A 113591-nucleotide genomic window follows, 5' to 3' on the forward strand; every position below is an offset into this window, starting at 1 on the left:
GTCTTTGACGACTGCTTGCTTGAATCGTGCGCTGTGCTTGCTCATGAAAAAACACCCCAAATCGTTGGACTGGTGTCCAACTTTTGGGGTGCAGTTCACTACGCGGGTTTTCTATTCGACGCTCGTGTGAAGTAACAACCGCTGCATGTTTGACCCGCGCCCGCACCCCTCAATACGCCCACCAGCCAGGCCCCCACAAGCCCCAGTTCCAGGCTGCGTTCTCGTTCATTTCGGCGTTCATGCGTTCCTGATCGAGGAAGCTCTGTTGTAGTTGGTCGCGCTTGAAGGTATCCCATGCAGTTTCGTCGCCGATGTACAAGCACCCACACGCATAAGGGTCTGCGTACACGAAGACTGGCTTGCCGTCCTTGATCTTCTGGACCACGCGATTCGGCGGCAAGGTTTTCAGCTGTTGGCGCTGTTGGTCCGTCGTGACCGGGACGATGTGGAACCCGGCGGCTGACAACATATCGTCTTTTTGAGTGGCGCGCTGGGCCGGGGTGGCGCATGCCGTCATCAGCAGGCACGCACCAAGAACAGTCAAAAGCATAGGCCATCTGCGAATCATGATTCACCTCGAATGGGATAGACGAACAAGATCCACAGACTAGCGACAGATGCTTAGGTGAGAATGACAACCTGGAGGACGGTGCTCCCGCTCACCCCTTCGTCGCCCCGAACGTCAATCCAGCGACGAAATGCTTCTGCATCGCGAAGAACATCGCCACCGACGGCAGCGCCGCCAGGATCGAACCCGCCGACACGAGATTCCACGCCGTCGTCCACTGGCCCTTCAAGGCTGCGACACCGACCGTGATCGGCGCGGCATCGTCGCCTTGGGTGAGACATAAAGCCCAGAAATAATCGTTCCATACGAAAGTGAAGACGAGGACCGTAAGCGCCGCGAGCGCCGGACGAATCAGCGGCAGCACGATACGTGTGAACACCGTCCATTCGCTCGCGCCTTCGATGCGGGCCGCCTCGATCAACTCGAACGGTAACTGGCTGATGAAATTGCGGAGAAACAGCGTGCAAAATCCGGTCTGAAACGATAGATGGAACAGGATCAGCGCGCCCACCGTATTGAACAATCCGAGGCTCAGCGAGAGATCGCGCACCGGAATCATCAGAATCTGGATGGGCACGAAATTGCCCGCGACGAACGTGGCGAACAGCGCCGTGTTGCCGGGAAAACGATAGATCGCGAGTGCGAAGCCCGCCATCGCAGCGAGCGCGATCGCGCCGAGCACTGCCGGCACGGTAATGAGCACACTGTTCATGAAGTAGTGCAGCATCGGCGACGCGGTGAGCGCCTCTCGATAGTTGGCCACGAGCGAGATGTGTTGCGGCCAGCCCCAGTAATTGCCGAGACTGAGTTCCTCGCTCGAACGCACCGACGTCACCAGCACGGCGATCATGGGCAATAGCCAGATCAGAAGCGCGATGGGAAGCGAGAGTTTATACAGACGCCGGCTGAGCGGCTTCCACTTCTGCACGGGCATCGGATACATGCTCGCTCCTCAGATTTCGTTGCGCAGCATGCGCCGCAAGTGATAGACGATATACACGAGCATGATCGCGAACAGCACCACCGCAATCGATGCCGAATAACCGATCCGGTAATACTTGATGGCCTGGTCGTACATGTAGTACGCGAGCACCGTCGAGCTTTCGAAGGGACCGCCGCCCGTCATCACCGAGATCAGATCGAAGCTGCGCAGCGCGCCGATCACGGTCACGACGATCGCCATGAGGGTCACGGGGCGCAATTGCGGCAACACGACATGCCAGAGCATCGTCCAGCCCTTCGCGCCTTCCATGCGCGCCGCTTCCAGTTGCTCGCTGTTGAGCGCCGTCAGGCCCGTCAGATACAGGATCATGCAGTAAGCGGTTTGCGGCCACAGCGCCGCGAAGACGATGCGGAACGTCGCATAGCGCGCGTCGCCGAGCACCGGCACGCCGTGTCCGAGGATCACCGCCAGCAGACCGAAGGTCGGATCGTAGAACCACGAGAAGATCAGCCCCACGACCACGCCCGACAGCACGAACGGCGCAAAGAACAGCGACTTGACGATGCGTATGCCCGCCACCGCCTGATTCAGATAGAGCGCGACGGCCAGACCCATCGGCGGCGCAAGGAGAAACAGCGCGAGCCAGATGATGTTGTTCTTCAGCGCGGTATAGAAGGTCGGCGCCTGAAACAGTTCGATGAAATTGTCCAGGCCGACGAAGGTCGGTTCCGTCATGCCGTCCCAGTTGTAGAAGCTGAGCCGGATCGACGAAAGAATCGGCCATATGACGTAGACGGCGACCATGACGCACGCGGGCGCGAGAAACAGCACCGCTGCCTTGCGTTGCCTGCGCGCCGTCGGCGACGGTCCGCGCCGCTTCGTTCGAGAATGCGGCGAACGTGGCGAACGTGGCGGGGACGCATCCGGCTCGCGCGGCTGCGCGTTGACGTCCTGACGGGTGGCGAAATGCGGCACGACGGCTCTCCTTCTCCTTTCTTCGCGGCGGCAGCGGCGCGCGGCATCGAGCCGTCGCGCGCCGGCTTGCCTTCGACCTTACTTCTTGTAGATGCGCTTGCGCGTCTGTTCGAGCTGGGCCAGGATACTGTCGAGCTTCGAAGGATCGGACACGAACTGCTGCATGCCCTTCATGCCTTCGTCGGCCATTTCCTTGGTCATGTCGCGATCATAGAACTGCGCAATGCCGCCCTTCGTGTTCGACAGGATCTGGAAGCCGATCTTCGAAATGGGATCGTCCGGCTCGGGCGACTTGCTGTTCGCCGAAAGCGACCCCAGCCCTTGCGCGAGTTTCGCGCCCATTTCCGGCGTTTCCACGAAGGCGAGAAACGCGTGGGCATCGGCCTTGTTCCTGGCCTTCGCAGGAATGTGCAGCGACTCCACCGGACCGTCTTCGGCGGTCGGCACTTTCGGGTCGATGATCGGGAACTGGAAGTAGCCCATCTCCGGCTTCACGTTCGCGGGGAAGCCGCCCGTGATGAACGTGCCCATCAGCATCATCGCGGCCTTGCCCTGGAACAGGAAGGGCTGTGCGGCATCGAGATCGTAGGACAGCGAGTTGTCGATGAAATCCTTATCGTCGAGCAACTGCTTCCACGCGAGATAAACCTTCTTCACGCGCGGATCCGTGTAGGGCACGTTGCCCGCCATCAGCTGCTGATGAAATGCATTGCCGTTCAGACGCAGATCGAGATAATCGAACCAGCCGGCGAGCGTCCACGCATCGCGCCCGCCGACGGCGAACGGCGTCACGCCCGCTGCTTTCAGCTTCTTGCACGCGTCCATCAACTGGTCCCAGGTCTTCGGCTCTTCCGTGATGCCGGCCTTCTGAAACAAATCCTTGCGATAGAACAAACCCCACGAGTAATACACCGTGGGCGCGGCATACTGCTTGCCGTTGTAGCTCGACGATTCCTTGGTCGATGCATACATGCCGTCCCAGCCGTTCTTCTTCCAGTCGCCGCTCAGGTCTTCGAACAGGCCGCGCCGCGCGTAGTACGCCATGCGCTCGCCGTTGTGCCAGTTGACGATATCGGGCGCGACCGTCGACAGCCAGCCGGGCAGTTGCACCTTGTACGCTTCCTCGTCGATGAACGACACTTTTACGTCGACGTCGGGATGCGCCTTCTTGAAGGCATCGACGACTTCCTGCCATACCGCGCGCTGGCTCGCGCCCTTGAACGCGATGTTGATGGTCATCGTCGCGGCCTGCGCCGCGCTCGTGGTGAACGATGTCACGCCCATCGCCAGCGCGAACGCCGTTGCGGCGATGCGCATGCGTGTCTTGAGGCTGCCTGCTGTCATGTCTTGTCTCCTGATGATGTTGTGCTTTTTGTACGGCCTTCGCTTGTCAAGCTCGATAAATCGCCACGCCCTGCGGCTCCACTTCACGCGAACCGATGATGAAACGGTCGCCGCCAATATCGTCGATGGTGTAGGGATCGTTCGAATAATTGAAGACGTAAGTCAGCCCGCCACGGTGGCTCACGCGGATGCCGTCCGCAAGCGGCCTCGGCGCCAGACCCGCTTCTTTTGCAATGCGGGCGAAGAGCGTTTGCGTGAGCGCTTCGTCGAACAGGCTCGTGAAGTAATGCACCTTGTCCGCCTGGACATAAGCGGGATGTTCGTCCGCGAAGCGCACGTGTACCGTCGCTTGCGCCGGTTCGATCAAGTCGCGCCAATGACGCGCATGACCGCCCTCCACGGCTTCCGTCACGTTCGGCCGCATCGATTCGACGCGCCATACGCGCACCGGAAGAATCGAGGACAGCGAACCCGGCGGCAGGTTGGACGGAATCTGCACGCTCTCGGTCTTCGATCCGCAGCGCGGCCCGAACACGACATGCGCGCCCGATGCCATCAGCCGCGCGGCGAAGTCATCGGGGACGATGGGCAGCGGCGGCACGACGATCATCGCGTAGCCGTCGAGCGGTGCGTGCGCGGACACGATATCCACGTCGAAGCCGAGCGAGCGCAGCGCCGAGTAATACTCGAACGCAAAGCGCGGATAGAAAAAGTCCGCGCCTTGCGGGTGAATCGCGAACAGCCACTTTGCTGTGTAATCCCAGATGAGTGCGATCTTGCCGTGCACGGGCGCGTTGGCATCGGCGTGCGCTTCGACGCGGGCGATTTCTTCCGCGACGCGATGCGCCTCGCTGCCGCCCACATCGAGCCGGTTATCGGGCGTGTTCAGCCCCGCGTGCATCTGCTCCTGCGCAAACGGCGCCTGCCGCCATCTGAAGTACGACACACAGCCCGCGCCGTGCGCGAACGCTTCCCACGACCACAGGCGCACCATGCCCGGCAGCGGCGACGGATTCCAGTGCGCCCAGTTGACCGGGCCGGGTTGCTGCTCCATCACCCAGAACGGCAGCTTCGACATGCCGCGATACACATCGTGATTGAACGATGCAAAATCTGGATGACCCGTGCGCAGATATTTCGCCTTCACTTCCGGCGCGTACCACTGCTCTTCCAGCGCGCCGAGCGGATAGCTGTCCCACGTGGCGATATCGAGATCGGCCGCGACGTCGTAGTGATCGAACTCCGTGAAAAGCTGCATGAAGTTGTGCGCGACAGGCCGCCCCGGCGAATGCGCGCGGATGATCTCCACCTGCATGCGGTTGTAGCGCGCGACTTCATCGGAGGCGAAGCGCTGATAGTCGAGGCGATGCGACGGATGCGCTTCCGTCACGGTGGCGATGGGCGCATCGATCTCGTCGAAGCTGCGATATTCCATGCTCCAGAACACGGTGCCCCAGGCGCGATTGAGCGCATCGACGCTGCCGTAGCGCGCCTTGAGCCACTGACGAAAACGCTGCACGGCCGCCGGCGAATAGCTGACCACGGTGTTGTGGCATCCGTACTCGTTGTCCGTCTGCCAGAACGCGACCGACGAATGCTGGCCATAGCGCTTCGCCACCGCCGTGCAGATCGCGCGCGACGCCTCGAAGTACGACGGCGACGAGAAATCGTAATGACGCCGCGAGCCGAACGCGCGCGGACGCCCATCGGCGCCGACGGGCAGCACGTCCGGATGCCGGTCGATCAGCCATTTGGGCGGCGTTGCCGTCGGCGTGCACATCACGACCTTCAATCCGGCCGCGCCGAGCACGTCGATCGCGCGATCCAGCCAGCCCCAGTCGTATTCGCCCGGCGACGGCTCCATGCGGCTCCACGCGAACTCCGCGATCCGCACCTGTTCGATGCCGAGCGCCTTCATGCGGCGCGCGTCATCCTCCCACATCGTTTCCGGCCAGTGTTCGGGGTAATAGCAGACTCCGAGATGCATCAGTTTTCCTTATAGGGTGTGGGCGACGGCGGCGAGCGGTTTCACGGAGAAATCATCCTGGGTAAAAAGATGGCAGCAGTCCGGGCGCGCCACGAAGCTCACGCGCTGTCCGCGGTCGACGTGCACATTGCCCGGCACCTTGGCGATCAGCACGCCACGGTCAGGCTGTTCGAGATGCACGTAGCTGTGTTCGCCGAGATGTTCGGTCAGCGACACCGCGCGCGTGAGCGTGCTGCCCGCGTCCCGCGCATCGCCTGCCGACAGTTCCAGATGCTCGGGACGCACGCCGACCGTCACCGGCTCGTTCTCTTGCAAGCCGGTTCCGTCGACGGCGACACGCACCGCTTCGCCCGTCTGCACGAGCGTCGCCGTGACGCCTTGCGCGTCGATCGCGCTGACGGTCGCAGCCAGGAAGTTCATGCGCGGCGAGCCGATGAAGCCCGCGACGAAGCGGCTCGCGGGCCGGTGATACAGCTCGAGCGGCGCGCCCACCTGCGCGATGCTGCCGTGGCGCGCGGTGTCGGCGCCGGCGTGCAGCAGCACGATCTTGTCGGCGAGCGTCATCGCTTCGGTCTGATCGTGCGTCACGTAGACCACGCTCGCCCTGGCGAACTGCTTGTGCAGACGTGCGATCTCGATGCGCGTCTGACCGCGCAAGGTGGCGTCAAGATTGGACAGCGGCTCATCGAACAGAAACACGCCGGGTTCGCGCACGATGGCGCGGCCGATCGCAACGCGTTGCCGTTGTCCGCCCGACAGCTCGCGCGGCTTGCGTTCGAGCAGCGCGTCCAGTTGGAGCACGCGTGCGGCCTCGCGCACGCGCGTGTCGATTTCGGATTTGGATTTTTTGGCCAGCTTCAGGCCGAACGACATGTTCTCGTAGACGCTCATGTGCGGGAACAGCGCGTAGCTCTGAAACACCATCGCCACGCCGCGCTCGGCTGCGGGCACGTCGTTGACCACGCGTCCGCCGATCAGCAGGTCGCCATCGCTCAGGTCCTCGAGACCCGCGATCATGCGCAGCAGTGTGGACTTGCCGCAGCCCGAGGGGCCAAGGAACACGCAGAACTCGCTCTCACCGATGTCGAGATCGACATCGCGGATCACGGATGCATTATTCCCGTACGCTTTCTGCACGCCTCGCAACGAAACACTCGCCATTGCTTGAACTCCGTGATTTAATCGGTCCGGCACGGAGATTAAGCGCTTAACCTTGCGTATGAAAAAATTGCTGCGAGTGCAGCATACGTAAGGCTTGTCTCCGTCAAATCGTTTTGGTGTTTCGCGCATAGTGCATGGCCTTCCTGAACGAGGCAAATGCTGAACATGTCTCCCACATACTGACCTTGCCTTCTGAATCATGTCCACGCTCAGCCAGGTCGCGAAGCACGCAGGCGTCACGGCCGCGACGGTGTCGAACGTGCTGCGCAATCGCGGGCGCGTCGGCGAGGAAACGCGCCGGCGCGTCCTGGAAGCGGTCGCCGCACTGAATTATCGCCCTCACCTCGCGGCGCGCGCGCTCGCGGAGGGACGCGCGCCGACCCTGGCGCTGATGGTATCCAGCATCGCCAATCCGTTTTATCCGGAGTTCGCGTTGGCTGTCGAACGGGCCGCGCGCGAGAGCGGGCATTTCGTGATCATCTGCAATACCAATGAAGATCCGCTGACGGGCCGCGCGTACCTCGAACAGATCGCGGGAACGCTGTCGGAGGGCGTGCTCGTGATGAACGCCAATCTCGATTTCGACGACCTGCATCGCACGCAGGCCGGCGGCACGCCTGTCGTGCTGTGCATGTGGGAGCGGCCCGCCGATCCGCCCGCGCTGCCGTGCGTCGCCGTCGACTTCGAACTGGCGGGAAGGCTTGCCGGCGAACATCTGATCGGACTGGGACATGAGCGAATCGGCGCAATCGTCGGCAGCAAGCCGATGGGCATTCATGCATCGCGCTACGACGGTTTCGCCGATGCCATGCGCCGCGCCGGTCTCGACATCGCCGCGGGGAACGTGCTGCACGCGCCCGACACCGTGCAGGGCGGATACGCTGCGGCGCTCGCGCTGCTCGATCGCGACCCCGGCATATCGGCGATTTTCGCGACCAACGATCTTCCGGCGCTCGGCGCCATCGACGCCGCCGCCGATATCGGCCGCGCCGTGCCGCAGGATCTTTCCGTGGTGGGCATCACCGATATCCAGCTGGCGCAACAATGGCGGCCTCCGCTGACGACCGTCGCCGTGCCGACCGTCGAAGCGGCGAGCCTGGCCGTCTCGCTGCTGCGCGAATTGATTGCGCAGCCCGCGAGTCGCGCGAACCGGATGCGCGTCGCATCGGAACCGCGTCTGATCGTGCGTGGCTCGACGGCGCCTGTCGATCGTGCGCGGGCCGCCGATGCGGCGTGCCCGGGCCGGCCGTCTCTCCTATGACCTGCGCGAGTCGTAACAGCTCGCTGACAATATCGCAGATGTCCCAAAGCGCGGTTTTCGTTGCGGCCCGCAGGTCGGGCTCGCGGTCGTCAACAGACACTTCGCGACTGCGGCCCCGCTCACGATGGGCGCTCTATGGATAGACTGGCAAACTCGACCTGCCCAATGACTTGCCGGAGGCCTCCACAGACTTGCCCCGATGCCTCATTGATGCAGAATCAGCGCAAACGCCACAACGACACGAACTGAATACGATGGACGATCCAGAATCGCTTTCCTTGGCACTATCCGATGGCACTAAGGTCTCCGCGCTGCTCCGAATGCCGGAGGACGCGCGAGCGGTATATGTCTTCGCGCACGGTGCCGGGGCGGGCATGCAGCATGTCGGCATGTCGACATTGGCCGACGCGCTTGCTGCGGCCAATGTCGCCACATTGCGCTACCAGTTTCCGTACATGGAGCGCGGCTCCAGGCGGGTCGACTCGCCTACCGTGGCACATGCTGCCGTGCGGGCAGCCGTCGCAGAGGCCCGCCGGAGGCTGCCAGCCCTGCCGCTCTTCGCGGGCGGCAAGTCGTTCGGCGGCCGCATGACGTCCCAGGCCCAGGCCATCGCCCCGCTGGATGGGGTACGCGGCCTTGCTTTTGTTGCGTTCCCGCTGCACCCCGCAGGCGCGCCCGGCGTGGAGCGGGCACAGCACCTGGCAGACGTCACGGTGCCGATGCTCTTCCTGCAGGGCACGCGCGACAAGCTGGCCGAGCTCCACTTGCTGAGGTCGGTCGTCGACACGCTGAGCCCACGCGCCACGCTGCATGTGGTGGACGACGCGGATCATTCGTTCCACGTGCGCGCGTCCTCCGGCCGGACCGACGCGGAGATCGTGCTCGAACTGGCACGGACGATGTCGGCGTGGTTCTTGGCCGAAGGCGAGTTCGCGCGGCTTACCTGAGCAAGCGCAGGAGTGCCTGTAGCAGAGTCGGGACGGCGAGCCGGCGAACTCGCCGTACTGCACTCGTTCGCTCAATCCCTTCGCTAACGGTGAATGGTCTGTCGCATAGCCACGAGAAGCGACAGCCGTCGCGGCGGCGACGTTTTCCCAGTGCAGAATAAACAAGTTTGTCAGATCCGCGTGCGGTGACCCGCTCCCAGTATCGCGGAGAGCATCTGCCTTGGTTGGGTCGGCGTCGATCCGTGGGTGACCGCTTAGGGATGCGGCCGGAACCCGACCGAGGGGGCTCCGAACAGGGCGCATTGGCCGATCGCTGCCCGACGCGGTCGTCCGAGATCGACCCGAGCGGTCGATTTGCTGCCGGACGTCCGGCGTGGGAAGTCGCGGGCGCGCAACGGGTGGATGACGTCGCGCCCTTCGAGATCGCCAAGCTGCGCATGCTGAACGCGACCCACTCGACGCTTGCGTATCTGTCGATGCTCGCGGGCTTCGAAACTGTCAGCGACGCCGTCAGCCACGCGCCGCTGCGCACGCTGATCCACGCGATGATGACGCATGAGATTGCGCCGACGCTCGACGTGCCGGCCTCGTTCGACTTGCTCGCCTATCGCGATGCGCTGCTCGACCGTTATGCGAATCCGGCGCTGAAGCATCGCTGCGCGCAGATTGCGATGGATGGCAGCCAGAAGCTGCCGCCCCGTATCCTGTCGACGATCCAGGCGTGTATCGCGCAGGGCCAGCCGTTCGAACGGCTGGCTCTGGCGGTCGCGGTGTGGTTCACGTTCCTGCGCGGAGAGGCCGACGACGGTACGCGCTATCCGATCAGCGATCCGCTCGGCGAGCGACTTGCGCAGCTGAGCCTGTCGGCTGCGAATGCGGAACAACTCGTCGATGCGATGCTCGCCGTACGAGAGGTTTTTTCCCGAAGCGCTCGCCAATGAGAATGCGTTGAGAGCTTCGCTCATTCGTGGCGTTCGATCGCTCGGCAGCCGAGCGATTCAGTACTCCAGGCCGACCGGAATCGCAAACTCCAGCAGCGGCGCGTGCTGCTGACAGCCGTACATGTCGGACTCGCCGAGCCGCCCTTGCGGCAACTGCCGGCGCATGGTCACCTTGATCGCCTGTCCGCGCGGCACCGCAAAGATCGACGTGATCATGCCCTCCTCCACGCCGAACAGTTCGGCCATGGCGGTCTTGGTGAAACGCCCCGATTCCCACACCGTATCGAAGTGAGCAGCGTCCTCGAACAACACGTCGAACGTGAGCAGAAACGGACCGGCGTTCTTGCTGCGGATCACCGTCGCGAGCGACGAAAGCGGAACCGTTGTCATGATGCGAGCGCCTCAAAATGAACGGGAAAGAGCGCCGTCGCCGACGCAGTCTTCAGCAGGTGATACGCGGAAAATTCGTACACGGGCCCGGCATCGATTTCGGATGGCGAATACGGAAACGCGAGATTGCCCGCCGTGTTGTACATGCCCGGAAAGCTCACGTGCAACAGCGTCCCGCTGATGAAATGGGCCGCCGCATGCGCGAGCGACTGCTCGTGCGCGACCGCTTCGATCACGAGACCGAGTTCGTGGCTCGTCGTTTTTCGCACGGGTTCGAGTCCGCGCATCACGCCGTCGCGGCCGTAGACGTGGAACTGAACATCGAGGTCGGGCGCGTCGAAATACGCGAGCGCGGCGGCTTTCGCATCCGCGAGCAGCGTGTCGATGCGCGCGACCATCGTCGGGCAGCGCACGCCCGCCACGGTGATGCTCCGGTAACCGCGCCGCCGCGCGCCTTCGAGCTTGACCCAGTAATCGTCCGCCTCAATGAACCGCGACCCCGTCACGCGCACTTCGCGTTCGCTGATCTGCACGAAATCGCATGTTGACAGATCGAGTTCATGTCCCGGCCCCGCCTGCAAAAACGGGTTCTCGCGTTCATACAGCGTGTGCGCCGCCACGGACGTGAGCGACGCGCGCCGGTTCAGCCCGCCCGGTTCCAGCGTGAAACCCGTTGCGTCGATGGTGCCCATCATCACGTCCGTGCCGTGCGGCTCGGCGGAAAACGCGCCGCATTCGAGAATCTTGCCCATGTGGATGGCCAGCCCCGGATCGGCGCCCTTCCAGATCGGGAACGCGGCGATCACCGAGTCATCGCACGCGCGGCCCGCGATGATCACGTCCGCGCCGGCGGCAAGCGCCTCGACGATCGGCTCGTGTCCCATCTGCGCGACGATCGCGTGGCTCGCTCGCGCCTCCTCGGCGCTCAGTTCCCAGCCCGCCTCGAAGTCGCGCACCTCGCCCAGGCCCACGGCATCGGCAACGACGCCCGCGGGAATATCGGCGTATATCCACGCGAGACGCAGACTCAGCGCCTGCTCCGCGACGATGCCGCGCACGATGCGCACCACTTCGTCCACGTGCGCGCGTGTGCCCGCACCGCCCGCGCTGCCGACGATCACCGGAATCCCCGCCCGCCTGGCCGCCACGATCATCGTCGTGAGTTCGCGGCGAATGCTGATTTCCGACACCAGCGCTTCGCCCGAGCCGAGGTAATGCGGGCCGGGATCGGTCGATCCGGCGTCGACGGCGATCACGTCGGGCCGCATCGACATCGCGCGTTCGAATGCTTCGTCGGCGAATCCATAGCCCAGCGTGCAGGTGGGCGTGAGTACGCGTATTGGCTTGTCCATCCGGGACCTCATGATGACGCACAATGCGTCGTGAAAGATCAAAGCGCGCCGCCCCGGTCGCGCAACAGTTCGAGCCGGGCGACCTCGTCGATGCAGTTGATGCCGAGCAATCCCATGTTCGTGCTGATCTCGCGCTTCAGGATCGCGAGCGCGTGCGCGATGCCGGCTGCATCGGCGGCGGCGGCGGCCAGCAACAGCGGCCGGCCGACGAACACGAAGCGCGCCCCGCCATGCAGCGCCTTCAGCACGTCCGAGCCGCGCCGCACGCCGCCGTCGTACAGGAGCGTCAGCGTGTCGACACGGGCGGCGATCGCCTCCAGCGCATCGAGCGAACCGACCGCGCAATCCACTTGCCGTCCGCCATGATTCGACACGATGATCCCGTCGATCCCGGCTTGTTCCGCGATGACTGCGTCTTCGGCGGACATGACGCCCTTGAGCACGATGCGTCCGTTCCAGCGCCGGCGAATGTGCTCCAGATGCGCCCACGACAGCGCGCCGCGCCGTCCGATGTCGCGCACGAGCGAGCGCGAGAACACCGGCGGCCCAGCGACCGCGTCCATGTTCTCGAAGCGCAACGGACGGCGCCTGAGCACGCTCTCGCCAAGCACGCGCCAGCACCACGACAGCCGCGTCAGCGCCTGCCATGCCAGCCGCGCGCCGGGCCTCACGGGCGACCGGAAACCGTGTTTCTCCGCGTACTCATGCTGGCCGTGCACCGCTGTATCGACATTGATGACGAGCGTATCGAAGCCCGCTTGCGCAACGCGATCGAGCATCGGATCGATGCGCGCGGCATCGCCCGGAATGTAGGCCTGGAACCAGCTCGTCGGGCCCGCCGCGCGCACGGTCTCCAGCGGCGTCAGCGACGCGCCGCTCAGGATGAACGGCACGCCCGCAGCGGCGGCGGCGCGGGCGAGCACTTCGTCGCCGTGAGCGGCGGCCATCCGGCTGAAGCCCATCGGCGCAATGCCGAACGGACTTTCATATTCGACGCCGAACAGGGTGGTGCGCGTGTCACGCCGCTCGATGTCCACCAGCACGCGCGGCACGAACGCCCGCGACTCGAAGCCGCGCAGATTGCGCCGATGCGCCGCGCCGTCCTCGGACCAGCCGGACACATACGCATACATCGCCGCGGGCAGGCGACGTTTCGCGAGCGCCGCGAAGTCGTTCAGGCACAGCACGTCGCGCAGACTCGCCGGCAGGTCCGGCGCCTCGACGCGGCGTGCGTGCATCTGCGCTAGCGCTGCGGCTCGCTCGTCCGGGCCTGCGGCAGCGAGAACATCTCGCTGATCGACACCCCGCCCCGAATGCCATCGATCCACTTCGCCTCCTTCAACAGATGAGCCTGCGCCGCTTCGAGAACCTGGTCGGCGATTGCCAGCGGTACGATGACCACGCCGTCGTCGTCACCGAGCACGATATCGCCGGGGCTGACGGGCGCGCCCGCCGCCGCGATGGTCGCATCCACCGTGCCGCCGAAACCGTGATGCGGGCCGCGCGGCACGACCGAGCGGCAGAACATGTTGAACTTCAGGCGCCGCATGTCCGCGACATCGCGCACCGCGCCGTCGACCACCGCGCCGCCGAGCCGGCGATGCACCGCTTCCTCGGCCATCACGCCGCCCCACACGGCGATGTCTTCCGCGCCGCCCGCGTCCACGACGAGCACCTCGCCGGGCCGCGCGCTGCCGATCACGTTGCAGATCGGCCCGCAATCCCCGACCATCGTGGCGATGGTGCGCGCCTGACCGCATAGCCGCGCGCCCGCGAAGATCGGCTTGATGACCGACGCCATCACCTGCGTGCGGTTCATGCAATCGGACGCGACGGCCGGCGGGATGAGCCGCCACTGCGCGAGCACGGCGTCAGACAGTTGTTTGAAGTTCACATCGAGCTGGTGATAGGCCATGGCGGTCGCTTTACCGGTGTGATGCGGGCACGGCGTCGCGCCAGCCCGGGTTGACGTTGTTGCGCAAGCGTCCGTGCACCAGATAGTCGACGAGCATCTGCGCGGAGAACGTGCGCATGTCGAGATAGCCGGCTTCGGAATAGAACGCGGCGTGCGGCGTGACCACGAGACGCCCCGCGAGCCAGGGCTCGTCGTTGCGCCACGCGTCGAGCAGCGGCGGCAGCGGCACCGGCGGTTCGGACGGCAGCACGTCGAGACCGGCCGCCGCGAGATGTCCGGCGCGCAGCGCGCGATAGACCGCGTCCACATCCACCAGCTTGCCGCGTGCGATGTTGATGAAGATCGCGTTCGGCTTCATCGCCTGGAACTGCGCGTCGCCGATCATGAAGCGCGTTTCGTCGGACAGCGGGACGTGCAGGCTGACCACGTCGGCGCGCGCAAGCAGCGCATCGAGCGAATCGACACGCTCGTAGCCGACACCGAGCTCGTGCCCTTCCGGCAGATGCGGATCGTGATAGACCACATGCATGTCATGTGCCGCTGCGCGCCGCGCGATCGCCGTGCCGATCCGCCCCATGCCGATCGCGCCGAAGGTGCCCCCGCGCAGACGCCGCACGACCGGCACGTTCTCCGCGACGAAACCGCGTGCGGGATCGGCCTTCAGGCGCGCCTCGTATGAGCCGAGTCCGCGCGCCAGGAACAGCATCATGGCGATCGCGTGATCGGCCACCTCCGTAGTGCCGTAGTTCGGTACGTTCGACACCGGAATGCCGCGTTCGCGGCAGGCCGCCGTATCGACGTTGTCGAAACCGACCCCCACGCGCACGATCATCCGGCAACGCGCCAGACGGCTCACCACGTCACGCGTGATCTTCATGCGATGCCAGACGAGGATCGCATCGCATGAAGCCCAGGCGTCGTCGGGAATCGCCGCGGCGTCGGTCTCGTCAAAGACCTGATAGTCGATGAGCGCGCCGGTCACGCCCCGTTCGACATCGAGATCGCGCAGATGCGCGTCGGGCACCAGTACCTTGAGTGGTTTTGACACTGCTCCTCCGTTTGAGTCACGCCGCCGTGCGCGACAGGATCTTGCCGAGAAAGCTTCTGAGGCGCGCATCGCGCGGCGCGTGAAAAATGTCGGCCGGCGCACCGGATTCGACGATGGTGCCGCGGTCGGTAAAGAACACGACGTCGGCCACTTCTTCTGCAAAGCGCATTTCATGCGTGACCAGCACGCAGGTCATGCCGTCACGGCTCAGATCCCGGATCACGGCAAGCACTTCGCTCACCATTTCGGGGTCGAGCGCGGCTGTCACTTCGTCGAACAGGATGATCGCGGGCTGCATCGCCAGCGCGCGCGCAATCGCGACGCGCTGCTGCTGCCCGCCCGACAACTGCGCCGGATACGCGCTCTCCTTGCCGGTCAGGCGCACCCGCGCGAGCAGGTCGAGCGCGCGTTGCCTCACTTCGTCGCGCGGCTGATGCAGCACTTGCATCGGCGCCATCATGATGTTTTCGAGCACCGTGCGATGCGGAAACAGGTTGTACTGCTGGAACACCATCGACACCTGATGCCGCAGCGGCACGAGGTCCCGGTCGCGCTTCAGTTGGTCGACCGCGAACGAACCGACGCGAAGCGTGCCGCGATCCACCGGAATCAGGCCGTTCAAACAACGCAGCAGCGTCGACTTTCCCGAGCCCGACGGCCCGATGATGCAGGCCGTCTGCCCTTTCCGGATCGTCATCGAGACGCCCTTGAGCACGTCCGTGCCGCCGAACGCCTTGTGCACGTCGACCAGTTCGATCAGCGGCGCGTGTTGCTGGATCACGTTCATTGCTTCTCCCGGATCTGTCGTTCAAGGCGACGGCTCAAGGTCGCAAGCGGAAAACTGAAGAGGAAGAACAGCAGCAGCACATAGAGCTGCACCGCCGTTGCATAGTTCGAACCGTCGCTCGCGGTGATCGTGTTGGCTACCGAAAGGACATCGGAGGTCCCCGTCACCACCGCGAGACTCGTGCCGATGAAAAGGCCCGCATACACCGTCATCATGTTGGGCAGGATCAGCGGAATGGCCTGGGGCACGACCACGTAACGCAGGATCTGGTTCTTGCGATAGCCGAGCGCGCGCGCTGATTCCCACTGTCCGCCTGGTATCGCCTCGATGCCGCCACGCATGACTTCCGCGACGTTCGCCGTCACCGGCAGCGAGAGCCCGACCACGGCCTTCACGAACGGCGAGAACGGAATCACCATGCCGAATGCCGGCACGTAGAACGGCAGCAGATACAGCATCGCGTAAAGCGCGATCAGCCAAGGCGTGTTGCGCAGCAGATTGACGATGCCGAGCGCGGCGAAGCGCACCGCGCGCGTGTTCGAAATCGTGCCGACGCACAGCAGCACGCCGGTGCAGAGCGACACGCCCATCGCCGCGAGGCTCATCAGGATGTTCGCGCAGAAGCCGCCCGCGAGTCCGGTGCCGGGCGCGCCGGTGAGCAGCAACGCGCTGCGCGATGCGAGCAGCGCGAAGGCATCGCCGCTCGCGCGGCCGTAGCAGCCGACGAGCGCCGCCAGCAGCAACAACGGCACGCCGATCATGCCGTACACGAACGCACGGGTCTCCGGCTGCATGCCGCGTGCGGGCGCCAGCGGTTTGAGCGTGGTCGTCGCGTTCATAGGCCGTACCCCGGAATCCGCACCGCGCGCCCGATGCGCCCCGCCACCATCGACGCAAACGAAGCCAGGATCAGATAACAGACCCACACCACCAGCATCACTTCCAGATTGCGGAAGTTGTCGAGCGTGATCTGCGTGGCGTAGTACATCACGTCGGCCACCGCGACGAACGCGGCCTGCGACGACGTCTTGATCAGACTCACGATGTTGTTGGTCATCGGCACCATGGACAGGCGCATCGCCATCGGCAACTGGATATGCCAGAAGGTGCGCAGCCGCGAATAGCCGAGGCTGCGCGCGGCATCGACGGTCGCTTGCGGCACCGCATGCAGGCCGGAGCGCACGATCTCCACCGCGATCGCGCCGTTATAGAGCGCGAGCGACAGCACCATGCACGTGAAGCCGCTGAACACCGGAATCTGCTGACCGGTCGCCAGATTGCGCAGCGAGAGGCCCAGCTCCGACAACGTGAAATACAGCACGAACAACTGCACGAGCGGCGGTGTGTTGCGCAATAACTCGACGACGATGGTGGTCAGCGTTTCCAGCAGCGGCATGCGGAAATAAATCACTGCCGCGCCGACGATGCCGATCACGAACATCAGCGCGATCGCACACACGCACATCGCGACCGTCGTGCCTACGCCGCGCACGAGCCAGGTCTGATACAGCGGATCGGCCAGCCAGGTGAAGTCGAGACTCATGGGCGTCCCTTGCGCATGTGGTCCGGGTCGGCGCACGCGATTACTTCGCGGACGCCTGCTGCTCGGTTACGAACTTGCTCGTGCCCATGTTGTAGGTCTTTTCCGCGTTGACGAGCACGCCGGCCGTTTCCGCCCGCTTGATCGACTGATTCAGCGCGGCGAGGAACTTCGGTTCGTTCTTGCGCACGCCGCCGACGATGGGCACGAATTCGTAGGCATCGAGCGCGATCTTGTCCTTGTCCTTCCAGCCGTCTTCGTTGACCTTCAGCGTGAGATTCGGACCGTCGTAGGCAATCGCCTCGCACCGGTTGTCCTGGAACGCCTTGTACATCTGCGCCGTGCCGGTGAAGAGCACCGTGTCCGCGCCGAGCTTCTCCTGCAGTGCACGGTTATACATGTTGCCCTGGCTGCCACACACCTTGCGGCCCTTGAGGTCTTCCCATTTGCCGATTGTCGTTGTCTTCGGCGCGAGCAGCACCATGCCGGCCATCATGTAGTACGGGTCCGTGAAGTCGATCACCTTCGCGCGGTCCGGGTTCTTGCCGAGCGTGGCGAAGATCACGTCGATACGGCCCGCGTTGAGCAGTTCGATCCGGTTCGACGCCACGACCGGCACAAATTCGATCGCCGTGTCGGAGCCGAACATGTCCTTGGCGACGAACTTCGCCAGATCCACTTCGAAGCCGATCAACTGGCCCTTGCTGTCGAGATAACCGAAGGGCACGTAGTCATTGCGGATGCCGACGACGAGCTTGCCGCGTGCCTTGACCATGTCGAGCTGATCGGCGCGCGCCACGCCGGAAAGCCAGCCGAAGCCGAGCGCGAGCATCATCAGAACGACCCACCACGAACGCTTCGACATGAACATCTCCATAAGAAGAAACAGGTGAAACGCGTCAGCCGTTCAACGCGGTGAACAGCGTCTGGCATGAGGCTATTCTTCGATCGCGTCCTATAATAGTCAAATAGGACAAAATTCACTGTTTATAAGGCTGGCTTATGCAGGCATCGAGTCATGAATGTTCGTCAACTTGAGGCGTTCCAGGCCGCCATGTCCGCCGGAAGCCTGACCGCAGCGGCCGGTCTGCTGGGCGTATCGCAGCCGGCGGTGAGCCAGTTGATCGCACAGCTCGAAAGCAATTGCGGGTTTTCCCTGTTCACACGCGCTGGCACGAAAATGCGTCCTACCCGCGAGGCAGAGGTGCTCTATGCCGAGGTGCAGCGCATGTTCATCGGCGTCGGGCGCGTGGCGGGCGTCGCCAAGGCGCTGCGCGACCAGTCGTGGGGGGCGCTCAGCATCGCGTCGTTTCCGGTGCTCACGCGGCGCGTGCTGCCAGGAATCGTCACGACGTTTTGCAAGGATCGGCCCGATGTGAAGTTCAGCGTCGAGAGCATGCGGTCGAACTCGCTTCTCGACGCGATCGCGACGCAACAGGTCGATCTCGGCTTCAGCGTATTGCCGGGCGATCGGCCCGAACTCAACAGCACCTATGTGTGCACCTTGCGGGGGGTCTGCATTCTGCCGAAGGGGCATCGACTTGCTGCGCGGCGGCTCATTCGCGCAAAGGATCTGGATGGCGAGGCTTTTGTCGCGCTCGGGCCGCAGGACCATTCGCGCTTCCAGATAGACAGGATCTTCGAGGAAGCGGATGTGCAGCGGCGTATTCAGATCGAAGTCGGTCAGTCCGAGACTGCCTGCGCCTTCGTTGCGAACGGCATGGGTGTTGCAGTGGTGGATCCGATCAGCGTCTACAACAATGCCGGAGCGGACTTCGTCGTATGCGCATTCGAGCCGAAGATGGAATTCGAAATCTGGCTGATCCGGCCGAAGATCGCGCGGCCCTTCGCGCTGATCGAAACGTTCGCTGCGTACGCTTCCGGGGAACTCGTTCGTCTCGCGAACGAGTCGTTTCCTGATCGGCGTTAGGCATTCATTCTTTAGGAGCCGTGGGGGCTGAACGACTTTCGTCAAACCGCATCGACGAGTCTCTCAGCATCCTCGAGCATGCCTCTCGCAGCTTGCCGCAATAGCGCGATCAACTCGTCACGATCGAAATCCGCTTCCCGATCCTTGGGCCACACCGCGAAGTAATCGAAGAAGATTGCCGGTTCGAAGCGCCGATACACCAGCCGATCGCGTCGGGCGACGTCCATTCCGAACACGTCGGTGAGGGTCACACCGACGCCCTCCTCGGCCATCCGGATCGCCGCCGCCATCAGCGGCGCCTGCATCACTTCGTTGGGCCGCGCGTTCTCGACCAGGAACATTCGGTCGATGCCCGCCTGCGCGCTCTCGACTCGCGAGAGACTGACGTAATCGACGCCATCCAGATCGCTCGCGCGGATCAGCGGCCGTTGCGCGAGCGGATGGTCCTTCGGCATCGCACAGTAGATCGGGCTGCGGATCAGCGCGGCAGTCTCGAGCCCGTGACTCGGCTGCCCCCCGACCGCGACGCCGATCTCCAGCCGCCGCGTCGCCAGGACGTTCAGCAGATTCGGCGTGTCATAAGTGTAGATCAGAATCGACCGCCCGGTGCGGCGTTGCCAGTCGGGCAGCACCTTCGGCAGCAGCGACACCGCGATCAGCGGCACCGAGCCAAGGGCGATCGGCTGCACTTCGCTGTTGATCACGCGCGAGACGATCTGATCGATGTGATCGATGGTCGAGAACAGCACGTTGGTCTCGTTGTACAGCTGGTAGGCCAGCGGCGTCGGGATCAGCCGTCCGAGCTGCCGGTCGAACAGGCGGATGCCCGCGTAGTCCTCCGCCTGCGCAATGATCTTGCTGACCGCGGGCTGCGACAGCCCCAGCGCGCGCGCTGCCGCCGAGGCGCTGCCGCCGGTGATCACCGCGCGAAACGCCGCCACGTGCTTCAACTGCAATTGCCCACGCTTCAAGTCCACCTCCTATAACCAAACGCATGCCAGCATAACGAAAATCGCAGTTCCGCCGGCAAAATCGGAGTGATAAGGTGCGCTTACTCACTCGCTGGTCCCTGATTCATAAGGGATTACGCGCAGATTGATGCATGCCTGACCCTATGCGCTAAAGAATAACTTACGGAGACAACATGTTCGAAAGCATCGACGTCGGACCGAAACGCCCCGGTCACCCGATCTCCGGCGTGGTCCGCAAAGGCGGCCAGGTCCTGACCGTGCAGACCCCGACTGACAGCGCGACCGGCACGCTGGTCGACGGCGGCATCGAGACTCAGGTACGCCAGGTATTTCACAAGCTCGACCGCGCAATGCAGGCGGCCGGCGGCACGCTCGCCGACGTGATGCTGGTGCAGGTCTATCTGACCGATCCCGCCGACTGGGCGCCGATGCACGCGATCTGGACCGAGACCTTCGCCGATCCGTATCCCGCGCGCGCGACGGTCGTCGTCAAGCAACTGATGCTGGAAGGCATGCGGATCGAAATCGTCGTCAACGCGAACCTGGGCTGAGTTCGGCGCCGCCGTCAGGCGGGCAAACTTTGCGGATCGAAAGGAGAGAAATGCCATGAAGGGGTGCTCGAAGCTCGTCATGCAGGCGCTGATGGTTGCGCTGAGCCAAGCCGTCGCGATGTCCGCGCACGCGGATACCGCGCTGACGAAAACGCTGCCGCAATCGGTTCGCGAGGCCGGCACGCTGCGCGTGATCGCGTCGCCGAACAGTCCCCCGATGATCTATGCGGGCAAGGACGCACGTACGCTCGAAGGCATGGAAATCGATCTGACGCAGGCGGTCGCCGATGCGCTCGGCGTGAAGCTCGAGCTCACGTCCGGCACCTTCGACAGCCTGATTCCGTCGATCGCCGCAGGCCGCGCGGATCTCGCGGTCGGTTCGATCGGCGATCTGAAAGCGCGCCAGTCGCAAGTCGATTTTGTCGACTACGTGAAAGCGGGTGTCGGCATGGCGGCGCCGAAAGGCAGCGGCGGGGGCATCAAAGGTTTGTCGAGCCTGTGCGGCAAGACCGTCGCGGCGGTGCGCGGCACCTTCCAGGAACGCGAGCTGTCGGCGCAGCAGGCCAAATGCAAGACGCAAGGCAGCGCCCTCGACATCCAGACGTTCACCGATGCATCCGGCGCCGTGCTGGCGTTGCGCTCGGGCCGCGCCGACGTATGGTCCGGCGACACCGCCCAGGTCGCGTACGCGGTCAAGCAGTATCCGAACGCGCTTGAACAGGTCGGCGACATGCGCATCATCGCGTTGCTCGGTTATGCGGTCGGCAAACAGAACACGCAGTTGCGTGACGCCGTCAAGGCGGCGCTCGATCAACTGCAGGCCAACGGCAAATATCGGCAGATCCTCGACAAGTGGGGACAAGGCGATACGCGAGCCGACAAGATCAGCATCAACGACGCGTGGCTCTGACGCGCACCGCCATCATGGGAAATCAATCAACGTATGGCGCGGGAGCACGCGCCGCCGAAGCGCCGCCGACCGTGCCGCCTGATACGCGCCCGCAGGCGTCGCCGCCGGAAGAATTCACGGTCGTGCCTCTGCGCCATCCGGGCCGCTGGCTGTGCGCGGCGCTGATGCTGTTCGTGCTGCTCTCGATCGCCGATCTGCTGATCACCAATCCGCGCTGGGAATGGCGTACCGTGCTCGACTATCTGTTCAGCGCGCCGATTCTGGCGGGCGTCGGCAACACGCTGCTGCTGACGGTGCTCGCCGAGATCGTCGGCATCGGTCTGGGGATCCTGCTGGCGATCATGCGGTTATCCGAGAATCCGCTGCTGTCGTGGTCGAGCGCCGGCTTCACGTGGATCTTCCGTGGCATTCCGCCGCTCGTGATGATCCTCTTCATCTACTTCTTCTCTGCGCTGGTGCCGACCTTGTCCATCGGCATTCCGTTCGGCCCGTCGATCAAGCTGATCGCCACCAACAAGGTCATCACGCAGATGGCGGCGGCCGTGAGCGGCCTCGGTCTCGCGCAGGCCGCGTACGTCTCGGAGATCGTGCGATCGGGGATCCTGTCGGTGTCGGCGGGACAGAGCCGCGCGGCGCTCGCGCTCGGCATGACACCGTTGCGCGCAATGCGTCACATCATCTTTCCGCAAGCGATGCGCGTGGTGATCCCGCCGCTCAGCAACGAAGTGATCTCGATGGTCAAGGCGACTTCGCTCGTCAGCGTGATCGCCTATACCGAACTGCTCACGACCGTGCAGGTGATCTACGCGCGCACCTTCGAGCAGATTCCCCTGCTGATGGTGGCGGTGATCTGGTACGGCGCGATCACGACCGTGCTGACGCTGGTCCAGAGCCGGATCGAGAAGCGTCTGAACAAGTCGGTGAAAGTGATGAAGAAGGAGAAATGATGAATGCCATTCCAGACACCGACGCCGCTGCGCAGCGCCGCAAGGTGATGGTCGAGGCACGCGAGGTCGGCAAGCATTACGGCGCCTTCGAAGTGCTGAGCGGCATCAACCTGCGCGTCCATCAGGGCGAGGTGGTCTGCATCATCGGTCCGTCCGGCTCGGGCAAGTCGACGCTGCTGCGTTGCATGAACCACCTCGAACACGTGAACGCCGGACGCCTTTTCGTCGATGGAGAACTGGTCGGTTATCGGCAGGACGGCAACCGGATCTACGAGCTCAAGCCGAGCGAAGTGTGTTTGCGGCGTCGCGACATCGGCATGGTGTTCCAGCATTTCGATCTTTTTCCGCACATGACCGCGCTCGAAAACCTGTGCCTCGCGCCGCAGGTCGTGTTGAAGCGCTCGAAGGCGAGCGTCGAGAAAGACGCGCTCACGCTGCTGGAGCGGGTCGGTCTCGCCGACAAGGCGCAGCATTATCCGTCGCAATTGTCGGGTGGCCAGCAGCAGCGCGTGGCCATCGCGCGGGCGCTGACGATGCAGCCGAAGATCATGCTGTTCGACGAACCGACTTCGGCGCTCGATCCGGAACTGGTCGGCGAAGTACTGAAGGTGATGCAGGACCTCGCGAAGTCCGGCATGACGATGGTGGTCGTCACGCACGAGATGGGCTTCGCGCGCGAGGTCGCCGATCGCGTGGTCGTGATGGACGGTGGCCGCATCATCGAGGACGGATCGCCCGGGCAGATCTTTTCAAATCCGCAGACGGACAGAACCCGATCGTTCCTCGATCGGCTGCTGGCCTGATGGCCGCACTTACAGCTTTGGAACGGGGCTTCTTGCAATGGTCGATACAGTGATGGTAATCGGCGGCGGCGTCGCCGGACTGTCTGTGGCGCGCAATCTGCAATTGCTTGGACGCAAGGTCGCGATCGTCGATCCGTTGCCGTCGCCGGGCGCCGCGTCGTTCGGCAACGGCGGCTTCATCTCGCCTGACAGCTTCATGCCGGGCGCGCAACCCGGCATGCTGCGCAAGGTGCCGGGCTGGCTGCGCGACCCGCTTGGTCCGCTCACCATCCATCCGGCCTATGCGCCACAGGCTCTGCCGTGGTTCATCCAGTGGCTGCGAGCCGGCCAGATCGACCGCATGACGACCCTCGCGAAGAGCCTGCACGCATTGCATGCCCCTGCGCTGATCGAATGGCGTCGTCTGCTCGGAGACGAGCTTTATTGCCGCTACATTCGAGAGGATGGCGAGGCGATTCTCAGCGACGTACCGCCGCAGGGATCGGCCGCCGACGTCGAGCGGCAGTTGACCGAGCGCTACGGGTTGAACGTCGAGACCCTCTCGCGCGCCGACATCGAGCGTCTTTATCCGGGAATAGACGCAGCGGTGCGGTTCGGCGTTTTGAAGAAAGGGAACGCACATACCGTGAGCCCGGCGGAACTCAATCGCGCGCTAGCCGAACGGATCGTCGAGCACGGCGGGACGTTTCATCGGGAGAAGGTGCTGAAGCTGATTCCCAAAAACGGCGAATGGCTGATCCTCACCTCGACAGGCAATCACAGCGCACGCGACGTCGTGGTGGCGGGCGGCGTATGGTCTATGCAGCTGCTGGCGCCGCTCGGCATCCGCATTCCGCTCGAGAGCCAGCGCGGCTATCACGTGATGGTCGACACCGAGCGGGTGAAGATCGGTGTGCCTTTCATTCATCGTGGTCGCGCGATCGGCCTGACGCCGATGCTCGACGGCCTGCGCATCGCGGGCAGCGTCGAATTCGGCGGCGTCGACGGCATGCCGAACGAACAGCGCGCGTTGCACGCGCTGCAGCAGGCGCGGGAACTGTTCCCCGCACTGATCGAAGCGCCGCATCGAATCTGGACCGGACAGCGGCCGTCGACGCCGGACAGTCTGCCGGCGATCGGCGCGGCAGGCGAACAGCCAGGCCTCTGGCTTTGCTTCGGGCATGGGACCTACGGGATGACTGCGGCACCGCCGAGCGGGCGCATGCTGGCCGATCTCATTACGTCCAGACAGCCGTCCATCGATCCGGCGCCCTACTCGCCGCGTCGCTTCCATTGAAAGCCCGACGTCATTGATGAATTCGAGGAGTCCAGGATGAGTGGTGCAGCACGCGTGAGAATGCTCTCAGCGGACGAAGTCACGGCCTATGTCGAACCTCTTGCCGATGTCCTGATCGACTGCGTTGAAGGCGGGGCGGCAGTCAGCTTCATGTTGCCGCTTGCCAGGCACAAGGCAATCGAGTTCTGGGAGCGGGCCGCGAGCAATGTGGCTCGCGGCGAGCGAGTCTTGCTGATTGCGGAAGATCTCGATGGCCGAATCGTCGGTACCGTGCAGTTGATTACCTCTTTTCCTGAGAATCAACCCCAGCGCGCGGATGTTTCGAAGATGCTGGTGCGTCGCGATGCGAGAAGGCAAGGCGTCGCTGCGAGCTTGCTGGCGGCAGTCGAAGATGTCGCGCGCGAGGCTGCCAAATCGGTCCTGCTGCTCGATACGGAGACAGGCAGCGACGCAGAACGACTTTACGAACGCGCGGGCTGGCAGCGGGTCGGCGAAGTGCCAGACTGCGGCTACACGCCTGATGGCAAGCTTTGTGGGACGACTTTCTTCCACAAGCGACTGTCACCCGGTGCTGTCCGGATTACGGGCGCGACGCGAATGCGGCGCTTCCGCCAGGGATTGCCGGTCGCGTGACACGCTTCCCATCAAGGCTCATTCGCGGAAGGGCAGACCGGTTTTCCCTTCGGCGCGCATGTCGAAGGTGTTGAGCGTCAACTGGGTCATGCGTTGGAGTTGGCGCAGGCGCTCCAGGCCGAGCGGGACAATCGGCGCATCGGCAGGCACCTACCGCACACATCGGGGCGAGGCGCCCCGCTTCGTTCAAGCCCGATCCTTCGGCCGCGCGAGACCAACCTGAAGAACAAACCCGACATCCGGACAGCGTGGAGTGACAACGCTATAAGCTGCTTTTCATTTACGACCGGCGCTCCACGCATTCCCACGTACGCCTCATACCTCGGTCATCGTCTCCCTGACCCACTCTTCCAGCGACGTCACCCGGATACCGCGCTGCGCATTGAACGTCTGTCGCTTGTCCCACGCCACCCCGCGCCCCTGAGCAAACACCACGCGGTACTTTCGCAATCCATCATGTGGCGCCTCGTCCAGCTGCCGCTCGAGTTCCGGCACGGTCCATTCCTTGCGCTGGACCTTGATGCCCAGCAGCCGGTCAACCGTATCCGCTACCTCTCGATACGTCACCGTATCGCCCGCGACATGCACGACGCGATTCGAGATCGACGGCGTCGCAAAAAGGATCTCCGTAGTCAGCGCGGCGATGTCATCGGCGGTGGTCACGGTCACCGCATTGTCCAGGCTTCCGAGCGCGTTCACGGTATGCGTGTCGAGATCGACGACACCGAACGACTTCTCGAACAGAAAGCTCGTGAACATGCCCGTCGAAACAATCACCCACTCGGTTTGCGACTGGCCGCGCAGAAGGTCGCGCACATCGAGTTGTTCATCGAACAGATCCTGGGCGCTGCCCCTGCCGATGATGTCGTAGTCCACGCCGAACTGCCACGGGAAATACCGCCTGACGCCGGCATCCAGCGTCGCGTGCGCAATCTTGAGCTGCACGCCCGGGCCGCCTGCGAAGCCTGTGCATGAGATGACCGTATCGAACCGGCGAAAGATGGCGGCGAGTTCGGCGCGCGTTTGCGTGGCGAGATTCGCCGCAACGAATTCGAGGCCCAGTTCGCGCAATTCGGCTAAATCCTTCTGTTTGCCTGGATTGTCGGACGCGATCGTCGAGGGACGTAGCAACACGGCGAGCGAGACATTGTCCGCGTGCCCGATCTGCCCGGAGAGACTTCGCAGCATCGCCATGCCTAGTTCGCCGGCGCCCAGAACAAGAATCGAGTTGTCGTTCGACATATGCATTACCTGATGAGAATACGTGACGTGGTGAAAACCGCTCCGCGACGCATGACATCGCATGAAGACGAGCCTTGAACGCTTCGGAGTGTAGGTGTGCAAGCGCTATTCATTGTTCGTCGCGTGTGAATACAGAAAGCGATGGCGCGAGCAGCGCGCAGGGTTGGTAACATGGAAGCGTTATCGGCATTCGCTGCGCAGACCGCTCATGGACAAACTTCTGGCAATGGCAACGTTCGTGAGAGTCGTCGAAGCACGAAGCTTCAGCAAGGCGGCGGAAACGCTGGCGATGCCACGATCATCGGTGACGACGATCGTGAAGAATCTCGAAGCGCATCTCGGCACCGCCCTGCTGCGCCGAAGCACGAGAAGTCTCAGCCTCACCGAGGCGGGCGCGCGATACCTGGCTTCCTGCCAGAGCATTCTGGCCGAGGTCGCCGACTCGGAAAGCCAGCTCTCGGCAACCGCCGCCGGACCACGCGGGCGGGTTCGGGTGGATATGCCGGGGGTAATCGGCCGTTCAATCGTGTTGCCTCGCCTGCATGAGTTCGAAACTCGCTTTCCCGACATCGAGCTGGTGCTCGGCTTAAGCGATCGTCCTTCCGATCTCATCCACGAAGGTATCGATTGCGTGATTCGCACCGGGTCGCTCGCGGACTCGGGTCTCATCGCGCGACCGTTAGGCAGGCTCGCCTGGCTGACCTGCGCTGCGCCTCGCTATCTGAAGCGATATGGCGAGCCGGAGTCCGTGGCCGCGCTGAGCGCTCACCGTATCGTCAACTACCTGTCGAACGCGACCGGCCGGCCGCTCGACTGGCGCTTCAGCGTGGACGGCAAGGATATGAGCATGACGCTCCGCAGCCGCTTCTCGATCAATGACACCGAGGCTTACGTTCAGTGCGGTCTCGAAGGACTCGGTCTGATCCAGGTCTCGGAGTTCGCGGTAGCGCCGTTTCTGCAAAGCGGGCGGTTGAAGGAAGTGCTCGCACAGGCGCGATGCCGTCCGGTGCCGGTTTCGATTGTCTATCCCAAAGGCCGTGCCACTGTGGCGATCAGGACGTTCGTCGACTGGATCATCGAGATTGCCGCTGCCGATCTGGCGCAGTGAATGGCCGGCTCGACTTCACCGACGACGAGAGAAGCCTTGCACACAGTCTTCGAGATGTTATCTCACGGCCGATCGGTGATCACGCGTGAAGCTTTCACGCACAAGGCCACGCCGGTCGGGTGTTCGGGATTCGGCTCCTGCCCGATGAATGTCCCGTTTTTTCAGTCACCATGACTGATCCGCAACGCGACTTGCAAAGGGCACAAAATCCTGGCGTGCGTGATACGGACATCGAATACTCCTGTTGAATCTTCAGCTCGGCTCCGGAGGACGTTGCTCCAAGCCGCACATCGGGCATGGACGTGGCCGCGAACCACTCGATCACGGACTCAATTGTCCGGCGTCATATGAGCGCGGACAACGGCGGAAGATGTCGACTTCCGGACAAGGCCGACGCAGCGGTTCGTCCTTTCCCCCCGCGACCGCGCCAGCTTCCAATGTACGGAACTCATCGTGCCGCCCGGTTGACCGCGATTTCCGCTCCTTCCTACCATCGACACAGCAGATCAGGCATTTCAAGCCCGCGCGGCGATGTCAGCGCAAGCGCGGTCACGGCCAACGCGCGATGAACCGGATCGAACACGCGTAACAGGAAGGAACATGGATACGCCAGGCAATAGCACCGATACCCTCAGCCTCATCGATTCCACCGGGTGGAAACCCCTGGCCGGCTTCGAAGGCGTCGAAGTGCTCACGCTCGCCAGCGATTTCGACGAACCAGGCAAAAAGGGCCGGCGCACGCGCCTCGTGCGGTTCGCCCCGGGCGTCGAAACCCGGGACCCGCTGGTTCACGACTACTTCGAAGAGACGTTCCTGCTCTCCGGCGATGTCCACGGCATCCGGCAGGCTGCGGCCTTCGGCACGTTCACCGAACAGGCATTCGTGCGCCGGCCGCCCGGCACACCCCACGGACCGATCCGCTCCGAGGGCGGATGCGTCCTGCTCGAGATGCACTACTACCCGGACTGAGTTCCGCCGGATCAACCGAACGTGCGGCCCTGCGGCCCCGCAGCCCCCCGGCAGCACACGACGCGCATCCAGAATCAGGATTCCCATGCCGAACAAGACAGCAATTGGCTTCATCGGGCTCGGTCAGATGGGTGGCTCGATGGCCGAGCGCCTCCTCGCCGACGATGTCGCCCTGCATATCCACGACCCTTCTCCGGCGGCGGCCAGCCGCTTGGTCGCCCGGGGCGCCATCGCACATGATTCACCGCGCCAGGTCGCCGACGCCGCCGCGATCGTGTTCGCCTGCCTGCCGAGCCGCGAAGTCGCCGAAGCGGTCGCGCTGGGTCCGGAAGGCGTCGCGCAGGGCAGCGCGATCCGCGTCCATGTCGAGATGTCGACGATCGGCAAGACCTGCATCGAATCGATTGCCGATGGATTGGCCGCACGATCCATCCAGACCGTCGACGCGCCGATCAGCGGCGGCCCGCCGGCCGCGCGCGAAGGCAGGCTCGCGATGATGGCCGCAGGTCCGGCGCAGGCTGTCGTGCAGGTCACGCCGTGGCTCGCGCGCATCGGCAAGCAGGTCTACGTGCTCGGCGACCGGCCCGGCCAGGCGCAGCTCATGAAGCTCATCAACAACACGCTGATGGCCACCAATCTCGTCGCCGCATCCGAGGGCCTCGTGATGGGCGCCAAGGCCGGGCTCGACGCGGCCGTCATGTTCGAGGTGCTGCGCGCCGGAACCGGACACAGCGCCTCGGCGGACGACATCCTGGCTCGCGTGGCGCTGCCGCGCAGCTTCGACTTCGGCGCACGACTCTCGATCGTCGAGAAGGACGTCCATCTCGGCCTCGACGAGGCCACCACGCTGGGCGTGCCGGCCCGGGTCATGCAGGCCGCCGCGCAGATCTGGGACGAGGCCGCGCAGAAAGGCTGGGGCGAGCGGGACTTCTCGTCGATTCTCAAGCTGATCGAGGAACGCGGCGGAGCGGAAGTCCGCCGCGTGACGTAGCGGCATCGGGCGCACTTTCGCATCGCGGAACAGTTGCGCACCGTGTGTTGTCTGTCGCCGGCTTCGCCTATGTAATGCGTTCACCCGGATGCTCATGTGCTCCGGACCGTGACGGAAAGCTCGCTGCACAACCGATAGCGTCGACGCTGCTGCGTACGAGAGCTTGAACAAGAAAAGGAAGGGGACACCATGAGCAGGATGCGCATTGCATGTTTCACGATGCTGACGGTGATGGGCGGATTCGCGTCTCCGAACCTGGTGCGCGCCGAAGGCACGATCCCGATTGCAGGTTCCTTCGACCTGAGCGGCGCCGCCGCCGATGTCGGACGCGACGTCCTCAACGGCACGCAATACGCGGTGAAGGTGGTGAACGATCGCGGCGGGGTGCTCGGCCAGAAGCTGGATCTGCGCTATCAGGACAACGGCACCAATCCGCAGCGCGCCGTCGATCAGGCGACCAGCCTCGTGCGCGACGGCGCCAAATTCCTGACTTCGCCACAATCGTCCGCGAGCGCCATCGCCGTGAGCAAGGCTGTGGCGGCCCGCTTCAAGGTGCCGATGTGCGCCAACTCGGCCAACTCGGACGACATCACGATCAAGGACTTCCATCCCTACGTGTTCCAGATCGGCGCGAGTTCGTACATGGAAGCGCGCGCCCTCGCCGCGCGCCTCGCCAAGAAGCCGTACGTGCGCTACGCCGTGGTCTCGGCGGACTACGCCGGCGGGCGCTCGGGCGCGAACCGCTTCAAGCAGTCGATCAAGGAACTCAATCCGAAGGCCGAGATCGTCGTCGAGGAATATCCGAAGTTCGGGGCGACGGACTACTCCGCGTCGCTGAACAAGATTCTGGCGGCCAAGCCGGACTACGTTTGGACCTTCCTGTTCGGCTCCGATCTCATCACCTTCACGAAGCAGGCCCGTGCGCTGGGCTTTTTCAAGCAGATCGACAACAAGTTCATGGCGCTCTATGACGGCAACACGCTGAAAGCCCTCGGCGCGGATGCCGCGGTCGGCACCGAAGGCTTCCAGAGAGCGCCGGCCAATCTGCTCCTCACGTCGTCGCCGGAGAGCAAGGCCTATATCGAAGGCTACAAGAAGGTGTACGGCTCTTACCCGTCCGACTGGACGACGCTGGCCTACGACTGCGTGATGACATGGGCGCAAGCCGCGACCCGGGCGAAATCGATCGAACCGGCCGACGTCATCAAGACGCTCGACGACGGCGAATTCCAGTCGGTACGAGGCGCGTTCCGCATCGGCAAGTTCGATCATCAGGCCGAGGTGCCGATCTATATCGGCACCGTTGCGCAGGATCCCGCATTCGGTCAGCCCGTATTGAACATCACGGACATCATCCCCGGCCAGACGGTCCGTCCGACCGAAGAGGCCCTGCGATCCATGCGCGGCAAGTAATCACGACTCGACGAGGAGCGGCCGATGTCCCTGCAATTGTTCTTCGCTCAAATCCTGACCGGTATCGCCACCGGCGCGCTGTACTTCCTCGTCGCGTCGGGGCTCACGCTGGTCTGGGGCGCGCTCGGCGTCGTCAATCTCGCGCACGGGTCGTTCTTCATGATCGCGGCGTTCTCCGCCACCACCATCGTGATGCAGCTCGGCCCGAACCTCGGGCTGCCCGTCGCGCTGCTGGTCGTGCCCGTGATCATGGTGGTGCTCAGCGCCGCGCTGGAAGTCTCGCTCTTCAGACGAGTCTATGCGGGCGGCATCTGGGGGCAGCTGCTTCTGACGTTCGGGCTGGTTCTCGTCATCAACAACCTGATCCGCTGGATGTTCGGTTCCCTGCCCCGCTCGGTCGCGGCGCCCGATCTGCTGCGCGGCTTTGTCGAAGTCGGCGGGATTCGCATCGCGCAGTATCAGGTGGCCGTGATCGTGGTGACGGCCATCGTCTCCTGCGGACTCTGGTATCTGCTCGCCAGGAGCCGGACCGGCAGGCTGATCCGGGCGGCCGTCGACGATCCGGCCATGCTCGGTGCAGTCGGCGTCGATGTGAAAGTGCTGCGCACCAAGGTCATGGCGCTTTCGGCCCTGCTTGCCGGGGTCGCGGGTGTCGTCGCCGCGCCCCGGGGCGCCGTCAATGCCACCCTCGATGTCCAGATGGTCGTGATCGCCTTCGCGATCATCGTCATCGGCGGACTCGGCTCGGTGTGGGGCGCGCTGACGGCCGCCATCGTTGTCGGCGTCGCGGAAGCGGTGTCGACGATCTTCATCGACCAGGGCAGCGAAATCGTCGTCTTCGCACTCATGGTGCTGGTTCTCGTCGTCAAGCCTTCCGGACTTCGCACCATCATTCAGCATTGAGGAACGCCCCGTGGAACGCCTCTCCCTCCGGCAGATCGTGCTCATCCTCGCCATTGGCGCGTTCTGCGCCGCGCTGGTGCTGGTCATTCCCGAAGTGCGGCTGCATTCCATCGCCCGCGTCGCACTCTTCGCCGGCGCCGCGATGTCCCTGAACCTGCTGATCGGCAACGCGGGACTGATCTCCGTCGGCCAGGGCATGTTCCTGGGAATCGGCGCTTATACGGTCGCGATCGCCAACATCAAGTTCGATATTCCGTTCGGGCAGGCCGCCCTGCTCGTCGTCCCGATCTCGCTGGTGCTGGCCTGTCTCGCCGGCGCCGTCGCGTTGCGGGCGCGCTCGCTGTTCTTCGCCCTGCTCACCCTGGCGATCGCGCAGGTGTTCTATGTCCTCGCGGCGCGCAACTACAACCTGACAGGAGGCGACGACGGCCTCGTCGGCATCCTGATCCCGGCCTGGCTCGACAGCGAAGCCGCGCAATACCTGCTCGTCGTGTGCAGCACGACCGCCATCTGCCTCGCGCTGCTGGTGCTGCTGGCGTCGCCGTTCGGCGCGACCTTGCGAGCCGTGCGCGACAACGCCGACCGGGTGGCCTCGCTGGGCGGCAATCCGCGGCTCTACGAGTTCAGCGCGTTCGTCATCACGGGCGTGATCGGCGGCTTGCTCGGCATCGTCGCCGCGGCGATCAACCGCTCGGTCGAGCCGAACATCGTCTCGTGGACCACGGGAACCGAACTGCTGGTGATGGTGGCGCTCGGCGGCCGCTCGACCTTCCTCGGTCCGATCACCGGCGCCATCCTGCTGGAACTGGCCCGCTCCAACATCCAGCGCTATTCGGATCACGCGGATCTGGCCGTGGGGCTGATCGTCATCTGCTGCGCGGTGTTCCTGCCGGAAGGCATCGGCGCCGCCCTGCGCGTGGTCTTCACGAGGCTGAAGACTTCACGGCGGGTTGCACGCGACGAGGTGCGCGCATGACTTCCGCACTCGCGCAGCCGGTTCTGTCCGCCGACAGTCTGACCAAGTCCTTCAGCACCTTCACGGCGGTGCGCGGCGCCTCGATCGATATCCACAGCGGCGAGGTGGTGGCGATCATCGGTCCGAACGGCGCGGGCAAGACCACCTTCTTCGATCTGCTCACGGGGCGCAAGATTCCGGACAGCGGCACGGTCCGCATCTTCGGCAAGGACGTGACCCGCATGCCGCCCTGGCGGCGGGTGCGCCTGGGCCTGGCGCGCTCGTTCCAGGTCAGCAGCGTGTTCGGGACGCTGAGCGCGCTCGAAAACGTGCAGCTCGGCATCGCGCTCGCGAAACGTCAGGCCTGGCATCCGTTCGGCCTCGCGGTGCGCCGGCATCGCGATCATGCGGCGGCGCTGCTCGAGGAAGTGGGTCTCGCCGATCGCATGCATCTTCCGGCTGGCAAGCTCTCTCACGGCGATCAACGTTCGCTGGAACTGGCGGTCGCCCTGTCGTCGAACCCGAGAATCCTGCTTCTGGACGAACCGACGGCCGGCATGGGCGTAGCGGAATCGGCGGAGTGCCTGGAACATATCAGCGCGATCACGCGCAAGAACGATATCCCCATTCTCTTCGTCGAACACGACATGAGTATCGTGTTCAGCTTCGCCACGCGGATCGTCGTGCTGGCGGCGGGCGAAGTGATCATGAACGGCAGCCCGGCCGAAGTCAGGGCAAACGAGCGCGTCCGCGAGGTCTACTTTGGTGAAAATCTCTGAGCCGATGTTCCAGGTTCGCGGACTCGACGCCGGCTACGGCAACGTGACGATCGTACGGAATGCCAATGTCAGCATCGAGGCCGGCGAAGTGGTCGGGCTGGTCGGCCGCAATGGCGCGGGCAAGACCACTTTCATCTCGTCGATTGCAGGGCTGATCGACAGCACGAAGGGTTCCATTCTTCTGGAAGGTCACGAACTCGCCGCCCTTCCCTTGCATCGCCGCGTTCAGGGCGGCATTGCGATCGTTCCGAGCGGCGGACGGCTCTTCAAGAATCTGACCGTCGCGGAGAATCTGGCGATAGGCCTGACGAGACCGTCCGGGAACGACCTGCTGCCGGTCTTCGAGCTGTTCCCGGAGCTGAAGAAACTGCGCGAACGCAACGCCGGCAAGCTGTCGGGCGGTGAGCGCCAGATGGTGGCCATGGGCCGCGCGATGCTGCTCGAGCCGAAACTCCTGCTGCTCGACGAACCCACCGAAGGCCTGGCGCCGATCATCGTGCTGCGGCTGGCCGACGCATTGCGCCGGCTGCTCGAACGCGGCGTGGCGATGCTCATCGCGGAACAGAATGTGAAGTTCACCGACCTGATCTGCAACCGCCGATACATGATCGAGAAAGGCAGCATTACCGCCTGAACGGCGTCGCGCGGCGGGAACGATCCCGCCGGCGGGATCGCTCCGTCTCAGACCATGGCACTGCGCGCGTCGGTTTCACGCGTGCTGGCGCGGCTCAGCAGAAAGCCCGTATAGCCGGCCGCCGCGACGTCGTCGCACTTCTTGCGATAGGTGCCGTGGCCGCCGAGATAGGGCAGGAAAACATGCGGCTTGCCCGGAACATTCGCCCCGACATACCACGAGTTCGCCTTCAGATAGAGCGTCTTCGCGACAACCTCCTGAACGTGCTGCATCCAGTCCTCTTCGGCCTGCGCATCGGCGTCGATGCGTTCGACGCCCAGTTTGCGCAGGTCGATCATGCAGCGCGTGATCCAGTCCACATGCTGCTCGATGCTCATCGACATGTTCGCGAGCGGCCCCGGACTGCCCGGCCCCGTCACCGTGAACAGGTTCGGAAAGCCGCTCGTCATCAGGCCGAGATAGGTTTTCGCGCCGCCCGACCACTTGTCGGTCAGCGTGCGCCCATCGATGCCGCGCACGTCGATACGCGTGAGCGCGCCGGTCAGCGCATCGTATCCGGTGGCGTAGATCAGCACGTCGAGTTCGTGCAGGCCTTGGTTCGTCACGATGCCTTCCGGCACCACGCGATCGATCGGCGTCTGCTTCAGGTCGACCAGCGTCACGTCGGCGCGGTTATAGACGCCGTAGTAGGTGTCGCCGAGGCACGGCCGCTTGGTGCCGAACGGAAAACCGCGCGGCATCAGCTTCGCCGCGACCTGCGGATCCTTCACGGTCTCGCCGATCTTGCCGCGAATGAACTCGGCGACCGTCTCGTTCGCGGCCTCGTTCGACAGGATGTCGCCATAACACATGCGAAAACCGAGCAACTGGCTGTTCTCCCATGCGTTCTCGTACTTCTTCAGGCGCTCCTGCGGCGTCGCGTCGAGCGCCGATTCGACCGGAAACGGCACCGCAATGCCGAAGCGCGTAAGACGGCTGACCGCGCGGCGTTCCGCATAGGTCGCGCGCACGCGGGCGCGCATCTCCGGCGTCAGCGGATGATTCTTCGCCGGTACCACATAGACGGCGGTGCGTTGAAACACCGTCAGATGCCGGCACTTTCCGGCGAGCGCCTGAATCACCTGAATGCCCGACGAGCCCGTGCCGATCACGCCGACGCGCTTGCCCTCGAAATTCACCTCGTGATGCGGCCAGCGGCCCGTGTGATGGCTTTCGCCGGCGAACGTGCCGATGCCTGGAATCTCGGGCGGCTTCGGCACCGACAGCACGCCCGTCGCGGGCACGAAGAAGCGCGCATGCGTGACCTTTCCGTCGGAGGTCGTCACGCGCCAGATATTGCGCTGCTCGTCGAATTCGGCGGCTTCGACTTTCGTATTGAAGCGGACGTGCCGGCGCAAGTCGAAACGATCGGCGACGTGATTCAGATAGCGCATCAATTCCGCCGACGTCGGATAGCGCTCCGGCCAGTCCCATTCGTCCTGAAGCTCGGGCGAAAACGAATACGAATAGTCCCAGCACTCGAGATCCACGCGCGCGCCGGGATAGCGATTCCAGTACCACGTGCCGCCGATGCCGTCGCCGGACTCGAAAGCCTGGATGCGGAAGCCCGCATCGGTGAGACGCTTGATCGCATACAGCCCGGCAAAACCGGCGCCGACGACGACGGCGTCCAGTACGTCGTTCGAGTGTGGGTTCATCTGAATCGTCTCCTGGGAAATGAATCGTTCTTCGCAGGAGTCCATTGAATCGCCGCACGGCGGCAGGCATCAATCGGGACGTGAACCTTATCCCGTACATTGAAATCGGTACGGAGCCCGGTTCAGGCATGTCAGGCCCGTCGCCGTTCCGTGCAGCCGCCGCCCGTTTCAAAGTACGGCAGACTCGCGTCGCGGGCGTTGACGCGGCACTGGCCGGCTCGGCATCGTGGATGTCATCGAACCCAAGGAGTGCGATGCCGTGTCCACTGCCCTGCAACGCCTGATCGACAAGGATCTGATTCGCGAGGTGCTGCTGCGCTACGCACGCGGCGTGGATCGTCGGGACTGGGAGCGCGTCCGCGCCGCCTTCTTCGAGGATGCCCGCGACGATCATGCGGACTTCGAAGGCACGCGGGACGCGTTCATCGCCTGGGTCAGGCAACGTCACGATGCGCCGAGCCTCCTCAAATCGACGCACTTTCTCGGCAACTGCCTCGTGGAATTCGCGTCCGATACCGTCGCCGCGGTCGAAACGTATTTCATCGCGCGGCTGGAACTGACGCCGGAGGCCGGCGCGCACCGGTCGATGCTGGCCGCGCAGCACGCCGGGAGCGCGCAGAACAGCCGGGTTCAGGTGTCGGGACGTTATGTCGACCGGTTCGAGAAGCGCAACGAGGATTGGCGGATCGCGCAGCGCCGTACCGTGTTCGATGCCATCGAGTCGCAACTCGTCGATGCCGCCGACAACTCGCTCGATCCGGCCTGGACGCTCGGCCGCCGTGATCCGCACGATCCGGTGTTCGCGGCAAGGGCGGAAATCGGCTTGATCTGACGGGCCGGTTTCCGGACGAACACGACACCCTGCAGGAGGATTCATGACATTGCGCAGAAACGCGCTCGTAGTGGGCGGCGCCGGCGGGATCGGCGCGGCGTGCTGCGCGGCGCTCGCGGCGGACTGGACGCCGATCGTCGTCGACCGGGACGCGGACGCCGCCGGACGCGTGGCCGCCGAAACCGGCGGACGGGCTTACCGGCTCGACGTCGGCGACGTCGCTGCCATCGAATCGTGCATCGCTACCATCGAACACGAATGCGGCGACATCGACGGGCTCGTCTTCGCGGCGGGCGTGATTCCGCCGGCGCAAGGTCCGGCGCAGGTCGATGCGCCGGTCTGGGACGCGATCCTCGATATCAACGCGCGCGGCGCTTATGCGGTGAGCCGCCTCGTCGGATTGCGCATGGCGTCGCGCGAACGCGGCAGCATCGTGATGATTGCGTCGCTCGCCGGCATGATGCCGACGCCGCACCTCGCGTACGGCCCGTCGAAGGCCGCGATGATCAACCTGGCGGGCGCGCTGGCCGTCTATCTCGGGCGGCAAGGCGTGCGCGTGAATGCCGTCTCGCCGGGGCCCGTGCGCACACCGGTGATCGAAGCCAGCTATGCGCGCGGCGAGCGCGATCCCGCCGTCATGGCGCGGCAGACGGCGCTCGGTCGCGTGATCTCGCCGGGCGAACTGGCCGGGCCGATTGCCTTTCTGCTGTCCGATGCCGCCGCGGCGATCACCGGCACGAACCTCGTCGTCGATGCGGGTGCGAGCGCCACGCTGGGCTGGAACCTGTTCGGCGGCGTGGAGACCGTGCTGGCCGGATTGCAGCCGCAACGATAGACGCAATCGATCAGGAGACGAACGTCATGAGCCTCGACATCGAAACCCGCGCGTTCGTCGACACGCTCGCCGCGGCGGCGACGAAGCCGCGCCATCTGCTGACGCCGGACGAAGCGCGCAGCGCGTTCGCACGCATCAGCACGCTGCTGTCCGCCGGCGCCGAGGTGCGCGCGACCGTGCCGCTCGAGATCCCGGTCGATGGCGGCACGCTCCGCGCCCGCCTGTTCGTGCCCGCCGAAGCGCCTCACGCGCTACTGGTGTATTTCCACGGCGGCGGCTGGGTCGTCGGCGGGATCGACGAATTCACGCCGCTGTGCCGCGAGATCGCCGCGGGCGCGGGCGTCGCGGTGGCGCTCGTCGAGTATCGCAAGGCGCCGGAACATCCGTTCCCGGGACCGGTCGACGACGCCTGGCAGGCCGTGCGCTGGCTCGCCGCACAACAGGCCGCGCTGCTCGGCGCCGAGCTGCCCTTGCTGGTCGGCGGGGACAGCGCGGGCGGGAACCTCGCGATCGCGGTGACGCTGCTTGCGCGCCGCGAGCGGACGGTGTCGATTGCCGCCCAGCTGCTCGTCTACCCCGTGACGGATTGCGATTTCGATCGACCTTCGTATGTCGCGCCGGATAACCAGTTGCTGACGACGCGCGACGCGATGCTGGCCTACTGGAACCACTACGCGCCGGCCGGATCCGCCCGGGCGTCGAGTCTCGCCGCGCCGTTGCGCGAGCCGGATCTTTCCGGCCTGCCGGAGGCGATCGTCGTCACCGCCGAGCACGACGTGCTGCGCGACGAGGGCGAGGCCTATGCACTGCGGCTGGAACAGGCCGGCGTGCGGGTCCATCATCTTCGCGCGCAAGGCCAGATGCATGGCTTCCTGATGATGATCGGCGTGCTGCCCGGCAGCCGCGACGGCCTTCGCTTCATCTGCGACCGGCTTCGCAGCGTGACTGCGCGCCCGGCCCGCTGACGCCGCCGGCACCCCGGGCATGCCCCAGCGTTGCCTCCGGCACGGCAGTTGTACCATCCGGGATACTCAGCGCACCGCGCCGGCCCTGGCGCCTCAACAGCAAACCAACGACGGAGACCCGCATGCAACCCGGCAGATCCTTGCCGACTCACGTCGATGCCCGGTCCGATAACGGTCCGCATGGCCTCGACACCGCGTGGCCCAAAATGCCGCGCGGCGAACGCGCGCCGGGCGGCGCGATGGTGACGCCGCTCGTGCGCGGGCTCTCGATTCTTGCCGCGTTCACCCCTGACAAGCCGTGGCTGGGCAATCTGGAAATCGCACAGGCCACCGGCATTCCGGCGCCGACCGTGCTGCGCCTCCTGAAGTCGCTGCTCGCGCTCGGCTACCTGCATCAGGACAAGGCAAGCCGCAAGTATTCGCTGGCTGCCGCGTCGCTGGCGCTCGGCTACGCGGCCATCGCCGATCCCGATCTGCTGCGGCTCGCCGGCATTGAAATGCAGAAGCTCGCTCAAGCCACCGATACCTATGTGCTGCTCGGCACGCGTGACCGGCTCGACATTCTCATTCTGGATACGCGGATCGGCAGCCGCGCGGTGCTCGATCTGCGGCTGCGGCCCGGCATGCGCATGCATATCGCGTATTCGCTGATGGGATGGGCGCTGCTCGCCGCGCTTCCGGATTCGGAACGCGCGTATCTGCTGGGTGAACTCGAACGGCGCCCCGACGACAACTGGCCGACCATCGGCCGCCGGACCCACGAAAAGATCGCCCAGGTGCGCGAACTGGGCTTCGGCATGCTGCACGGCGAATGGGAGCCGGAGCTCGCGTGCGTCGCCGCGCCGGTGCCGCTGCCCGATCGGCCGCCGCTCGTGCTGGGCTGCGTCGGCCGCACCGCCCGTCTCGCGCAAGCGCGGCTCGAACGCGAACTGGGGCCGCGGCTCGTCGCGATCGCCGAGACCTTGCGTGGCCGCGTACCGGTGCCGGTCTGAATCCGCCCGCTCACGATGACGCACGCGCCCGTCACGCCCGTCACGCTCACGCTGGATCGCGGCCTGCAGATCCTGCGCGCGTTCCACGCCGAACGTGCGCCGCTGAATAACGGCGAGCTGGCGCAGCGCACCGGCATGTCCCGATCAGCCGTCTCGCGCCTGACCTCGACCCTGATACAGCTCGGCTATCTTCGTCGTGTCGCGGGCGGTTCCCGCTTCGAACTGGCGAGCGGCGTGTTCGGCATCGGTCATGCATATCTGGTGAGCAATCCCGTCACGCGGCTCGCGCATCCGCTGATGCAGCGGCTCGCCGACCGGCTCGACGTCTCCGTCGCGCTCGCTGCACCCAACGGGCTCGACATGCTGTATGTCGCGCATCGCACGAGTGCGCGCATTGCCACGTTGCGGCTGGGCGTCGGTTCGTTGCTGCCGATGGGCCTCACCGCGATCGGGCGCGCATGGCTCTGGGGGCTGCCGGAACCGCAGCGGCAGCACTATGTGGCCCGTCTGCTGGAGGCCGCGGGCCCGCAGCGTGAAGGCCTACGCAGCGAAATCGACAGCGCCTTCGACGATCTGCGCAGCAACGGCGTGTGCATGTCGTTCGGACAGTTCCAGCGCGATGCCTATGGCATTGCCTTGCCGGTCCGCATCGGCCGCGAAGCCGTGCTGATGTCGCTGAGTTGCGGCGCAATCCGGTTCCAGCGCGATGTCGACGCCGTCAGGCAGCGCATCGTGCCGGCGCTCAAACAGGCTGCGCTCGAACTCGAAACGGAATTGCGCGACGTGCGCCACGAGCCGTAGCCTGAGCGCTTACCGCTGTGCTTCATGGATCCACGCCGCGATGTCGAGCAGCGCCTGCTGCGCCCGCGCGCACACGGCGCCCATGCGGAGAAAGCCGTGAATCAGGCCGTCGTGACGCCATAGCGTGGTTGCCACGCCCGCCTCCGAAAGGCGGCGCGCGTAGGCCTCACCTTCGTCGCGCAGCGGATCGAATGCGGCGGTGACGACCAGCGCCCGCGGCACGCCCGCGAGCGATGTCGCACGCAAGGGACAAGCATGCGGGTCCGCTGCGTCCATTTCGTCGGCGAGATAGTCGGCCCAGAAGCGGATCATCGCCGCGCGCGTCAGCGAATAGCCAGACTGGTTGTCGAGATAGGAAGGCGTCGGCGGCGTGTGGTAGCCGGTCACCGGATAGACCAGCACCTGCGCGCGCAACCCGGGCCCGCCTTCGTCGCGGATACGCAGCGCCGTCACCGCGGCGAGATTGCCGCCGGCACTATCGCCTGCCACGACGATGCGCGCCGGATCGACCGAGAGCGCATTCGCATGGCGTTCGACCCAGCGCACTGCGTCGAGGCAATCGTGAACGGCGGCGGGAAAGCGATGCTCGGGCGCGAGCCGGTAGTCGATGGCGATCACGGCCGCGCCGCTGCCGATGCACAGGTCGCGGCAGACGTGATCGTGCGTGTCGAGGTTGCCGATCACGAAACCGCCGCCGTGAAAGAACACCGTGATGCCCTGGCTTCGCGCACGCTGCGGCCGGTACAGCCGCGCGGCCAGCACGCGGCCGTCAAGCGCGATGGACAGGGCGACCGACTCGCCCACCGGCGTGCGCCGTTCGAGCGGCGGAAAGGCGAGACTCGCGCGCAGTGCGTCGACGGAGAGCGTCTCCATCGGCGGCGCGGATTCGAGCGTCTTCAAAACCGCGGCAATGTCGGGATCGAGCGCCATGACGCTCACACCGCCAGCGTCGGCAAGCCGGAGATGACGAAGCCGCGATAGCCGTCGCGCACGACTTCCTCGCAGATCGCCTTGTACCGGTGATAGCCGCCCACGTACGGCATGAACACGCGCGGCTTGCCCGGCACGTTCGCGCCCGTGTACCACGACTCCGCCAGCGGATACAGCGTGGCATCGGCCGTTTCGTTGACATGCTCGATCCAGCGCGTTTCCGCGTCCGCATCCGGCTCGATCGTCCGGCTTCCGCGCGCGTCGAGCATCGCGACGCATCCGGCGATCCAGTTCAGGTGCTGCTCAATGGCGCACACCATGTTCGCCTTCACGGACGGGCTGCCCGGCCCCGTCACGATGAACAGGTTCGGGAATCCGGCCGTCATTAGCCCGAGATAGGTGCGCGGCCCGTGCGCCCATTTCTGCCTGAGGGTCAGGCCGTCGCGCCCGCGAATGTCGATATCCGCGAGCGCGCCGGTGATGGCGTCGAAACCGGTCGCGAACACGATCGTATCGAGCGCGTAAGTGGCCGCGGCGGTCTGCACGCCCGTTTCCGTGATCGCGACGATCGGCGCCGACTTCGTATCGACCAGCTTCACGTTCGGCCGGTTGAACGTCTCGTAGTAGCCCGTATCGAGACACAGGCGCCGCGCGCCGATCGGATGATCCTTCGGCACGAGCAACTCGGCGGTCGCCGGATCCTTCACCGTGCTGCGGATCTTGCCGCGCACGAATTCGGCGGCCGTATCGTTCGCGGCCTTGCTGGTGAGCAGGTCCTTGTACGAATACAGAAAGCTGATGCTGCCGCCGTTGCGCCATTTCTCTTCGAACTTCGCGAGACGCGCTTCGGCTGTGTCGTCGAGCGCGTTCTTCGTCGGCGCCGGATGCCCTGCTATGCCGAACGGCGTGTTCTGCGCCTCGGCACGCCAGAATCCGTAGCGCGTCTTGTGCCGGTCGCGTTCGTCGGCCGACAGCGCACGGTTGCGCGCCGGCAGCGTGAAGTTGGCGGTGCGCTGGAACACGATCAGCTCGCTCGCCTGCTGCGCGATGATCGGAATAAGCTGGATGCCCGAAGAGCCGGTGCCGATCACGCCGACCCGGCGTCCCGTGAAATCGACCGGTCGGTTCGGCCAGCGGCCCGTGTGATGCCAGTCGCCCTTGAAGGACTCCAGTCCCGCGAAGTCCGGAACCCGCGGCAGCGACAGATTGCCCGTCGCCATCACGCAGAAGCGCGCGGTGGTGGTCTGCCCTTCGGCGGTGGTGATGCGCCAGCGGTTGCCGGACGCGTCGAAGGCCGCCGACTGCACGCGCGTGTCCAGTTGAATGTCGCGGCGCAGATCGAAACGATCGGCGACGTGATGGATGTAGCGAAGAATGTCGGCCTGGGTGGAGAAGCGGTCCGGCCAGTCCCATTCCTGCTGAAGGTCGTCGGAGAACGAATACGAATACTCGAGACTGTCCACGTCGCAGCGCGCGCCGGGATAGCGGTTCCAGAACCACGTGCCGCCGATGCCGCTGCCCGCTTCGAACGCCCGCACCCGCAAGCCCAGCTTGCGGAACCGGTACAGCGCATAGAGGCCCGCGAATCCCGCCCCGACGATTATCACGTCCACATCCGGCGTGACACCGGCCTGACCGACATCAGGATGGCGCATGGAGCGTCTCCATCGGTTCACGAGAAGGGTGATTGGCCCGCGATGATCCGAAGCTCAGGCCACCGACCGTTTCGAGGTAATGCCGCCGTCCACCGTGAAGATCGTGCCGCTCGTGTAACCCGAGCGGGGCGACGCGAGATAGACGAACAGGTCAGCGATTTCCTCCACCGTCGCGGCACGCCCGAGCGGATAAGCCGCCATCAGTTCGGCGGACCGCGCTGCGTCGCCGAGCAGCCGTTGCGCATGACTTCTCAGCACCTTGGCGATCCGCTCGGTGCTCACCGGACCGGGATTGACGCCCACGACACGGATCCCGTCCTCCAGGCTGCGGCCACCCAGCGCGCAGGTGAAGGCCATGAGCGCGGCATTGCCGGTCGAGCCCGCGATGTAGTTGAAGTCGAAGTTCTGGCCGCCGTTGCCGATGTTGTTCAGGATCACGCCGCCGCCCCGCTCCTTCATGCGCGTGTAGATCACACGCGTGAGGTTGACGTAGCCGAACACCTTCAATTCCCAGCCCCGCCGCCACGCGTCTTCATCCACATCCCAGAGCGTGCCGCCGGGAATCGCGCCGGCGTTGTTCACGAGGACGTCGACGTCTCCCGCGAAGGCCGCGAGTTCCGCGATCGCGCCGGACTGAGTCATATCCAGTGCGAGCACCTCCACCTGCGCGCCGTGCGCATCGCGCAGGGCGGCTGCCAGTGTGTCCAGCTTGTCGGCGGAACGTGCCGTCAACGCGAGGTGGCAGCCCTCGGCGGCGAAAACCCGGGCGAGCCCTTCGCCGATGCCCTGCGATGCGCCGGTGATCAGGACGCGCCGGTTTGCAAGTTTCATGTCCATGGTGATTTCCGTCTCCCCCGTTTTGTTCGCGAGCGTGACAGCCGTCGGGAAGCGCGGCCGCCTCCGGCATTGAACGCCGGATACGCAGGCCATGGCCGCACGCCGCGCACGTTGTTCCGTACTTCGACAGGCCGCCCGCGAATGCCGGTCATCCGGTCAATAGATGGTGACGCCGCTGTCCACCGGAATGATCTGTCCGGTGGTGCGGCATGACTCGTCCGATGCCAGATAGACGGCGACATGCGCCATGTCCACCGGCTCGCACGGACCGAGCAGGCAATCGGCTGCCAGTTTGCGCAGTTCCTCGCGCTCGTCGACCAGATGCCGCACGCGCTCGGAGAGCGTCAGCCCTGGCGCGATCGCGTTGATGCGGATGCGCGCCGGCGCATATTCCAGCGCCATCGACCGGGTCAGCGCATGGACGCCGCCCTTCGCCGCCGTGTAGCAGTCGCGCTCGGCCAGCGCCATCAGCGCGACCATCGACGAGAAATTGATGATGGAGCCGCCGCCCGTCTTCTGCAGATAAGGAATGCCGTATTTGCACACGAGAAACGTGCCGAACAAGTCGAGCTTGATGGCGCGCCAGAACTCGTCTTCCGGCGCCTCGGTCACGCGTGCGTCGGCGGGCGTCGATCCGCCCGCGGCATTGCACAGGACATCGATCTTGCCGAACGCCTGCGCCGCGCGTGCGAGGCCGTCGCAGACGTTCTGTTTGTCGGTGACGTCGAGGCGCACCGGAATGATCCGGTCGCCGCCGCCGCTGGCATCGGCCGCCGCTTCCGAGAGATGCGCGTGAATGTCGCCGGCGAGCACGCGCGCGCCCTCGGCGATGAAAAGCTTGCAGATCTCCGTGCCGATGCCGCCACCCGCGCCGGTCACGAACGCAACCTTACCTTCCAGCCTTGCCATTTCACGTCTCCTTTGGAAAAACGAAGTGTCTGCCCGGGCATCCGATGACGGCAGCCGGCGCCCCGTCCACTCGCTCCCGTGTATCCCGGGTCCGCGTCATTCGATGACGACCGCCTGTTCCTGCAGATGCCGCGCGGCCGCGACCAGCCGCGGTCCGAGTTCCCGTTCGACGCGCGCACGCCCCAGCCGGACGCTGTGCCCGACACAGGCGAGCACCAGCGGCGTCTGGTCATGCAGCACCAGCGGCACGGCGAGAATCGTCAGGTCCGGTTCCCATTCGCCGAGCGACACGCAATAGCCGAGGTTCTGCACCTGCGAGATGCCCTTGCTGATGCGGCGGCGCAGGCCGGGCCAGTCACGTCCCGCACGGCGTTCGATATTGCCGAGCAGATAGAAGCGTTCGAGCTCGGGCAAGGCCGCCAGCAAGGCCCAGCCCATCGGCGACGACGCGATGCCGAGCCGCGTCCCCGCGTACAGCGTCAGGTCGATCGAGGCTGGCTTGCCCGCGCAGCTCTCCAGTACGATCACCTCGAGCCGGTCCCGCGTGCCGAGCATCACATGCGTGCCGTTGGTGTTCGCGAACGCCTGCATTTCGAGTTGCGCGAGCAGTTGCACGCTGGAATGCGCGATCGCCGCGTAACCGAGCGACAGCACCGGCGCCGCCAGCCGATACTTGCGGCGCTGCGTGGAGTGATGCAGATAGCCGAGCGCGACGAGCGAACGCGTGAGCCGCGAAACCGTCGGCGCGGGAATGCCGGTTTCGATCACCAGTTCCTGATTGCCCAGCCAGGGCTCGTGGGGTGAAAAGGCGGCGAGGATCGCCAGGCTCCGCGCCAGCGGCACGACCATGCCTCGCGATGCCGGACCGCCGTCCGCCGCGCCGCTGTCTCCGATCGAAGCGTGGTACCAGCTCGCGTCTTCCTGCCCGAACAAGGGCGACGCTGTCAGGTTGACCTGCGGCGGCATCGATTGCTCCGTGTTGTCCCGATTCCATGAGCGACCCCGAATGGCATGGACCGATCGTTCATCGCGGCGCGCCGGGCAGCCGGGCGGCACGCGACAAGCATTCATCTCATGCAGGGCATTACACGCGCCGCACGGAAACGAGTCAAAGCAAAGCGTGCAAATGTTCCGTATTCTGGAATGAGACCGATGCGCGAACCCGTCGGCGTACCGCATCCGGCACGAACCGCGGCCTTACCAAGGTACGGAACAGAGTCTTCGCACAGGTTGACCCACAACCGGCGCCGTCACATCGTACGAACTCGGATCCAATGACGTCACCTTCATCATGCCGCTTCCAGTCGATTACCGGATGACCCCTCCCCTCTCCCTCTCGCGCAGGCCGGCTCGCAGCCACCCAGGAGACCGATCATGAGCAATGTCGAAACCGGCAAGGTCTGGCATCCGGGTGAGCGCGAGTTGCAGAACGCCGGCATCGTGAAGCTGATGCGCGCGCTCGACGTGTCTTCGTATGACGAACTGATGCGCGTATCGATCGAGGAGCCCGAGCGCTACTGGACCATCGTGATGCGCGAATGCGCGATCGCCTGGGACGTGCCGCCCACCGGCTATGCGGACCTGTCGCGCGGACCGCAGTTTCCGAGCTGGTTCCCCGGCGGCAGGCTCAACTGGGTCAACACGATCTACGCATGGGGCCGCGAGCCTTCCACCGCGCAGCAGAAGGCCGTGGTGGCGGAGCACGAGGACGGCAGCGTGAGCACGCTGACCTATGCCCAACTGGAAGAACGCACGCGCGATTTCGCCGCGGGTCTCGCGCAACACGGCGTCAGACAGGGCGACCGTGTCGGCCTGCTGATGGAAAACGGCGTCGAGGCGACGGTCTCGCTGCTGGCCATCGTGCATCTGGGCGCGCTGGTCGTGCCGCTGTTCAGCGGCTTCGGCGTCGATGCGATCATCGCGCGCCTGTCGGCCGCCGAGGCGCGCATGGTGATCGCGACCACGGGCTTCGCGCGGCGCAGCCGGCGCGTGAACGTGGAAGGCGCGCTGCGCGATGCGTGGCGCGCGTTGCCGCTGCTCGAACACGTGATCTGGAAACGGGCGGAAGGCGACACGGCGCAGGATCCGCGCGATCTCGACTGGCAGGACACCGCGACGCGGGCGCAAGGCCTGGGCGAAGCGCCGGTGACCGTCACGCCCGATACGCCGTTCATGGTGATCTATACCTCGGGCACCACGGGCCGGCCCAAGGGCGTGGTGCACACGCATGGCAGCTTTCCGATCAAGGTGGCGCACGACTCGCTGATCCATTTCGACGTGCATCCCGGCGACGTCTATTGCTGGCCCGCCGACATGGGCTGGATCGCGGGCTCGCTGGTGCTCGGCTGTGCGCTGCTGCGCGGCGCGACGCTGGTGTGCTACGACGGCGCCCCCGATTATCCCGACTGGTCGCGCATGGCGCGCGTCGTCGAACGGCACAGGATCACGCACTTCGGCTCAGCGCCCACGCTGATCCGCGGGATGGCCAGCAACGAGGACGTCGCGCTCCAGGGCGACCGCTCGACGGTCCGCCTGCTGATCACCGCGGGCGAAAGCATCGCGCCCGAGCATTGCAGCTGGTTCATGCAGCGTTTCGGCGACGGCACGGCGCCCGTCATCAACTACACGGGCGGCACCGAAGCGTCCGGCGCGCTGCTTGCCAGCGTGCCGATCCGTCCGATTCCGCCGAGCGGCTTCAACACCGTTTCGCCCGGCGTCGCGGCGGACGTGGTGGACGCCGAAGGCCGGAGCGTGACCGGCGAAGTCGGCGAACTGGTGCTGCGGGCGCCCTTCCTCGGCATGACGCAATCGTTCTGGCGCGACGACCAGCGCTATCTGGAAACCTACTGGCAGACCATTCCGGGGCTCTGGGTGCACGGCGATCTGGCTTTGCGCACGCCCGACGGCAACTACTTCATGATGGGCCGCTCCGACGACACGCTCAAGGTCGCCGGCAAGCGCCTGGGTCCCGCCGAAGTCGAGGAAGTCGTGCTGGAACTGCCCGACGCGGCCGAAGCCGCCGCGATCGGCGTGGCCGATGCCGACAAGGGCCAGAAGCTCGTGGTGTTCGTCGTGGCGCGGCCCGGCGCGAGCATCGCGGGCGCGAATCTGGAGGCGCTCGTGGCCGACCATGTCGGCAAGCGCCTCGGACGCCCCTTCAGGCCCGGTCAGGTGCATTCGATCGCGCAGCTGCCCAAGACCCGCAGCTCCAAGATCATGCGGCGGGTGCTCCGCAGCGTGTATTGCGGGCTGCCGCCGGGCGATCTGTCGTCGCTGGACAATCCTGCCGCGCTCGACGATGTGCGCGCGGCGGCGACTTCGGCCTGACCCGGACGACGCCTGACCTTGGGAACGGGCAGGTTCGCAACCGGGCCACGCGCCGGCAATGCCGGGTCCGCTCGAACGCCGACGAATGCGCGTGCATGGAGCGCAGCCGGAACCGCTACGGGTTCGAACCTCGATCGCGCGCCAACGACTTACACCTGGACAAGAACATGAAAGTACTCGACGGCATCAAGGTCCTGGATTTCGGACGCTTCATCGCCGGACCGTTCTGCTCGGCGCTGCTGGCCGACTATGGCGCCGACGTCATCCGCATCGACCGCGTGGGCGGCGGCGAGGACCGCTTCATCGTGCCCGTGACCGCACAGGGTGAAGGCGCGCTGTTCCTGCAGGTCAATCGCAACAAGCGCTCCATGACGCTCGACCTCGATAGTCCGGAGGGACGCGAGATCGTGCGCAAGCTGGTCGCCGATGCCGATGTCGTGATCGCCAACATGCCGCCGCGCACGCTCAAGAGCCTGGGGCTCGACTATGACAGCCTGTGCGAGATCAAGCCCGACATCATCCTCGTCGCCTCCAACGCGTTCGGCAACAGCCGTGCCGTGCGCGACCGCGTCGGGTTCGATGGCGTGGGCCAGGCGCTGAGCGGCGCGGTGTACATCGCGGGTACGCCCGACCGGCCGCAGAAGGCCATGGTGCCCGTGGTCGACTTCGCCACGGCCTTTTCCTGCGCGCTCGGCGTCATGCTGGCCCTGTACGAGCGCCAGCGCAGCGGCATGGGTCAGGAAGTGAGCGCGTCGCTGCTGTGCACGGGGCTCAACATGGCCAGCGGCGCGCTGATCGAGGAAGCTTTGCTTGGCCTGGATCGTCAGCCCACGCTGAACCGCGCGTCCAGCTACGCCCCTTCCGACATCTTCAAGGCCACCGACGGATGGTTCATCACCCAGGTCATCGGCCGCGCGATGTTCAAGCGCTGGACGCACCTGATAGGCCGCCCGGAGCTGCTCGACGACCCGCGTTTCGCCGACGATACGCAGCGCGGCATCAATGGCGAGGTGCTCAGCGACCTGATGAGCCAGTGGTGCATGGACAAGACCCAGGCCGAGGCGCTGAGCGCGCTCGAGCAGGCGCGCATTCCGGCCAGCCCGGTCAACTCGCCGCGTCAGGTGCTGGAAGACGAGACGGTCCGCGCCGCCGACGTGATCCGCTGGATGGACTATCCCGGCGCGCCGAAGAAGGTGCCCATCTTCGCCACGCCGGTGTCGCTGTCCCGCACGCCTCCGGAAATCCACACGCGGCCGCCGCTGACCGGAGAACACACCGATGAGATTCTGATGGGACTGGGCCTCGACGCGCAGAAGGTCGCCGAGTTGCGCTCGCGGAAGATCGTGTGATCGCCTGAGCCATGCGGGCGATGCTTCGCCCGGTTATCCCGCAAGCACGCTTCTCCTACATGCCCAGATAGGCGCGCTGGACCCGCTCATCGCCGGCGAGCGTGCGTGCGTCGCCATGCTGCACGACTCCGCCGCCCTCCAGCACATAGGCGTGATCCGCGATGCGCAGCGCGACCTCCGCGTTCTGCTCGACCAGCAGGACATCCACGCCCGAATCGCGGATTACGTGAATCACCCGCGCGATCTGCTCGACCACGGCGGGCGCGAGTCCGATGGTCGGTTCGTCGAGTAGCAATACGCGCGGCGCGGCCATCAGCGCGCGCGCCACCGCCACCATCTGCTGCTGGCCGCCGCTCAACGTGCCGGCGGGCGCGCCGAGCTTCGCGACCAGATCGGGGAAATAGCCCATACAGCGTTCGAGATCGGCGCTGACCGCGCGGGCGTCGTCGCGGCAATACGCGCCCAGTTCGAGGTTCTCGCGCACCGTCATGCTGCCGAACAGGCGTCGCCCTTCCGGCACCAGACACAGTCCGCGCCGCACCCGCGCATCCGCCGAGGCCGCGTCCAGCGTCTCGCCGTGCAGCGTCAGACTGCCCGCCTGCGCCGGCACGAGTCCCGCGATGTATTTCATCAGCGTCGACTTGCCCGCGCCGTTCGCGCCGATCAGCGTCACGATCTGCCCGCCGCGCACCTGGAAACTCGCGCCGCGCACGGCCGGCACCGCGCCGTAACTGATCGATACGCCGGACACGTCCAGCACGATGTCGTCCTGCCTGGTCTCAATGTGCATGCTCGGCTCCGAGATACGCTTCGATGACGCGCGGGTCGCGGCGAATCTCCTGCGGCGTGCCGGTCGCCAGCATGCGTCCGTGATGCAGCACGACGATGCGGTCGCAGACCTGCATCACCGCCTTCATGTTGTGCTCGACCAGCAGCACCGAACTGCCGAACTCGTCGCGGATGCGCTCGAACACCTCAAGTGTGGCGGCGACTTCCGTCTGGTTCAGACCGGTGAGCGGCTCGTCGAGGCACAGGATGCGCGGCCGCGACGCGAACGCGATCGCAATGCTCACGAGCCGTTGCAGGCCGTGCGGCAAGGTGCCGGCGACGTCGTCGAGCTTGCCTTGCAGCCCGAGCAGACGCGCGGTCTCGCGCACCCGCTCCAGGCGCTGCGCACGCGGCACCGCACCGAGCGTGCCGATGAGGATGTTGTCGGCCACGCTCATGCTGCGCATCAGGCTGCCGTGCTGGAAGGTGCGCGCAAGGCCTTTGCGGTTGATGCGTTCCGGCGACTTGCCGGTGACGTTCTCGCCGTCGATGACGAGCGTGCCGCGCGTCGGCGCGATGAAGCCGCTGATCAGATTGAAGGTCGTGCTCTTGCCGGCGCCGTTCGGTCCTATCAGGCCCAGCACTTCGCGTTCGCGAATCTCGAAGCTCAGGTCGGAGACCGCGAGCAGTCCGCCGAAACGCCGCGCGATGTCGCGCGCTTCCAGCAAGGGTCGGGTGGCGGAACTCTGCATCATGCGCCTCCGTTCGAGCGAATGAGCGCCGCGCGGCGTGACTTCGCGCGCGTGATGCCGCCCTGCACGAAGCCCATGATGCCGCCGGGCAGCAGCAGCATCGCGAGGACGATCGCCGCGCCGTAGAAGATATGCTCGCTCGCGCCGAAGCTGAGCGTCACGCTGCCGAGCAACACCAGCAGCACCGCGCCCGCCACCGGCCCGAGCGGGTGATGCTCGCCGCCGACCTTCAGATAGGCGAGCGCCAGCGTCGACAACAGAAAGCCGAAATCGAGCGGGCTGATGACATTGTTGGCGAACGCATGCAGCGATCCCGCGATGCCCGTGACGAAGCACGAGATGCAGAAGCACGCGATCTTCACCGCATGCACGCGGATGCCGACCGAGCGCACCACGCTCTCGTTGTCGCGTACGGCGATCAGCAGCTTGCCGAACTGCGAGGTTTCGAGCACGAACAGCGCGAGCATCAGCAACCCGGCGACGAGCACGACGAACGCGGGAAAGCCGGCGCCGAACGCGGTCGGCGGGAAGATGCCGACCATGCCCGAGTTGCCGCCCAGCCAGTCCGAGCGCGTATAGACGATGCGCATCACTTCCGAGAAGGCGAAGCCGATCAGCAGGAAGTACGGTCCCTTGGTGCGCAGCGTGATGAAGCCGAAGACCGCGCCGATTGCACAGGCGAGCACGCCGCTCGCCAGCAGCGCGATCGCGAAGGGCAAGTCCCACAGCGTCGTGGACACGCCCGCCGCGTAGGCCCCGATGCCGAAGAACGCCGCCGTGGCGAAGTTCAGTTCGCCCATCAGCAACACGAAGCGCAGGCTGGACGCGTTCAAGGCCGCAATCGCGCACCACACGACGAGATTGGCCGCATAGCCGTTGCCGGCGAGAAGACTCGCGGCGCTGATCGCCAGCAACGCGAGCGCGCACAGCGCGAAAGACTTGTCACGCATGACCGAGCACTCCTTTGGGACGCACCAGCAGGACCAGCATGACGAGCACGAAGATCGCGAGATTCGCGCTCGACGGATCGAAGTAGTAGCCGCCAAAGCTTTCGATGAGCGCGATGAACACGCTGCCGAGAATCGCGCCGGGCACTGAGCCGAGACCGCCGATGACCACCGCGATGAAGCCTTTCACGAGATAGCTTTCGCCGAACTCCGGCGACACGATCGAGACCGGTGCGATCAGCGCACCCGCGATCGCGCCGAGCGCCGTCGCGACGACGAAGCCGCGAAACGCGATCGTGTTGTAGGGAATGCCTTGCAGCATCGCGGCTTCGTGATCGATCGACACGGCGCGCATCGCGCGGCCCATGCGGGTCGCGTTGAGCGACCACAGCAGGCCGCCCGCCAGCGCCACGGCCACGCCGCACAGCAGCAGCCGCTGCGCGGCGAGGGTCGCGCCGAACAGCTCGACATTGCCGCCGACGAGCGGCGGCACGGAGCGCACCGCGCCGCCGAAGACTTCGCGGAAGATCCCTTCGAACAACAGCACGAAGCCTGCCGACAGAATGAACGAGCCGGCGAGATCGCGCTGGAAGCGGCGGAACGCGAAGCGGAACACGATGGCCCCGAGTCCCGAGGCGAGCACCACGCCCGCGACGAAGCCGCCGAGATAGGCGAGTTGCACCGGCACGCCGCGCATGACGAGCCAGGGAATCGCGACCGACACGATCAGCGCGGACAGCGTGAAGAACTGTCCGTGCGCGAAGTTCACGATACGCAGCACGCCGAAGATCAGCGTCAACCCGAGCGCGAACAACACGTACACCGAGCCGATCTGCAACGCGGTCAGTGTGAGTTGGAAGAGTGTCTGCATGATATTCGGCGATGACCTGGTTTATTGGCCGGTGCGTTGCTTGAGCTCATCCGGGCTGATGCGCGCCAGTTCCACCAGCTTGTCGCCCTGGATCTGCGTGACGATGACCGGTACGAGAATCTGCTGCGGGCTGCCGTACACGGACTTCTCGCCGAACGCGGCGCGACCGTAGAACGAATCGAAGGCGATGGCCGGCAGGGTGCCGGCGACGACCGTCGGGTCGATGCTCTGCGCCTTTTCCATCGCGGCCTTGAGCGCCTTCACGGAATCGTAGAAGCCGACCTGGATCGCGTTCAGCGACTCGCCCGTCACGCTGCGCGCGCCCTCGTTCAGCTCGCGCTGGCGTGCCGTCACGCCGGGTCCGTCGAAGGTCAGCGCGGCGCCCATGTACGCGTTGTTCGCCGCGCGTCCGCCGGTCGCGAGCAGGCCGTCCGCGCCGGTGCCCACTTCGACCACCTTCACGCCCGTCCAGCCCAGCGCGTCCATTTCCTTGAAGACGAGGCCGCCATCGGCGGGCGGGCTCGAACACAGATCGACGACGTCCGGCTTGAGGCCCGCGAGCTTGGCGGCGACCGGCTGGAATTCCGTCGTGCCACGCTCGTACCAGTCGCTCGCGACGACCTTCACGCCGACCGCTTCCCAGGCCTTGCGCGCGAGCTTCTCCGTTTCCTGGCCGGTGGCGTCGTTGGGATTGAGCAGCGCGACACTCTGGATCTTCGGGTTGGCCTGCTTCACGTAGCGCACCAGCGGCGGCGCGATTTCGATCGGCGTATTCATCTGCGTGAAGGTCAGCGGATATTTTGGACCCTTGATGCTGGCGCCCCAGGCGGTCGTGAACAACAGCACGCCCTCACGCTCGGTGAGCGACTGCAGCGCGCGCGAGGGCGCGGTGCCGAGACTGCCGCCGATATACTTCACGCCGTCGCGGCTCAGCAAGGTCTGCGCGACTTTCGCGCCGTCCGCCGCGTTGTACTTGTTGTCGTACGCGACGCACTCGTAGTTGTAGACCGTGTTCGATACCTTCACGCCGCCCGCCTTGCGGATTTCCTCGGCGGCCGCCTTGCACAGCCATTCGCTGCCCTTGCCCCAGTTCGCGCCCGAGCCCGAGAGAGGCACGGACAGTCCGATCTTGATGACGTTCGGCGAGTCGGCGAAGGCGCCGGGCGTCGCGCCCAGTGCGGCGAACCAGAGCATCAATGCGCGTTCGATCGTCTTGCGCTTCATGTGTGTCTCCTGATGGTTTCGTTTTATCGTGGGCTCATTTGACGAGCGCGGCCTGCGCGGGTCAATCGGGCCATGCGAAGTGATCCGTACGTTGGAATTCGGCTGCGCGCGCTGTGTATCGTGCAGAGCACGCGCGCGCGTAGCCGGACGGGCGTCGAGCCCGAACGCGCGATGATTCATCGAATGGAACGAATGTGCGGGTGCTTGAACGCCGCGATTCAGGTGATCGAACGCGCGGCGAGATGCCCTTCGCGAATCGCCGGCTGGATGTCGCGCGCAGAGAGCGCATCGCCGACGACATGCAGTTGCGCCACGCGCGAACGCAACGCCAGCCAGAGCTCGTTCTGCGACTGGCGATAGCCGACGATCACGACCGTGTCCGCGTCGATGGTTTCGGTCCTGGCGCCGAACAGCGGCTTGATCTCGGCGCGGCCCTTGCCGACCGATACCAGTTCCGCCTGCGTGACGATGCGGAAGTCGCCGGCCTTGTGGAAGCGCTGCAGCGCGGACTGAGTGCGGCCCGTCGCTTCCATCGCGGGCGCGAACATCAGATGGCGCGTGACATAGGTCACCTTGACGCCGCGCTCGATCAGCATCTCGCAACAGCCTATCGCCTCATAGTGCCCGACGTCGTCGACGACGATTGCCGTGTCGCCATAGGCCTTCTCCCTATCCGTGATCAGGTCGAGCGATGTCAGCACGCGCGCATCCGGTGCGATCCGCACCTGCGCGGCGGGGCTGGCCGTCTGTACGAATTCATGCGCTTCGGCGGGCTGCGATCCGGTAGCCACGATGACGACGTCGGGATGTTCGGCGAGCACGTCGGCGGCGTCCATGTAGGTCGACAGACGCACGTCCGCGCCCAGCCGATAGATCTCGTTTTCCAGCCAGATCGCGATGTCGCCGATGGCGTGCAGCTTCGGCATGCGTCGCGCGTAGTTCAGCAAGCCGCCGAGATCGGCCATCGCTTCGACCAGCGTCACGCGATGTCCTTGCAGCAGCGCGACGCGCGCCGCTTCCATGCCGGCGACACCACCGCCGACCACGAGCACGCGGCGCGAATTGTTGGTCTTGACGATCGTATCGTCCGACAAGCTCGCCTCACGTCCGGCCGCGGGATTCACCGCGCATCCCATCCGTCCGCTGAAGACCCCGCCGATGCAGCCCTGGTTGCAGCCGATGCACGGCCTGACTTCATGGCCCCGCCCTTCGCGCGACTTCACGACGAGCATCGGGTCAGCGATCATGCCGCGCACGATGTTGATGAGATCGGCCGCGCCGGTCTTGAGTGCCTGTTCGGCGTCGTCGAGCGTCGCGTACCGGCCGACGATGATGCGCGGCACGGTCACGTCCTTGCCGATGTCCTCGCTGAACGGCAATTGATAGCCGACGGGCTGATCCATGCCCGCGTAGCGATCGACATGAAAGTAATAGTCGCCGTGCGTGATGTTGACGAAGTCGATCAGCCCTTCGGCTTGTGCGCGCAACGCGATCGCATTGGTCTCACGCGCCGAAAGGATGCGCTGGTCCGAACTGTCGCCGATACGCATGCCGAGCGCGAACCCCGGCGACGTCGCCGCGCGAACGGCGCGCAAGGTTTCCAGCAGGAAGCGGATGCGGTTCTCGAAGTTGCCGCCATAAATGTCGGTGCGCCGGTTCAGCACCGGCGAGAAGAACTGCGAGAACAGATAGCCGTTGCCCGCGAGTATCTCGGCGCCTTGCATGCCCGCTTCCTCGACGCGCACGGCGGCTTTCGCGTACGCTTCGACGAGTTCGCCGATCTGGTCGGTGGTCATCGGAACCGGCGGTGCGACCGCATAACGCCCCGGCAGCGCCGATGCCGCCCAGGGCAAACCGCCACTCGCCGACGGGTCCGTATAGCCGCCGTGCCAGAGTTGCTGGAACAGCTTCATGCCGGTAGGCGCGATCGCCTCGACCAGCCGGCGCATCGGTGCGATGGCGCCGTCGTCGCGTACGCTCAGCGCGAAAGTCGACGAATGATGCACGGATGCACCTTCGATGATCGACAGTCCCGCGCCCCCTTTCGCCCGTTCGAGGTGATAGGCGATCAGATCGTCATTGATGTACTCGCGTGAGAAGGACGTGGCATGCGCTGTCCTGACGATGCGATTCGGAATCTCCACCGCGCCGATGCGGATCGGCGACAACACTCGTTCATACATGTGCGTATCCTGGTTCTCGCGATGCCCGGAATCGCGCCGGTCACGCGAACGCATCCATTGGAAGACCGGGAATGAACATGCGCAACCGCTGCGCGACCGCTGTTCCGTACCTCGGAACCCACTCCTGGCGGACAAAGACATAGGCTCGTCCTATGGCGGGCACACCAAATCGGTATTTCCCTGCTGGACGGTCAGCGTTTTAAAGTGGGGCTTGGACAACCGCTGGCGACGGACGCGCCGCATGCGCGCACGGAGGATTCGAATGAACAAGGAATGCGCGGTCGATATCGTCGCGCCGACTTCGGTGGCCGCACTCGCCGCCACGCTCGACTACGAGGCGTCGCCGGCTGACGGCGAAGCGCTGCCACCGCTGTGGCACTGGATCTTCTTCCGGCCGACCGTGAGGCAAACGCTGATCGCGGCGGACGGCCATCCGCAGAAAGGCGGCTTTCTTCCCGACCTTGGCTTGCCTCGCCGCATGTGGGCCGGCGGACGCCTGCGGTTTCCGGCCCCGGTACGCGTCGGTGAACGCATCACACGCGAGTCGCGCGTGCTCGATGTGCGCGAGAAGCAGGGACGAACCGGCCGGCTCGGCTTCGTGACGGTCGCGCACCGCATCGAGAGCAACGGGACGCTGGCGATCGAGGAAGAACACGACATCGTGTATCGCGAAGCGGGCACGACGGCGTCGGCGCCCACCGCCGCACCCGCCGACGAAGCGTGGCAGCGCACGCTGATGCCGGATGAGACCTTGCTGTTCCGCTATTCCGCGCTGACCTTCAACGCCCATCGCATTCATTACGACACGCCCTATGTCACGGGAACGGAAGGCTATCCCGGCCTCGTCGTGCATGGTCCGCTGATCGCCACGCTGCTGATGGACCTGCTCAGGCGTCAACGGCCGGATGCCATCGTGCGCGAGTTTTCCTTCAAGGCGCTGCGTCCCTGCTTCGCCGGCAACGCATTGCATCTGTGCGGCCAGCCGTCCGCCGATGGCAAGTCCATCGAGTTATGGTCGAAGGACCACGAAGGCTGGCTTGGCATGACGGCTCACGCCACGCTCGACTAACGCATACCACCCATCATGATCGAAACCAACGACGCATATCAGGACATTCGCGACGCCGTGCGCGACCTCTGCAAGCAGTTCTCGAACGAATACTTCCGCAAGGTCGATGAAGTGCGCGGCTACCCCGAAGCATTCGTCGATGCACTGACGAAAGCGGGCTGGCTCGCCGCGCTGATTCCGCAGGAGTACGGCGGCTCGGGCCTGGGTCTCACCGAGGCGTCCGTCATCATGGAGGAGATCAACCGGTCGGGCGGCAATTCCGGCGCGTGCCACGGCCAGATGTACAACATGGGCACCCTGCTGCGGCACGGCTCGACGGAGCAGAAGCAACGCTACCTGCCGAAGATCGCGTCGGGCGAATTGCGTCTGCAATCGATGGGCGTCACCGAGCCGACCACCGGCACCGACACCACGAAGATCAAGACGACCGCGGAAAAGAAAGGCGACCGCTATGTCATCAACGGCCAGAAGGTCTGGATCTCGCGCGTGCAGCATTCCGACCTGATGATTCTCCTCGCGCGCACGACGCCGCTCGCCGACGTGAAGAAGAAGAGCGAAGGGATGTCCATCTTCATCGTCGATCTGCGCGAGGCGGTCGGGCACGGTCTCACGGTCCAGCCGATCATCAACATGGTGAATCACGAGACCAACGAACTCTTCTTCGACAATCTCGAGATCCCCGCCGAGAACCTGATCGGCGAGGAAGGCATGGGCTTCAAATACATCCTCGATGGCCTGAACGCGGAGCGCACGCTGATCGCGGCGGAATGCATCGGCGACGGCTACTGGTTCATCGACAAGGTCAGTGAATACGTGAAGGAGCGCGTCGTGTTCGGCCGGCCCATCGGGCAGAATCAGGGCGTGCAGTTTCCGATTGCACGCGCGTATGTCAACGTGGAAGCGGCCAATCTCATGCGCTTCAAGGCCTGCGAACTCTTCGACGCGCACCAGCCCTGCGGGGCGCAGGCGAACATGGCGAAGCTGCTGGCCGCCGATGCATCGTGGGAAGCGGCCAACGCCTGCCTGCAGTTTCACGGCGGCTTCGGCTTCGCCGCGGAATACGATGTCGAGCGCAAGTTCCGCGAGACGCGGCTTTATCAGGTCGCGCCGATCTCGACCAACCTCATTCTGTCGTACGTGGCCGAGCATATTCTCGGCTTGCCACGTTCTTTCTGAGGAAGCCTCGTCATGCGTCCGCTGCAAGACATCAAGGTCGTCACGCTGGAGCAGGCGATCGCCGCGCCCTTCTGCACGCGCCAGCTCGCCGACATGGGCGCGCGCGTGATCAAGATCGAACGTCCCGGCGCCGGCGACTTCGCGCGCGGCTACGACGAACGCGTCTCGGGACTGTCGTCGCACTTCGTGTGGACCAATCGTTCGAAAGAAAGCATCACGCTGGATGTCAAGCAGCCGCAGGCGCTCGAGATCGTCGACAAGCTGCTCGCCGATGCCGACGTGTTCGTGCAGAATCTCGCGCCCGGCGCGGCGCAGCGGCTGAGCCTCGACTACGACACGCTGAGCACACGTTATCCGCGTCTGATCGTCTGCGACATCAGCGGCTACGGCGCGGATGGCCCGCTGCGCGACAAGAAAGCCTACGACCTGCTGATCCAGAGCGAGTCGGGGTTTCTGAGCGTCACGGGTTCCGACGGCGAGCCGGCGAAGGCGGGGTGCTCGATCGCGGACATTGCCGCGGGGATGTATGCGTACACGAATATCCTTGGCGCGATCATCGAGCGCGGCAAGACGGGCCGCGGCAAGCGTATCGACGTGTCGATGCTGGAGAGCATGGTCGAATGGATGAGCTTTCCGCTCTACTACGCGATCGACGGACAGACGCCGCCGCGCCCGGCCGGCGCCTCGCATGCGACGATTTTCCCTTATGGTCCGTTCCAGGCCGGCGATGGCAAGACCGTCATGCTGGGCCTGCAAAACGAGCGCGAATGGAAGAAGTTCTGCGAGATCGTGTTGCGCCGTCCCGAACTCGAAATGGATGAGAGGTACTGCGCCAACAGCCGCCGCGCCCGGCATCGCGACGAACTCACGCGCACCATTGTCGAGGCATTTGCGGACATGAGCGCCGCGCAGGTGATCGAGCGGCTGGAAGAAGCGGGTATCGCCAATGCGCGCATGAACGACATGCACGACGTCTGGCGCCATGAGCAGCTCGACGCGCGCGGCCGGTGGACGCGCGTTCGCACGCCCGTGGGCGAGATCGCCGCGCTCTATCCACCGGGCTTGAGCGCGGCGGATGAACCGCGTATGGATGCCGTTCCCGCGCTCGGCGAGCAGACCGAAGCCATACTCGGCGAGCTCGGGTACGATGCGCGTTCGATCGAACGCCTGCGCGCCGAGGGCGCGATCTGATCATCAGGAACGCGCTGTATCGAGGATCGCCTGCGCACGCATCACGACGGGCCGATCGACCATCTTTCCCTGCACCGCAACCGCCGCGCCATTCGCTTGCGCGAACGCTTCGAGCACTTCCCTTGCCCAGGCGAGTTCCGCTTCGCTGGCGGCGAAGCATCGGTTCACGGTATCGACCTGTTTCGGATGGATGCAGATTTTCCCCGCGAAGCCGCGCCGCTTTGCGTTGAGCGTGTCGGCGTGGAGTGCGGCTTCGTTGTCGATGGCGGGTGTTACGCCGTCGATCGGGGCGCCGATGTGCGCGACTCGGGAGATCAATGCGAGTTGCGCGCGGTAAGGGTCCAGTTCGCTGCCATCGGATGCCATGTTCAGATCGGCGCAGAAATCGAGTGTCCCGAAGATCAGCCGATGCACATGCGGCGCACGCGCGATCTCCAGCGCGCGATGCATGCCTTCGGCGCTCTCGATCAGCGGGAACACGGGCATGCGGCTGCGTGTGCGCGTGACGAGTTCGATCACGTCCGTCGCGCTTTGCGCCTTCGGCAGCACGACGCCCGCAACGCCGCGCACGGTGCAGAGCCGCGCGTCCTGTTCGAACCAGGGCGTGTCGCGCGCGTTCACGCGGATCAGCACCGGGCGCCCGGGCGTGAGCCACGCGGCAATGGCTGCGCGCGCCTCGTCCTTGCGCTCGGGCGCGACGGCATCCTCCAGATCGAGGATGACCGCGTCGGCGCCGCTGTTCAGCGCCTTCGCGAATCGCTCGGGACGATTGCCGGGGACGAACAGCAGCGAACGATGACGGGTCGCGTTGGGCATCGTGGTCATCGGTCGTTACAGGCTTTGCACGAGTTCAGGCACCGCGCTGAACAGATCGCTGACGAGACCGTAATCGGCCACGCTGAAGATCGGCGCTTCCGCGTCCTTGTTGATCGCAACGATCACCTTGCTGTCCTTCATGCCCGCCAAGTGCTGAATCGCGCCCGAGATGCCGACCGCCACGTACAGCTGCGGCGCGACGATCTTGCCCGTCTGACCCACCTGGAAGTCGTTCGGCACGTAACCGGCATCGACCGCCGCGCGCGATGCGCCCAGCGCCGCGCCCAGCTTGTCCGCCAGCGGTTCCAGCGTCTTCGTGTAGTTCTCGCCGCTGCCGAGACCCCGGCCGCCCGACACGATGATGTGCGCGCTCGTCAGTTCCGGACGGTCCAGCTTCGTCACTTCGCGGCTCACGAACTGCGAGATGCCTGCATCGGCGGCGGCTTCGATCTTCTCGACTGCTGCACTGCCGCCTTCGGCTGCGACCGGATCGAAGCCGGTTGCGCGCACCGTGATGACCTTGATCGGATCGCTCGATTGAACTGTAGCAATGGCATTGCCTGCATAGATCGGACGCTCGAAAGTGTCGGCGCTGTCGACGGCCGTGATGTCGCTGATCTGCGCGACGTCGAGATGCGCGGCGATACGCGGCGCGATGTTCTTGCCGTACGCCGTGGCGGGAGCCAGGATGTGCGAATAGTCCTTCGCGATGTTCAGCACCGTGCCTTCGACGTTTTCAGCGAGACCGTCGGCAAGTTGAGGCGCATCGGCGAGCAGCACCTTCGCTATGCCTGCGATCTTCGCTGCAGCATCGGCTGCGCCTTGCGCGTTCGATCCCGCGACCAGCACATGCACGTCGCCGCCGATTTTAGTTGCAGCCGCAACCGTATTGAGCGTCGCTGCCTTGATCGACGCGTTGTCGTGTTCCGCAATGATCAGAATCGTCATGTTCAGATTACCTTGGCTTCGCTCTTCAGTTTGTCGACCAGCGTCTTCACGTCCGGCACGGTAATGCCCGCGCTGCGCTTCGCAGGCTCGGTGACCCTCAATGTCTTCAGACGCGGTGCAACGTCCACATTCAGATCCGCAGGCGTCACCGTGCTCAATGGCTTCTTCTTCGCCTTCATGATGCTCGGCAGCGTCACATAACGCGGCTCGTTCAGACGCAGGTCCGTGGTGATCACGGCGGGGAGTGTCAAGGAAAGCGTTTCCGCGCCACCATCGATTTCACGTGAGACCGTGACGCGTCCGTCTGCGATCACGACTTTCGACGCGAACGTCGCCTGGGGCAGGCCCGCCAAGGCAGCGAGCATCTGCCCCGTCTGATTCGAGTCGTCGTCGATAGCCTGCTTGCCGAGAATGACGAGTTCAGGCTTTTCCTGATCGACCAGCGCTTTCAAAATCTTCGCGACGGCGAGCGGCTGAAGCTCTTCCGCCGTCTCCACCAGCACCGCACGATCCGCACCGATCGCCAGCGCCGTGCGCAAGGTCTCCTGGGCTTGCGCGACGCCACACGAAACCGCGATCACTTCCGCAGCAACGCCCGCTTCCTTCAGACGCACTGCTTCCTCGACGGCAATTTCATCGAACGGGTTCATCGACATCTTTACATTGGCGATGTCGACACCGGAGTGGTCCGACTTCACGCGGACCTTCACGTTGTAGTCGACCACGCGCTTGACTGGGACAAGTATCTTCAATGGCGTCTCCTTGCAGTATCGTGAACGGGGCTTTATCGAGGCTCCATTTGAACGTCCGCCGGACGGACGCGCAAATACCAGTTTGTTTTGCCCGTCATAGACTCGCCCTATGACGCGGGCAGGCCGGTTTCTTGCAACGCGTCACGACAAGAGCCCACACATCGAGAGGACACGAAGATGAGCGCAGGAAACCGACTCGCGGGCGCACCGCAGCCGATGCATGTCTGGAAATCCGCCTCGGGCATTCCGCTCGCCGCCGACACATGGGGCGACCCGGAAAGCCCGCTCGTGGTGCTGCTGCACGGCGGCGGGCAGACGCGCCACGCGTGGGGCGAAACCGGTGCACGGCTGGGTGACGCGGGGTACTTTGCCGTCGCCTACGATGCCCGCGGGCATGGCGATTCCGGCTGGAGCGAGGACGGCGATTACAGTCTCGACGCGCTTGCGCAGGACCTCCGCAGCGTGATCGAGCAGGTACGCGGCCCGGAGACCAGCGCGCCGCCGGTGCTGATCGGTGCATCGATGGGCGGCGCGACGAGTCTCGTCGCCATCGGCGAAGGCCATGTCCCGGCGAGCGCGCTCATTCTCGTCGATATCGTGCCGTACACGGAGCCCACCGGCGTCGATCGCATTCGCAGCTTCATGCGCCAGCGTCCGGACGGCTTCGATTCGCTCGAAGCCGTCGCCGACGCCATCAGCGAATATCGTCCGACGCAAACCCGCCGGCCCAATCTCGATGGCCTCGCGAAGAACGTGCGGCTCGGCGACGACGGACGCTATCGCTGGCACTGGGACCCGCGCTTCATTCAGCGGCCGCTCGATATCGAAGGACGGCACGCCCGCCTGTCGGCCTGTGCGCGCGCCGTGTCCGTGCCGACCCTGCTCGTGCGCGGCGGCAGTTCCGATGTCGTCAGCGAGAAAGGCGTGCGGGAGTTTCTCGCGCTGTGCCCGCGCGCGGATTACGTCAACGTCGCGGAGGCCGGGCATATGGTGGCGGGCGATCGCAACGACCGCTTCGGCCATGTCGCGATCGACTTTCTTCTGCGGAACGTGCCGGTCGAAGATCGGCACGCCTGAGGCCGGCGAGCCCGGGCTGTCGAAGTACGGAAATATGCCCGCCCCGTCCTTGACGATGGAACGTGCGGACTCGCATCGTGAGCGAACGCATCGTTAATCCCCATCGAAGGACGACTCATGAGAAGAGCAGCCATCGTCTCACCCCTGCGAACGCCGGTCGGCGCATTCGGCGGCAGTCTGCGCGGCGTGCCGGTCGAAGACCTCACGCGGCCCGTGATCCAGGCAGTGCTGGAACGCACGCGCATCGATCCGGCTCGCATCGACGATGTCGTGTTCGCCCAGTCGTACGCGAACGGCGAGACACCCTGCATCGGCCGATGGGCTGCGTTGAACGCGGGCCTGCCCGTCAGCGTGCCCGGCATGCAGCTCGACCGGCGCTGCGGCGGCGGCTTGCAGGCCATCGTCACTGCGGCAATGATGGTGCAGAGCGGCGCGGCCGATGTCGTGTTCGCGGGCGGCGTGGAGAGCATGAGCAACATCGAGTACTACACGACCGACATGCGCTGGGGCAAACGCTCGGGCTCGGTGCGCTTTCACGACCGGCTCGAACGCGGGCGCGAGCGCTCGCAGCCGGAAGATCGCTTCGGCCGTATCTCCGGCATGGTCGAAACCGCCGAGAATCTCGCGCGCGAATACGGCATCACCCGCGCCGAAGCCGACGCGTTCGCCGCACTCAGCCATCAGCGCGCGGCGGCGGCATGGAACGCGGGCAAGTTCGATGACGAAGTGGTGCCCATCACGGTGCCGCAGAAAAAGGGCGAACCGTCGATGTTCACGCGCGACGAAGGCATTCGTCCCGACACCACCGCCGAATCGCTCGCCCGTCTCAAGCCGGTCATGAAGGACGGCATCACCACGGCGGGTAACGCGAGCCAGCAGAACGACGCATCGGCTGCGTGCCTGATCGTCGCGGAGGACAAGCTCGATGAGCTCGAACTCTCGCCGCATGGCTATCTCGTCGGCTGGGCAGCGGCGGGATGCGAGCCGGCGCTGATGGGCATCGGCCCTGTTCCCGCCGTCGAGAGATTGTTTGCGCGCACGGGCTTCTCGTTCGATCGCATCGATCTGGTCGAACTGAACGAAGCCTTCGCCGCGCAGGCGCTTGCCGTGCTGAAGGGCTGGCGATGGGACGATCGGGAGCGCCTGAACGTGAACGGCTCGGGCATTTCGCTCGGTCATCCGATCGGCGCGACCGGGGTACGCATGATGACCACGCTGCTGCACGAACTGCGGCGGCGCGGCGGGCGTTACGGTCTGGAGACCATGTGCATCGGCGGTGGCCAGGGCATGGCCGCCCTCTTCGAAGCGGCGTAGGTCGAAGGCGAAGCGCGCCGTTCAGATGGGCGGCGTGTCGGGCTCGGTCGAAAAATGATGCTGGCGAATGCGCCACGCGGCATCGTGCGATGCGATCACGAGCGTCGTACGCAGCCGCGATCGCGAAGTTCTGTTGCCGGCGAGCGTGAAGGTGAACTCGCCGTAGCCTTGCGCGAGGAAACAGTCATGCGCGAGCCGGATGACGTGCTGCTCGACCAACGCGAGCGTCGCCGATTCGATCACCCCGCAATACGACGAGAAATACGCGAGGATCGCGCGCGCTCCGGCAGACTGGCCCTTGCGCCCGCCGAAGAACAGCGCGTCCGGCGCATAGAGCGCGGTCAGCGCGTGCGGATCCCAGTTGCGGGCCGCTTCGTTCCAGGCGCGTTCAACCCTGCGAAGCGTATCCAGGCATTCGTTCATGATCAATTCTCGTCGTGACATGGGAGATGCGGGCAGGAACAGGGGCCACGCGCCGTCACTATGCCTGAAACATCGTGCCTTCCCCCGCTACGGGCGCGCTTCCCGCAGCATGTTGCGTGCGATGACCAGTTGTTGCACCTGCGTCGTGCCTTCGAAAATGCGGAACAGGCGAACATCACGATAGAACCGTTCGATGCCGTACTCGCTCATGTAGCCCGCGCCGCCGTGGATCTGCACTGCGCGATCCGCGACGCGCCCGCACATTTCGGAGGCGAACAGCTTCGCGCACGAGGCTTCCGTGCTGACCTTCAGGCCATCGTCGCGACGGCGCGCGGCATCGACCACCATGCAGCGCGCCGCATACAGTTCGGCGCGGCTGTCCGACAGCATGGCCTGAACCAGCTGAAACTCGCCGATGGCCTGACCGAACTGCTTGCGCTCGATCGCATACTGCACCGTGTCGTCCAGCATGCGCTGCGCGACCGCCACGCAGATCGCCGCGATGTGAATGCGCCCCTTGTCGAGCACTTTCATCGCGGTCTTGAAGCCTTTGCCCTCCACGCCGCCGATCAGATTCGCGGCCGGCACACGGCAGTTGTCGAAGATGACGTCGCAGGTATGGGCGCCGCGCTGGCCCATCTTCTTGTCGCGCTTGCCGAAACTCAGGCCTGGCGATCCGGCCTCGACGATGAACGCCGAGATGCCGCCCGAACTCTTGTCCTCCGGATCGGTGCGCGCCATCAGCGTGAAGATGCCGGCCTGCGGCGCGTTCGTGATGTAGCGCTTGGTGCCGTTCACGATGTAGTCGTCGCCGTCGCGGATCGCTGTCGTGCGCAGCGACGCCGCATCCGATCCGGCCTCCGGTTCCGTCAGCGCGAACGAAGCGATGATCTCGCCCGTCGCAAGACGCGGCAGATAACGCTCTTTCTGTTCCTCGGTGCCGTCGAGCAAGATGCCCTGCGAGCCGATACCGACCGTCGTGCCGATCAGCGAGCGGAACGCGGGCGATGCACGCCCGAGCTCGAACATCGCGAGCACCTCTTCTTCCATCGTGAGTTGCAGGCCGCCGTAGGCTTCGGGAATCGTGAGTCCGAAGAGACCCATTGCCTTCATGTCGTCGACGACGTCCTGCGGAATCTCGTCGGTGTCGGCAACTTGCGCTTCGTTGGGAATCAGTCGTTCACGCACGAAGCGCGCGATGTTGTCGCGTAACACGTTCATCGTTTCGATGTCGCGGATCATGGTCTGCGGGCTCTCCGAATGCAGGGATGATGCAGTCCATGCTGCGATCCGTTCATGCAGGCGTCAACGGCCTGCCCTGCGCCGTTCCGTACTCTGGATCCGTCACAAGCAGGTACGCCATGCTTCGGTCATGCAGCTGCCTTTCGATGTACGGAAGGGCAAGCGATAGCGCATTGACATGCGCTTGCGCCGCGCATCATCGTCATGACGAACGTCCATGGATTCAACGGAGACAGACATGACGAAGCGCACTATGGAAGGCAAGGTCGTGATCGTATCGGGGGCGGGCGGCGGCATTGGCCGCGATATCGCATTGCTGATGGCCCGTTATGGCGCGCGCGTGGTGGTCAACGATATCGGCGCATCGCTCGAAGGCACCGGGCGCGACAGCTCGCCCGGCGAGCGCGTCGTCGAAGAGATCCGCGCAGCGGGCGGCGAGGCCGTCTCGAACATCGACAGCGTGGCGGACAGCGGCGCGGGCGCGCGCATCGTCGAACAGGCGCTCGATGCGTTCGGCCGCATCGATTGTGTCGTGAACAATGCGGGGATCCTGCGCGACCGCTTCTTTCACAAGATGTCGGATGACGAATGGGATGCGGTGCTCAAGGTGCATCTGTACGGCAGCTTCAATCTGAGCCGCGCCGCCGCGAACCGCTTCAAGGAACAGGAAAGCGGCGCATTCGTGCATATGACTTCGACCTCCGGCCTGATCGGCAATCTCGCGCAGGCCAACTACAACGCGGCGAAGATGGGCATCGCGGGGTTATCGAAGTCCATCGCGCTCGATCTCGGCAAGTTCAACGTGCGCTCGAACTGCATTGCGCCGTTCGCATGGAGCCGCATGGTCAGCTCGATTCCGACCGACACGCCCGAACAGGCCGCGCGCGTCGAGAAGATCAAGCAGATGACGCCCGCGAAGATCGCGCCGCTCGCGGTCTATCTCGCGAGCGACGCCGCGCGCGACGTGAACGGCCAGATCTTCACCGTGCGCAATAACGAGATCTTCCTGATGAGCCAGCCGCGTCCCGTGCGCTCCGTGCATCGCAGCGATGGCTGGACGCCCGAAGCCATCGCCGAGCACGGCATGCCGGCGCTGAAGGCATCCTTCGTGCCGATGGATCGCTCCGGCGACGTGTTCAGCTGGGACCCGATGTAACGCGACGGAGACACCCGTGGCAATCGACTATCACACGCTCAGGAACTGGGCGTTCGACGACGTGCGGCAAACCTACACCGAGCGTGACTGCGCGATCTACGCGCTGAGCGTCGCGTTCGGCAGCGAGCCGCTGGATACGCGTGCGCTGAAGTTCACCTACGGCCCCGAACTCGTCGCCGCGCCGACCATGGCCGCCGTGCTCGGCTTTCCCGGCCTGTGGATGCGCAATCCGGAGACCGGCATCGACTACGCGAAGGTCGTGCATGGCGAGCAGCGCGTGACGCTGTTGCGGCCGCTGCCCGCCGCAGCCACGATCATCGGCCGTACGCGCGTGCAGTCCGTCGTCGATAAAGGCGAAGGCAAGGGTGCACAAGTGCTGACGTCGCGCGACGTCATCGATGCCGCAAACGGTGAAGTGCTGGCGCGCGTCGAGCAACTGAACTTCTGTCGCGGCGATGGCGGCTTTTCCGCGCGTGGCCAAGCCGGCGATGCGCCCCTGCCCGCGCTCTCTCCGATGCCGGACACCCAGGCCGACCTCGTCTGCGATCTGCCGGTGCGTCCGGAGGGTGCCTTGCTGTACCGGCTCAACGGCGACCTGAATCCCCTGCATGCCGACCCGGCGAGCGCACGCGCCGCGGGCTTCGATCGTCCCGTGCTGCACGGGCTGGCGACGTACGGAATAGCCGGCCATGCGATTCTGCGCGCCGTTTGCGCTTACGATGCCACGCGTCTGAAGATGCTGTTCGCGCGCTTCTCCGCGCCCGCTTATCCCGGCGAAACGATACGCATCGAGATATGGCACAGGCACGGGGCCATGCTGCGCTTTCGGGCGAGATCGCTGGAGCGCGATGTCATCGTATTGAACAATGGCGAGGCTCGAATCGAATGAGAAGAGAGAGCGTGCCGCGCCCGTGCGGCACGCGCCTTCGCTTCATGCACCGCTTGCGGGCGAGACCGGCGTGTCGAGCGGATATTGAGGCGCACGCTTTTCGCGAAACGACGCGACACCCTCGCGCACTTCCGCGCCGCCGAAGCCCAGCATCTCCAGCGCGAGCGATGCATCGAACGTGGGACCGGCCTGGCGCAGCCAGTTGTTGAGTGCGTACTTCGTGAGCCGCACGGCGGAAGGCGCACCGTTGACGAGGCGCGTGGCAACGTTCAGCGCCGTGTCCTGAAGCTCGGCGTCGTCCACGGCGAGCGAGACGAGCCCGATCTGCTCGGCCTTCTCCCCGCTCACCGGCTCGCACAGCATGAGGTGGTATTTCGCCTTCGCCATGCCGCACAGCAGCGGCCAGATGATGGCCGCATGATCGCCGGCGGCTACGCCCAGCCGCGTGTGCCCGTCGACGAGCTTCGCGGTTCGGGCCGCCACCGAGATGTCCGCGAGCAGCGCGGCCACCAGTCCCGCGCCGACTGCCGAGCCGTGAATGGCCGAGACAATCGGCTTCGAGCAGTTGATGATGTTGTAGACCAGGTCCTTCGCTTCACGCCAGACGCGCATGCGGGCATCGAACGAGTCGATCATTTCCTCGACCATGTCGAAGTCGCCGCCCGCGGAAAACGCGCGGCCCGCGCCGCACAGGATCACGGCGCCGACTTCGGGATCTTCGTCCACATCGCGCCAGACGCGCGCGAGTTCGTCGTGACCGCGGGCATCGAGTGCGTTGAGACGCTCCGGCCGATTCAGCGTGATGCGCAAGACCCCGCGCGCGGGACGATCGAACGCGAGCGTGGAATACGACGCGTATGACTTCGATTGCTCTGGCATGGATTCCCTCTTCCTCTTCGCAGATGAGTTGAATCCATCGTGATGATCGCATCGCGCGGCGTCAATGCAGCGGGACGCCTCGTTCCGTGCGTTGGAAGCATGCGTGCCGCGCGTCAGGGCTCGCAGTCGACATCGGCGAGCAGTTGCGTCAGCCGTTGTCCGGCGGCGTGCAACTCGGGAATCGCGCGCTTGCGGATCGCCGCCATGTCCGGTTCGAGTTCGACCGCGCCGCAGTTGAGCGACATCAGCGTGCGCGTGCGGCCCACCGTCAGCGGCAAGGCAATGCCATACGCGTTGCGCTGGAATTCGCCTACCGCCATGCAGACGCCGGTGGTGCGCAGATCGTCGAATGCGGTCTCGAGGTTCCTGCGCACCACGTCCGCATTCTTTCCCGGCGTCGCGAGGATCGCCGCGATACGCTCGCGTCGCTCCGTCTCGGGCAGCGCATACAAATGCGCCCGACCGACCGAGGTGGTTTCCATCGGCAGCAAGGTGCCGACGCCCAGCCGCAGGGTCGCGATCTTCGCGCTCGTTCTGCACGCGATATACAGCATGTCCAGATGATCCGGCACAGCCAGCGCCACGCACAGTTCGAGTTTGTCGGCGAGCTTCTGAAGGAAGGGATTGACGAGGCCCGCAACGGGATTCGCCTCGAGATAAGCATGCCCGATGCTCAGCGCGCCCGCGCTCAGTTCGAACTGCCGTCCGCCGCTCACGCGCCTCAGGAAGCCTACGCGGATCAGCGTGGCGGTGATGCGCGACACGGTCGCTTTCGGAAAGCCCGTGCGGCGCACGAGTTCCGCGTTCGACAGCGGCGCGCGCTCGGCGCGAAACGCGCGCAGGACTTCGAGCCCGCGTTCGACCGTAAGCGTAATGGGCGCGGCAAGCGTGGATTCGGCAACGGTGTTCATGCTCGCCTCATTCATCGAAAGGGACCTGCTCCTGCACGTGCTGCGCGATCGCGGCCAGGCGCGGACCCAGTTCGCGCTCGATGCGGGCGCGCCCGAGCTTCGCGCTCGGCCCGATGCATGCCAGCACGAGCGGCGTCTGGTCGCGGATCAGCAGCGGCGCGGCGACGATCGCGAGATCCGGTTCCCATTCGCCGAGCGAGGTGCAGTAGCCCGCATTGTGAGTCTGCGAAATGCCCTCGCTGATGCGCCGCCGCAAATGCGGCCAGTCGCGGCCGGCACGACGTTCGACATTGCCCAGCAAATAGAAGCGTTCGAGTTCCGGCAGCGCGGCGAGCAGCGCCCAGCCCATTGGCGATGATGCGATGCGCAAGCGCGCGCCCGCATGCAGATCGAGATCGAGCGTGGCGGGTTTGCTCGCGCAGGTTTCGAGCACGATCACATCGAGACGGTCGCGCGCGGCGAGCACGACATAGGTGCCGCTCGCATCGGCGAAAGCCTGCATGCTCCGGCGCGCGAGCCGCTGCACGCTGGACTGCGCGATGGCGGCATAACCGAGCGAGAGCACCGATGCCGCCAGCCGGTATTTGCGCTGCGCCGGCGCGTAATGCAGGAAGCCGAGCGCGACCAGCGAGCGCAGCATGCGCGACACGGTCGGCGCGGGAATGCCGGTCTCGAAGACGATTTCCTGATTGCCGAGCCACGGCTCCTGTGGCGTGAAGGCGCCGAGTATCGCGAGACTGCGCGCGAGCGGCACGACCATGGCCGGGCTTGCGCCATCGCGTCCCGCATGCGTGCTGTCCAGCAGTGCCGCATTCCAGGCCGGGCGGTTGATCTCCGGTCGTGGCGTGGCGATCCGGCTCGGCTGCGTCGACATGATTGGCTCCAGGGAGGTTCGGCCCGATGCGTTCGATTACAGGATTTCCCGCGCAGCACGTCAATCGCCCTGCGAATGTGTTCCGTGCTTTGAAAGGCCCATTCTTGACCGGAATATCCCGTGCAGCCAGTGTGATCGACCCTTAGCGGGTGGGTGCGGGTGCCTATAGGGGTTTTCACTGTACGGACCGTTCCGCCGCGTGAACGTCCTGAAGACACGTATCAGCAAAGGCGATGCGGCCCGCTCACATTGAGCGGTCGATCTCGCGCAGCGTCACGCCCTTCCACGTTTCGCGTTCGACCAGCTCGGCGATGAGACCCAGCAAGGTCCGGCGAACGGCGACGGTGGCCGCATGCATCGGCATGCTATTGGGCCAGCAAACGCTCACGGGCCGGCGGATCACGGGCTCGACGATCTTGCGCATGCGCGGCATGCGGGCCGGATCGAGCTGCGCGACGGCCGAGGCCGGCAGTATCGTGCACGCGCGGCCCGAATGCGCGATCAGCAGCAAGGACGGCAAGGAATCGATATCGGCCACGACGTTCAGATCGATCTTCTCGCTCGCGAAGACACGTTCGATCAGCATACGCAGGCCGTTGGACACGCCCGGCGCGACGAGCTTCACGCCGCCGAGTTTCGCGAGCGCACATGTGCCGGAACGCGCGCCGATATCGCCGCCCGGTTCGCCGAGCAGATACAGCGTTTCGTCGAACACGGGCACGCTGCCGATGCCGGGCGTATCCGATTCGCGGAACAGAATGGCCAGATCGAGGCGGCCGTTCGCCAGCAGTTCGTTCAGATATCCGCTCATGCTTTCGAAGAACTGCAGGCGGATCGCGGGAAACATGTCCTGCACGCGCTCGAACAACGGCACGGCGAGCACGGACGCCATCGTCGTCGGCAAGCCGATGGCCACGGTGCCCGACGCCGCGACGCCGCCTTGCGTGACTTCCTGCCGCAACTGCTCCATCTGCCGCAGCACGACTCGCGCATGACGGTACAGCGCCTCCCCTTCGGCGGTCGGCGTCACGCCATGATTGCTGCGCAACAGGAGCGCCACGCCGAGTTCTTCTTCGAGCCGCGCGATTTGCTGACTGAGCGAGGGTTGCGCGACGAACAGCTTTTCCGCAGCCTTGCCTAGACTTCCGTAATCGACGATGTGAACGAAATAGCGAAGCTGACGGACGTCCATGCAGTGTCTTGAAGCATCGTGAAGAGGTGCGTGCATTCTTGCATGGATCGCTCGAGGAAGGCGCTTTTCAACGGGGTTTCAAAGGACGGAACGCATGTGCTTGCTGCATGGACATCGGACCGGGAGAGCACTTAACGTGTCGCTGGCATGCCCACCCGGGCAACTTCAAGCCAACTTCGCACGATGACCTCATGCACGACCCAGCGACCCTCGATCTCACCGCCGTGATCCGTGCCGGCGATACCGTCATGTGGGGGCAATCGCACGCCGAGCCGATCACGTTGATGCGCGCGCTCGTCGCGCAGCGGCATCGCATCGGACGGACCCGGCTCTTCCTGGGCATCGGTCTCGCGGATGTGCTCGCGCCCGAACACGCCGATGCCTTCGATTTCCTCGCCTACTGCGGCAGCGGCGCGAATCGCACGCTTGCGCGCGCGGGACTGCTCGACATTCTCCCGGCGCATTACTCGCAACTGCCCGGGCTCATGAGCAGCGGATCGTTACGTATCGACGTCGTGATGCTGCAGGTGTCGCCGCCCGATTCATCAGGACGCTACAGTCTGGGCCTCGCGCGCGAGTATCTGGTCGGAGCGCTGAAGCGCGCTCGCGTGATCATCGGCGAGGTGCATCGTGATGTACCGTGGACGCATGGCGGACCTTATCTGCGCCGGGCGGATTTTGACTTGCTCGTGGAGTCCGACGCCGTCTTCGCCAACCCGCCCGCCTCCATGCCGGGGACGGTCGAGACAGCCATCGGCGGGCATGTGGCGAGTCTCATTGAAGATGGCGCGACCTTGCAGACCGGCATCGGCGCGATTCCCGATGCAGTGCTCGCGCAACTCGCGGACCGGCGCGATCTCGGCGTGCACACGGGCAGCATCGGCGACGGCATCGCGGCCCTGTGCGAAGCGGGGGTCGTCACGAATGCGCGGAAGACGATCGATACGGGCATCACGATCGGCGGCGTCATCATCGGTTCGGAACGGGTGCGCCGCTTCGCGCATCGCAATCCGGCGGTTGAGCTGCGCGGCACGGAGTACACGCACGATGCCAGCGTGCTCGCGCAGATCCATCGCTTCGCCGCCATCAACTCCGCCGTCGAAGTGGACCTGACTGGACAGATCAACGCCGAAGTCGCGGCGGGCACGTATGTCGGCGCGGTCGGTGGGGTCGGTGATTTTCTGCGTGCGGCGCAGGCCAGCCGCAACGGAGTGCCGATCGTCGCGATGCCCTCGACGGCGGGCCGGCACAGCCGTATCGTCGCGCAACTCTCCGGTCCCACGACGATCGCGCGCAGCGACGCCTGCGTGATCGTCACCGAATACGGCATCGCGGATCTGCGCGGGCTGTCGATCTCGCAACGCATCCCGCGCATGATGGCGATCGCGCATCCGGATCACCGCGAGCAACTGGAACGGCAGGCGCGGAACGCGGGTTAGCCGCAAACATGTTTCCTTGCTTCCTTGTATAGTAGGCCATCGATTGTCACGCCTAGCCGACAGGCCATCTACCCGAAGTCGATTGACCGGACGATAAGGGAAACGATGAAATACAAGGACTATTACGCCCTCATGGGCGTTCCGCGAAACGCGACGGAAGCGGAGATCAAGACCGCTTATCGAAAGCTCGCGCGCAAGTTCCATCCGGACCTGAGCAAGGAGGCTGACGCCGAGACGCGTTTCAAGGAGATCGGCGAGGCGTATCAGGTTCTCAAGGATCCCGAGCAACGAGCGGCGTTCGACGCACTCGGCACCGGCTTCAAGGACGGCGAGGAAATCCGCCCTCGCCCGGAGGCGAACGGCGCATATGGCAGCGATGGCGACGGCGACGGCGACGCCCAGGCTGCCGAAGACTTCTTCAGCGATCTGTTCGGGAGGCATGCGCGCCAGTCGGCACGCTCCTACACGCCCGAGTGGCCGGGCGAAGATCTTCATGCCAAGGTCACCGTCAGCCTCGAAGACATCTACAACGGCGCGCAACGGACCTTGTCCCTGCAGACGCCCGTGATCGACGATCAAGGACGCGTCACGTATCAGACGCGCACGCTCGACGTAGCCATACCGAAAGGCATTCTCGACGGGCAGCGTCTGCGGCTCGCGAGTCAGGGCGGCCTTGGCATGGGCAACGCGCCGCGCGGCGACCTGTATCTGGAGATCTCCGTCGAGACGCCCAGGCGATATCGTATCGACGGACGAGACGTGACCTCCGATCTTCCGCTGGCGCCCTGGGAAGCCGCGCTCGGTGCGGAAGTCGTCGTACCCACGCCCTCGGGCGACGTGACCGTGACGGTTCCCGCGGGATCGTCGGCTGGCCGGCGTCTCAGGCTCAAGGGTCGAGGCGTTCCCGGCAATCCTGCCGGCGATTTCTACGTGATGCTGGGCATCGTCCTGCCTCCCGCGGATACCGACGCCAGGAAGGCCGCCTACGCCGAGATGCGTAAGGCGCTCGATTTCGACCCGCGCGCCCATTTCTACAGGTGACCCTCATGAATGGAAACGATCCTTCTCATCTGCACGGTGAGATCGTCGAGGAACGCATCGAGTTCACGATGGTTGAGCTGTGCCGCATCACGGGTGCATCGCACGAAGATTTCGCCCAATGGGTCGAAGAAGGCGCGTTCGAGCCGCAGGGTGCGCGCGTGGAGGAATGGCGGTTCAGCGGCACGTGCCTGCGCCGCGCCATCACCGCGCAACGCCTGAAGAGCGATCTGGAGCTGAACGCGCCGGGCGTCGCACTCGCGCTGGATCTGCTCGATCAGATCGAAGCATTGCGCAAGCAGCTTGCGCGTTACGGCAACCACGGCCAGGCCCGCGACGCCGCTTGAACATGCCGTGAGCGGCGGCTGATGGCCTACTCGTTCTCCGATCGTCCCTAGCTCAGATGCAGCTTCGCCCCGACGTCAGGAAGCCGCGCCCGGATCTCGGCGAACACGCCCTTCTCGAGCACCCGCCGACTGGTCTGGTAGAGAAATTCGGCCGTGTCTTCGTATTCGCCCGCACGCGAAACCTGAAAGATCGTGCGCACCAGCGGCGGATCGGCAACCGGGATGGCCGCGATGTCCTGCAAATGCGCCCGCCCCTGCAACAACGCGAGGGCCGGACAGATCGACCATCCCAGATCGGCCGCGACCATCGCCAGGAGCACGTCCGCCGCGTCGATCTCGAGATGGCGATCGGCGCTCACGCCACGGCGCCGCAGATACCGCTCCGTCACCGCGCCATAGTGCGAGCGCTTGCTGAAGCGGACGAACGGCAACTCGCGCGCCAGCGTCTGAAGATCGGCTGAACGGTATTGCTCGCGCCGCGCCGCATGCACGACGAGCAGCGACGGCTCCACGAACAACGGCCGCCGCACGAGGTTATCCATATCGTCCATGGGATCGGAGGTGACGATCAGATCGAGTTGCCGTTGCAGCAGCGCAAGCGAGAGACTGTCGGCGAACCCGGCACGCAGGACGACCTGATTGCCCTGTGCAATCGTGTGCTTGACCACCGCCGGGCCCACGGTGGCCGCGTACGAATCGATCATGCCGATGCGGATCTCCGGCCGGCCGGTCAGGTCCGCTTCACGGACCACCGCAAGCAGCCGCTCCATCTCTTCGACGACCGTCTGCGCGTGCCGCCGCAGCGCGATGCCGGCCGGCGTGAGCAGCACCGGACGGCGGCTGCGGTCGAGCACCTTCGTGCCAAGAATCTCTTCGATCTGCCCGACCGCCTGCGAAACGGCGGACTGCGTGACGCCCAGCGCGCTTGCCGCCGCGGAGATGCTTCCGCTCGACGCGACGGCGTCGAAGACGCGCAAGGCACGGATATCGAGTCGCGATGAATCGCTCACGGGTTATCTCCGGAATTCGGAAGAACGTGGCCGGTTTCTCATCGTTCGACGGGCATGACGCGAATCGTGTCGAGCACCAGTCCGAGCAGCGGCGCCACGGTCTCGCCACTGTCCGCGAGGTTATCGACCCGCGACTCCAGCGCGCGTGCGTGTTGAGTGTCACAGGCCGTTTCGGCAAAGCGCCGGAACTTGTCGCGCAACGCTGCGGCGCCGAACGGCAGATCGGGATCGCCGAGCGCCTGCGTCGGACCTGAATCGAATCGCCGCCCGTCGTTCAGCTCGACCGTCACGCTCGCGTAACGCCGCTGCGGGAACTGCGCATTGAATCCAGGATGCTCTTCCGCGCGAATCAGACGGCTGACGCGCAGCACCTCGGGATCTTCGAGTCCTGCGCCCTGAAGCGCGTCGAGGGTAACGGCGCCGTGTTTCAGCGCGACCGCCACCGGAAACGGCAAGCTGTATTGCGACACTTCGGTGGTCCTGGGTTCGGGATGATCGAGACGGATCGCGTTGTGGAACGTCTGAATGCGCACGGCGCGTATCTCGCCGATTGTGAAGCTGTAATCCTGCCTGAGCCGCTGCGCCGCGTCGATGGCCGGGTGCGCCCAGCGGCACACCGGCTGCGGCTTGAAGTATTGCTCCATGATGCGCCAGCGCTCGCCGAGATCGTTCCAGTATGCGCGCGACGCTTCCTGCTCGACCGTAATGGCGGGCGCGCCGGTGAAGCCCTGCTGCGCCAGGAAGCCCGCGCTCAGACCCGCCATGCAGCCCCAGCCCGATCCGTCGCGCACCATGGTCGGATGATCGACGCAGCGCATCATCTGGCTGCGCGGACCATGATATTCCGCGATGCCGAGCGCTTCGCGCGTCTGGTTCGCATCGAGCCCGAGCCGCCGCGCCGCCAGCGCCGCCGCCGCCAGCGCGTTCCAGGCGCCCGACGTGTGGTAGTCGCACGCGCTCGCATGCAGCGCGATGCCGGCCCGTGTGCCGACCTCGTAACCCAGCGCGAGACAGGTCAGGAATTCGCGGCCGCTCATGTCGCGTTGCAGATCGGCCAGCGCGAGCAGCGCCGCTATCACGGTCACGCCGACATGGCCCTTGGTCTCCGCGTGCCCGTCGTGGCCGTCGCAGCTGTCGATCGTCATCGCCCCGGCCAGTCCCGCGCCGATGGGACTCGCGTGGCGTCCGTCGAACAGCAGACGCGACCGCAGTCTGCCCGCTGCGAAGAACTCAACGGCATGATCGCTGGCGATCCGCGAGAAGTCCGTGCGCCGCCCCATCATCGCGACGCCGAACAGATCGAGCAGGCATAGCTTGCCCTGCTCCACGACGTCGTCGGGCAGATCATCGAAAGTCAGTTCGTGAATGAAGCCAGTCGTGGATGCTTTCATGGAATGTGCGGCGCCAGCCATGTGATCAGAGCAGTCCGGATTGCTGGAGGAAGGCGCGAGCCACGTCTTGCAGCGATTTCTTCTCGAGATCGACGCTGGCATTGAGGCGAATCATGGTGGGCGTGTCGAGCCGGGCGGCCAGTGCGTCCAACGTGGGCGCGAGCGTCGGGTTGGCATCGAGCGTTGCCTTGCGCACCACCGGCGCGAGTGTGTTCGGCTGGATGAACCCCTTGTCGTCCTTCAACACCACAAAATTGAACGCGGGAATGCGGCCGTCTGTCGTGAACACGAGCGCGACGTTGACTTGCCGGTCCTTCAGCGCCTGATACGTGAGGCCCGAATCCATCCGCATGATCTCGCTGGGACCGAAGCTGAAGTCATAGGTCTTTTCGAGCGGACGCAGTCCATCCGCGCGGCCGTAGAACTCCGAGTTGCAGGCGAAGATCATCGACTGGCCACCGCGCACTACCTTGGCGAGATCGCTGATCGACGCGATACCCAGTTTCTTCGCCTCGTCCTGATTCATCGCGAACGCATAGACGTTGTCGACCTTCGATGGAGCGAGCCAGACGAGACCCTTCGGCGCGTCGAGTTCGCTGACCTTGCGGTACATGTCCTGCGCGCTGAGCTTGTCGGTGAATTTGTCGTAGTTGTTCAGCGCAGTGCCGACGTATTCCCAGTACACATCGATTTGCCCATTCTCCTGAGCCTGACGCAGCACCATGCTTCCCATGCCGACTTTCTTGTCGACGGAAAAGCCCTTTGCTTCGAGCAATTGCGCGGTGAGTTCCGCCATCAATTGCTGCTCGGTGAAATTCTTCCCACCAATCACGACCGTTTTCGACCAGGCGGAGACCGGTGGAGCGAGCGTCGCCAGAACGAACAGCAGTGCACACAACTTCCTTAGAAATGAATTCTTCATGGCTTTTCTCGCTGTCATCAAAAGGCGGGATATGGCTGCCTTGGCGAAGGGGCTCATCGCAACGACACCCTTGTCATCTGAATCGACAAAAGAATCTGTGCGGTACATAGTGAGCTGATACTAATGTCATGAGCCGGAAAAGTGAAATTAACGCGGCAGCTTAAGCAAATCTAATACTGATTTGAAAGGCCGTTAATCCGGTTATCGGACGAAGGGTGACCTCGGCCGGCATCGTGGAGGCCGTGGCGAGTCTCGTCACGAAATCGATGCTCTCAGCCGAAGTGCGCAGCGACAGTGTGCAGTGTCGTCTACTCGACACCACGAGCGATCATGCGAGGCGCAAGCTGGAAGAAGCCGGTGAGTCCGACATGATGGCGCAGCGTTCTGCGCAGCATGCCAGGAGGTTTGCGTGCTGCAAGCGGACAAATAGCGGGCGCGGCTACTGAGGCGCGGGCCCTTCGCGCAACGCCCAATATTTGTTGCCGATGAATCCCACGATGACATACACCGGAATGCCGCTCAACTGTGCAAAGTAGGGCGCATGCGTGATGTGCAGGACGAGCAGGACCACGCCGAGATTCGCGAGATACGAAACGAGCACCACGACGAGGAAGCGGAGTGCCGCGTGACGCGTGGCGGCAGTCTGGAACGTGAACTTGCTGTTGAGCGCGAAACTGATCGCGACACCCACGCCGTAACCGATCATGTTCGCGATCACCGGCCGTGCGCCCGCTGCCTGCACGCCCAGGATGATGGCGCCCGCGAGCACGGTGTTCACGCCTCCAACCAGCAGATACTTCAGGAACTGCAAGCGGACATTGCGACTGGAAGTTGCATTCGCAATCATTGATGAGAAGTCAGAGTGGTGAGCGTGGGGATGCCGGCAACACGGAATCAGGCACCGGTTGCGTACACGGCATATTGCGCACCAAGCGGCACGTGAGTCAGATATTTTTCCAGCGGACGCAACGCGGCGAGTGCGTGCGGGAAAAAGATACGGTAGCGCACCTGAACATCGGTAAAACCGGCATCACGGCATGCGCGCTGCATCCTGGACGCGGTGATGAGCCTGGCATTGACATCGAATTCACAGGTATTGACCGCGCGTACGGTCAGCGGATTATAAGGGTTGTGCTCGAATATCACGAGCGTGCCGCGCGCCCCGACCACGCGATGCAATTCACGCAGCAGACTCACATGCTCGGCATGATCGATGTGATGAAACACACACATCGCATAGGCGAGGTCGAATTCGCCGGGCTCGAACGGAAGCGTGCGCCCGTCGAAATGCACGAAGCGTGCGTCATCCGCGAAACGGCTCTTCGCAAGCTCCAGAGACCGCTCCGATACGTCCGCACACGTCAGCTGCGCGGCAGGCAGATACTGGCGCACCCACGGCACCGACGTGCCCACGCCCGCGCCGAAGTCCAGCATGCGCGCGGGCACGGCGTTGCGGCGTTCCATTTCCTCGGCGATATCGCGAATCTTGTACTCGGCAAAGAACGCCGGACCTTCTCCGGATGCTGAAATATTTTTTGTATGCAACGCGAGATATTCGTCTGCAAAGCTATCGAATTCGGCCTTGTCCATACGCGTGCTCTCTCCCTTTCATTCATTCGTCTGCCCTATCCGGACTACCCGTTACTGTAGCGCAATGCGCAGTTCGACGATGTCGTGATGATTCATCAGATGTACTTGGCTTACAACTTCTTTCATATGCATAAGACACGGATCGAGTCATGAAATTCTTGTGTTTGATTTCGCACTGCGCTTAGTATGTACGTGACATTCATGTCCCGCATTTGTCTGCATCGCGCGTGCCGCTTCGACATCAAAGGCTGCATTGCCGCGTCCGTCCCTTGCCATCACGGGAAATCCATTCGCGTTGCACGTCGCCCAACGCCTTGGGCATCAGGGGTTCCGCCTATGACGACGTTGAATCTCATCGTACCCTGCTACAACGAAGAAGAAGTCATCACGGAAACGTGCTCGCGTCTGCTTGCGCTTCTGGAGCGTCTCATTGCCGCGTCCCTAGTCAGTGACGACAGCAGGATCACCTTTGTAGACGATGGTTCGCGCGACCGGACCTGGTCGATCATCGAGACCCTGCACGCATCCAATGCGCGTTGCCGGGGCATCAAGCTGTCGCGCAATCGCGGGCATCAGAACGCATTGCTCGCGGGCCTGCTGGTTGCGGAAGGCGATGTGCTCGTGAGCCTCGATGCCGACCTCCAGGACGATATCGAAGCCATTCCGCGCATGCTCGAAGAGCATCGAAAGGGCGCGGAGATCGTCTTCGGCGTGCGGCACAAGCGGAAGAGCGATACGTTCTTCAAGCGCTTCACCGCGCGGAACTACTACAAGGTGTTGAAGGCGCTCGGCGTCGATATCCTGCCCGGTCATGCCGACTTCCGCCTGATGAGCCGCAAGACGCTGGATGCCCTCAAGGAGTTTCAGGAAGTCAACCTCTTCCTGCGCGGCATCATTCCGCTGCTGGGATTCAGGACGGCAATCGTGGAATACGAGCGCGCCGCGCGCTTCGCGGGCACGAGCAAATATCCGCTCGCGAAAATGCTGGCCTTTGCGTTTGACGGCATCACGTCGTTCTCCGCCGTGCCCTTGCAGTGGAGCACGCGGATCGGCGCGCTCCTCGCGCTTGGCTCGCTGTGCTTCGGCGCATGGGCCGTGTATGCGCGTCTCTTCACCAATCTGGCCGTGCCCGGCTGGGCGTCCACCGTGGTGCCGATGTATTTCCTCGGCGGCATCCAGTTGTTGTTCCTCGGCGTCATCGGCGGGTATATCTCGAAGACCTATGCGGAGACAAAGCATCGTCCGCGCTTCATCATCGAACGAACCTTATGAATATGCTTGGGTCGTCCGCGAGTGCGTCGGTATCGCGCAGCGGTTCATTGCTCGAGTGGATGCCGCGAGCGCTGTTCATCGTGACGCTGCTCGGCGGAGCCTTGCTGTTCTGGATCGCGCCACGGCCGCCGCTCGTCGATCTGCCGCAACACGCCGCGCAGGTGATGCTGCTGCGCGACCTGATCGATCATGCGTCGGCGTGGCAGAGCCTCGTGCGCATCAATCTCTTCACGCCCTATCTGATCGGCTATGGTCTGGCGCTGCCGCTCACTTACGTGATGTCGATCTCGTCAGCGCTCAAGCTCGTCCTGATGATCGCGTATGTCGGCTTCGTCATGTCGTGCGTTGGCTTTCGCAGGCATCTGCACGGCGACCCGCGGCTCGATGTGCTCTTCATTCCCGGTTTCTTCGGCTTTGCCTTTGCATGGGGCTTCTATACGTTTCTGGTAGCGGCGCCGGTGGGCATGCTGTTCATGTGGCTCGCCCATCGATCCGCCACGCAGCCTTCGTTCAGCCGCGGCGTGGGCGTGTTCGTCGCGGGCGTGGCGCTGTTCTTCTGTCACGGTCTCGTCTTTCTGTTCGCTTGCGGGATCGGTGCGGGCTTTGCGCTCGTCAAGCCGCGCCAGATCCGGGGCAAACTGCTGGCGCTCGCGGCATTCGTGCCGCTCGGCCTGCTGTGCATCGTCTATACGCTCTGGAGTCACGCCAGCGATCCGGTTCTCGGCCACACCATCGACAATGTCGCGAAGGTCGACTGGGGCTGGTCGGACACCGGCGGCAAACGTCTGCTGCTGTTTCCGATGATGGTGTGGGGCCTCACGAAATGGAGCGCAGTTTATTTGCCGCTCTTCGTGCTGATGGGCATCGCGCCGTGGCTCTGGCGGGACCGTATCAATCCCGATCGCGCGGTGCTGGTGCCGATGATCGTCATGGGGTTCATCTGGCTGGCCGTGCCGAACCTCGCGCTCGGCACGGCGTATCTCTATCAGCGCTTCGCGCTCTTTCTGCTGCCCGTCTATGCGCTGATGTTCGTCGCGCCGGAACCGGTTGCCGGCGTGAAGCGCGACAGGCGCGGCTTCGTCATGCAAGTCGTCATCATTGCGGGCTGCTGGATCTTCCTCGCGAATCAGGCGGTCCGGCTGCATCGTTTCGCGGTGGAAATCGCGCCGCTGGAGCAACTGCTGTCCCGAACGGAGCCGAATCAGCGCGCGCTCAATCTGGTGATGGACGGAGCCAGCGATGCCTACTGGAGTCCGTTCGCGTATCAGCATCAGGCGCTGTGGTATCAGGCGGAGAAGCACGGCTTCGTCGATCCGAACTTCGCCCAGTTCCTTCCGCAGATCGTGCGTTTCAGGCCGGCGCAATTGCCTGTGCATGCGTCACAACTGGATCGCTTTCCAGGCTCGTTCGACTGGAAGCAGGACAACGGCCGCTTGTATCGCTATATCTTCGTCCGGTCGGCAGAGCCCTTGCCCGCCGATTACTTCGCCAATGGCGAGTGCGATGTGGCCTTGCTTGCGCGTGAGGGAAAGTGGGCGCTGTATGAGCGGCATGCATGCCGGTGAATGCGCGACTCGATGACTGCGAGAAGAAACATCAGACCGGCCGCCGTTCCATACTTCCCGAGCGCACTAGTCGATTATTTTTTTCCGCATGGCGCGCGATTTTTGTTCTTGATAACCTGCGCCATCGTCAATAGCTCTTCAGGCATATGACACGAATCCTTCTGCGCACGGTTTGAGGCCGTCGCGGTCGAATGTAACGTCGAGGATGCAATGCTTGCACTAGAGGGCGGCCCGCGGTTCTTTGCCGAGGGGCGCCTCATCACTTTCACGCTGCGGTCGCGCGGCAAGGCCATTACGTGCGCGGTCACGCGCGACGCACTGGAGCGACACTTCCTGCAGCGCCGGACTTCGGACGAGCGAACCTTGCTGTCGGTGTTCGAGCGCGGACTCAAACGGATTCTGGAAGCCGCCGACAAGAAGAGCCGCGTCTTGCGCGGCTCGCGGATCCTGTTGACGGCGCATGACCTCGGCGAGGCTTAGCTCGCTGTTCATCTTCACATCACCGGAATCGCAAAAGTCGCTTGTCCAAAGAAGGCGGGCGGCTTGTTCGGGGCGCTTTGCGCATCGGTGAATTCAAACTCCGATGCCATGAACACCATGCCGGCATGCTTGCGCATTTTCGTGAACGAGAAGCGCATGACGACGTTCCGGCCATCCAGCGTGCGCCTGAACTGTGTCTTCACGGACGTGATGAACGTGCGCGTCAGCACGTTCTCCTTGAAGCTCTGAAGATCCGCCGTGCCGATAGCCTCGCGAAAAGCATGAGGGGCATCATCGGTCACGAAGTCGGCAATCGTGAGAAACGCGATCTGATTGAGACAGAGTAGCGATTCCACCGCGTTGAAGTGACCGGTCTGTGAGCCATAGAACGTCTCGGGAACGCAGACTTCGGCAAACGCGACCAATTCATGATCAAACGAAATATCCCGGAAAGCCCTGTCGATATAAACGCATTCCGCCTTGTAAGGCTCGAGAATGGCGTCTCTCAGGAATGCCGGAATGGGTCGAAAGTTATCGGATTGAAAGAGCGGGGATTCGAGTGGTTTCAGTGGCGCGAGCATGATTCTTTCCTCGGGTCGGATTACGTAGATTCAGTCTACGTAGCGACAATTAGCGAGGAATGATCCCCTCGCCTGCTTGCCTGCTTGCGCGCCGGACGTCAATGCAGCTTCAGGCTTTCGATCAACCCGGACGCGCCGATCCACAACAGCTGAACGCCGATGCAGAACAGGACAAACGCGAAGAGTCTCATCGCGATCTGCGTGCCCACTTTTCCCAGCAACTTTTCCAGCCGCCCGCAATATCGCACGCACAGGAAAATGCTCAGGCACAGCAGCACCAGGGCGACGCCGACGCCGGCCAGGTGTACTGGCTGCAGACCTGCGTGCGGCGATCCGGTGCCCAGTGCGATGGCCACCGCGATGGATCCGGGCCCGACGGTAATGGGCAAGGTCAGCGGATAGAACGCCTTGGTGCGCAGCGATGCCGCGCGGTCGGCCGCCGGCGCGACCTCCTCCGCCGTGCTGTCCTCAGTGGGCGCCTGCAACAGGCCCCAGCCTGCCATGGCAATGACGACGCCGCCCGCAACACGCAACACGTTCTCCGAGATGCCGAAGAACGAAAGCACATACGCGCCGACCGACAAGGAGGCGAGCAGGATCACGAAACCGTTGATGGCAATCCGGCGCGCAAGCTCCGCGAGATCCCGGTCGCTGGCGCCCCGCACCATGCTCAATACGATCAATGCAACAGCAGGCGGATTGATGATCGGAAAGAGCGTCGTGACGATCAGCAATACCGACTTGGAAAATTCGTTCAACATCGACATGATGGCGAGTCCGTTGTCCCTCTGTGTCCAGTGAAAGCGCGTCAGCTTTGCAGCGAGGTCCAGCGAATCGATCCGTCCAGGGCGAATGCTTCGAAATCACCGAGCCCGCAGTCCCTGACGATGAAGATGGCGGCCATGTCGGAAGCACCCTCCAGACGACGCGGCTGAGAGAACGTCGTGCCCACGCTTTGCAAGAGCACGCGGTCTTCGCCCGAAGGACCGGGAACGATGGCCTTCATCCTCAACAGGCGCTCGCCGAGCGCGCCCGACACGTCTTCGATCCAGTCCAGGGTCTGTTCCCATTCCGTTGCGCGGCGAAAGCGCGCGCAAAAGACCCGCACGCGCGGATGCAGCAAGGCGCGCGGTGCATGGCTGTTGAATCCCGGCGCAGTCCAGTCGAACGCCGTGGCCCCCTGCACTTCGCGAAACGCTTCCGTGGCTCGCATCGCGGCCGTATCGGCATCGACGACACGCGCCAGCGGATTCAGCCGATGGGCATTGTCCCGTGCGAGCCGCCGTTGTTCCGTGCCGATCAAGTCCGTCTTCGTCAGCACGATCGTATGCGCGGCGCCGAGTTGTGCCGACACGCTGTCGAAATCCTCCGTGCCAAGCGGCGGGCGGCTGCAATCATAGGTCGCGACGATATGAATGCGCAGCCCCATCGAAGCAAGCGGACTCAACGAACGCATCACCTGTCCCGGACGGGACAAACCGCTGCACTCCAGCACGATGCGTTCGAACGCAGGCTGTCCGTTTCGCGCGCGTGTGTCGACGAGATCTTCGATCGTCGTCACGAGGTCATCGGTCAACGAGCAGCAGACGCAGCCGTTGCTGAGCGTTGCCATGGGAATGCCGCGCGCCGACTCCGACAGCACCGCACCGTCGATATTGATCGCCCCGACTTCGTTGACGATCACGGCGGTCATGGCAGCCGCTTCGTCATCGGCGAGCAGCGCTTCGAGCAAGGTCGTCTTGCCGCTGCCGAGCATGCCGGCGAGCACCACGAATTGAGTGCCGTGCCCGTTCATTTCGCTTGCTCCGTCGCCGTGTGGAAGGGCGTCGCGCCTTTGGGCCAGGTCGTCGCGACCAACTCGCGAACGTCGTGCAGCAGTTCATCGACATCGAACACCACACCGGACTTGATGGTCAGTTCCAGCGCACGCTTCTGCTCGACCGTGCCGAGATCGTCGTTGAGGCGCATCGCGCCGGTTCCGTACAGAAGCTTGAAATCCGCCAGAGGATTCTCGCGATGCACCAGCACGTCGCCGCGCCGTCCTACTTCGAGCACGCCCGCCTCTTCGCCAATACCCAGCAGGTCCGCGGCATGCGAAGTCCCGGCACGCAATACCTCGGAAGGCAGGAAGCCCGCTTCCTGGAGCAATTCCAGTTCGCGGATGTAGCCGAATCCGTAGATCTGGTACATGAAACCCGAATCGCTTCCGGGGCAGACACGCCCGCCACGGTTCTTGTAGTCGTTGAGGAAGTGCATCAGGATGCGATAGCTCTCGCGCCATTCCACCTCGTTCTTCACGGACCAGCGGTAAAAGTACGCACCGTGTCCGCCGCGCTGGGGCTGGAAGTACTTCCACGTCGTCTGATCCGTGTAGGAATCGTGCCATTCCGCGCGACGTGCGCGCATGACATCGCGATTGCCGTCATAGACGTTCAGCGTCGGCACGAACGTATGCCCCGCTTCGAGGAAGGCGTCGAGCACATCGTTCCATTTCTGCGAGCCTGGTTCTGCTGCCTGAAGGAAGGTCTGGCCCGCTGTGGAGAAGCGCAAGTACTCGTCGTTATAGTTGTAGTCGTCGGAGATGGCCTGTAGCGAGCGTCCATCGAACAGGGCTTCTGGAATGCCGTAGGAATGCTCGGTGCTCGTCAGGCCCCAGCGCGCCGTTCTCAACGCATTCATGCTGCCGACCGATGACTGCGCATGATGGCAACACGCCCGCAGGCCCAGCTTGCGGCATTCGTCGAGTGCCGCCTGCATGATCGCGGGCGGCGCACCGAAGAACTTCACGCCTTCCGCACCTTTGTCGCGCGCTGCCCGCAGCCATTCACGGCCCTGCTCGGGACTGTAGATGGCCTTCAGGTAATCGTTGACGGCAGGGAAGTACACATAGGGATACAGGTGCGGAGCAGCGATCCGGTTGGCTTCGGCTGCCGCCTTTTGCTCGCGCGTCCAGGCGAGTCCGTTCATGCATCCGGTCTCGCGCACCGACGTGACGCCATGCGCGAGCCACAGCTTGTAGATGTAGTCCGCCGGCATCATCTCGCCGTTCTCGGCGTGAAAGGGCGTGCCGATATGCGCATGACTGTCGATGAAGCCCGGCGTCACGTATTTGCCGGTGCAATCGATTTCCCTGTCTCCTGCTGCGGGACGTCCATCCTGTTTCAGTGGCTTGTGAGGGACGCCGACCACGGCGATGTCAGTGATCCTGCCGTCTTCGATCACGATGTCCGCTGGACCGAACGGCGGCGCTCCGGTGCCGTCGATCACGGTCGCGCCGCGCAGCACGAGCCGGTGAAAAGGGCCCTCGCCGCGGTCTCGCTGCGTCGCGGGCTTCAATTGCTTGAGGCCCTTCTTCGCGAAACCCGCGACCATCTCCTCGCCTACTTCGATATTCGTGCTCGTCACGCTCATCATTCACCTCGGAGTTCAAAAGATCAGATCAACCACGATGACGCATGGCATACCAACCTTCTCTGATAACACTCCCTATGCTGATTGCCATGAATGAGTTGAAAATTATCTGTATCCCGTACTCTGGATTCGTCTGCGTAAATCCAGCTTAATTAATGGCCGCTACTCTGTGAACACTGATTGAAACCAGCAGACGACCCGCAGAGAGGAAAGCATGAACACAAGCACCGCATCATCCCCGGCGACCCGTGCCTATTCGAAGCTCGATCCACGCGGCATCAAGGCCATCGCATTCGACATGCAAGGTACGCTGCTGGATTTCTACGGCACGATTGTCGAGGCTGGATCGAAGTTCGCCGTGAAGGACGCGACGGCCACCGCGTGGTCCGGCTTGCTGGCGCATTGGCGTCACGCGTATCGCGTTCAGCTGGATCAGGTCATCAACGGGACGGCTAGCTGGCGCTCGACGGACCAGATCTATCGGGAAACGCTGGACACGGCTTTACATGCCTCGTTGTGGGAAGACGCATTCACGCAGCAGGATCGCACTGAACTGAGCGCGGCGTGGAGCACGCTGAAGCCCTGGCCGGATACGCGGCCGGGCCTGATGCAGTTACGCGATCGATACACGCTTTCGACGCTTTCAAACGGCTCGATGTCGTCCCTCATCCACATCGTCAAGCAGCACGATCTGCCGTTCGATTGCGTATTGACCGCCGAACTGGTGCGCTCTTCCAAGCCTGATCCGAAGGTGTACGCGCTCGCGCAGCGATCTTTCGGTCTGGATGCAAACGCTATCCTGATGGTGGCCTGCCACAAGTACGACCTCGAGGCCGCAAAGGCATTCGGCTTCCGCGTGGCGTTCATTCCCCGGCCGCTGGAATTCGGCCCGGGCGGCAACCCGGATACGAGCGATGAAGCCTGGTTCGACGCGTTCGCCCCGAGCCTGACTGCTTTAGCCGAGCTATTGGACCGCTGAAAGGGCCGAGACGCCCTACTGCCCGAACCCGATCATGCCCGACCGGCTGAGCGTGACGTTCCTGCTCACGCCAGCCGGCGCATTCGCGAGCACCCACGCTGCCGACACTTCGCCGAACGGGTCCTTGCTCGACATGCCGTCGGTCGGCACGACGACCTTGAAGCCGCGCAACGCGGCTTCGCTTGCGGTGTACAGCACCGCGCCGTGCGCCATGGTGCCGGTCACGATCACCGTCTGAATCCCCCTCGACTTCAGAGCGGCTTCCAGATCCGTTCCGAAGAACTTGTCGACGCCCGACTGCACCACCGTTTCATCCCCGATAGCAGCGATGGACGGCGGCACTGCCTGCATCGTGCCCGTGCTCGTCAGGCTATAGACGATCATCAGGTTCGCGCGGCGTGCCTTCTTGAGCAGGTCTTCGACGTACGGCAGCGAGGCCGCACAGGTCGGACGCTCCTTTGTGTTGCAGGTGCTGGTATCGAAATCCAGCAGCAGCAAGGCTGCGTGAGCAGGATCGGTCACGGTGAACGGCTTCAACGGCGGCGGCGCCGGCATCTGCGTCGCTTGCCATGAAGCGATGATGTCGGCCTGTGCAGCACTGTTGAAGGAAGAGAAAAGCCAGAAGGCGCATAGCACACTCAGCACGGCACGCATGATGTCTCCGGGTCGGCAGGATCGAGGCGGGTCGGCGCCAGACCGAAGATTTTACGCCGACACTCGGCTGACACGCTTCCGGCCGCGCGGCTAGCGTTGCACATCAGCGGAAGACGAGACCGGCATCCCGTTCAATTCCCGCAACACATCGAACATGCGCGGCACATAGGCATCCCCGTGCCCGAGATTGGTCGCCAGTACATACATCTGCCGCACTGCTTCCGCGATCACCGCCGTCGACGATTGCGCCGACGCGAGTTGCGCATACGAGCGCATATCTTTCGCGGCATTGCGGATGGCGAACTGCTGACCGCTGTCGTCGCCTTCGAGCAGATACGGCACGATGCGATCGAAGGTCTTGCTGTGCGCCCCGCTCAGGCGGCACACAGCGGCGAATTCGTGCAGGTCGAGACCGGCCTTCGCTGCCGTACCAAAGGCTTCCGCGAGAATCGCGCCATTGGCTTGCGCGATGAAGTTATGAACCAGCTTCGCGCAATAGCCCGCGCCGTGGCCGCCGAGATGATGCACGGTCTCCGCGTACGCGGCCATCAATGGACGCACGCGATCGAGCACGCCCGCCTCCCCGCCCACGAGCACATTCAGCCGCCCTTCGCGCGCTTCCTTCGGCGTGCGGTTCACCGGCGCATCGAGAAAGCATGCGCCCTTCCTTTCAAACGCGGCGGCGGCTTCCTTCGCGAACTCGGGATCGGATGTGCTGCTGTCGATGACGATCAACCCTTCATGCGCGCCCGCAAGCAGCCCGTCTTCACGAAACACGACATCGCGCACCTGAGGCGTGCCGGTCACGCAGATGATGATGACATCGGCGTTGCGCGCAAGCTCGGCCGCACTAGCGCTTTCGGTTGCGCCCTGAGCGACGAGCGCATCGATCGCCGTGCGGCTGCGATGCGCGAGCGCCGACAGCCTGAACCCCTTATTGAGCACCTGGACCGCGATGGCACTGCCCATCAGTCCCAATCCCACCATGCCGACGCGCTCGATGCGCGCCCCCGATGTCGTTTCCTGTCCAGTCACGTTCATTGCAACTCCATCTCATGTGCCTGTTCGAGCGCTGCTGCACGCAGGCTCCACTTCACATACTGCCGATCCAGCGCGCCGATGCTCCCACAGCCCAGCAGGCCAATCACGCGATCGACCTCCGTCTTCAGTATCTCGATCGCGCGATCCACGCCCGCACGGCCGCCCGCCGCGAGTCCATACGTCGTCGCACGGCCGACGAGGACCGCATCCGCACCATACGCCATGGCCTTGACGATATCGCCGCCGCGCCTGAAACCGCCGTCGAGCATCACGGCGAGACGTCCTTGCACGGCGTCGACGACGTCGGGCAACACGTCCATGGCCGAGATGGAGCCGTCGAGTTGTCGCCCGCCATGGTTCGACAGCACGATGCCATCCGCACCCAGCGACGCGGCGCGCACCGCATCGTCCGGATGCAGCAGCCCCTTCACGATGAGCCGTCCCGGCCAGCGATCCCTCAGCCAGCGAATATCCTCCCACGACAACGAAGGGTCGAGTTCCTTCGCCAGCGCCGATGCCGCGCCGCGCACGCTGTCCTGCCCCGGCGGCAGCAGATCGCCGAGATTGGCGAAGCGCGGCATGCCGTGCGGCCATAGCACGTCGAGCATCCAGCGCGGATGCGCGAGCACATCGAGCGTATTGCGCAGGTCGAGCTTGAGCGGACGCGCGTAATTGCGCAGATCCCATTCGCGCTTGCCGTAGATGGCGCTGTCGGTGGTCACTACAAGCGCTTCGACGCCTGCAAGTTGCGCGCGCTCCGCGAGCTTCGCCACGAAGTCCCGCGTGCGGTACATGTAGACCTGCATCCACACGCGTCCGCCCGCGCGCTCGATCACGCGTTCGAGCGGCACCGTCGACGCATTGCTCAGGATGAACGGAATGCCGGCTGCAGCCGCCGCTCCTGCCAGCGCGATGTCGCCTTCGTGTGACAGCAAGCCGCTGAAACCCGTCGGCGCGATCATGAACGGCGCCGCGCTGCGCTTCCCGAAGAGATTGATGCCGATGTCGCGCTTCGAGACATCCACGAGCGAGCGCGGCCTGAACGCGATCTCCGCGAACACGTCGCGATTGCGCCGCAACGTGGCTTCCTCTTCCGCGCCGCCTTCCACATATTCGAAGCAGAAGTTCGGCACGCGCCGCGCCGCCATCGCGCGCAAGTCCTCGATGCTGTGCGCGCGGCGCGGGTCATTGCCGGAATAAAGACGACGCTGCATGTTCTCGTCTGTCCTCAAACCGGCAGCTTCTTCTGATAGTCGATCGCCAGCACCACGATCATCTGGAACACCGCGACGGCGACGAAGAACATCAGCGCGAGGAAGTACGAGCCGGTCGTCTGCACGATATAGCCGATGAAAATCGGCACGAAGATGCCCGCAATATTGCCTACAAAATTCATGATGCCATTCAGCGTGCCAGTGCGCGCACGGGTGGCGAGCATGGCAGGCGTCGCCCAGTTGCAGCCGCCGCACCAGCGCAGGAAGAACAGCGCGACGCACAACAGCCCGACCACGGCGAACGGTGCGCGCACGTTGGCGACACCGAGCATGGACGCGGCTACCGCGAACGCGCCGATCATCATCATGCTGCGATACACCAGGTTCGAACTGCCGCCTGCCGCCTTCCACTTGTCCGCGAGCGATCCGGCGATCACTTCGCCGACGAAGCCCGCGAAGAAGATGATGAAGGTCGCACCGCCGAGCGACTTCAGATCGAAACCATGCGCCTTGTAGAGATAGGTCGGCAGCCAGGTCATCAGGCCGAAGAAGATCAGGTTCGTACATGTGTGGCTCGCGCACATGCCCCACACGGAACGGAAACCGAAGAAGCGCAGCATCGAGCCGCCCGCTGCGGTCTTAGGCTCTCGTGCATCTTCTTCCGCATGCGCGCGCTCGATATAATCTATTTCCGCCTGACTGATCGACGGATGCTCGCGCGGCGTATTGCGGATGTACCACCATGCCCAGATGCCGCAGAGAATCGTACCGACGCCCGCCACGACGAACGCCGCGCGCCACGAACCGAACCACGTCATCAGCGTTGCAACCACCACTGCGCCCACGCCGGAGCCGAGCGCGCTGCCTGCATCGACGATGGATGCGCCGCGCGTCTTCTCGTTCTGCGTGAGCCAGAGCGCGTTGAGCTTGCCGCCGCCCGGATAGATCGGCGCTTCCGTGATGCCGAGTCCAAGACGCGTCAGCAGCAACGCGAACCAGCCCGTGCAGAGGGCGCCGAGCGCCTGGAACGCACCCCAGCCGATGGTCGCCCACGCGATCAGCGCGCGCGGCTTCAGGCGGTCGGCAAGCATGCCAGAAGGCACCTGCATGAAAAGATAGGTCCAGAAAAACGAGCTGAGGATGAGCCCTTGCCGCTCGGGCGAGAGATCGAATTCCGCCGCGATGGCCGGCATCGCGACGGACAGCGCCGCGCGATCGATATAGTTGATCGACACGAGCAGCAGCAGAAGAAGAAAGATCTTCCATCGCACGCTCGTCATTCGGGCGGTCTGTACACCGGACACATCCATGTCCTGTCTCCTGATTGTTTTTGTGAAGTAAGCCGTAGCGGTGTGCCCTTATTGCGGGCGAAAGGTGTTCAGCGGCCCCAGCGCAGCACGAGCGGATCCAGACGGCGCGCGACTTCGAGCAAGCCTTCACGGATCTTCGGATGCACGGGCGCCAGCGGATGACGCACGGCCTCCGAGCCGATGACGCCGCCTTCCTTCATCAGGATCTTGCAGGCGGCAAGCCCGCATTGGCGGTTTTCGTAGTTGATGAGCGGGAGCCATTGCTGATACAGCGCGGCCGCCGTTTCGCGATCGCCGCGCGCGTGCGCATCGACGATCTTGCGAATGCCGTCCGGATAACCGCCGCCGGTCATGGAGCCCGTTGCGCCCGCATCGAGATCGGGCATCAGCGTAATGGCTTCCTCGCCGTCCCACGGACCGATCACGCCGTCGCCGCCCAGCTCGATGAGCTCGCGCAGCTTCGCCGCAGCCTGCGCCGTCTCGATCTTGAAGTACGACACGTGCTCGATCTCACGCGCCATGCGCGCGAGAAACGGCGCGGACAGCGGCGTGCCCGCGACAGGTGCGTCCTGGATCATGATCGGAATGCGGAGCGCGTCGGACACCTTGCTGAAGAACTCGTAGATGCCCTTCTCGGTCACGCGGATGGTCGCGCCATGGTACGGCGGCATGATCATCACCATCGCCGCACCCGCGGCTTCCGCGGCGCGGCTGCGCTGTGCGCAGACTTCGCTGCTGAAGTGCGTCGTCGTGACGATGACCGGCACGCGGCCGGCCACGTGTTCGAGCACCGTGTGCATGACGGCGTCGCGTTCATTGTCGGTGAGGACGAACTGCTCGGAGAAGTTCGCGAGAATGCTCAGGCCGTTCGAACCCGCATCGATCATGAAGTCGATGCAGCGCTTCTGGCCTTCGAGGTCGAGTGCGCCTGCGTCGTTGAAAATCGTCGGGACGACCGGAAAGACGCCGCGATAGTGGCTATCGTTTGACATGCTGTTGACGTGTAAGAGTGAAGTGAAATGCGCTTACGTGATCGCGCCGATCTGCCAGGGCACGAATTCGTTCTGCCCGTAGCCGTGAATCTCGCTGCGCGTGCGCTTGCCGGAGGCAGCGTCGAGCATCATCTGGAAAAGCTCGGCGCCCATCTGTTCGATGCTCTTCTCGCCGCTCAGAATGGGACCGCAGTTCAGGTCGATGTCCTCCGCCTGGCGGTTCCACAGCGCGTCGTTGGTGGCGATCTTGAGTGAAGGCGTCGGTGCGCAGCCGTAGGCCGAACCGCGTCCCGTCGTGAAGCAGATCAGGTTGGCGCCGCCCGCTACCTGTCCCGTCGCGGAGATCGGGTCGTAGCCGGGCGTATCCATGAACACGAGGCCTTTTGCAGCAACGCGTTCGGCGTATTCATACACTTCGACAAGATTCGATTCGCCCGCCTTCGCAATGCCGCCGAGGGACTTTTCGAGCACCGTCGTCAGGCCGCCGGCCTTGTTGCCCGCCGAAGGATTGTTGTTCATCGCCGCGCGGTTGCGCGCGCAGTAGTCTTCCCACCAGTGAATCCGTGCGACGAGCTTTTCTCCCACTGCGCGACTCACCGCGCGGCGCGTCAGAAGATGTTCCGCGCCGTAGATCTCGGGCGTCTCCGACAGGATCGCCGTGCCGCCGTTCGCCACCAGCAGATCGACTGCCGCGCCCAGCGCCGGATTGCCTGAAATGCCCGAGTAACCATCCGAGCCGCCGCATTGCAGCCCGACGACCAGATGCGACGCCGGCACCGGCTGACGCTCCACGCGATTCGCCGCCGCGAGCATCGCCTGCACGCGTTCGATGCCGTGCGCGATCGTCTTCGCCGTGCCGCCCGTCTCCTGGATGTTGAAGGTCTGCAACGAAGGCGCTTCCTCGAGCCCTTGCGTCTCCAGGAGGCGCGCAATCTGGTTCGTCTCGCAGCCCAGCCCGATCACGAGCACGCCCGCGAAGTTCGGATGCACCGCATAGCCGCCGAGCGTGCGCTGCAGGAGCGCGAGCCCTTCCCCTTCCGGGTCCACCGCGCAGCCCACGCCGTGCGTGAGCGCCACGACGCCGTCGACATTCGGGAAGGCGGCAAGCGCATCGGGATGCGTGTCGCGGCGGAAGTGATCCGCGATAGCCCGCGCCACGGTGGCGGAGCAGTTCACCGAGGTCAAGATGCCGATGTAGTTGCGCGTGGCGATGCGGCCATCGGCGCGCACGATGCCGTCGAAGGTCGCGGGCGTGGCGGCGCGGGGCGTAGGACGGGCATCGGCACAGAACGCGTAATCGCGATCGAACTCGCCCATCGCGAGGTTATGGATATGAACGTGCTCGCCCGCCTCGATCGCGCGGCTCGCGAAGCCGATGATCTGGCCGTAGCGCCTGACCGCTTCGCCTGCGGCGATACTGCGCGTCGCCACCTTGTGGCCCGGCGGAATCAGTCCGGATACGACCATGTTCTCGGCAGGAAGACAGGTGCCGCCGATGAGCTGTTCCCGTGCGATGACGACGTCGTCGTCACGATGCAGGCGGATGACAAGGGGGCGTGCAGCGGCCTCAGTGATGGCGCCGCCGGATAAGGCGTGGGTATCGTGCATTGAACTGGCCCGTCTGGCGGGTCTCTGGTGATTGTCTCCGGGGCTCAATATACGGGCGCGCTTCGGCCCCTGTATATTGAATTGTTTCCATCCCCCGATCACTTTTTCTACTCACCGATGAAGACCGTCCAAATGCTGCTGTCGAGGTTGCGCATGAAGCAACTGCAACTCTTGATCGCGCTCGACGAACACAAGTCGCTGCACAAGGCGGCCGTCGTTTTGTCGATCACGCAGTCCGCTGCGAGCAAGGCGCTGCATGAACTCGAAACCATGCTCGATGCCGCGCTCTTCGAACGCTCCGCCTCCGGCATGATTCCGAACGCGTACGGACGGCGCGTGATCGACTATGCAAGGCTGCTGACGACGGACCTGACGCAGTTGTGCCACGACCTCACCGATATCAAGGCGGGGCGCGGCGGACGGCTGTCCATCGGCGCGATCATGGGCGCGATTCCCGCGCACGTCGTGCCCGCGCTCGATGCGCTGCACGCGGAACGGCCGGACGTGACCATTGAAATCGTCGAGGACACGAGCGCGCGCATGCTGACGCAACTCGATGAAGGGCGGCTCGATCTCGTCATCGGACGCTCGGCGGTCAGCGCGCAACCGGCGAAGTACCGCTATGTGAAGCTCGCCGACGAGCCCTTGTCCGTGGTGGTGGGTTATCGCTCGGCGCCGCGTTCGCGCAAGCCGCTCGACATGCACGACCTCGCGCATTGCCGATGGGTGACGTATCCGAGCAAGATGCCGCTGCGCGAACTGCTGGAGCGCGAGATGGACCTGGCCGGCATCGACATGCCGCCGAATACCGTCTCGACGGCCTCCACGTTCGTCACGGTCGCGCTGCTCAATCAGGGACGCGATCTCGCTTCGCTCCTGCCCACCGATATCGCCGAAATGTTCGCGCGCCACAAGATGCTGAGCATCCTGCCGATTGCGCTGCGTTCGCCGTCGCAGACCTTCGGCATCGTCACGCGGCGCGGCAGCGTGCTTTCGCCGATTGCGGCGCGCCTTATCGAACTGCTGAGGGAGGGGGCGCGAGACTGAGCGAACGAGCCTCTGGCTGGCATTGCGCCGCGATGCCCAGCACGATGGCCACGAATTCCTCCGCCGCCCGCGAAATGGTGTCTTCCTTCCGCGTCAGCACACTGTAGTTCGACATCGTCCGCCGTATCGGTACGTCGAGATAGCCAAGCAGTCCGTGCTTCACATATTTGTCCATCGCCGCCTGGGGCTGCAGGGAGATCATGTCGGTGGCCTGCAGCAGTTCCAGCGTCGTGAAGATCGACGGTGTCTCCACGATGCCCACCGGCGGCAGCAAGCCCGTTGCCGCGAACGTCTCTTCGAACAGCAGCCGCATGGCGGTGCCCTGCGGGTACAGGATCCACGGCCATTCGCCCAGATCGGCAATCTCCATGCGCCGCCGCTTCAGCAGCGGATGATGCCGCCCGGCCACCACGCGCGCCGGTTCGGCCAGCAGATCGACCACATGGAATAGCGCCTGATGGCGCGGCTCGGTGGGCCGCCCGATCATAACGTCGAGCCGTCTCTCCTCGAGCCATGTGGCGAGTTGATCGCTGCTCTGCTCGACCAGCCTGATGATGAGTCTCGGCCGCCTGCGCTGAAGCTCCTTGATCGCGGCCGTCACGAGTTGAGCGGCGGAGGCCGGAATGAAGCCCACCGTGAGATGACCATAACCGCCGTTCTTCAGCGTCGCGAACTCGTTCGAGAACTTGCCGAGATTGGACAGAGTGGTAGTGGCATAGCGCACCGAGAGCAGACCGAGGTCCGTAGGCCGCATCTCGCGTGGCAGCCGCTCGAACAGCGGCGCGCCGAACAGCGCTTCCAGGTCGCTCAGGATCTTGGTGGCGGCCGGCTGGGTAACATGCATCTGCTCCGCCGCGATGCGCAGGTTGCGCGTGCGTCCAAGCAGCTCCAGCAACTGGAGATGCCTGAAGCGCAGCTTGGGCAGCACTTGCGCAGCGGACAGCGTGGAATCTTGCGGCATAAGGGTAAGACCTAGGAAGGGAAACGCCGACTCATAACCAGATGGAATTGATTTTACGCAATTCGCGATTGGACCTTTATCGAAAGCCCAAAGGACAATTCAGACCGGCTTCCCGCAATCAGGCAAGCGGCAGTCTTCGCACAATCAAATCAATCACTCCAATCACTCTCACGGACACAATCACGATGAATGCACGAGTCCGATATCGCGCCGATGCATTGCAGGACTTCGCGCGGCGTCTGCTGGTCAAGGCCGGCATGGAAGAGGTCAAGGCGCAGGCGGTCGCGCATACGCTGCTGGACGGCGACCTGATGGGACACGACACACATGGCCTCGCCTTGCTGCCGGGTTATATCGGCGAAATCGAGCGTGGCACGATGACCTGCTCCGGCGAACCCGAAGTCATCTCGGAGCGTGGCGCAAGCCTGCTATGGGATGGCCGCCGTCTTCCCGGCCCCTGGCTGGTGTTGAGCGGCATCGATGCGCTGGTGCCGAAGGCGCGCGAGCATGGCAGCGCGACGCTGGTGATCCGGCGCAGTCACCATATCGCGTGCCTGGCCAGTTATCTGGAGAAGGCCACGGCCGAAGGCTTCCTGATCGTGCTCAGCAGTTCGGATCCCGCCGTGCAGAGCGTGGCGCCTCACGGCGGCACGCGCTCGGTCTTCACGCCCAATCCGATCGCAGCGGGCATCCCCACGTCGGGCACGCCGTTCCTGATCGACATCTCGGCATCGACCGTGACGAACGGCATGACCGCGCGCCAGCACAAGGCCGGGCAAGTCTTCGAGGAAGCCTGTTTTCTCGATGCAGAGGGAAATCCGAGCGGCGATCCCGGCGTGCTGTCAGCCGATCCGCCGGGCTCCATTCTTCCGGTCGGCGGCATGACGTACGGACACAAGGGCTTCGGGCTGGCGCTATTGATCGAGGCGCTGACGGGCGGTCTTGCAGGTCACGGCCGGGCCGATCCCGCCGATGGCTGGGGCGCCACCGTCTTCCTGTCGCTTTATGATCCGGCGGCGTTCGGCGGCCCCGCCGCATTCGCACGGCAGATGGACTGGCTCGGCGAAGCGTGCCGCGATAACCCGCCGCGTCCCGGCACGTCGAGCGTGCGCATGCCGGGTGATCGTGGACTCGCGCTCAAGCGCGAGCAACTGCGCGACGGGGTGGCATTGCATCCGACCATCGCACCGGCACTTGTCGCCTGTGCGCAGCGCTACGACATTCGGCTTCCCGAAGTCCTGGCTGGATGAAGGCAAGCGAGAGCCCAGGGCTCTCGCTTGTTGCACTGAGGTTATGCGTCCCGGCTGAGCGCAGCCGGAGGAATGGGGCCACGCACCAGCAGCCAGTAGCCGATGACGGCAACCGCCGCCACGCCTGCGCCCACGAACAACGCGGGCTGGAACGAGTGCGACTGCTGCACGATGAAGCCCGTGATCACCGGCGCCAGCGCACCGCCGAAGTAGCCGCCGAAGTTCTGCATGGCGCCGATGGACGCGGTGCAGTTGGCGGGCGCCGCCACCGATGCCGTCGCCCAGGCCGCGCTGCTCGATACGTACAGCAGCAACATCGAGATCGAGATGAAGATGACGGCCATGGTTGCGCTGTGCGTGAGACCGGTCAGGACCGTGAACACCGCGACGCCGGCCAGCGAGGCCGCCATCGGATACTTGCGGCTGTTGATCGCGGATACGCCCCGGCGCGCAAGCACGTCGCAGATCTTCCCGCCGGACAGGCTGCCCACCACGCCGAACAGATAGGGCACCGCCGCGATCCATCCGGACTTGGAGATGGTCAGGTGAAACTCCATTTGCAGGTAAGTCGGCAGCCACGCGTTATAGAGCCACAGCACGTAGATCGTGCCGAAGAACCCCAGCAACATGCCCCACGTCGTGCCGAACTCGAACAGGCGACGCCAGTCGCTCCAGGTCGGACGCGTCTGGGCTTCTCCTTCGACGTCGGTCAGATAAGCGCGCTCGCTGTGGGTCAGGTCCACTTGCCGCGGATCGCGATGCACGAGATAGAAGCACAGCGCCACGACCAAACCGGCGATCCCCATGATGCCAAACATCCAGCGCCATCCCACGGTCAGCATGACCACGGTGAGGAGCGGCGCGGAGATCGCGGTACCGAGCGTCGATGAACTGTTCCAGATGCCGGTGGCCGCGCCGCGCTCCTTCTTGCCGAACCAGTCGCGCACGACCTTGGCGCTCGTCGGAAACTGCGGCGCCTCGCCGACGCCGAGCACCATGCGCGCAGCGAAGAACTGGCTGAAGCTGGTCACGACGCCGCCGAACGCCTGCGCCACCGACCACGTCGCGAGACTGACGGCGAGCATGACGCGTGCGCCGAAGCGGTCGACCAGTGCGCCTGCGGGCAATTGTGCAAACGCATAGGCCCACAGAAACGCGGAAAGCAGCAAGCCCATCTCAGCGACGGACAATCCCAAATCCTGGCGAATCAGCGGATTGGCGATGGACAGGGTGGCGCGGTCGATGTAATTGATGACGCCGCTCAAAAGCAGCAGGGCCAGCGCGGTACGCTGGATGCGCTTGATCCGGGGTGAGGCCTGATCGCTGGAAGCGAGGTTCTGGACGCCGCCGGCGTCCGACTCCGGCACGCGCGGCGCCGTGGAGGATTGCTCCATGGGAAAGTCTCCTGGATGTTTTGTTCTAATCGGCGAGGCCGTTTTATCGATCCGCACGCGCGCATTGCGGCATTGGACTGACGCACAATAGGTCCGCGACCGTTAGAAATCCAATCAATATTCCTCGCGAAGCAATTCCATTTGTTTATCGCGAACTAGGGGCAAACCCGAGCGCGCCTGGCGCCCGGGTCCCAATGCAGGGATCAGAGATTCTCGTCCAGCCAGGTCGTGCGTTGCTGGAGCCAGTTCTTCACATAGTCGATCTCGCCTTGATAAGAGCCGGTCACGACCGGATTCGGCCACACCGACTGGTCGAGAATGGGCCAGCGCTGGAAGTTGCGCGCCTCACCTCCGCTCGATACGAGCGCCGCCGCGCTGGTATCGAAATACGCGGGCAAGGTATCGATCTGCGCGGCCTTCGCTGCCACCCATTTGGCCCGCACGCGCGTCTCGAAGGTGGGATCCACACTCTTCATGCGCGAGATCCACTTGTTGTCCGCGATCCACCATCCAAGCGGATACTGCGCGCCCGAATAGTTGACGTTGCCGGCGCCGATGTCGAAATCCCAAAGCGGGCCGAATTTCAACTTGCCGCCGACATCCTTGTAGAGATAAATGCTCGCATAACCTTGCGCATCCTGGTTCTTGAACAGCTCATTGACGAGATACCAGTTGATCAGCGCGGTGACGTCGAAGTACTTTTCATAGCCGGAAGCGGCGTCCGTGGCGGAATCCGAGAACAGCGCATCCTCGGCGGCCTGCACGTATTGCCTGATGTAGGCCGCCTGTGCATCCGACGCAGGCGACGGCGTATCGATACAGAGCGGCACACCATGCGTCGTGGTCCAGCACGAATCGCCATCCAGACGCTCGTTGATCTCCAGAATGAAGCCGGTATTCTCCGGAGCAACGGTGTTATCGGTGTCGGCGATATTGACGCGGTTCTTGTCCACGCGGACCGATTCAACCAGATCGTAGACACCCAGGTATTCGCCGTTCAACGTCACTTCGACAGGCAGATCACGCGGTGTCCAGTCCATGCCGAGCCGCTTGCCCAGCTCGAAGGCCGCGCGATTGCGCAACAAGGTCTTGTCGGAGTAGTTCGCCAGCAGGACCCAGTTTTTGTCCTTGGGCAAGCCGAGCAAGCCGGCCTTCTCGTCGAGCTTGATCTTGTACGGCTTCTTTGGCATGTCCCAGGTGCTATGGCCGCGTCCGCGAATGGAGGCCCGCCCTGAATAGACATAGTTGCTGTCGGTTTGCGCGATGCTGATCGTCGCGCCGACATAGTTCACTTTGTCGGCGATGGGTGCGGCGCCGTCTGTCGTGATGCTTACCTTGGCAGGCAGCAGGATGTTGCCGATGACGACCGGCGTGGACGCGCCGTTGTCCGACGTGGCCGGGGTTGAAGCGCCGGTATCAGTGCCTGCGCCTGGAGTCGTACCGCTATCGGCAGGCGGTGTCGACGATCCGGAGTCGTTCGCCTGCGGATTGTCATCCGGCGCAGTGCTGCCGCCTTGAGCAGGCGCCGACGCTTCCGGCGTTGCACTCGCTGAGCTCGTCGGTGATCCGCTTGCGCTGGTTGCAGGAGTCGATGAACCATCGCTACCGCCTCCGCCCCCGCAGGCAACGAGAAGAACCGACAAGAGCATGGATGCAAGCGTCGACGACGACAGAGGCTTGCGCGTTTTGGTCTGTGTGCCCGGTAACATTTCCAGCATGATTCTCCAAACCGTCCTTGTTATTCAAAGCTATGAGATGACAAAAGATCGCCTCAATAGCGCGTTGATGACAGTTTGATGACTATAGGGAAACGTTCGGAGTGTTACTGGAAGGTTACTGAACTATTACATTTGAATCGTCATTTACCGAGCAATAGCATTGCCGTTCGCGATGCGGGAAAAGTTACGAACCGAAGAAGTTATCAGCGCTTGCCAGAAGCCCTCCCGCGTGACACCGGAAGCCTGACGCCGCGCATCAGCGCCGCAAGCGTGAGCTTTTCGAAGCGCGCCAGCATGACCGCTTCGGCGTCGCGCAGGGTGGCCGAGAGATGCGCATTCACGGCCTGCTCGACGAGACATTCCGGATGATCTTCGGAGACCAGATCGGAGAACAGAGGCGGCTCGCCCACCGCCCGGTAAACATCCAGCAGCGTGATCTTTTCGAGCGGTTGCGCCAGCGCCCACCCTCCGCCATGCCCCTTCTCCGAAGCAACCAGACCGCTGTCCCGCAGCCCGCCGAACAAGCGTCTGACCACCACCGCATTCGTGCCGAGCATTTCGCCGAGTGCTTCGGAGGTCAATGGTCCATCCGCCTGCTTCAGGTGAATCAATGCATGCAGGACGCGTGACAGGCGGCTATCGGTTCTCATGTCGGACGATCATCTCAAGAAACTTTTGAAGTTGCATGAAAGTTTAGCATGCGGCTATCATGAAACTCGTGAAGTTACTTGAAAGGACATCAGATGGAAACGCACTTCGATGTGATCGTGATCGGCGGGAGCTTTGCGGGACTCTCGGCGGCGATGCAGCTGGCGCGTGCCAGACGGCGCGTGCTGGTGCTGGACGGAGGGCGGCCGCGCAACCGCTTCGCGCCGCATTCGCACGGCTTCTTCGGACAGGATGGCAAGACGCCGGCCGATATCATCCGCGACGCAAGGTCACAATTGCTGGCCTACCCGACTGCGCGAGTCGCGATCACCGAAGCGCTCACTGCCGAACGCGAAGCCGGACGTTTCGTGGTGACGTGTGCGGATGGAACTTCGTCGAGCGCGGACCGCCTGATTCTGGCTACCGGCATGCGCGATGACCTGCCTGCCCTGCCGGGACTCGAAGCACGCTGGGGACATTCGGTGCTGCATTGTCCGTATTGCCATGGCTACGAAGTCGCGGACAAGCAGCTGGGCGTGCTGGCGACGCACCCGCTTTCATTCCATCAGGCGATGCTGGTTCCCGACTGGGGATCGACGACATGGTTCACGCAAGGCATCGTCGAACCGACAGCCGACGAAACTGCATTGCTCGAAGCTCGTCATGTGCGGATAGAACCGTCGCGCGTCGTCGAGGTGCTGGGCAATGCGCCGGAGATGACCGGAGTGCGTCTCGCCGATGGTCGCGTCGTCGGCATCGATGCGCTCTTCGTGGCGCCCCGGACGCACCAGGCAAGCCCGCTCGCGCAGCAACTCGGATGCGCGCTCAAGGACGGCGCGCTCGGGCCGTTCCTCGTCGTCGACGACGGCAAGCAGACGAGCGTCCCGGGCGTCTTCGCCGCAGGCGATGCAGCGACGGAGTGGGCCAACGCAACGTTCGCCTCGGCCGCCGGCGTGACGGCGGGCGTCGCCGCGCATCGATCGCTCATCTTCGGGTTGTAGGCCGCAGGTGGACCATCAAAGATCGGTGGCCACGATCAGCAGCACTTCGGCCACCGCCGCACCCACCGAGCGAATCCGGTGCGGAATCTGTGCATTGAAGTAGATGGAGTCGCCCGTCGCGAGCTCGACCTTGTGCGTGGCGAACTCCATTTCAATCTTGCCGCGATGCACGAAGAGAAACTCCTCGCCTTCGTGCTCCTTGAACTGTTCACACGGTCGAGAAAGCTCACGAAATACAGCAGCATGACGAGCGGAATGATGCGCCACATCAGCTTGCGCGATACGCGCGCTTCGATGTCGTTCTGCATGTGTCTCCTCCGGACGAGGCGGCGCCGTGCCCTCGCGGAGCCGGCGCTCGAAATAAGATTGTCAGGCCGCGGCCGCGACTTTCTGAAGCAGTGCGCAGACCGCTTCGGTGACTTGCGCGGTGGTCGCCTCGTGCCCGTGCTGACCGACTACGAAACGCCCAACGCCGATATCTACGCGGTCTACCTGCAACGTCACCAGATGTCGACGCGGAGTCGCGCGTTCGTCGACTTCATGGCGCGCACGTTTCAGGATGGCGGAGGCGCTTAGCGGTCCTCCGCGCCGGGCACCACGGCGATCGCCTCGATCTCGATCATCGCCTCGGGCGTGTAGAGCGCGCGGATCTCGGCGATGGTATCGGCGGGATAAGGCGCCGAAAAAAACTTGCGGCGCAGCGCGACGACGTCTTCGAAGTGTCCCATGTCGGTCACGAAGATCGTCACCTTGACCACATCATGCAGGCTCGCACCGCCGGCTTCGAGCGCGCGCCGCAAGTTGGCGAAGGCCTGTTCGCCCTGCGCCATGAAGCCGCCCGTCACGATCTGCCCGTCCTCGTCCGCGCCGGCCTGGCCGGAGATGAACAGCCAGCCGTTGGCCTTGATGCCCTGCGACAGCAGGAAGGGCTCATAGGGATCGGGACGGGTGATGACGCGTTCGCGCATGATTGAGTTCCTCTCATGTATATCGGCGGCGGAATGGTGCCGACAAGAAGAATATACTCATGCGATACACGCCTGACAAAGGACGAATAGTCAGCTGTAAGATGAGCCGATCTCATCTATCCCGAGCCTACCGAAGCGCCCATGCACCGACATTCCCTGCCGCTCTCAGCGCTTCGCGCGTTCGAAGCCGCCGCTCGCCTCGGCAGCTTCAAGGCCGCCGCCGACGAACTCGCCGTCACGCCGACGGCCATCAGTCATCAGATCCGGGGCCTGGAGCAGCAGATCGGCGCGTCGCTGTTCAGCCGTCAGGTGCGCCGGGTGACGCTGACCGATGCGGGCGCGCAGCTTTATCCGGTCTTGCGCGACGGTTTCGACGCTTTCCAGGCGGCGCTCGCCCGGCTGACGCAGCTGCGTCAGCGGCCGCGCGTGGTCATCTCGGCGACGAACGCGTTCACTGTGAAATGGCTCGTCCCGCGCATGACGCGGTTTCGCGAAAGCCTGCCGGGCATCGACCTGCAATTGCAGGCTTCGGATGAACCCGTGGATCTGCGCTCGACCGCCATCGACATCGCGATTCGTTACGGACGCGGCCCCTATCCGGGCCTCATCACCGAAGCGCTGTTCGCGGACTGGTTCGCGCCGGTGGCCAATCCGCGTCTCGGCGTGCGTTCAGTCGATGATCTCGCGCGCTGGCCGCTGATCTGCTTCGACTGGCATCGCTCCGATCCGCGCAATCCCACCTGGGAGCGCTGGTTCGCCGAGGCGGGTCTGGCGGTGTCGAAATCGGCGGGCGAGTTGCGCTTCTCGGACGAAGGCCACGCGATTCAGGCAGCCGTGGCCGGTCAGGGCATCGCGCTGGTCAGCCAGGCGCTGGTTGCGGAAGAACTGGCTTCCGGCCATCTGCATCAGCCGTTCGGACCGGGCATCGACGGCCATACCTACCATCTGGCCGTCTCCAGCGAACGGACGCTGTCCGCGAGCGCGCAGGCCGTGCTCGACTGGCTGAAGGGGCAGTCCGTGGCGGACGGCGGCCCGCCGCCGCTTGCCGTCACCCCCGCAGGATCACCGTGAACTTCGCGCCCCGCTCCGGCGCAGCTTCACCGATCTCGATCGTCCCGCCATGCGCCCGCACGATCTCCCGCGCGATGGCGAGCCCGAGTCCACTGCCCTCTTCCTCCGACGCCCGGAAAAACGGCTCGAACACCCGCTCGCGCAGTTCCGCCGGAATGCCCGGACCTTCGTCGAGGACGCATACAAACACCGCATCGTCCACGCGCCGCGCTTCGACCGTGACGCGCGTGCCGTCGGGCGAATAGCGGATCGCGTTATCGACAAGATTGGAAAGCGCCGCCGACAGCAACGGCTCGCTGCCTCTGACGACGAGCGCGGCGTCCTCGAAGGACACGGCCAGTTCTATGTCGCGACGGCTCGCCGCCAGCGCCAGCTTCTCCACCGCGCGCGCGATCACGTCCTTCAGGTCGACGGACTCTCGCTCGAACCGCGTGTAATCGGCCGATTCGGCCTGCGCCAGCATCAGCAACTGATTGATCAGCGCGACCATCGCGCGATTGCTGTGATGCATGGCCGCGAGCGTCTCGCGCACTTCGTCGAGATTGTGCTGACGGCGCGCGTACTGAAGCTGCGAGCCGAGCAGCGTGAGCGGCGTGCGAATCTGATGCGCGGCGTCGGCGATGAAGCGCCGCTGCGTCGCGCTCTGCTGCTCGATGACGTCGAGCGACGCGTTGAAGGCTGCGACCAGCGGCTGCAACTCGGCGTGCAGATCGGTGGCGTCGATGCGGTTGCGGCCCTGCCGGGGACGCGCGGTGAGCGCGGCGGCGAGCCGTTCGAGCGGCCTCAGTTCCAGCGCGAGACCCGCGCAGATCAGCGCCATCGCCACGGCGATGCTGCCGAGGATATAGGCGAGCTGCGGCTTCCACAGCGAGGCGACGAGCGCGTCGCGCGCCGCCTGCGTGCGTCCCACGGAGACGACCACCTCGACGGTGCGTCCCGCGTCGAACATCGGCCGCGTCAGCGACACCGCGCGCACCGGCAGTCCGGACACGCGCGCGTCGTACCACTGCGGCAGGCCGGCGAGCGGCAGGCCCGGAAAATCGGACGTGCCCGCGATCACCGCGCCGCCTGCAATCTGCACGCGATAGAACACCTGATCGCCCTCCGGCGTGCCGACGATCTGGATCGTGCTCGGCGACACCGACGCCACCAGGTCGTCGCCGCTCCAGCGCACATCGGCGGCGAGCACGCGGGCGGCGGCCAGCAGCGCCGCGTCCTGCAGCAGGTCGGCGGTGCGGCGCGCGTTGGCATGCGTGATCCAGGCCGCGATCAGGCCGAAGGCCGTCATCGGCACGATGAGCCAGAGCAGCAGCCGCGTGCGCAGGCTACGCGTGCGGCTCTTCATGTTCCAGCAGATAGCCGAGCCCGCGCAGCGTGATGATCGCCGCCGTGCTCTTCTCGATCTTCTTCCTGAGCCGCGAGATATAGATTTCGATGGCATCGCCGCTCGGCGGCGCATCGCGGTCGTCCACCGCTTCCGCCAGCACCGCCTTCGATACCGTGCGCCCGGCCTGCAGGATCAGCGCTTCGAGCACCGCGTGCTCGCGCGGCGTGAGGGAGAGCGCGTCGTCGTCGACGAAGAACTGGCGGCGGTCCATGTCGTACAGCAGCGTGCCGCAGCGCAGGCGGTTCGAGCGCACCGGCGCGTGACGCCGCGCCAGTGCCTTGATGCGCGCGACCAGTTCGCGGTCGTCGAAGGGCTTGACGACGTAATCATCCGCGCCGTCGCTCAGGCAGATGACCTTCTCGCCGATATCGCCCGTGGCCGTCAGCACCAGCACGGGCGTGTCGTTGGCGCCGTCGCGCATGCGCCGCAGCACCGCCTTGCCCGACATCCCCGGCAGGTTGAGGTCCAGCAGCACGACGTCGTAGCGCGTGCCGGCGAGCGACGCCTCGGCCGCTTCGCCGTCCGGCGCGTGCTCGACGAGAAAGCCCTCGTCGGTCAGGGTTCTCGCGAGCCAGTGCGCCAGTTGATGATTGTCTTCGATCAGCAGCAGTTTCATTGCTCGGTCACGCCGTGCCACCTGTAGCCGTTGCGGGCCTCGCGCGAGCGGTACAGCACCAGCGTCGCCACCGCGCCGCACACGGCCGCCACGGCCATCCACGCGCCGGGCGCGGCCTTGTCGCCGGTGAAGTGAATCAGCGAGGTCGAGATGGCCGGCGTAAAGCCGCCCACCAGCGTGGCGAGGCTATAGGCCATCGAGAAACCGGTCGTGCGCACGTGCGCCGGCATCAGCTCGGTGAGCGCGACCACCATCGCACCGTTGTACCACGCATAGAGCACCGAGAGCCACAGTTCCACCGCCAGCAGACGCTCGAACGAAGGCGCCGCGACCAGCCATTGCATCGCCGGATAGGCCGTGAGGATGGTCAGCACAGTGAAGAGCAGCAGGATGGGACGGCGTCCGAAACGGTCCGACACCGCGCCCGACACCGGCAGCCAGATGAGGTTCGAGAGACCCACGCAAACGGTGACGATGAGCGAATCCATCGACGACAGATGGAGCACGTTCTTGCCGAAGGTCGGCGTGTAGGTGGTGATCAGATAGAACGACGCCGTGGTCATGATGACGAGCCCCATGCCGCCGAGAATCAGGCCGGCGTTCTGCACCATCGACTTCATGATCTCGCTCATCGACGGATGATGCTTGCGGGCCGCGAACTCATCGGTCTCGCGCAGCGTGCGGCGGATCAGGAACAGGAACGGCACGATCAGGCAGCCGATCAGGAACGGGATGCGCCAGCCCCAGGCGTTGACGTCGGCGGGCGGCAGGGTCTGATTGAGCAGCACGCCCAGCGATGCCGCGAAGATCACCGCGACCTGCTGGCTGCCCGACTGCCACGAGCAGAAGAAGCCGCGCCGGCCGGGCGTCGCGATCTCGGCGAGATAGACCGAGACGCCGCCCAGCTCCACGCCCGCCGAGAAGCCTTGCAGCAGGCGCCCGAACAGCACGACCACCGGCGCCGCGATGCCGATGGCCGCATAACCCGGCACGAGCGCCACGCACGCGGTGCCGACCGCCATCAGCGAGAGCGACAGGATCAGCCCCTTGCGGCGTCCGTGCCGGTCCACATAGGCGCCGAGGACGAGCGCGCCGATCGGGCGCATCACGAAGCCCGCGCCGAACACCGACAGCGCGAGCAGCAGCGAGACGAATTCGTTCTCGGCCGGAAAGAAGGTATGCGCGATGGCGCTCGCGTAATACGCGTAGACGGTGAAGTCGTACATCTCCAGGAAATTGCCGCTGACCACGCGAAAGACGGAGCGGAACGGCGATTCGGAGCGATTCGGAATATCGGTTTTCATCAGCATCCTCGGATAGCGAAAGGACGAGTTGGGGCACCGGCGACGCTTGAGCGTCGCCGGATGAATTGGGAAAAGTTGAAGCCTAGGCGATCGCCATCACGGCCTTGCCGGACTGACGCCGCTCTTCGAGCGCCGCATGCGCCAGTTCGACGTCGTCCAGCGTGTAGCGGCCGTTGATCTCCACACGCAGCGCGCCTTGCTGGATGGCGGCGAAGACATCGTCGGCGCGGCGCTGCACGGTCGCGGCATCGGCGAGATGGTCGGCGAGGCGCGGCCGCGTCAGGAACAGCGAACCCGCTTCGCCGAGTTCATACGGATCGAGATCGCGCATCGGGCCTGTCACCGAACCGTAGTTCACCACCAGCCCGCGCACGCGCGTCGCGCGGAAGCTGTCGCGCAAGGTCGTCCTGCCGACGGCATCGAACACCACGTCGACGCCGCGTCCATCGGTCAGTTCGCGCACCCGATCCGCAAAGCCGCCGTGCTCGTAGAGCAGCACGTGATCGGCGCCGCGCTCGCGGGCGATGGCGGCCTTGTCGGCGGTGCTGGTCGTCGCGAACACCTGCACGCCGCGCCGCTTCGCCAGTTGCACGAGCAACTGTCCGATGCCGCCCGACGCCGCATGTACGAGGCAGGTCATGCCGGCTTGAAGTTGCGCGACATCGTCGAGCAGATAGTGCGCCGTGGAACCCTGGAAGATCGCGGCGGCGGCCACGTCGTAGGCGATGCCGTCCGGCAAGCGCGCAAGACGTGCCGCCGGAATCACCGCGTAGTCCGCATACGCGCCCCACGCGATGCACCACGCCACCCGGTCGCCCGGACGGCATGACGTGACGCCCGCGCCGCATTCCACCACCTCGCCCGCGCCTTCCATGCCGAGCGTGCACGGCAGGCGCACGGGATAGGTGCGCGAATCACGATACTTGCCCTGGCGCGTATGGACGTCCATGAAGTTGATGCCCGCCGCGACGACGCGCACCAGCACCTCGCCCGGCCCCGGCTTCGGCACCTCGATCTCGACGCGGCTCAGAACCTCCGGACCGCCGTACTCGTGAATCTGAATCGCTCGCATGAGCGTGTCTCCGTTGTGATGTGGAATCGCGTTACTGCGCGGCAGCGACGAAGCGGTCGGTCCACGTGCGCGCGAGATCGACGTGCCGCGCCGATACTTCGGCATCGGCTTCGGCCAGGATCGCGAGCACGGTCGCGGGGGCGTCGGCGGGCATGCGCCCGTCGGTCGAGAAAGCCGGTTTCATGACCGCCAGCGCCTGCCGGTAGATGGCCGGGTTGTCGCCCTTCAGCGCCGCCGGCATCGCGGCCGCGATGTCCTGCTCACTGCGCGTCTGGATGAAGCGCAGCGCGGCCAGCATCGCGCGCACCAGACGCGCCGTTTCATCCGGATGGGCGTCGATCCATTCGCGGCGCATGTAGAGACACGCGCCCACGTAGGAACCGCCCAGTTGCGCGCGCGAGTCGGCGATGCTGCGCAAGTCCACCAGCGGCCGCGCCACGCCGCGCGACAGAAGACGCGTGGCGGTGGGTTCCTCGGTCATGGCGGCATCGACTTCACCCGACACGAGCGCCCGCTCGAACGCCGCTTCGGTCGCGAGCGGCACCACGGTATAGGCGCCAGCCGGCACGCCCGCGCGGGCCGCCAGATAGCGCGTGAGGAAATCCGTCGATGAGCCGAAACCGGTCACGCCAAGCTTGCGGCCTCTGGCATCGGCCATGGTGCGCATGGCGCTTGCGCTGCGCGTCAGTTCGATCAGGCCCGCCGAGCGCCCCAGCACGATCACCGACTGCACGTCCATGCCACGGCTTTGCAGACCGATCGTATGGTCGTAGAAACCGACCGCGCCCTGAATGGCGCCGGCGACGAGTTCGGTGGACGTGTCGATGCCCGCCGGCGACGACAGCACGCGCACGTCGAGTCCTTCGCGACGGAAGTAGCCGAGCTGGTCGGCGAGCATGACCGGCAGATAGATCAGCTTGGCGACGCCGCCCGTCATCAGCCGGATGGGCTCCGCGCGCGCCGCCTGCGCCGCGCACAGCGCGCTTGCCAAGGCAACGCAGACCAGCCAGCGGACGAGCGATCGTGCTCGGAACGGCATTGAGAAAGTCTCCTGAACAGCTTCAAGGCGCTTGTTGAAACAATCGCCTGCAATGTCAGGAAGTATAAGAAACCGTGCCCTTCTGAAAGCTTTCCGCCGGGCAGGCGTTTTCTCCGTAGTTTCCCGACTCCAGTCAGCGTTTGTCGTTCAGCTTGCGCCACAGCGTGGTCTTGCTGATGCCGAGCGCCCGGCACGCCGCATCGCGATCGCCGCCGTATTCGTTCAGCGTGGCGCGGACCTGATCCGCCTCCGCCGTGCGGCTCATCTGGCGCAGGCCGGGGTTGGCGTCCGCGTCCTGCGCCGTATCGAAGACTTCGGGCGCGAGGGCCGCGAAATCGTCCAGCGACAGCTTTGGCTCGCGCCCGCTCCGCCCCGGCAGATGCGCCATCTCCACGGCGACACGTTCGATCACGTTCTGCAGTTCGCGCACGTTGCCCGGCCAGCGATAGGCGCCCAGCGCCGCCTGCAAGGGCGCAAGCGCCTTGCCGACCGCATCGCGATCCGGCAGCCGCCTGCCGAGCGTTTCATCGCGGCTGGCCGCCTGCGCGAGCAGTTCGACGGCAAGCGGCGCGATATCGCCGGGCCGCGCGCGCAGCGGCGGCAACGCGATGCTCAGTATGTTGATTCGATAGAACAGATCGGCGCGGAACGAGCCGTCCTGCACGGCCTGCGCCAGCGGCCGATGCGTCGCGGCGATCACGCGGATATCCACGCGCGTCGGTTCGGTCGAGCCGAGCCGCACGACTTCCCGCTCCTGCAACACGCGCAGCAGCCGGCTTTGCAGCGACGACGGCATCTCGCCGATTTCATCGAGAAACAGCGTGCCGCGATGCGCCGCTTCGATCAGCCCCGCCCGGCCGCCCTTGCGCGCGCCGGTGAACGCGCCTTCCTCATAGCCGAACAGTTCGCTTTCCAGCAAGGCTTCCGGAAACGCGCCGCAGTTGATCGCGACGAACGGAAAGTCCTTGCGGCGGCTCATCTGATGCATGCTCTGCGCGACCATTTCCTTGCCGGTGCCGCTTTCGCCGAGGATCAGCAGCGTGGCGTCGGACGTGGCGTACTTGCGCACCAGCGTCTTCACGCGCTGCATGACGTCCGACTCGCCGACGATCGCCTCCAGCCGGTAGCGTGCGACGAATTCCTGTGCGCCCTGCCGCGCGCGCAGGGTCCGGTCCAGCCGCTCGACGGCGCGCGATTCCTGGAACGTGAACAGCGTGCCGCCGGTGGCGCCGTCCGCGCCGAGCGGCCCGCGATGGATCGCGTAGCTGACGCCGCGCACATGGCCGACGACATCCTCGCCGTCCGCGGGCAGGATGCCGTCGAGCGCCGGCGCCACGTCGAGCAGCGCACGGCCGGCGACGCGGGCGGCATCGGGCAGGCCGAGCGCATCGAGCAGGCGGCGATTGATCGCTTCGATGCGGCCCTCGGCATCGACCGCCACGACGCCGTCGCGCAGATGTTGCAGCAGGTTGTCGAGCCGCGCGCGCCGCCCGGCTTCGCGACGCATCGCCTGCGCGACTTCGAGCGCGGTCTCCAGCGCCGAGGCAACCGACGTGCGCGAATAGAGAAACACCGACTGCATGCCGGCACGGGCGGCGAGATCGGTCACGAGGCCCGGGCCCACGACCACGTCGATACCGCGGTCGCGCAGATCGAGCACGAGATGCTCCGCGTCCTGTGCCGAGCGATACGACTCGCAGGCCACATCGATGGCATACGCGGCGAGAAAGCGGCGAATCTCCGGCGGCGTCTCGCCGTGCGTGACGAGCGCCATGCGGGCGTCCTCGCGGCGCGCCTTGGCGAGCGCCTGCATCACGTCGAAGCCGGTCGGGCTGACGATCACCACCGGCACCGACACGCGCGTCTTCAGATACGCGCCGTTCGAACCGCCCGCGACGATGACATCGGGCCGCTCGCCGGTTTCGGACTCGATGCGCGTGACGGCGTCTTCGTAGCCGAGCGGGATGGCGTCGAGATCGGCGCGGTCGGCGTATTCCTCGCCGACGTCCATGAACAGGTCGCGCAGCCGGCTGATGCCGACCGCCCAGATGCGGGGGCGTAAGGCGGTTTCGGGTTTCATGTTGGGCTGTTTCTTCTAAAACTCTTAGCCTAACCCACGCGTTCCCATTCCGAAACAGGAATTTCATTCCTGAAATCACCGAGCGTGCGAGGCAGGCAGCCAAGTTCAGGCAAATCAACGGCTTACACCGCCCGCCCCACATGGCAGGGATTTTGCAAACGATCGGAGCCTTCCAAGGAGACATCAACTTGAATTCAACTTCCCCACTCGAACAGACTGCCGGCGCGCGCTTCCGCCAGGCCGTCCAGGACGAATCCCCCTTGCAGGTCGTCGGCGCCATTACCGCCTATGCGGCGAAGATGGCCGAGGCCGTCGGCTTCAAGGCGCTGTATCTGTCGGGCGGCGGCGTCGCCGCGAACTCGCTCGGCATGCCGGATCTCGGCATCAGCACCATGGAAGACGTGCTGACCGACGCGCGGCGCATCACGGATGCATCGTCGCTGCCGCTGATGGTCGATATCGATACGGGCTGGGGCGGCGCGTTCAACATCGCGCGCACGGTCCGCTCGTTCATCAAGGCCGGTGTGGCGGCCGTGCACATGGAGGATCAGGTCGGACAGAAGCGCTGCGGCCATCGTCCGGGCAAGGAAGTCGTCTCGAAGGGCGAGATGGTGGATCGCGTCAAGGCGGCCGTCGATGCCCGCACCGACGCCTCCTTCGTCATCATGGCGCGCACGGATGCGGCGGCTGTCGAAGGCATCGATGCCGCGATCGAGCGCGCGGTCGCTTATGTCGAAGCCGGCGCGGACATGATTTTCCCGGAGGCGATGAAGACGCTCGACGACTACCGGCGCTTCAAGGCGGCGGTGCAGGTGCCGATTCTCGCGAACCTGACCGAGTTCGGTTCGACACCTTTCTTCACCGTCGATGAACTGAAGGACGCGAATGTCGATATTGCGCTGTACTGCTGCGGCGCATATCGCGCGATGAACGCGGCGGCGCTGAACTTCTATGAAACCGTGCGGCGCGACGGCACGCAAAAGGCTGCCGTCGACACCATGCAATCGCGCGCGGACCTGTACAAGTACCTCGGCTATCACGCCTACGAAGACAAGCTCGACCAGCTGTTTTCCGCCCAGAGATAACGCACCCAGGAGACGAACACATGAGCGAAGCAGACAACACCACCGCCACGGGCGGTTTCAAGCCGAAGAAGTCCGTTGCGCTGTCCGGCGTGACGGCGGGCAATACCGCGTTGTGCACGGTCGGCCGCACTGGCAACGATCTGCACTAC

Annotated in this window: 109 protein-coding genes and 3 pseudogenes; 46 read left to right on the top strand and 66 right to left on the bottom strand. The window is 64.6% G+C overall.

Annotated features, from left to right (window positions below; translation table 11 throughout):
- Nucleotides 1-169: 169 nt before the first annotated feature.
- The 6 genes from QCE62_RS10940 to QCE62_RS10965 all read right to left on the bottom strand — a co-directional run bounded on the left by QCE62_RS10940 (nt 170) and on the right by QCE62_RS10965 (nt 6978).
- Complete coding sequence (locus QCE62_RS10940; protein WP_309917557.1) at nt 170-550, bottom strand: hypothetical protein; 381 nt, start codon at nt 548-550, stop codon at nt 170-172.
- Nucleotides 551-659: 109 nt separating this feature from the next.
- Nucleotides 660-1511: a carbohydrate ABC transporter permease gene (locus tag QCE62_RS10945; protein ID WP_309917560.1), complete on the bottom strand. Its 852-nt coding sequence runs from the start codon at nt 1509-1511 to the stop codon at nt 660-662.
- 9 nt (nt 1512-1520) lie between these two features.
- The gene (locus tag QCE62_RS10950) at nt 1521-2486 is read right to left on the bottom strand and encodes a sugar ABC transporter permease (RefSeq protein WP_309917564.1); all 966 of its coding nucleotides are present in this window, start codon (nt 2484-2486) and stop codon (nt 1521-1523) included.
- A 78-nt stretch (nt 2487-2564) separates the two neighbouring features.
- Nucleotides 2565-3803 (bottom strand): ABC transporter substrate-binding protein, encoded by a 1239-nt coding sequence (locus QCE62_RS10955; RefSeq protein WP_409017852.1) that lies wholly within the window; start codon nt 3801-3803, stop codon nt 2565-2567.
- A gap of 73 nt (nt 3804-3876) precedes the next feature.
- Complete coding sequence (locus QCE62_RS10960; protein WP_309917566.1) at nt 3877-5817, bottom strand: beta-galactosidase; 1941 nt, start codon at nt 5815-5817, stop codon at nt 3877-3879.
- Between the two features lie 9 nt (nt 5818-5826).
- Nucleotides 5827-6978, bottom strand: a complete 1152-nt coding sequence (locus tag QCE62_RS10965) for a sn-glycerol-3-phosphate ABC transporter ATP-binding protein UgpC (RefSeq protein WP_309917569.1) — start codon at nt 6976-6978, stop codon at nt 5827-5829.
- Nucleotides 6979-7177: 199 nt separating this feature from the next.
- Between QCE62_RS10965 and QCE62_RS10970 the strand changes: the two genes are divergently transcribed.
- The 3 genes from QCE62_RS10970 (at nt 7178) to QCE62_RS10980 (ending at nt 10127) form a co-directional block, all read left to right on the top strand.
- Nucleotides 7178-8239, top strand: a complete 1062-nt coding sequence (locus QCE62_RS10970) for a LacI family DNA-binding transcriptional regulator (RefSeq protein ID WP_309917572.1) — start codon at nt 7178-7180, stop codon at nt 8237-8239.
- Nucleotides 8240-8493: 254 nt separating this feature from the next.
- A complete protein-coding gene (locus QCE62_RS10975) occupies nt 8494-9186 on the top strand; it encodes an alpha/beta family hydrolase (protein ID WP_309917575.1) in 693 nt (230 codons plus the stop codon).
- Nucleotides 9187-9488: 302 nt separating this feature from the next.
- Nucleotides 9489-10127, top strand: a complete 639-nt coding sequence (locus QCE62_RS10980; RefSeq protein ID WP_409017818.1) for a hypothetical protein — start codon at nt 9489-9491, stop codon at nt 10125-10127.
- Nucleotides 10128-10184: 57 nt separating this feature from the next.
- On the opposite strand, the gene QCE62_RS10985 is transcribed toward QCE62_RS10980, so the two are convergent.
- Genes QCE62_RS10985 through QCE62_RS11025 form a run of 9 tightly spaced genes read right to left on the bottom strand, consistent with a single transcriptional unit; the run spans nt 10185 to nt 18024 of the window.
- A complete protein-coding gene (locus QCE62_RS10985; protein WP_309917578.1) occupies nt 10185-10517 on the bottom strand; it encodes a DUF4387 domain-containing protein in 333 nt (110 codons plus the stop codon).
- The gene (locus tag QCE62_RS10990; protein WP_309917581.1) at nt 10514-11869 is read right to left on the bottom strand and encodes an acyclic terpene utilization AtuA family protein; all 1356 of its coding nucleotides are present in this window, start codon (nt 11867-11869) and stop codon (nt 10514-10516) included. The genes QCE62_RS10985 and QCE62_RS10990 overlap by 4 nt, the downstream gene beginning before the upstream one ends.
- Before the next feature lie 38 nt (nt 11870-11907).
- The gene (locus QCE62_RS10995) at nt 11908-13107 is read right to left on the bottom strand and encodes an alpha-hydroxy acid oxidase (protein ID WP_309917584.1); all 1200 of its coding nucleotides are present in this window, start codon (nt 13105-13107) and stop codon (nt 11908-11910) included.
- Between the two features lie 5 nt (nt 13108-13112).
- Nucleotides 13113-13784, bottom strand: a complete 672-nt coding sequence (locus QCE62_RS11000) for an RraA family protein (protein WP_309813006.1) — start codon at nt 13782-13784, stop codon at nt 13113-13115.
- Nucleotides 13785-13794: 10 nt separating this feature from the next.
- Nucleotides 13795-14832 carry a C-terminal binding protein gene (locus QCE62_RS11005; RefSeq protein ID WP_309917587.1) on the bottom strand — a complete coding sequence of 346 codons (1038 nt, stop codon included), beginning with the start codon at nt 14830-14832 and terminating at the stop codon, nt 13795-13797.
- Between the two features lie 16 nt (nt 14833-14848).
- Entirely contained in the window at nt 14849-15619 is a 771-nt protein-coding gene (locus tag QCE62_RS11010) for an amino acid ABC transporter ATP-binding protein (RefSeq protein ID WP_309917590.1), read from the bottom strand.
- Nucleotides 15616-16458, bottom strand: coding sequence for an ABC transporter permease subunit (locus QCE62_RS11015; RefSeq protein ID WP_309917593.1), 843 nt, complete (start codon nt 16456-16458; stop codon nt 15616-15618). Before QCE62_RS11015 ends, QCE62_RS11010 begins: the two co-directional genes overlap by 4 nt.
- Nucleotides 16455-17162, bottom strand: coding sequence for an amino acid ABC transporter permease (locus QCE62_RS11020; RefSeq protein ID WP_309917596.1), 708 nt, complete (start codon nt 17160-17162; stop codon nt 16455-16457). Before QCE62_RS11020 ends, QCE62_RS11015 begins: the two co-directional genes overlap by 4 nt.
- A 40-nt stretch (nt 17163-17202) precedes the next feature.
- Nucleotides 17203-18024, bottom strand: coding sequence for a transporter substrate-binding domain-containing protein (locus QCE62_RS11025; protein WP_309917599.1), 822 nt, complete (start codon nt 18022-18024; stop codon nt 17203-17205).
- A 153-nt stretch (nt 18025-18177) separates the two neighbouring features.
- On the opposite strand from QCE62_RS11025, the gene QCE62_RS11030 reads away from it, so the two are divergent.
- On the top strand, nt 18178-19089 hold the full coding sequence (locus tag QCE62_RS11030) for a LysR substrate-binding domain-containing protein (protein ID WP_309917603.1): 912 nt from the start codon (nt 18178-18180) through the stop codon (nt 19087-19089).
- A 41-nt stretch (nt 19090-19130) separates the two neighbouring features.
- On the opposite strand, the gene QCE62_RS11035 is transcribed toward QCE62_RS11030, so the two are convergent.
- Complete coding sequence (locus QCE62_RS11035; RefSeq protein WP_309917606.1) at nt 19131-20060, bottom strand: LysR family transcriptional regulator; 930 nt, start codon at nt 20058-20060, stop codon at nt 19131-19133.
- Between the two features lie 173 nt (nt 20061-20233).
- Here QCE62_RS11035 and QCE62_RS11040 point away from each other — a divergent pair, with 173 nt between their 5' ends.
- Genes QCE62_RS11040 through QCE62_RS11065 form a run of 6 tightly spaced genes read left to right on the top strand, consistent with a single transcriptional unit; the run spans nt 20234 to nt 25180 of the window.
- The gene (locus tag QCE62_RS11040) at nt 20234-20611 is read left to right on the top strand and encodes a RidA family protein (protein WP_309917610.1); all 378 of its coding nucleotides are present in this window, start codon (nt 20234-20236) and stop codon (nt 20609-20611) included.
- Nucleotides 20612-20666: 55 nt separating this feature from the next.
- The gene (locus QCE62_RS11045) at nt 20667-21521 is read left to right on the top strand and encodes an ABC transporter substrate-binding protein (protein ID WP_309917614.1); all 855 of its coding nucleotides are present in this window, start codon (nt 20667-20669) and stop codon (nt 21519-21521) included.
- A 14-nt stretch (nt 21522-21535) separates the two neighbouring features.
- Nucleotides 21536-22468 carry an amino acid ABC transporter permease gene (locus QCE62_RS11050; RefSeq protein WP_309917616.1) on the top strand — a complete coding sequence of 311 codons (933 nt, stop codon included), beginning with the start codon at nt 21536-21538 and terminating at the stop codon, nt 22466-22468.
- Nucleotides 22469-22515: 47 nt separating this feature from the next.
- Entirely contained in the window at nt 22516-23271 is a 756-nt protein-coding gene (locus tag QCE62_RS11055) for an amino acid ABC transporter ATP-binding protein (RefSeq protein WP_404987861.1), read from the top strand.
- A 37-nt stretch (nt 23272-23308) separates the two neighbouring features.
- A complete protein-coding gene (locus QCE62_RS11060) occupies nt 23309-24547 on the top strand; it encodes an FAD-binding oxidoreductase (RefSeq protein ID WP_309917622.1) in 1239 nt (412 codons plus the stop codon).
- A 36-nt stretch (nt 24548-24583) separates the two neighbouring features.
- On the top strand, nt 24584-25180 hold the full coding sequence (locus tag QCE62_RS11065; RefSeq protein WP_309917625.1) for a GNAT family N-acetyltransferase: 597 nt from the start codon (nt 24584-24586) through the stop codon (nt 25178-25180).
- Nucleotides 25181-25198: 18 nt separating this feature from the next.
- Here QCE62_RS11065 and QCE62_RS11070 read toward each other — a convergent pair whose 3' ends face one another.
- Together QCE62_RS11070 and QCE62_RS11075 are read right to left on the bottom strand one after the other, a co-directional pair.
- Complete coding sequence (locus QCE62_RS11070) at nt 25199-25330, bottom strand: hypothetical protein (protein ID WP_309917628.1); 132 nt, start codon at nt 25328-25330, stop codon at nt 25199-25201.
- A gap of 165 nt (nt 25331-25495) precedes the next feature.
- On the bottom strand, nt 25496-26422 hold the full coding sequence (locus QCE62_RS11075; RefSeq protein WP_309917631.1) for an aromatic alcohol reductase: 927 nt from the start codon (nt 26420-26422) through the stop codon (nt 25496-25498).
- Between the two features lie 208 nt (nt 26423-26630).
- On the opposite strand from QCE62_RS11075, the gene QCE62_RS11080 reads away from it, so the two are divergent.
- From QCE62_RS11080 to QCE62_RS11115, 8 genes are all read left to right on the top strand, one after another.
- The gene (locus QCE62_RS11080) at nt 26631-27530 is read left to right on the top strand and encodes a LysR family transcriptional regulator (RefSeq protein ID WP_309917634.1); all 900 of its coding nucleotides are present in this window, start codon (nt 26631-26633) and stop codon (nt 27528-27530) included.
- Nucleotides 27531-28130: 600 nt separating this feature from the next.
- On the top strand, nt 28131-28499 hold the full coding sequence (locus QCE62_RS11085; protein WP_309917637.1) for a cupin domain-containing protein: 369 nt from the start codon (nt 28131-28133) through the stop codon (nt 28497-28499).
- Between the two features lie 85 nt (nt 28500-28584).
- On the top strand, nt 28585-29490 hold the full coding sequence (locus tag QCE62_RS11090) for an NAD(P)-dependent oxidoreductase (RefSeq protein WP_309917640.1): 906 nt from the start codon (nt 28585-28587) through the stop codon (nt 29488-29490).
- A gap of 189 nt (nt 29491-29679) precedes the next feature.
- Nucleotides 29680-30903 (top strand): ABC transporter substrate-binding protein, encoded by a 1224-nt coding sequence (locus QCE62_RS11095; RefSeq protein WP_309917643.1) that lies wholly within the window; start codon nt 29680-29682, stop codon nt 30901-30903.
- Nucleotides 30904-30927: 24 nt separating this feature from the next.
- Nucleotides 30928-31806, top strand: a complete 879-nt coding sequence (locus QCE62_RS11100; RefSeq protein ID WP_309917646.1) for a branched-chain amino acid ABC transporter permease — start codon at nt 30928-30930, stop codon at nt 31804-31806.
- Nucleotides 31807-31816: 10 nt separating this feature from the next.
- Nucleotides 31817-32782, top strand: coding sequence for a branched-chain amino acid ABC transporter permease (locus QCE62_RS11105; RefSeq protein ID WP_309917649.1), 966 nt, complete (start codon nt 31817-31819; stop codon nt 32780-32782).
- Nucleotides 32779-33540 carry an ABC transporter ATP-binding protein gene (locus QCE62_RS11110; protein WP_309917651.1) on the top strand — a complete coding sequence of 254 codons (762 nt, stop codon included), beginning with the start codon at nt 32779-32781 and terminating at the stop codon, nt 33538-33540. The genes QCE62_RS11105 and QCE62_RS11110 overlap by 4 nt, the downstream gene beginning before the upstream one ends.
- On the top strand, nt 33527-34174 hold the full coding sequence (locus tag QCE62_RS11115; RefSeq protein ID WP_309917655.1) for an ATP-binding cassette domain-containing protein: 648 nt from the start codon (nt 33527-33529) through the stop codon (nt 34172-34174). The genes QCE62_RS11110 and QCE62_RS11115 overlap by 14 nt, the downstream gene beginning before the upstream one ends.
- A gap of 47 nt (nt 34175-34221) precedes the next feature.
- On the opposite strand, the gene QCE62_RS11120 is transcribed toward QCE62_RS11115, so the two are convergent.
- Complete coding sequence (locus tag QCE62_RS11120; protein WP_309917658.1) at nt 34222-35871, bottom strand: NAD(P)/FAD-dependent oxidoreductase; 1650 nt, start codon at nt 35869-35871, stop codon at nt 34222-34224.
- Between the two features lie 259 nt (nt 35872-36130).
- Between QCE62_RS11120 and QCE62_RS11125 the strand changes: the two genes are divergently transcribed.
- From QCE62_RS11125 to QCE62_RS11145, 5 genes are all read left to right on the top strand, one after another.
- Entirely contained in the window at nt 36131-36703 is a 573-nt protein-coding gene (locus QCE62_RS11125) for a nuclear transport factor 2 family protein (RefSeq protein ID WP_309917660.1), read from the top strand.
- 43 nt (nt 36704-36746) lie between these two features.
- Nucleotides 36747-37538 (top strand): SDR family oxidoreductase, encoded by a 792-nt coding sequence (locus QCE62_RS11130; protein WP_309917663.1) that lies wholly within the window; start codon nt 36747-36749, stop codon nt 37536-37538.
- 26 nt (nt 37539-37564) lie between these two features.
- Complete coding sequence (locus QCE62_RS11135; RefSeq protein WP_309917666.1) at nt 37565-38503, top strand: alpha/beta hydrolase; 939 nt, start codon at nt 37565-37567, stop codon at nt 38501-38503.
- 122 nt (nt 38504-38625) lie between these two features.
- Nucleotides 38626-39495 (top strand): IclR family transcriptional regulator, encoded by an 870-nt coding sequence (locus QCE62_RS11140; RefSeq protein ID WP_309917669.1) that lies wholly within the window; start codon nt 38626-38628, stop codon nt 39493-39495.
- A gap of 15 nt (nt 39496-39510) precedes the next feature.
- A complete protein-coding gene (locus QCE62_RS11145) occupies nt 39511-40296 on the top strand; it encodes an IclR family transcriptional regulator (RefSeq protein ID WP_309917671.1) in 786 nt (261 codons plus the stop codon).
- A gap of 9 nt (nt 40297-40305) precedes the next feature.
- Here QCE62_RS11145 and QCE62_RS11150 read toward each other — a convergent pair whose 3' ends face one another.
- From QCE62_RS11150 to QCE62_RS11170, 5 genes are all read right to left on the bottom strand, one after another.
- Nucleotides 40306-41226, bottom strand: coding sequence for an alpha/beta hydrolase (locus QCE62_RS11150; RefSeq protein ID WP_309917673.1), 921 nt, complete (start codon nt 41224-41226; stop codon nt 40306-40308).
- 5 nt (nt 41227-41231) lie between these two features.
- Nucleotides 41232-42881: an NAD(P)/FAD-dependent oxidoreductase gene (locus QCE62_RS11155; RefSeq protein WP_309917677.1), complete on the bottom strand. Its 1650-nt coding sequence runs from the start codon at nt 42879-42881 to the stop codon at nt 41232-41234.
- Between the two features lie 54 nt (nt 42882-42935).
- On the bottom strand, nt 42936-43718 hold the full coding sequence (locus QCE62_RS11160) for an SDR family oxidoreductase (protein WP_309917682.1): 783 nt from the start codon (nt 43716-43718) through the stop codon (nt 42936-42938).
- 156 nt (nt 43719-43874) lie between these two features.
- Nucleotides 43875-44627, bottom strand: coding sequence for an SDR family oxidoreductase (locus QCE62_RS11165; protein ID WP_309917685.1), 753 nt, complete (start codon nt 44625-44627; stop codon nt 43875-43877).
- A 96-nt stretch (nt 44628-44723) separates the two neighbouring features.
- Nucleotides 44724-45593 (bottom strand): helix-turn-helix domain-containing protein, encoded by an 870-nt coding sequence (locus QCE62_RS11170; RefSeq protein ID WP_309917688.1) that lies wholly within the window; start codon nt 45591-45593, stop codon nt 44724-44726.
- 408 nt (nt 45594-46001) lie between these two features.
- Between QCE62_RS11170 and QCE62_RS11175 the strand changes: the two genes are divergently transcribed.
- Together QCE62_RS11175 and QCE62_RS11180 are read left to right on the top strand one after the other, a co-directional pair.
- Complete coding sequence (locus tag QCE62_RS11175) at nt 46002-47954, top strand: AMP-binding protein (RefSeq protein WP_409017822.1); 1953 nt, start codon at nt 46002-46004, stop codon at nt 47952-47954.
- Between the two features lie 167 nt (nt 47955-48121).
- Nucleotides 48122-49303, top strand: a complete 1182-nt coding sequence (locus QCE62_RS11180) for a CoA transferase (protein ID WP_309917690.1) — start codon at nt 48122-48124, stop codon at nt 49301-49303.
- Between the two features lie 55 nt (nt 49304-49358).
- Here the strand turns inward: QCE62_RS11180 and QCE62_RS11185 are convergent, their stop codons facing one another.
- The 6 genes from QCE62_RS11185 to QCE62_RS11210 form a co-directional block, all read right to left on the bottom strand.
- Nucleotides 49359-50093 (bottom strand): ABC transporter ATP-binding protein, encoded by a 735-nt coding sequence (locus QCE62_RS11185; RefSeq protein ID WP_309917693.1) that lies wholly within the window; start codon nt 50091-50093, stop codon nt 49359-49361.
- Entirely contained in the window at nt 50083-50826 is a 744-nt protein-coding gene (locus tag QCE62_RS11190) for an ABC transporter ATP-binding protein (protein WP_309917696.1), read from the bottom strand. The genes QCE62_RS11185 and QCE62_RS11190 overlap by 11 nt, the downstream gene beginning before the upstream one ends.
- A complete protein-coding gene (locus QCE62_RS11195; RefSeq protein ID WP_309917699.1) occupies nt 50823-51773 on the bottom strand; it encodes a branched-chain amino acid ABC transporter permease in 951 nt (316 codons plus the stop codon). The genes QCE62_RS11190 and QCE62_RS11195 overlap by 4 nt, the downstream gene beginning before the upstream one ends.
- Nucleotides 51766-52641 carry a branched-chain amino acid ABC transporter permease gene (locus QCE62_RS11200; RefSeq protein ID WP_309917702.1) on the bottom strand — a complete coding sequence of 292 codons (876 nt, stop codon included), beginning with the start codon at nt 52639-52641 and terminating at the stop codon, nt 51766-51768. Before QCE62_RS11200 ends, QCE62_RS11195 begins: the two co-directional genes overlap by 8 nt.
- Nucleotides 52642-52662: 21 nt before the next feature.
- The gene (locus QCE62_RS11205; RefSeq protein WP_409017823.1) at nt 52663-53865 is read right to left on the bottom strand and encodes an ABC transporter substrate-binding protein; all 1203 of its coding nucleotides are present in this window, start codon (nt 53863-53865) and stop codon (nt 52663-52665) included.
- Between the two features lie 218 nt (nt 53866-54083).
- A complete protein-coding gene (locus QCE62_RS11210; RefSeq protein WP_309917705.1) occupies nt 54084-56048 on the bottom strand; it encodes an FAD-dependent oxidoreductase in 1965 nt (654 codons plus the stop codon).
- 262 nt (nt 56049-56310) lie between these two features.
- On the opposite strand from QCE62_RS11210, the gene QCE62_RS11215 reads away from it, so the two are divergent.
- The 3 genes from QCE62_RS11215 to QCE62_RS11225 are packed head-to-tail and all read left to right on the top strand — an operon-like array spanning nt 56311 to nt 59484.
- The gene (locus QCE62_RS11215; RefSeq protein ID WP_309917708.1) at nt 56311-57117 is read left to right on the top strand and encodes a MaoC family dehydratase N-terminal domain-containing protein; all 807 of its coding nucleotides are present in this window, start codon (nt 56311-56313) and stop codon (nt 57115-57117) included.
- Nucleotides 57118-57132: 15 nt separating this feature from the next.
- Entirely contained in the window at nt 57133-58293 is a 1161-nt protein-coding gene (locus QCE62_RS11220) for an acyl-CoA dehydrogenase family protein (protein WP_309917711.1), read from the top strand.
- Between the two features lie 12 nt (nt 58294-58305).
- Nucleotides 58306-59484 (top strand): CaiB/BaiF CoA-transferase family protein, encoded by a 1179-nt coding sequence (locus tag QCE62_RS11225; RefSeq protein WP_309917713.1) that lies wholly within the window; start codon nt 58306-58308, stop codon nt 59482-59484.
- Between the two features lie 3 nt (nt 59485-59487).
- Here the strand turns inward: QCE62_RS11225 and QCE62_RS11230 are convergent, their stop codons facing one another.
- Genes QCE62_RS11230 through QCE62_RS11240 form a run of 3 tightly spaced genes read right to left on the bottom strand, consistent with a single transcriptional unit; the run spans nt 59488 to nt 62000 of the window.
- Nucleotides 59488-60300: a CoA ester lyase gene (locus tag QCE62_RS11230; protein WP_309917716.1), complete on the bottom strand. Its 813-nt coding sequence runs from the start codon at nt 60298-60300 to the stop codon at nt 59488-59490.
- Between the two features lie 15 nt (nt 60301-60315).
- Nucleotides 60316-61248 (bottom strand): FAD-binding protein, encoded by a 933-nt coding sequence (locus QCE62_RS11235; protein WP_309917719.1) that lies wholly within the window; start codon nt 61246-61248, stop codon nt 60316-60318.
- Between the two features lie 2 nt (nt 61249-61250).
- Nucleotides 61251-62000 carry an electron transfer flavoprotein subunit beta/FixA family protein gene (locus QCE62_RS11240; RefSeq protein WP_309917721.1) on the bottom strand — a complete coding sequence of 250 codons (750 nt, stop codon included), beginning with the start codon at nt 61998-62000 and terminating at the stop codon, nt 61251-61253.
- Between the two features lie 177 nt (nt 62001-62177).
- Here QCE62_RS11240 and QCE62_RS11245 point away from each other — a divergent pair, with 177 nt between their 5' ends.
- Together QCE62_RS11245 and QCE62_RS11250 are read left to right on the top strand one after the other, a co-directional pair.
- Nucleotides 62178-63077, top strand: coding sequence for an alpha/beta hydrolase (locus QCE62_RS11245; protein WP_309917725.1), 900 nt, complete (start codon nt 62178-62180; stop codon nt 63075-63077).
- 117 nt (nt 63078-63194) lie between these two features.
- Complete coding sequence (locus tag QCE62_RS11250; protein ID WP_309917728.1) at nt 63195-64391, top strand: acetyl-CoA C-acetyltransferase; 1197 nt, start codon at nt 63195-63197, stop codon at nt 64389-64391.
- A 21-nt stretch (nt 64392-64412) separates the two neighbouring features.
- On the opposite strand, the gene QCE62_RS11255 is transcribed toward QCE62_RS11250, so the two are convergent.
- Nucleotides 64413-64814 (bottom strand): SgcJ/EcaC family oxidoreductase, encoded by a 402-nt coding sequence (locus tag QCE62_RS11255; RefSeq protein WP_309917730.1) that lies wholly within the window; start codon nt 64812-64814, stop codon nt 64413-64415.
- Nucleotides 64815-64901: 87 nt separating this feature from the next.
- Nucleotides 64902-66056, bottom strand: a complete 1155-nt coding sequence (locus QCE62_RS11260; protein WP_309917733.1) for an acyl-CoA dehydrogenase family protein — start codon at nt 66054-66056, stop codon at nt 64902-64904.
- Nucleotides 66057-66294: 238 nt separating this feature from the next.
- Between QCE62_RS11260 and QCE62_RS11265 the strand changes: the two genes are divergently transcribed.
- Nucleotides 66295-67212, top strand: coding sequence for an SDR family oxidoreductase (locus QCE62_RS11265; RefSeq protein WP_309917737.1), 918 nt, complete (start codon nt 66295-66297; stop codon nt 67210-67212).
- A 16-nt stretch (nt 67213-67228) separates the two neighbouring features.
- Entirely contained in the window at nt 67229-68101 is an 873-nt protein-coding gene (locus QCE62_RS11270) for a MaoC/PaaZ C-terminal domain-containing protein (protein WP_309917740.1), read from the top strand.
- A 42-nt stretch (nt 68102-68143) separates the two neighbouring features.
- Here the strand turns inward: QCE62_RS11270 and QCE62_RS11275 are convergent, their stop codons facing one another.
- The 4 genes from QCE62_RS11275 to QCE62_RS11290 form a co-directional block, all read right to left on the bottom strand.
- Complete coding sequence (locus QCE62_RS11275) at nt 68144-68980, bottom strand: enoyl-CoA hydratase/isomerase family protein (RefSeq protein WP_309917743.1); 837 nt, start codon at nt 68978-68980, stop codon at nt 68144-68146.
- A gap of 113 nt (nt 68981-69093) precedes the next feature.
- On the bottom strand, nt 69094-69891 hold the full coding sequence (locus tag QCE62_RS11280) for an IclR family transcriptional regulator (RefSeq protein WP_309917746.1): 798 nt from the start codon (nt 69889-69891) through the stop codon (nt 69094-69096).
- A gap of 7 nt (nt 69892-69898) precedes the next feature.
- Nucleotides 69899-70765, bottom strand: a complete 867-nt coding sequence (locus QCE62_RS11285; protein ID WP_309917748.1) for a helix-turn-helix domain-containing protein — start codon at nt 70763-70765, stop codon at nt 69899-69901.
- 244 nt (nt 70766-71009) lie between these two features.
- Nucleotides 71010-71957 (bottom strand): LysR substrate-binding domain-containing protein, encoded by a 948-nt coding sequence (locus QCE62_RS11290; protein WP_309917751.1) that lies wholly within the window; start codon nt 71955-71957, stop codon nt 71010-71012.
- Nucleotides 71958-72148: 191 nt separating this feature from the next.
- Between QCE62_RS11290 and QCE62_RS11295 the strand changes: the two genes are divergently transcribed.
- From QCE62_RS11295 to QCE62_RS11305, 3 genes are all read left to right on the top strand, one after another.
- Nucleotides 72149-73396: an acetyl-CoA hydrolase/transferase C-terminal domain-containing protein gene (locus QCE62_RS11295; RefSeq protein WP_309917754.1), complete on the top strand. Its 1248-nt coding sequence runs from the start codon at nt 72149-72151 to the stop codon at nt 73394-73396.
- Nucleotides 73397-73501: 105 nt separating this feature from the next.
- Entirely contained in the window at nt 73502-74437 is a 936-nt protein-coding gene (locus tag QCE62_RS11300; RefSeq protein ID WP_309917757.1) for a DnaJ C-terminal domain-containing protein, read from the top strand.
- Between the two features lie 5 nt (nt 74438-74442).
- Nucleotides 74443-74781: a chaperone modulator CbpM gene (locus QCE62_RS11305; protein WP_309917761.1), complete on the top strand. Its 339-nt coding sequence runs from the start codon at nt 74443-74445 to the stop codon at nt 74779-74781.
- Nucleotides 74782-74828: 47 nt separating this feature from the next.
- Here QCE62_RS11305 and QCE62_RS11310 read toward each other — a convergent pair whose 3' ends face one another.
- The 5 genes from QCE62_RS11310 to QCE62_RS11330 form a co-directional block, all read right to left on the bottom strand.
- Nucleotides 74829-75791, bottom strand: a complete 963-nt coding sequence (locus tag QCE62_RS11310) for a LysR family transcriptional regulator (RefSeq protein WP_309917763.1) — start codon at nt 75789-75791, stop codon at nt 74829-74831.
- Between the two features lie 38 nt (nt 75792-75829).
- A complete protein-coding gene (locus tag QCE62_RS11315) occupies nt 75830-77182 on the bottom strand; it encodes an MmgE/PrpD family protein (RefSeq protein ID WP_309917766.1) in 1353 nt (450 codons plus the stop codon).
- A gap of 25 nt (nt 77183-77207) precedes the next feature.
- The gene (locus QCE62_RS11320; RefSeq protein WP_309917769.1) at nt 77208-78104 is read right to left on the bottom strand and encodes a glycine betaine ABC transporter substrate-binding protein; all 897 of its coding nucleotides are present in this window, start codon (nt 78102-78104) and stop codon (nt 77208-77210) included.
- A gap of 439 nt (nt 78105-78543) precedes the next feature.
- Complete coding sequence (locus QCE62_RS11325) at nt 78544-78915, bottom strand: GtrA family protein (protein ID WP_309917771.1); 372 nt, start codon at nt 78913-78915, stop codon at nt 78544-78546.
- An 83-nt stretch (nt 78916-78998) separates the two neighbouring features.
- Nucleotides 78999-79694, bottom strand: coding sequence for a class I SAM-dependent methyltransferase (locus QCE62_RS11330; RefSeq protein WP_309917775.1), 696 nt, complete (start codon nt 79692-79694; stop codon nt 78999-79001).
- Between the two features lie 336 nt (nt 79695-80030).
- Here QCE62_RS11330 and QCE62_RS11335 point away from each other — a divergent pair, with 336 nt between their 5' ends.
- The 3 genes from QCE62_RS11335 (at nt 80031) to QCE62_RS11345 (ending at nt 83011) form a co-directional block, all read left to right on the top strand.
- Nucleotides 80031-80966, top strand: coding sequence for a glycosyltransferase family 2 protein (locus tag QCE62_RS11335; RefSeq protein ID WP_309917777.1), 936 nt, complete (start codon nt 80031-80033; stop codon nt 80964-80966).
- Nucleotides 80963-82531, top strand: coding sequence for a hypothetical protein (locus QCE62_RS11340; protein ID WP_309917781.1), 1569 nt, complete (start codon nt 80963-80965; stop codon nt 82529-82531). The genes QCE62_RS11335 and QCE62_RS11340 overlap by 4 nt, the downstream gene beginning before the upstream one ends.
- Nucleotides 82532-82741: 210 nt before the next feature.
- A complete protein-coding gene (locus QCE62_RS11345; RefSeq protein WP_309812929.1) occupies nt 82742-83011 on the top strand; it encodes a DUF1488 family protein in 270 nt (89 codons plus the stop codon).
- A 14-nt stretch (nt 83012-83025) separates the two neighbouring features.
- Here the strand turns inward: QCE62_RS11345 and QCE62_RS11350 are convergent, their stop codons facing one another.
- The 4 genes from QCE62_RS11350 to QCE62_RS11365 all read right to left on the bottom strand — a co-directional run bounded on the left by QCE62_RS11350 (nt 83026) and on the right by QCE62_RS11365 (nt 87003).
- A complete protein-coding gene (locus QCE62_RS11350) occupies nt 83026-83592 on the bottom strand; it encodes an FcoT family thioesterase (protein ID WP_309917784.1) in 567 nt (188 codons plus the stop codon).
- A gap of 98 nt (nt 83593-83690) precedes the next feature.
- The gene (locus tag QCE62_RS11355) at nt 83691-84359 is read right to left on the bottom strand and encodes a MarC family protein (RefSeq protein ID WP_309812925.1); all 669 of its coding nucleotides are present in this window, start codon (nt 84357-84359) and stop codon (nt 83691-83693) included.
- Between the two features lie 41 nt (nt 84360-84400).
- Nucleotides 84401-85387 (bottom strand): GTP-binding protein, encoded by a 987-nt coding sequence (locus tag QCE62_RS11360; RefSeq protein ID WP_309917787.1) that lies wholly within the window; start codon nt 85385-85387, stop codon nt 84401-84403.
- Nucleotides 85384-87003 (bottom strand): amidohydrolase, encoded by a 1620-nt coding sequence (locus tag QCE62_RS11365; protein ID WP_404987849.1) that lies wholly within the window; start codon nt 87001-87003, stop codon nt 85384-85386. The genes QCE62_RS11360 and QCE62_RS11365 overlap by 4 nt, the downstream gene beginning before the upstream one ends.
- A gap of 214 nt (nt 87004-87217) precedes the next feature.
- On the opposite strand from QCE62_RS11365, the gene QCE62_RS11370 reads away from it, so the two are divergent.
- The gene (locus QCE62_RS11370) at nt 87218-87982 is read left to right on the top strand and encodes a haloacid dehalogenase type II (RefSeq protein WP_309917794.1); all 765 of its coding nucleotides are present in this window, start codon (nt 87218-87220) and stop codon (nt 87980-87982) included.
- A 15-nt stretch (nt 87983-87997) separates the two neighbouring features.
- On the opposite strand, the gene QCE62_RS11375 is transcribed toward QCE62_RS11370, so the two are convergent.
- The 6 genes from QCE62_RS11375 to QCE62_RS11400 all read right to left on the bottom strand — a co-directional run bounded on the left by QCE62_RS11375 (nt 87998) and on the right by QCE62_RS11400 (nt 94801).
- Nucleotides 87998-88636, bottom strand: a complete 639-nt coding sequence (locus QCE62_RS11375) for a cysteine hydrolase (protein ID WP_309917797.1) — start codon at nt 88634-88636, stop codon at nt 87998-88000.
- A gap of 90 nt (nt 88637-88726) precedes the next feature.
- Complete coding sequence (locus QCE62_RS11380) at nt 88727-89677, bottom strand: NAD(P)-dependent oxidoreductase (RefSeq protein ID WP_309917800.1); 951 nt, start codon at nt 89675-89677, stop codon at nt 88727-88729.
- Nucleotides 89674-90891: an alpha-hydroxy acid oxidase gene (locus QCE62_RS11385; RefSeq protein ID WP_309917804.1), complete on the bottom strand. Its 1218-nt coding sequence runs from the start codon at nt 90889-90891 to the stop codon at nt 89674-89676. Before QCE62_RS11385 ends, QCE62_RS11380 begins: the two co-directional genes overlap by 4 nt.
- Nucleotides 90892-90905: 14 nt before the next feature.
- The gene (locus QCE62_RS11390) at nt 90906-92201 is read right to left on the bottom strand and encodes an MFS transporter (RefSeq protein WP_309812896.1); all 1296 of its coding nucleotides are present in this window, start codon (nt 92199-92201) and stop codon (nt 90906-90908) included.
- Nucleotides 92202-92269: 68 nt separating this feature from the next.
- The gene (locus QCE62_RS11395) at nt 92270-93193 is read right to left on the bottom strand and encodes a dihydrodipicolinate synthase family protein (protein ID WP_309917807.1); all 924 of its coding nucleotides are present in this window, start codon (nt 93191-93193) and stop codon (nt 92270-92272) included.
- Nucleotides 93194-93226: 33 nt separating this feature from the next.
- Nucleotides 93227-94801 carry an altronate dehydratase family protein gene (locus QCE62_RS11400; protein ID WP_309917810.1) on the bottom strand — a complete coding sequence of 525 codons (1575 nt, stop codon included), beginning with the start codon at nt 94799-94801 and terminating at the stop codon, nt 93227-93229.
- A 153-nt stretch (nt 94802-94954) separates the two neighbouring features.
- On the opposite strand from QCE62_RS11400, the gene QCE62_RS11405 reads away from it, so the two are divergent.
- Complete coding sequence (locus QCE62_RS11405; protein ID WP_404987853.1) at nt 94955-95848, top strand: LysR family transcriptional regulator; 894 nt, start codon at nt 94955-94957, stop codon at nt 95846-95848.
- Here QCE62_RS11405 and QCE62_RS11410 read toward each other — a convergent pair.
- Entirely contained in the window at nt 95814-96809 is a 996-nt protein-coding gene (locus QCE62_RS11410) for a LysR family transcriptional regulator (RefSeq protein ID WP_309917816.1), read from the bottom strand. The two genes, QCE62_RS11405 and QCE62_RS11410, sit on opposite strands and share 35 nt — an antisense overlap.
- Before the next feature lie 185 nt (nt 96810-96994).
- On the opposite strand from QCE62_RS11410, the gene QCE62_RS11415 reads away from it, so the two are divergent.
- Nucleotides 96995-98059 (top strand): Ldh family oxidoreductase, encoded by a 1065-nt coding sequence (locus QCE62_RS11415; protein WP_309917820.1) that lies wholly within the window; start codon nt 96995-96997, stop codon nt 98057-98059.
- A 41-nt stretch (nt 98060-98100) separates the two neighbouring features.
- On the opposite strand, the gene QCE62_RS11420 is transcribed toward QCE62_RS11415, so the two are convergent.
- The 3 genes from QCE62_RS11420 to QCE62_RS11430 all read right to left on the bottom strand — a co-directional run bounded on the left by QCE62_RS11420 (nt 98101) and on the right by QCE62_RS11430 (nt 101821).
- On the bottom strand, nt 98101-99453 hold the full coding sequence (locus QCE62_RS11420) for an MFS transporter (RefSeq protein ID WP_309917823.1): 1353 nt from the start codon (nt 99451-99453) through the stop codon (nt 98101-98103).
- A gap of 203 nt (nt 99454-99656) precedes the next feature.
- Nucleotides 99657-101171 carry a CotH kinase family protein gene (locus QCE62_RS11425; RefSeq protein ID WP_309917826.1) on the bottom strand — a complete coding sequence of 505 codons (1515 nt, stop codon included), beginning with the start codon at nt 101169-101171 and terminating at the stop codon, nt 99657-99659.
- A gap of 203 nt (nt 101172-101374) precedes the next feature.
- A complete protein-coding gene (locus QCE62_RS11430) occupies nt 101375-101821 on the bottom strand; it encodes an Rrf2 family transcriptional regulator (RefSeq protein WP_309917829.1) in 447 nt (148 codons plus the stop codon).
- A 93-nt stretch (nt 101822-101914) separates the two neighbouring features.
- Here QCE62_RS11430 and QCE62_RS11435 point away from each other — a divergent pair, with 93 nt between their 5' ends.
- Complete coding sequence (locus QCE62_RS11435) at nt 101915-102820, top strand: NAD(P)/FAD-dependent oxidoreductase (protein WP_309917832.1); 906 nt, start codon at nt 101915-101917, stop codon at nt 102818-102820.
- 15 nt (nt 102821-102835) lie between these two features.
- Here the strand turns inward: QCE62_RS11435 and QCE62_RS11440 are convergent.
- Nucleotides 102836-103009 (bottom strand): annotated as a pseudogene (locus QCE62_RS11440) (cupin domain-containing protein); the annotation flags it as partial.
- Nucleotides 103010-103240: 231 nt separating this feature from the next.
- Between QCE62_RS11440 and QCE62_RS11445 the strand changes: the two are divergent.
- Nucleotides 103241-103396, top strand: a pseudogene (locus tag QCE62_RS11445) (LysR family transcriptional regulator); the annotation flags it as partial.
- Here the strand turns inward: QCE62_RS11445 and QCE62_RS11450 are convergent.
- Nucleotides 103393-103788, bottom strand: a complete 396-nt coding sequence (locus QCE62_RS11450; RefSeq protein ID WP_309917836.1) for a RidA family protein — start codon at nt 103786-103788, stop codon at nt 103393-103395. The pseudogene QCE62_RS11445 and the gene QCE62_RS11450 sit on opposite strands and share 4 nt — an antisense overlap.
- Before the next feature lie 141 nt (nt 103789-103929).
- Here QCE62_RS11450 and QCE62_RS11455 point away from each other — a divergent pair, with 141 nt between their 5' ends.
- Nucleotides 103930-104859, top strand: coding sequence for a LysR substrate-binding domain-containing protein (locus tag QCE62_RS11455; RefSeq protein WP_309917839.1), 930 nt, complete (start codon nt 103930-103932; stop codon nt 104857-104859).
- Here QCE62_RS11455 and QCE62_RS11460 read toward each other — a convergent pair.
- The 6 genes from QCE62_RS11460 to prpR all read right to left on the bottom strand — a co-directional run bounded on the left by QCE62_RS11460 (nt 104837) and on the right by prpR (nt 112357).
- Nucleotides 104837-106204, bottom strand: a complete 1368-nt coding sequence (locus tag QCE62_RS11460) for a sensor histidine kinase (RefSeq protein ID WP_309917842.1) — start codon at nt 106202-106204, stop codon at nt 104837-104839. The two genes, QCE62_RS11455 and QCE62_RS11460, sit on opposite strands and share 23 nt — an antisense overlap.
- Complete coding sequence (locus QCE62_RS11465; RefSeq protein WP_309812846.1) at nt 106185-106862, bottom strand: response regulator transcription factor; 678 nt, start codon at nt 106860-106862, stop codon at nt 106185-106187. Before QCE62_RS11465 ends, QCE62_RS11460 begins: the two co-directional genes overlap by 20 nt.
- Nucleotides 106859-108166, bottom strand: coding sequence for an MFS transporter (locus QCE62_RS11470; RefSeq protein ID WP_309812840.1), 1308 nt, complete (start codon nt 108164-108166; stop codon nt 106859-106861). Before QCE62_RS11470 ends, QCE62_RS11465 begins: the two co-directional genes overlap by 4 nt.
- An 82-nt stretch (nt 108167-108248) precedes the next feature.
- Nucleotides 108249-109238, bottom strand: coding sequence for a quinone oxidoreductase (locus tag QCE62_RS11475; protein ID WP_309917845.1), 990 nt, complete (start codon nt 109236-109238; stop codon nt 108249-108251).
- 31 nt (nt 109239-109269) lie between these two features.
- Nucleotides 109270-110277, bottom strand: a complete 1008-nt coding sequence (locus QCE62_RS11480) for an ABC transporter substrate-binding protein (RefSeq protein WP_309917847.1) — start codon at nt 110275-110277, stop codon at nt 109270-109272.
- A 133-nt stretch (nt 110278-110410) separates the two neighbouring features.
- On the bottom strand, nt 110411-112357 hold the full coding sequence (prpR, locus tag QCE62_RS11485; protein WP_309917850.1) for a propionate catabolism operon regulatory protein PrpR: 1947 nt from the start codon (nt 112355-112357) through the stop codon (nt 110411-110413).
- 152 nt (nt 112358-112509) lie between these two features.
- Here prpR and prpB point away from each other — a divergent pair, with 152 nt between their 5' ends.
- A complete protein-coding gene (gene prpB / locus QCE62_RS11490) occupies nt 112510-113442 on the top strand; it encodes a methylisocitrate lyase (RefSeq protein ID WP_409017826.1) in 933 nt (310 codons plus the stop codon).
- Nucleotides 113443-113462: 20 nt separating this feature from the next.
- Nucleotides 113463-113591, top strand: a pseudogene (locus tag QCE62_RS11495) (2-methylcitrate synthase); the annotation flags it as partial.

This window comes from Caballeronia sp. LZ033 (assembly GCF_031451265.1).
Lineage (GTDB): Bacteria > Pseudomonadota > Gammaproteobacteria > Burkholderiales > Burkholderiaceae > Caballeronia.

Excerpts from the sequence above, each read along its gene's own strand:
- QCE62_RS10940 (WP_309917557.1), bottom strand. The coding sequence starts at position 550 with ATGCTTTTGACTGTTCTTGGTGCGTGCCTGCTGATGACGGCATGCGCC.
- QCE62_RS10945 (WP_309917560.1), bottom strand. The coding sequence starts at position 1,511 with ATGTATCCGATGCCCGTGCAGAAGTGGAAGCCGCTCAGCCGGCGTCTG.
- QCE62_RS10955 (WP_409017852.1), bottom strand. The coding sequence starts at position 3,803 with ATGCGCATCGCCGCAACGGCGTTCGCGCTGGCGATGGGCGTGACATCG.
- QCE62_RS10960 (WP_309917566.1), bottom strand. The coding sequence starts at position 5,817 with ATGCATCTCGGAGTCTGCTATTACCCCGAACACTGGCCGGAAACGATG.
- QCE62_RS10965 (WP_309917569.1), bottom strand. The coding sequence starts at position 6,978 with ATGGCGAGTGTTTCGTTGCGAGGCGTGCAGAAAGCGTACGGGAATAAT.
- QCE62_RS10970 (WP_309917572.1), top strand. The coding sequence starts at position 7,178 with ATGTCCACGCTCAGCCAGGTCGCGAAGCACGCAGGCGTCACGGCCGCG.
- QCE62_RS10975 (WP_309917575.1), top strand. The coding sequence starts at position 8,494 with ATGGACGATCCAGAATCGCTTTCCTTGGCACTATCCGATGGCACTAAG.
- QCE62_RS10985 (WP_309917578.1), bottom strand. The coding sequence starts at position 10,517 with ATGACAACGGTTCCGCTTTCGTCGCTCGCGACGGTGATCCGCAGCAAG.
- QCE62_RS10990 (WP_309917581.1), bottom strand. The coding sequence starts at position 11,869 with ATGGACAAGCCAATACGCGTACTCACGCCCACCTGCACGCTGGGCTAT.
- QCE62_RS10995 (WP_309917584.1), bottom strand. The coding sequence starts at position 13,107 with ATGCACGCACGCCGCGTCGAGGCGCCGGACCTGCCGGCGAGTCTGCGC.
- QCE62_RS11000 (WP_309813006.1), bottom strand. The coding sequence starts at position 13,784 with ATGGCCTATCACCAGCTCGATGTGAACTTCAAACAACTGTCTGACGCC.
- QCE62_RS11010 (WP_309917590.1), bottom strand. The coding sequence starts at position 15,619 with ATGAACGTGATCCAGCAACACGCGCCGCTGATCGAACTGGTCGACGTG.
- QCE62_RS11015 (WP_309917593.1), bottom strand. The coding sequence starts at position 16,458 with ATGAACGCGACGACCACGCTCAAACCGCTGGCGCCCGCACGCGGCATG.
- QCE62_RS11020 (WP_309917596.1), bottom strand. The coding sequence starts at position 17,162 with ATGAGTCTCGACTTCACCTGGCTGGCCGATCCGCTGTATCAGACCTGG.
- QCE62_RS11025 (WP_309917599.1), bottom strand. The coding sequence starts at position 18,024 with ATGTCGAAGCGTTCGTGGTGGGTCGTTCTGATGATGCTCGCGCTCGGC.
- QCE62_RS11030 (WP_309917603.1), top strand. The coding sequence starts at position 18,178 with ATGAATGTTCGTCAACTTGAGGCGTTCCAGGCCGCCATGTCCGCCGGA.
- QCE62_RS11040 (WP_309917610.1), top strand. The coding sequence starts at position 20,234 with ATGTTCGAAAGCATCGACGTCGGACCGAAACGCCCCGGTCACCCGATC.
- QCE62_RS11045 (WP_309917614.1), top strand. The coding sequence starts at position 20,667 with ATGAAGGGGTGCTCGAAGCTCGTCATGCAGGCGCTGATGGTTGCGCTG.
- QCE62_RS11050 (WP_309917616.1), top strand. The coding sequence starts at position 21,536 with ATGGGAAATCAATCAACGTATGGCGCGGGAGCACGCGCCGCCGAAGCG.
- QCE62_RS11055 (WP_404987861.1), top strand. The coding sequence starts at position 22,516 with ATGGTCGAGGCACGCGAGGTCGGCAAGCATTACGGCGCCTTCGAAGTG.
- QCE62_RS11060 (WP_309917622.1), top strand. The coding sequence starts at position 23,309 with ATGGTCGATACAGTGATGGTAATCGGCGGCGGCGTCGCCGGACTGTCT.
- QCE62_RS11065 (WP_309917625.1), top strand. The coding sequence starts at position 24,584 with ATGAGTGGTGCAGCACGCGTGAGAATGCTCTCAGCGGACGAAGTCACG.
- QCE62_RS11075 (WP_309917631.1), bottom strand. The coding sequence starts at position 26,422 with ATGTCGAACGACAACTCGATTCTTGTTCTGGGCGCCGGCGAACTAGGC.
- QCE62_RS11080 (WP_309917634.1), top strand. The coding sequence starts at position 26,631 with ATGGACAAACTTCTGGCAATGGCAACGTTCGTGAGAGTCGTCGAAGCA.
- QCE62_RS11085 (WP_309917637.1), top strand. The coding sequence starts at position 28,131 with ATGGATACGCCAGGCAATAGCACCGATACCCTCAGCCTCATCGATTCC.
- QCE62_RS11090 (WP_309917640.1), top strand. The coding sequence starts at position 28,585 with ATGCCGAACAAGACAGCAATTGGCTTCATCGGGCTCGGTCAGATGGGT.
- QCE62_RS11095 (WP_309917643.1), top strand. The coding sequence starts at position 29,680 with ATGAGCAGGATGCGCATTGCATGTTTCACGATGCTGACGGTGATGGGC.
- QCE62_RS11100 (WP_309917646.1), top strand. The coding sequence starts at position 30,928 with ATGTCCCTGCAATTGTTCTTCGCTCAAATCCTGACCGGTATCGCCACC.
- QCE62_RS11110 (WP_309917651.1), top strand. The coding sequence starts at position 32,779 with ATGACTTCCGCACTCGCGCAGCCGGTTCTGTCCGCCGACAGTCTGACC.
- QCE62_RS11120 (WP_309917658.1), bottom strand. The coding sequence starts at position 35,871 with ATGAACCCACACTCGAACGACGTACTGGACGCCGTCGTCGTCGGCGCC.
- QCE62_RS11130 (WP_309917663.1), top strand. The coding sequence starts at position 36,747 with ATGACATTGCGCAGAAACGCGCTCGTAGTGGGCGGCGCCGGCGGGATC.
- QCE62_RS11135 (WP_309917666.1), top strand. The coding sequence starts at position 37,565 with ATGAGCCTCGACATCGAAACCCGCGCGTTCGTCGACACGCTCGCCGCG.
- QCE62_RS11140 (WP_309917669.1), top strand. The coding sequence starts at position 38,626 with ATGCAACCCGGCAGATCCTTGCCGACTCACGTCGATGCCCGGTCCGAT.
- QCE62_RS11145 (WP_309917671.1), top strand. The coding sequence starts at position 39,511 with ATGACGCACGCGCCCGTCACGCCCGTCACGCTCACGCTGGATCGCGGC.
- QCE62_RS11150 (WP_309917673.1), bottom strand. The coding sequence starts at position 41,226 with ATGGCGCTCGATCCCGACATTGCCGCGGTTTTGAAGACGCTCGAATCC.
- QCE62_RS11155 (WP_309917677.1), bottom strand. The coding sequence starts at position 42,881 with ATGCGCCATCCTGATGTCGGTCAGGCCGGTGTCACGCCGGATGTGGAC.
- QCE62_RS11160 (WP_309917682.1), bottom strand. The coding sequence starts at position 43,718 with ATGGACATGAAACTTGCAAACCGGCGCGTCCTGATCACCGGCGCATCG.
- QCE62_RS11165 (WP_309917685.1), bottom strand. The coding sequence starts at position 44,627 with ATGGCAAGGCTGGAAGGTAAGGTTGCGTTCGTGACCGGCGCGGGTGGC.
- QCE62_RS11170 (WP_309917688.1), bottom strand. The coding sequence starts at position 45,593 with ATGCCGCCGCAGGTCAACCTGACAGCGTCGCCCTTGTTCGGGCAGGAA.
- QCE62_RS11175 (WP_409017822.1), top strand. The coding sequence starts at position 46,002 with ATGAGCAATGTCGAAACCGGCAAGGTCTGGCATCCGGGTGAGCGCGAG.
- QCE62_RS11180 (WP_309917690.1), top strand. The coding sequence starts at position 48,122 with ATGAAAGTACTCGACGGCATCAAGGTCCTGGATTTCGGACGCTTCATC.
- QCE62_RS11185 (WP_309917693.1), bottom strand. The coding sequence starts at position 50,093 with ATGCACATTGAGACCAGGCAGGACGACATCGTGCTGGACGTGTCCGGC.
- QCE62_RS11190 (WP_309917696.1), bottom strand. The coding sequence starts at position 50,826 with ATGATGCAGAGTTCCGCCACCCGACCCTTGCTGGAAGCGCGCGACATC.
- QCE62_RS11195 (WP_309917699.1), bottom strand. The coding sequence starts at position 51,773 with ATGCGTGACAAGTCTTTCGCGCTGTGCGCGCTCGCGTTGCTGGCGATC.
- QCE62_RS11200 (WP_309917702.1), bottom strand. The coding sequence starts at position 52,641 with ATGCAGACACTCTTCCAACTCACACTGACCGCGTTGCAGATCGGCTCG.
- QCE62_RS11205 (WP_409017823.1), bottom strand. The coding sequence starts at position 53,865 with ATGAAGCGCAAGACGATCGAACGCGCATTGATGCTCTGGTTCGCCGCA.
- QCE62_RS11210 (WP_309917705.1), bottom strand. The coding sequence starts at position 56,048 with ATGTATGAACGAGTGTTGTCGCCGATCCGCATCGGCGCGGTGGAGATT.
- QCE62_RS11215 (WP_309917708.1), top strand. The coding sequence starts at position 56,311 with ATGAACAAGGAATGCGCGGTCGATATCGTCGCGCCGACTTCGGTGGCC.
- QCE62_RS11220 (WP_309917711.1), top strand. The coding sequence starts at position 57,133 with ATGATCGAAACCAACGACGCATATCAGGACATTCGCGACGCCGTGCGC.
- QCE62_RS11225 (WP_309917713.1), top strand. The coding sequence starts at position 58,306 with ATGCGTCCGCTGCAAGACATCAAGGTCGTCACGCTGGAGCAGGCGATC.
- QCE62_RS11230 (WP_309917716.1), bottom strand. The coding sequence starts at position 60,300 with ATGCCCAACGCGACCCGTCATCGTTCGCTGCTGTTCGTCCCCGGCAAT.
- QCE62_RS11235 (WP_309917719.1), bottom strand. The coding sequence starts at position 61,248 with ATGACGATTCTGATCATTGCGGAACACGACAACGCGTCGATCAAGGCA.
- QCE62_RS11245 (WP_309917725.1), top strand. The coding sequence starts at position 62,178 with ATGAGCGCAGGAAACCGACTCGCGGGCGCACCGCAGCCGATGCATGTC.
- QCE62_RS11250 (WP_309917728.1), top strand. The coding sequence starts at position 63,195 with ATGAGAAGAGCAGCCATCGTCTCACCCCTGCGAACGCCGGTCGGCGCA.
- QCE62_RS11255 (WP_309917730.1), bottom strand. The coding sequence starts at position 64,814 with ATGAACGAATGCCTGGATACGCTTCGCAGGGTTGAACGCGCCTGGAAC.
- QCE62_RS11260 (WP_309917733.1), bottom strand. The coding sequence starts at position 66,056 with ATGATCCGCGACATCGAAACGATGAACGTGTTACGCGACAACATCGCG.
- QCE62_RS11265 (WP_309917737.1), top strand. The coding sequence starts at position 66,295 with ATGACGAAGCGCACTATGGAAGGCAAGGTCGTGATCGTATCGGGGGCG.
- QCE62_RS11275 (WP_309917743.1), bottom strand. The coding sequence starts at position 68,980 with ATGCCAGAGCAATCGAAGTCATACGCGTCGTATTCCACGCTCGCGTTC.
- QCE62_RS11280 (WP_309917746.1), bottom strand. The coding sequence starts at position 69,891 with ATGAACACCGTTGCCGAATCCACGCTTGCCGCGCCCATTACGCTTACG.
- QCE62_RS11285 (WP_309917748.1), bottom strand. The coding sequence starts at position 70,765 with ATGTCGACGCAGCCGAGCCGGATCGCCACGCCACGACCGGAGATCAAC.
- QCE62_RS11290 (WP_309917751.1), bottom strand. The coding sequence starts at position 71,957 with ATGGACGTCCGTCAGCTTCGCTATTTCGTTCACATCGTCGATTACGGA.
- QCE62_RS11295 (WP_309917754.1), top strand. The coding sequence starts at position 72,149 with ATGCACGACCCAGCGACCCTCGATCTCACCGCCGTGATCCGTGCCGGC.
- QCE62_RS11300 (WP_309917757.1), top strand. The coding sequence starts at position 73,502 with ATGAAATACAAGGACTATTACGCCCTCATGGGCGTTCCGCGAAACGCG.
- QCE62_RS11305 (WP_309917761.1), top strand. The coding sequence starts at position 74,443 with ATGAATGGAAACGATCCTTCTCATCTGCACGGTGAGATCGTCGAGGAA.
- QCE62_RS11315 (WP_309917766.1), bottom strand. The coding sequence starts at position 77,182 with ATGAAAGCATCCACGACTGGCTTCATTCACGAACTGACTTTCGATGAT.
- QCE62_RS11320 (WP_309917769.1), bottom strand. The coding sequence starts at position 78,104 with ATGAAGAATTCATTTCTAAGGAAGTTGTGTGCACTGCTGTTCGTTCTG.
- QCE62_RS11330 (WP_309917775.1), bottom strand. The coding sequence starts at position 79,694 with ATGGACAAGGCCGAATTCGATAGCTTTGCAGACGAATATCTCGCGTTG.
- QCE62_RS11335 (WP_309917777.1), top strand. The coding sequence starts at position 80,031 with ATGACGACGTTGAATCTCATCGTACCCTGCTACAACGAAGAAGAAGTC.
- QCE62_RS11340 (WP_309917781.1), top strand. The coding sequence starts at position 80,963 with ATGAATATGCTTGGGTCGTCCGCGAGTGCGTCGGTATCGCGCAGCGGT.
- QCE62_RS11345 (WP_309812929.1), top strand. The coding sequence starts at position 82,742 with ATGCTTGCACTAGAGGGCGGCCCGCGGTTCTTTGCCGAGGGGCGCCTC.
- QCE62_RS11350 (WP_309917784.1), bottom strand. The coding sequence starts at position 83,592 with ATGCTCGCGCCACTGAAACCACTCGAATCCCCGCTCTTTCAATCCGAT.
- QCE62_RS11355 (WP_309812925.1), bottom strand. The coding sequence starts at position 84,359 with ATGTCGATGTTGAACGAATTTTCCAAGTCGGTATTGCTGATCGTCACG.
- QCE62_RS11360 (WP_309917787.1), bottom strand. The coding sequence starts at position 85,387 with ATGAACGGGCACGGCACTCAATTCGTGGTGCTCGCCGGCATGCTCGGC.
- QCE62_RS11365 (WP_404987849.1), bottom strand. The coding sequence starts at position 87,003 with ATGAGCGTGACGAGCACGAATATCGAAGTAGGCGAGGAGATGGTCGCG.
- QCE62_RS11370 (WP_309917794.1), top strand. The coding sequence starts at position 87,218 with ATGAACACAAGCACCGCATCATCCCCGGCGACCCGTGCCTATTCGAAG.
- QCE62_RS11375 (WP_309917797.1), bottom strand. The coding sequence starts at position 88,636 with ATGCGTGCCGTGCTGAGTGTGCTATGCGCCTTCTGGCTTTTCTCTTCC.
- QCE62_RS11380 (WP_309917800.1), bottom strand. The coding sequence starts at position 89,677 with ATGAACGTGACTGGACAGGAAACGACATCGGGGGCGCGCATCGAGCGC.
- QCE62_RS11385 (WP_309917804.1), bottom strand. The coding sequence starts at position 90,891 with ATGCAGCGTCGTCTTTATTCCGGCAATGACCCGCGCCGCGCGCACAGC.
- QCE62_RS11390 (WP_309812896.1), bottom strand. The coding sequence starts at position 92,201 with ATGGATGTGTCCGGTGTACAGACCGCCCGAATGACGAGCGTGCGATGG.
- QCE62_RS11395 (WP_309917807.1), bottom strand. The coding sequence starts at position 93,193 with ATGTCAAACGATAGCCACTATCGCGGCGTCTTTCCGGTCGTCCCGACG.
- QCE62_RS11400 (WP_309917810.1), bottom strand. The coding sequence starts at position 94,801 with ATGCACGATACCCACGCCTTATCCGGCGGCGCCATCACTGAGGCCGCT.
- QCE62_RS11405 (WP_404987853.1), top strand. The coding sequence starts at position 94,955 with ATGAAGCAACTGCAACTCTTGATCGCGCTCGACGAACACAAGTCGCTG.
- QCE62_RS11410 (WP_309917816.1), bottom strand. The coding sequence starts at position 96,809 with ATGCCGCAAGATTCCACGCTGTCCGCTGCGCAAGTGCTGCCCAAGCTG.
- QCE62_RS11415 (WP_309917820.1), top strand. The coding sequence starts at position 96,995 with ATGAATGCACGAGTCCGATATCGCGCCGATGCATTGCAGGACTTCGCG.
- QCE62_RS11420 (WP_309917823.1), bottom strand. The coding sequence starts at position 99,453 with ATGGAGCAATCCTCCACGGCGCCGCGCGTGCCGGAGTCGGACGCCGGC.
- QCE62_RS11425 (WP_309917826.1), bottom strand. The coding sequence starts at position 101,171 with ATGCTGGAAATGTTACCGGGCACACAGACCAAAACGCGCAAGCCTCTG.
- QCE62_RS11430 (WP_309917829.1), bottom strand. The coding sequence starts at position 101,821 with ATGAGAACCGATAGCCGCCTGTCACGCGTCCTGCATGCATTGATTCAC.
- QCE62_RS11435 (WP_309917832.1), top strand. The coding sequence starts at position 101,915 with ATGGAAACGCACTTCGATGTGATCGTGATCGGCGGGAGCTTTGCGGGA.
- QCE62_RS11450 (WP_309917836.1), bottom strand. The coding sequence starts at position 103,788 with ATGCGCGAACGCGTCATCACCCGTCCCGATCCCTATGAGCCCTTCCTG.
- QCE62_RS11455 (WP_309917839.1), top strand. The coding sequence starts at position 103,930 with ATGCACCGACATTCCCTGCCGCTCTCAGCGCTTCGCGCGTTCGAAGCC.
- QCE62_RS11460 (WP_309917842.1), bottom strand. The coding sequence starts at position 106,204 with ATGAAGAGCCGCACGCGTAGCCTGCGCACGCGGCTGCTGCTCTGGCTC.
- QCE62_RS11465 (WP_309812846.1), bottom strand. The coding sequence starts at position 106,862 with ATGAAACTGCTGCTGATCGAAGACAATCATCAACTGGCGCACTGGCTC.
- QCE62_RS11470 (WP_309812840.1), bottom strand. The coding sequence starts at position 108,166 with ATGAAAACCGATATTCCGAATCGCTCCGAATCGCCGTTCCGCTCCGTC.
- QCE62_RS11475 (WP_309917845.1), bottom strand. The coding sequence starts at position 109,238 with ATGCGAGCGATTCAGATTCACGAGTACGGCGGTCCGGAGGTTCTGAGC.
- QCE62_RS11480 (WP_309917847.1), bottom strand. The coding sequence starts at position 110,277 with ATGCCGTTCCGAGCACGATCGCTCGTCCGCTGGCTGGTCTGCGTTGCC.
- prpR (WP_309917850.1), bottom strand. The coding sequence starts at position 112,357 with ATGAAACCCGAAACCGCCTTACGCCCCCGCATCTGGGCGGTCGGCATC.